The 113,619-nt window shown below is 60.7% G+C and carries 110 protein-coding genes and 4 pseudogenes (2 of these 114 only partly in view); 23 read left to right on the forward strand and 91 right to left on the reverse strand.

The features are described from left to right. The 4 genes from pyk to RPS27_RS02335 form a co-directional block, all read right to left on the reverse strand. On the reverse strand, nt 1-526 hold the 5' end (the start) of the coding sequence (gene pyk / locus RPS27_RS02320) for a pyruvate kinase (RefSeq protein WP_128929489.1). 887 nt of this gene lie to the left of the window's left edge; the window shows 526 of its 1,413 coding nt (coding positions 1-526); the start codon lies at nt 524-526; the stop codon falls past the left edge of the window. Nucleotides 527-623: 97 nt separating this feature from the next. Further along, nucleotides 624-2,402: an FAD-dependent oxidoreductase gene (locus RPS27_RS02325; RefSeq protein WP_232995567.1), complete on the reverse strand. Its 1,779-nt coding sequence runs from the start codon at nt 2,400-2,402 to the stop codon at nt 624-626. Between the two features lie 32 nt (nt 2,403-2,434). Further along, on the reverse strand, nt 2,435-3,265 hold the full coding sequence (locus RPS27_RS02330) for a phosphoenolpyruvate hydrolase family protein (protein WP_128929488.1): 831 nt from the start codon (nt 3,263-3,265) through the stop codon (nt 2,435-2,437). Between the two features lie 5 nt (nt 3,266-3,270). After that, nucleotides 3,271-4,506: a Tm-1-like ATP-binding domain-containing protein gene (locus RPS27_RS02335; RefSeq protein ID WP_232995565.1), complete on the reverse strand. Its 1,236-nt coding sequence runs from the start codon at nt 4,504-4,506 to the stop codon at nt 3,271-3,273. Nucleotides 4,507-5,162: 656 nt separating this feature from the next. Here RPS27_RS02335 and RPS27_RS02340 point away from each other — a divergent pair. Further along, on the forward strand, nt 5,163-5,660 hold the full coding sequence (locus RPS27_RS02340; RefSeq protein WP_232995564.1) for a hypothetical protein: 498 nt from the start codon (nt 5,163-5,165) through the stop codon (nt 5,658-5,660). Between the two features lie 12 nt (nt 5,661-5,672). On the opposite strand, the gene RPS27_RS02345 is transcribed toward RPS27_RS02340, so the two are convergent. From RPS27_RS02345 to RPS27_RS02380, 8 genes are read right to left on the reverse strand one after another with little or no spacing between them, the layout of a single operon-like run. Continuing rightward, the gene (locus RPS27_RS02345) at nt 5,673-7,448 is read right to left on the reverse strand and encodes a phosphoenolpyruvate hydrolase family protein (protein WP_128929487.1); all 1,776 of its coding nucleotides are present in this window, start codon (nt 7,446-7,448) and stop codon (nt 5,673-5,675) included. Between the two features lie 34 nt (nt 7,449-7,482). Then, entirely contained in the window at nt 7,483-8,592 is a 1,110-nt protein-coding gene (locus tag RPS27_RS02350; RefSeq protein WP_128929486.1) for an ABC transporter ATP-binding protein, read from the reverse strand. Then, nucleotides 8,592-9,416 (reverse strand): HAD-IIA family hydrolase, encoded by an 825-nt coding sequence (locus RPS27_RS02355; RefSeq protein ID WP_128955161.1) that lies wholly within the window; start codon nt 9,414-9,416, stop codon nt 8,592-8,594. Before RPS27_RS02355 ends, RPS27_RS02350 begins: the two co-directional genes overlap by 1 nt. After that, nucleotides 9,409-10,179 (reverse strand): SDR family NAD(P)-dependent oxidoreductase, encoded by a 771-nt coding sequence (locus tag RPS27_RS02360; RefSeq protein ID WP_128929484.1) that lies wholly within the window; start codon nt 10,177-10,179, stop codon nt 9,409-9,411. The genes RPS27_RS02355 and RPS27_RS02360 overlap by 8 nt, the downstream gene beginning before the upstream one ends. Beyond that, a complete protein-coding gene (locus tag RPS27_RS02365) occupies nt 10,176-11,117 on the reverse strand; it encodes a ribokinase (protein ID WP_128929483.1) in 942 nt (313 codons plus the stop codon). The genes RPS27_RS02360 and RPS27_RS02365 overlap by 4 nt, the downstream gene beginning before the upstream one ends. Continuing rightward, nucleotides 11,114-11,974 (reverse strand): carbohydrate ABC transporter permease, encoded by an 861-nt coding sequence (locus RPS27_RS02370; protein WP_128929482.1) that lies wholly within the window; start codon nt 11,972-11,974, stop codon nt 11,114-11,116. Before RPS27_RS02370 ends, RPS27_RS02365 begins: the two co-directional genes overlap by 4 nt. An 11-nt stretch (nt 11,975-11,985) precedes the next feature. Beyond that, on the reverse strand, nt 11,986-12,960 hold the full coding sequence (locus tag RPS27_RS02375) for a carbohydrate ABC transporter permease (protein ID WP_245478029.1): 975 nt from the start codon (nt 12,958-12,960) through the stop codon (nt 11,986-11,988). Between the two features lie 47 nt (nt 12,961-13,007). Next, nucleotides 13,008-14,429 carry an ABC transporter substrate-binding protein gene (locus tag RPS27_RS02380; RefSeq protein WP_232995561.1) on the reverse strand — a complete coding sequence of 474 codons (1,422 nt, stop codon included), beginning with the start codon at nt 14,427-14,429 and terminating at the stop codon, nt 13,008-13,010. A gap of 337 nt (nt 14,430-14,766) precedes the next feature. Between RPS27_RS02380 and RPS27_RS02385 the strand changes: the two genes are divergently transcribed. Next, a complete protein-coding gene (locus RPS27_RS02385; RefSeq protein WP_164933596.1) occupies nt 14,767-14,922 on the forward strand; it encodes a hypothetical protein in 156 nt (51 codons plus the stop codon). Between the two features lie 146 nt (nt 14,923-15,068). Here RPS27_RS02385 and rpe read toward each other — a convergent pair whose 3' ends face one another. The 8 genes and pseudogenes from rpe to RPS27_RS02425 form a co-directional block, all read right to left on the reverse strand. After that, nucleotides 15,069-15,752: a ribulose-phosphate 3-epimerase gene (rpe, locus tag RPS27_RS02390; RefSeq protein ID WP_128929480.1), complete on the reverse strand. Its 684-nt coding sequence runs from the start codon at nt 15,750-15,752 to the stop codon at nt 15,069-15,071. After that, nucleotides 15,749-16,699: a CbbX protein gene (gene cbbX, locus RPS27_RS02395; RefSeq protein ID WP_128955160.1), complete on the reverse strand. Its 951-nt coding sequence runs from the start codon at nt 16,697-16,699 to the stop codon at nt 15,749-15,751. The genes rpe and cbbX overlap by 4 nt, the downstream gene beginning before the upstream one ends. Nucleotides 16,700-16,803: 104 nt before the next feature. Further along, nucleotides 16,804-17,211, reverse strand: coding sequence for a ribulose bisphosphate carboxylase small subunit (locus RPS27_RS02400; protein ID WP_128929478.1), 408 nt, complete (start codon nt 17,209-17,211; stop codon nt 16,804-16,806). Between the two features lie 12 nt (nt 17,212-17,223). Beyond that, nucleotides 17,224-18,291, reverse strand: a pseudogene (locus tag RPS27_RS02405) (ribulose-bisphosphate carboxylase large subunit); the annotation flags it as partial. 9 nt (nt 18,292-18,300) lie between these two features. After that, a pseudogene (locus tag RPS27_RS02410) lies at nt 18,301-18,900 on the reverse strand (type I glyceraldehyde-3-phosphate dehydrogenase); the annotation flags it as partial. Next, on the reverse strand, nt 18,897-20,927 hold the full coding sequence (gene tkt, locus RPS27_RS02415) for a transketolase (protein WP_128955158.1): 2,031 nt from the start codon (nt 20,925-20,927) through the stop codon (nt 18,897-18,899). The gene tkt and the pseudogene RPS27_RS02410, both read right to left, overlap by 4 nt. Nucleotides 20,928-20,943: 16 nt before the next feature. Then, nucleotides 20,944-21,819 (reverse strand): phosphoribulokinase, encoded by an 876-nt coding sequence (locus RPS27_RS02420; protein ID WP_100233973.1) that lies wholly within the window; start codon nt 21,817-21,819, stop codon nt 20,944-20,946. A gap of 12 nt (nt 21,820-21,831) precedes the next feature. Continuing rightward, nucleotides 21,832-22,869 (reverse strand): class 1 fructose-bisphosphatase, encoded by a 1,038-nt coding sequence (locus RPS27_RS02425; RefSeq protein WP_128955157.1) that lies wholly within the window; start codon nt 22,867-22,869, stop codon nt 21,832-21,834. 180 nt (nt 22,870-23,049) lie between these two features. Here RPS27_RS02425 and RPS27_RS02430 point away from each other — a divergent pair, with 180 nt between their 5' ends. Next, nucleotides 23,050-23,967 carry a LysR family transcriptional regulator gene (locus tag RPS27_RS02430; protein WP_232995648.1) on the forward strand — a complete coding sequence of 306 codons (918 nt, stop codon included), beginning with the start codon at nt 23,050-23,052 and terminating at the stop codon, nt 23,965-23,967. A 221-nt stretch (nt 23,968-24,188) separates the two neighbouring features. On the opposite strand, the gene RPS27_RS02435 is transcribed toward RPS27_RS02430, so the two are convergent. The 12 genes from RPS27_RS02435 to nac all read right to left on the reverse strand — a co-directional run bounded on the left by RPS27_RS02435 (nt 24,189) and on the right by nac (nt 33,880). After that, a complete protein-coding gene (locus tag RPS27_RS02435; protein ID WP_232995647.1) occupies nt 24,189-24,962 on the reverse strand; it encodes an ABC transporter substrate-binding protein in 774 nt (257 codons plus the stop codon). A 126-nt stretch (nt 24,963-25,088) separates the two neighbouring features. After that, complete coding sequence (locus RPS27_RS02440; RefSeq protein WP_373291654.1) at nt 25,089-25,859, reverse strand: amino acid ABC transporter ATP-binding protein; 771 nt, start codon at nt 25,857-25,859, stop codon at nt 25,089-25,091. Nucleotides 25,860-25,861: 2 nt separating this feature from the next. After that, nucleotides 25,862-26,614, reverse strand: a complete 753-nt coding sequence (locus RPS27_RS02445; RefSeq protein ID WP_128930134.1) for an amino acid ABC transporter permease — start codon at nt 26,612-26,614, stop codon at nt 25,862-25,864. Between the two features lies 1 nt (nt 26,615). Further along, nucleotides 26,616-27,317: an amino acid ABC transporter permease gene (locus RPS27_RS02450; protein WP_128930133.1), complete on the reverse strand. Its 702-nt coding sequence runs from the start codon at nt 27,315-27,317 to the stop codon at nt 26,616-26,618. A gap of 13 nt (nt 27,318-27,330) precedes the next feature. Beyond that, nucleotides 27,331-28,098, reverse strand: a complete 768-nt coding sequence (locus RPS27_RS02455) for an SDR family oxidoreductase (RefSeq protein WP_128930132.1) — start codon at nt 28,096-28,098, stop codon at nt 27,331-27,333. An 83-nt stretch (nt 28,099-28,181) separates the two neighbouring features. Beyond that, nucleotides 28,182-28,973 carry a LamB/YcsF family protein gene (locus tag RPS27_RS02460; protein ID WP_128930131.1) on the reverse strand — a complete coding sequence of 264 codons (792 nt, stop codon included), beginning with the start codon at nt 28,971-28,973 and terminating at the stop codon, nt 28,182-28,184. Next, the gene (locus RPS27_RS02465) at nt 28,970-29,395 is read right to left on the reverse strand and encodes an acetyl-CoA carboxylase biotin carboxyl carrier protein (protein WP_128930130.1); all 426 of its coding nucleotides are present in this window, start codon (nt 29,393-29,395) and stop codon (nt 28,970-28,972) included. The genes RPS27_RS02460 and RPS27_RS02465 overlap by 4 nt, the downstream gene beginning before the upstream one ends. Next, nucleotides 29,392-30,378, reverse strand: a complete 987-nt coding sequence (locus tag RPS27_RS02470; protein WP_128930129.1) for a biotin-dependent carboxyltransferase family protein — start codon at nt 30,376-30,378, stop codon at nt 29,392-29,394. The genes RPS27_RS02465 and RPS27_RS02470 overlap by 4 nt, the downstream gene beginning before the upstream one ends. After that, nucleotides 30,375-31,034, reverse strand: coding sequence for a 5-oxoprolinase subunit PxpB (gene pxpB, locus RPS27_RS02475; RefSeq protein WP_128930128.1), 660 nt, complete (start codon nt 31,032-31,034; stop codon nt 30,375-30,377). The genes RPS27_RS02470 and pxpB overlap by 4 nt, the downstream gene beginning before the upstream one ends. Then, complete coding sequence (gene accC / locus RPS27_RS02480; protein WP_128930127.1) at nt 31,031-32,383, reverse strand: acetyl-CoA carboxylase biotin carboxylase subunit; 1,353 nt, start codon at nt 32,381-32,383, stop codon at nt 31,031-31,033. Before accC ends, pxpB begins: the two co-directional genes overlap by 4 nt. 4 nt (nt 32,384-32,387) lie before the next feature. Beyond that, a complete protein-coding gene (locus tag RPS27_RS02485; RefSeq protein WP_128930126.1) occupies nt 32,388-32,828 on the reverse strand; it encodes an acetyl-CoA carboxylase biotin carboxyl carrier protein in 441 nt (146 codons plus the stop codon). A gap of 113 nt (nt 32,829-32,941) precedes the next feature. Next, nucleotides 32,942-33,880 carry a nitrogen assimilation transcriptional regulator NAC gene (nac, locus tag RPS27_RS02490; protein ID WP_128930125.1) on the reverse strand — a complete coding sequence of 313 codons (939 nt, stop codon included), beginning with the start codon at nt 33,878-33,880 and terminating at the stop codon, nt 32,942-32,944. A gap of 172 nt (nt 33,881-34,052) precedes the next feature. Between nac and RPS27_RS02495 the strand changes: the two genes are divergently transcribed. Together RPS27_RS02495 and RPS27_RS02500 are read left to right on the forward strand one after the other, a co-directional pair. Continuing rightward, the gene (locus RPS27_RS02495; protein ID WP_128955156.1) at nt 34,053-35,261 is read left to right on the forward strand and encodes an aspartate transaminase; all 1,209 of its coding nucleotides are present in this window, start codon (nt 34,053-34,055) and stop codon (nt 35,259-35,261) included. Between the two features lie 26 nt (nt 35,262-35,287). Next, nucleotides 35,288-35,953: an RraA family protein gene (locus tag RPS27_RS02500; RefSeq protein WP_128930123.1), complete on the forward strand. Its 666-nt coding sequence runs from the start codon at nt 35,288-35,290 to the stop codon at nt 35,951-35,953. A 261-nt stretch (nt 35,954-36,214) separates the two neighbouring features. Here RPS27_RS02500 and RPS27_RS02505 read toward each other — a convergent pair whose 3' ends face one another. The 3 genes and pseudogenes from RPS27_RS02505 to RPS27_RS02515 form a co-directional block, all read right to left on the reverse strand. After that, a complete protein-coding gene (locus RPS27_RS02505; RefSeq protein ID WP_128930122.1) occupies nt 36,215-37,426 on the reverse strand; it encodes an ABC transporter substrate-binding protein in 1,212 nt (403 codons plus the stop codon). A 50-nt stretch (nt 37,427-37,476) separates the two neighbouring features. Then, nucleotides 37,477-37,801: pseudogene (locus RPS27_RS02510) on the reverse strand (2Fe-2S iron-sulfur cluster-binding protein). 12 nt (nt 37,802-37,813) lie between these two features. Continuing rightward, nucleotides 37,814-39,037 carry a cytochrome P450 gene (locus tag RPS27_RS02515; protein WP_128930121.1) on the reverse strand — a complete coding sequence of 408 codons (1,224 nt, stop codon included), beginning with the start codon at nt 39,035-39,037 and terminating at the stop codon, nt 37,814-37,816. An 83-nt stretch (nt 39,038-39,120) separates the two neighbouring features. Here RPS27_RS02515 and RPS27_RS02520 point away from each other — a divergent pair, with 83 nt between their 5' ends. Next, nucleotides 39,121-39,624 carry a MarR family winged helix-turn-helix transcriptional regulator gene (locus RPS27_RS02520; protein WP_128930206.1) on the forward strand — a complete coding sequence of 168 codons (504 nt, stop codon included), beginning with the start codon at nt 39,121-39,123 and terminating at the stop codon, nt 39,622-39,624. A 642-nt stretch (nt 39,625-40,266) separates the two neighbouring features. On the opposite strand, the gene RPS27_RS02525 is transcribed toward RPS27_RS02520, so the two are convergent. Next, nucleotides 40,267-40,953 (reverse strand): urease accessory protein, encoded by a 687-nt coding sequence (locus tag RPS27_RS02525; RefSeq protein ID WP_128930120.1) that lies wholly within the window; start codon nt 40,951-40,953, stop codon nt 40,267-40,269. 15 nt (nt 40,954-40,968) lie between these two features. Then, nucleotides 40,969-41,637: a hydrogenase nickel incorporation protein HypB gene (hypB, locus tag RPS27_RS02530; protein ID WP_308421687.1), complete on the reverse strand. Its 669-nt coding sequence runs from the start codon at nt 41,635-41,637 to the stop codon at nt 40,969-40,971. An 18-nt stretch (nt 41,638-41,655) separates the two neighbouring features. Here hypB and RPS27_RS02535 point away from each other — a divergent pair, with 18 nt between their 5' ends. Beyond that, nucleotides 41,656-42,000 (forward strand): hypothetical protein, encoded by a 345-nt coding sequence (locus RPS27_RS02535; RefSeq protein ID WP_308421686.1) that lies wholly within the window; start codon nt 41,656-41,658, stop codon nt 41,998-42,000. Here RPS27_RS02535 and RPS27_RS02540 read toward each other — a convergent pair. The 18 genes from RPS27_RS02540 to RPS27_RS02625 form a co-directional block, all read right to left on the reverse strand. Continuing rightward, on the reverse strand, nt 41,946-42,287 hold the full coding sequence (locus RPS27_RS02540; protein WP_128930118.1) for a hydrogenase maturation nickel metallochaperone HypA: 342 nt from the start codon (nt 42,285-42,287) through the stop codon (nt 41,946-41,948). The genes RPS27_RS02535 and RPS27_RS02540 overlap by 55 nt on opposite strands. Before the next feature lie 8 nt (nt 42,288-42,295). Beyond that, a complete protein-coding gene (gene hypE, locus RPS27_RS02545) occupies nt 42,296-43,363 on the reverse strand; it encodes a hydrogenase expression/formation protein HypE (RefSeq protein WP_128955154.1) in 1,068 nt (355 codons plus the stop codon). Beyond that, a complete protein-coding gene (gene hypD / locus RPS27_RS02550) occupies nt 43,360-44,490 on the reverse strand; it encodes a hydrogenase formation protein HypD (protein WP_128930116.1) in 1,131 nt (376 codons plus the stop codon). The genes hypE and hypD overlap by 4 nt, the downstream gene beginning before the upstream one ends. Next, a complete protein-coding gene (locus RPS27_RS02555; RefSeq protein ID WP_128930115.1) occupies nt 44,487-45,179 on the reverse strand; it encodes an SIS domain-containing protein in 693 nt (230 codons plus the stop codon). The genes hypD and RPS27_RS02555 overlap by 4 nt, the downstream gene beginning before the upstream one ends. Before the next feature lie 4 nt (nt 45,180-45,183). Next, a complete protein-coding gene (locus tag RPS27_RS02560; protein ID WP_128930114.1) occupies nt 45,184-45,474 on the reverse strand; it encodes a HypC/HybG/HupF family hydrogenase formation chaperone in 291 nt (96 codons plus the stop codon). Further along, entirely contained in the window at nt 45,444-47,900 is a 2,457-nt protein-coding gene (gene hypF, locus RPS27_RS02565; RefSeq protein WP_128955153.1) for a carbamoyltransferase HypF, read from the reverse strand. The genes RPS27_RS02560 and hypF overlap by 31 nt, the downstream gene beginning before the upstream one ends. After that, nucleotides 47,897-49,033, reverse strand: coding sequence for an NHL repeat-containing protein (locus tag RPS27_RS02570; RefSeq protein WP_232995560.1), 1,137 nt, complete (start codon nt 49,031-49,033; stop codon nt 47,897-47,899). The genes hypF and RPS27_RS02570 overlap by 4 nt, the downstream gene beginning before the upstream one ends. A 65-nt stretch (nt 49,034-49,098) precedes the next feature. Next, nucleotides 49,099-49,968, reverse strand: coding sequence for a NifU family protein (locus RPS27_RS02575; RefSeq protein ID WP_128930111.1), 870 nt, complete (start codon nt 49,966-49,968; stop codon nt 49,099-49,101). 24 nt (nt 49,969-49,992) lie between these two features. Further along, the gene (locus tag RPS27_RS02580) at nt 49,993-50,217 is read right to left on the reverse strand and encodes a hypothetical protein (RefSeq protein ID WP_128930110.1); all 225 of its coding nucleotides are present in this window, start codon (nt 50,215-50,217) and stop codon (nt 49,993-49,995) included. 10 nt (nt 50,218-50,227) lie between these two features. Further along, complete coding sequence (locus tag RPS27_RS02585; protein WP_128930109.1) at nt 50,228-50,437, reverse strand: hypothetical protein; 210 nt, start codon at nt 50,435-50,437, stop codon at nt 50,228-50,230. 28 nt (nt 50,438-50,465) lie between these two features. After that, nucleotides 50,466-51,527, reverse strand: coding sequence for a hypothetical protein (locus RPS27_RS02590; RefSeq protein ID WP_232995559.1), 1,062 nt, complete (start codon nt 51,525-51,527; stop codon nt 50,466-50,468). Between the two features lie 54 nt (nt 51,528-51,581). After that, entirely contained in the window at nt 51,582-51,890 is a 309-nt protein-coding gene (locus RPS27_RS02595) for a hypothetical protein (RefSeq protein ID WP_128930108.1), read from the reverse strand. Further along, entirely contained in the window at nt 51,890-52,372 is a 483-nt protein-coding gene (locus RPS27_RS02600) for a hydrogenase maturation protease (protein ID WP_128930107.1), read from the reverse strand. Before RPS27_RS02600 ends, RPS27_RS02595 begins: the two co-directional genes overlap by 1 nt. Before the next feature lie 24 nt (nt 52,373-52,396). Beyond that, on the reverse strand, nt 52,397-52,714 hold the full coding sequence (locus RPS27_RS02605) for a hypothetical protein (RefSeq protein WP_128930106.1): 318 nt from the start codon (nt 52,712-52,714) through the stop codon (nt 52,397-52,399). Between the two features lie 22 nt (nt 52,715-52,736). Next, nucleotides 52,737-53,048 (reverse strand): hypothetical protein, encoded by a 312-nt coding sequence (locus RPS27_RS02610; protein ID WP_128930105.1) that lies wholly within the window; start codon nt 53,046-53,048, stop codon nt 52,737-52,739. Nucleotides 53,049-53,155: 107 nt separating this feature from the next. Continuing rightward, on the reverse strand, nt 53,156-54,754 hold the full coding sequence (locus RPS27_RS02615) for a nickel-dependent hydrogenase large subunit (protein ID WP_128930104.1): 1,599 nt from the start codon (nt 54,752-54,754) through the stop codon (nt 53,156-53,158). Between the two features lie 57 nt (nt 54,755-54,811). After that, entirely contained in the window at nt 54,812-55,774 is a 963-nt protein-coding gene (locus tag RPS27_RS02620) for a hydrogenase (RefSeq protein ID WP_128930103.1), read from the reverse strand. Between the two features lie 593 nt (nt 55,775-56,367). Then, nucleotides 56,368-57,810, reverse strand: a complete 1,443-nt coding sequence (locus RPS27_RS02625; protein WP_128930101.1) for a sigma-54 dependent transcriptional regulator — start codon at nt 57,808-57,810, stop codon at nt 56,368-56,370. Between the two features lie 198 nt (nt 57,811-58,008). Between RPS27_RS02625 and RPS27_RS02630 the strand changes: the two genes are divergently transcribed. Further along, nucleotides 58,009-59,817: a putative bifunctional diguanylate cyclase/phosphodiesterase gene (locus RPS27_RS02630; RefSeq protein ID WP_128930100.1), complete on the forward strand. Its 1,809-nt coding sequence runs from the start codon at nt 58,009-58,011 to the stop codon at nt 59,815-59,817. 676 nt (nt 59,818-60,493) lie between these two features. Here RPS27_RS02630 and RPS27_RS02635 read toward each other — a convergent pair. Both RPS27_RS02635 and RPS27_RS02640 read right to left on the reverse strand, forming a co-directional pair. Continuing rightward, nucleotides 60,494-61,672, reverse strand: a complete 1,179-nt coding sequence (locus tag RPS27_RS02635) for a cytochrome P450 (RefSeq protein ID WP_128930099.1) — start codon at nt 61,670-61,672, stop codon at nt 60,494-60,496. 14 nt (nt 61,673-61,686) lie between these two features. Beyond that, nucleotides 61,687-62,895, reverse strand: a complete 1,209-nt coding sequence (locus RPS27_RS02640; RefSeq protein WP_128930098.1) for an ABC transporter substrate-binding protein — start codon at nt 62,893-62,895, stop codon at nt 61,687-61,689. Between the two features lie 125 nt (nt 62,896-63,020). Between RPS27_RS02640 and RPS27_RS02645 the strand changes: the two genes are divergently transcribed. Next, entirely contained in the window at nt 63,021-63,476 is a 456-nt protein-coding gene (locus RPS27_RS02645; protein ID WP_128930097.1) for a MarR family winged helix-turn-helix transcriptional regulator, read from the forward strand. Between the two features lie 337 nt (nt 63,477-63,813). Further along, on the forward strand, nt 63,814-64,761 hold the full coding sequence (locus RPS27_RS02650; protein ID WP_128930096.1) for an AEC family transporter: 948 nt from the start codon (nt 63,814-63,816) through the stop codon (nt 64,759-64,761). A 73-nt stretch (nt 64,762-64,834) separates the two neighbouring features. Here RPS27_RS02650 and RPS27_RS02655 read toward each other — a convergent pair whose 3' ends face one another. From RPS27_RS02655 to RPS27_RS02690, 8 genes are all read right to left on the reverse strand, one after another. Beyond that, nucleotides 64,835-65,644 (reverse strand): alpha/beta fold hydrolase, encoded by an 810-nt coding sequence (locus RPS27_RS02655; protein ID WP_128930095.1) that lies wholly within the window; start codon nt 65,642-65,644, stop codon nt 64,835-64,837. A 67-nt stretch (nt 65,645-65,711) separates the two neighbouring features. Continuing rightward, complete coding sequence (locus RPS27_RS02660) at nt 65,712-66,086, reverse strand: cupin domain-containing protein (RefSeq protein ID WP_128930094.1); 375 nt, start codon at nt 66,084-66,086, stop codon at nt 65,712-65,714. A 21-nt stretch (nt 66,087-66,107) separates the two neighbouring features. Continuing rightward, nucleotides 66,108-66,743: an RraA family protein gene (locus RPS27_RS02665; RefSeq protein WP_128930093.1), complete on the reverse strand. Its 636-nt coding sequence runs from the start codon at nt 66,741-66,743 to the stop codon at nt 66,108-66,110. 71 nt (nt 66,744-66,814) lie between these two features. Beyond that, the gene (locus RPS27_RS02670) at nt 66,815-68,140 is read right to left on the reverse strand and encodes an MFS transporter (RefSeq protein WP_128930092.1); all 1,326 of its coding nucleotides are present in this window, start codon (nt 68,138-68,140) and stop codon (nt 66,815-66,817) included. Between the two features lie 83 nt (nt 68,141-68,223). Next, nucleotides 68,224-68,583 carry a DUF4286 family protein gene (locus RPS27_RS02675; RefSeq protein WP_128930091.1) on the reverse strand — a complete coding sequence of 120 codons (360 nt, stop codon included), beginning with the start codon at nt 68,581-68,583 and terminating at the stop codon, nt 68,224-68,226. A 14-nt stretch (nt 68,584-68,597) separates the two neighbouring features. Then, nucleotides 68,598-70,259 carry a hydantoinase B/oxoprolinase family protein gene (locus tag RPS27_RS02680; protein WP_128955152.1) on the reverse strand — a complete coding sequence of 554 codons (1,662 nt, stop codon included), beginning with the start codon at nt 70,257-70,259 and terminating at the stop codon, nt 68,598-68,600. Next, nucleotides 70,256-72,319, reverse strand: coding sequence for a hydantoinase/oxoprolinase family protein (locus RPS27_RS02685; RefSeq protein ID WP_128930089.1), 2,064 nt, complete (start codon nt 72,317-72,319; stop codon nt 70,256-70,258). Before RPS27_RS02685 ends, RPS27_RS02680 begins: the two co-directional genes overlap by 4 nt. A 612-nt stretch (nt 72,320-72,931) precedes the next feature. Then, nucleotides 72,932-73,111: a hypothetical protein gene (locus RPS27_RS02690; RefSeq protein ID WP_128930088.1), complete on the reverse strand. Its 180-nt coding sequence runs from the start codon at nt 73,109-73,111 to the stop codon at nt 72,932-72,934. 291 nt (nt 73,112-73,402) lie between these two features. Between RPS27_RS02690 and RPS27_RS02695 the strand changes: the two genes are divergently transcribed. The 4 genes from RPS27_RS02695 to RPS27_RS02710 all read left to right on the forward strand — a co-directional run bounded on the left by RPS27_RS02695 (nt 73,403) and on the right by RPS27_RS02710 (nt 74,699). Continuing rightward, complete coding sequence (locus RPS27_RS02695) at nt 73,403-73,759, forward strand: XRE family transcriptional regulator (protein ID WP_232995558.1); 357 nt, start codon at nt 73,403-73,405, stop codon at nt 73,757-73,759. Nucleotides 73,760-73,968: 209 nt separating this feature from the next. After that, nucleotides 73,969-74,199 (forward strand): hypothetical protein, encoded by a 231-nt coding sequence (locus tag RPS27_RS02700; protein ID WP_188637395.1) that lies wholly within the window; start codon nt 73,969-73,971, stop codon nt 74,197-74,199. Nucleotides 74,200-74,248: 49 nt separating this feature from the next. Beyond that, nucleotides 74,249-74,431 (forward strand): hypothetical protein, encoded by a 183-nt coding sequence (locus RPS27_RS02705; RefSeq protein ID WP_188637394.1) that lies wholly within the window; start codon nt 74,249-74,251, stop codon nt 74,429-74,431. 37 nt (nt 74,432-74,468) lie between these two features. After that, nucleotides 74,469-74,699, forward strand: coding sequence for a hypothetical protein (locus RPS27_RS02710; protein WP_188637393.1), 231 nt, complete (start codon nt 74,469-74,471; stop codon nt 74,697-74,699). Between the two features lie 9 nt (nt 74,700-74,708). On the opposite strand, the gene RPS27_RS02715 is transcribed toward RPS27_RS02710, so the two are convergent. Next, nucleotides 74,709-74,996: a type II toxin-antitoxin system Y4mF family antitoxin gene (locus RPS27_RS02715; protein ID WP_128930087.1), complete on the reverse strand. Its 288-nt coding sequence runs from the start codon at nt 74,994-74,996 to the stop codon at nt 74,709-74,711. A 421-nt stretch (nt 74,997-75,417) separates the two neighbouring features. Between RPS27_RS02715 and RPS27_RS02720 the strand changes: the two genes are divergently transcribed. Beyond that, nucleotides 75,418-75,732, forward strand: coding sequence for a DUF1778 domain-containing protein (locus RPS27_RS02720; RefSeq protein ID WP_128930086.1), 315 nt, complete (start codon nt 75,418-75,420; stop codon nt 75,730-75,732). After that, nucleotides 75,720-76,247 carry a GNAT family N-acetyltransferase gene (locus tag RPS27_RS02725; RefSeq protein ID WP_128930085.1) on the forward strand — a complete coding sequence of 176 codons (528 nt, stop codon included), beginning with the start codon at nt 75,720-75,722 and terminating at the stop codon, nt 76,245-76,247. Before RPS27_RS02720 ends, RPS27_RS02725 begins: the two co-directional genes overlap by 13 nt. A 790-nt stretch (nt 76,248-77,037) precedes the next feature. Here the strand turns inward: RPS27_RS02725 and RPS27_RS02730 are convergent. Further along, entirely contained in the window at nt 77,038-77,997 is a 960-nt protein-coding gene (locus RPS27_RS02730) for a LysR family transcriptional regulator (protein WP_128930084.1), read from the reverse strand. Between the two features lie 553 nt (nt 77,998-78,550). On the opposite strand from RPS27_RS02730, the gene RPS27_RS02735 reads away from it, so the two are divergent. Beyond that, entirely contained in the window at nt 78,551-79,345 is a 795-nt protein-coding gene (locus tag RPS27_RS02735) for a GntR family transcriptional regulator (protein ID WP_128930083.1), read from the forward strand. A gap of 27 nt (nt 79,346-79,372) precedes the next feature. Here RPS27_RS02735 and RPS27_RS02740 read toward each other — a convergent pair whose 3' ends face one another. From RPS27_RS02740 to RPS27_RS02750, 3 genes are all read right to left on the reverse strand, one after another. Continuing rightward, a complete protein-coding gene (locus tag RPS27_RS02740; protein ID WP_164933595.1) occupies nt 79,373-80,344 on the reverse strand; it encodes a Bug family tripartite tricarboxylate transporter substrate binding protein in 972 nt (323 codons plus the stop codon). Between the two features lie 101 nt (nt 80,345-80,445). Beyond that, nucleotides 80,446-81,816 (reverse strand): amidohydrolase family protein, encoded by a 1,371-nt coding sequence (locus tag RPS27_RS02745; protein WP_128930081.1) that lies wholly within the window; start codon nt 81,814-81,816, stop codon nt 80,446-80,448. Nucleotides 81,817-81,947: 131 nt separating this feature from the next. Further along, nucleotides 81,948-83,423: an aldehyde dehydrogenase gene (locus RPS27_RS02750; RefSeq protein WP_128955150.1), complete on the reverse strand. Its 1,476-nt coding sequence runs from the start codon at nt 83,421-83,423 to the stop codon at nt 81,948-81,950. Between the two features lie 183 nt (nt 83,424-83,606). Between RPS27_RS02750 and RPS27_RS02755 the strand changes: the two genes are divergently transcribed. Then, on the forward strand, nt 83,607-85,283 hold the full coding sequence (locus tag RPS27_RS02755; RefSeq protein WP_164933594.1) for a thiamine pyrophosphate-binding protein: 1,677 nt from the start codon (nt 83,607-83,609) through the stop codon (nt 85,281-85,283). Between the two features lie 88 nt (nt 85,284-85,371). Then, nucleotides 85,372-86,457 carry a TRAP transporter substrate-binding protein gene (locus RPS27_RS02760; RefSeq protein ID WP_128930203.1) on the forward strand — a complete coding sequence of 362 codons (1,086 nt, stop codon included), beginning with the start codon at nt 85,372-85,374 and terminating at the stop codon, nt 86,455-86,457. Between the two features lie 732 nt (nt 86,458-87,189). On the opposite strand, the gene RPS27_RS02765 is transcribed toward RPS27_RS02760, so the two are convergent. From RPS27_RS02765 to RPS27_RS02845, 17 genes and pseudogenes are all read right to left on the reverse strand, one after another. Further along, nucleotides 87,190-87,675: an SEL1-like repeat protein gene (locus RPS27_RS02765; protein WP_128930077.1), complete on the reverse strand. Its 486-nt coding sequence runs from the start codon at nt 87,673-87,675 to the stop codon at nt 87,190-87,192. 45 nt (nt 87,676-87,720) lie between these two features. Continuing rightward, nucleotides 87,721-88,320, reverse strand: a complete 600-nt coding sequence (locus RPS27_RS02770) for a prepilin peptidase (protein ID WP_128930076.1) — start codon at nt 88,318-88,320, stop codon at nt 87,721-87,723. A 16-nt stretch (nt 88,321-88,336) separates the two neighbouring features. Next, nucleotides 88,337-90,634, reverse strand: coding sequence for a type II secretion system secretin GspD (gene gspD, locus RPS27_RS02775; protein ID WP_128955149.1), 2,298 nt, complete (start codon nt 90,632-90,634; stop codon nt 88,337-88,339). Between the two features lie 279 nt (nt 90,635-90,913). Beyond that, complete coding sequence (locus RPS27_RS02780) at nt 90,914-91,564, reverse strand: DUF1007 family protein (protein ID WP_128930074.1); 651 nt, start codon at nt 91,562-91,564, stop codon at nt 90,914-90,916. A gap of 82 nt (nt 91,565-91,646) precedes the next feature. Continuing rightward, nucleotides 91,647-92,924, reverse strand: a complete 1,278-nt coding sequence (locus RPS27_RS02785; RefSeq protein ID WP_128955148.1) for an MBL fold metallo-hydrolase — start codon at nt 92,922-92,924, stop codon at nt 91,647-91,649. 460 nt (nt 92,925-93,384) lie between these two features. Beyond that, entirely contained in the window at nt 93,385-93,984 is a 600-nt protein-coding gene (locus RPS27_RS02790; protein WP_128930072.1) for a hypothetical protein, read from the reverse strand. Further along, a complete protein-coding gene (gene gspM, locus RPS27_RS02795; protein WP_128930071.1) occupies nt 93,981-94,538 on the reverse strand; it encodes a type II secretion system protein GspM in 558 nt (185 codons plus the stop codon). Before gspM ends, RPS27_RS02790 begins: the two co-directional genes overlap by 4 nt. Next, the gene (locus RPS27_RS02800) at nt 94,516-95,589 is read right to left on the reverse strand and encodes a PilN domain-containing protein (protein ID WP_128930070.1); all 1,074 of its coding nucleotides are present in this window, start codon (nt 95,587-95,589) and stop codon (nt 94,516-94,518) included. The genes gspM and RPS27_RS02800 overlap by 23 nt, the downstream gene beginning before the upstream one ends. Beyond that, nucleotides 95,586-96,449, reverse strand: a complete 864-nt coding sequence (locus RPS27_RS02805) for a general secretion pathway protein GspK (protein ID WP_164933593.1) — start codon at nt 96,447-96,449, stop codon at nt 95,586-95,588. Before RPS27_RS02805 ends, RPS27_RS02800 begins: the two co-directional genes overlap by 4 nt. 82 nt (nt 96,450-96,531) lie before the next feature. Beyond that, the gene (locus tag RPS27_RS02810; RefSeq protein WP_128930068.1) at nt 96,532-97,266 is read right to left on the reverse strand and encodes a general secretion pathway protein GspJ; all 735 of its coding nucleotides are present in this window, start codon (nt 97,264-97,266) and stop codon (nt 96,532-96,534) included. Then, entirely contained in the window at nt 97,263-97,661 is a 399-nt protein-coding gene (locus tag RPS27_RS02815) for a general secretion pathway protein GspI (protein WP_128930067.1), read from the reverse strand. Before RPS27_RS02815 ends, RPS27_RS02810 begins: the two co-directional genes overlap by 4 nt. Then, nucleotides 97,639-98,211 (reverse strand): GspH/FimT family pseudopilin, encoded by a 573-nt coding sequence (locus RPS27_RS02820; RefSeq protein WP_313753858.1) that lies wholly within the window; start codon nt 98,209-98,211, stop codon nt 97,639-97,641. The genes RPS27_RS02815 and RPS27_RS02820 overlap by 23 nt, the downstream gene beginning before the upstream one ends. After that, the gene (gene gspG, locus RPS27_RS02825; protein WP_128930065.1) at nt 98,093-98,563 is read right to left on the reverse strand and encodes a type II secretion system major pseudopilin GspG; all 471 of its coding nucleotides are present in this window, start codon (nt 98,561-98,563) and stop codon (nt 98,093-98,095) included. The genes RPS27_RS02820 and gspG overlap by 119 nt, the downstream gene beginning before the upstream one ends. Before the next feature lie 20 nt (nt 98,564-98,583). Continuing rightward, nucleotides 98,584-99,798: a type II secretion system F family protein gene (locus RPS27_RS02830; RefSeq protein ID WP_128955146.1), complete on the reverse strand. Its 1,215-nt coding sequence runs from the start codon at nt 99,796-99,798 to the stop codon at nt 98,584-98,586. Nucleotides 99,799-99,802: 4 nt separating this feature from the next. Then, complete coding sequence (locus RPS27_RS02835; protein WP_128930063.1) at nt 99,803-101,470, reverse strand: GspE/PulE family protein; 1,668 nt, start codon at nt 101,468-101,470, stop codon at nt 99,803-99,805. Continuing rightward, nucleotides 101,460-102,437, reverse strand: coding sequence for a LysR substrate-binding domain-containing protein (locus RPS27_RS02840; protein ID WP_128930062.1), 978 nt, complete (start codon nt 102,435-102,437; stop codon nt 101,460-101,462). Before RPS27_RS02840 ends, RPS27_RS02835 begins: the two co-directional genes overlap by 11 nt. Before the next feature lie 232 nt (nt 102,438-102,669). Continuing rightward, nucleotides 102,670-103,654, reverse strand: a pseudogene (locus RPS27_RS02845) (pyruvate kinase). A 442-nt stretch (nt 103,655-104,096) separates the two neighbouring features. Between RPS27_RS02845 and RPS27_RS02850 the strand changes: the two are divergent. Continuing rightward, a complete protein-coding gene (locus tag RPS27_RS02850) occupies nt 104,097-105,002 on the forward strand; it encodes a LysR family transcriptional regulator (protein ID WP_128955145.1) in 906 nt (301 codons plus the stop codon). 443 nt (nt 105,003-105,445) lie between these two features. On the opposite strand, the gene RPS27_RS02855 is transcribed toward RPS27_RS02850, so the two are convergent. Continuing rightward, complete coding sequence (locus RPS27_RS02855) at nt 105,446-105,700, reverse strand: hypothetical protein (RefSeq protein WP_232995554.1); 255 nt, start codon at nt 105,698-105,700, stop codon at nt 105,446-105,448. A gap of 608 nt (nt 105,701-106,308) precedes the next feature. Next, complete coding sequence (locus tag RPS27_RS02860; RefSeq protein WP_128930059.1) at nt 106,309-107,226, reverse strand: LysR family transcriptional regulator; 918 nt, start codon at nt 107,224-107,226, stop codon at nt 106,309-106,311. Between the two features lie 216 nt (nt 107,227-107,442). On the opposite strand from RPS27_RS02860, the gene RPS27_RS02865 reads away from it, so the two are divergent. From RPS27_RS02865 to RPS27_RS02875, 3 genes are read left to right on the forward strand one after another with little or no spacing between them, the layout of a single operon-like run. Next, nucleotides 107,443-108,672, forward strand: coding sequence for an MFS transporter (locus tag RPS27_RS02865; protein ID WP_371825248.1), 1,230 nt, complete (start codon nt 107,443-107,445; stop codon nt 108,670-108,672). A 27-nt stretch (nt 108,673-108,699) separates the two neighbouring features. Further along, the gene (locus tag RPS27_RS02870; RefSeq protein ID WP_128930057.1) at nt 108,700-109,776 is read left to right on the forward strand and encodes a tartrate dehydrogenase; all 1,077 of its coding nucleotides are present in this window, start codon (nt 108,700-108,702) and stop codon (nt 109,774-109,776) included. A 9-nt stretch (nt 109,777-109,785) separates the two neighbouring features. Continuing rightward, entirely contained in the window at nt 109,786-111,081 is a 1,296-nt protein-coding gene (locus RPS27_RS02875) for a glycerate kinase (protein ID WP_128955144.1), read from the forward strand. A gap of 83 nt (nt 111,082-111,164) precedes the next feature. On the opposite strand, the gene RPS27_RS02880 is transcribed toward RPS27_RS02875, so the two are convergent. Together RPS27_RS02880 and RPS27_RS02885 are read right to left on the reverse strand one after the other, a co-directional pair. Then, entirely contained in the window at nt 111,165-112,415 is a 1,251-nt protein-coding gene (locus tag RPS27_RS02880) for a beta-propeller fold lactonase family protein (protein ID WP_164933592.1), read from the reverse strand. Between the two features lie 83 nt (nt 112,416-112,498). Next, nucleotides 112,499-113,619: the 3' portion of an L-talarate/galactarate dehydratase gene (locus tag RPS27_RS02885; RefSeq protein WP_373291656.1), read on the reverse strand. It continues 76 nt past the right edge of the window; the window shows 1,121 of its 1,197 coding nt (coding positions 77-1,197); its start codon lies beyond the right edge, outside the window — the gene reads right to left on this strand; the stop codon is at nt 112,499-112,501.

The raw sequence follows: 113,619 nt of genomic DNA on the forward strand, positions 1-113,619 counted from the left end.
GATCCTTCTTGGTCAGGGGGTAGATATCAAGCAACGCTCCCGGCACGTTTACGCCTTTTTGATCGCGGATCGTTCCACCGACAATGACGCGCGCTATCATGTCGCCATCGCCTGGCTTTTCGAGGCTTAGGCGAACACGGCCGTCATCGATGAGCAGATTTTGACCTGGATACGCAGCTACAAAGATCTCCGGATGTGGCAGAGGGATCGCCTGCTTTCCGCCTCTTGCTCCGTCCAGAACAAAGCGGACCGTTTCGCCGGCCTGCAGCGTGAGCTCACCCTCTTCAAGCGAACCGATGCGCAGCTTCGGGCCTTGCAGATCTTGTAGCACGCCGATGGGTCGGCCGAATTCGCGCTCGAGCGCGCGAATGGCGGTAAAGGCGCGCGCGTGATCGTCTTTGGTGCCATGACTGAAGTTCAGGCGGAATGTATCGGCACCTGCAAGATCGAGAGCACGGAGTTGGTCGAGCTCGACGGTTGCCGGGCCGATGGTTGCGACGATCTTGGCATGGCGCGAGCGGCGCATCAAAAATCAAACCCCTTGGATGAGCCGCCTTCGAGCCAGCCGCTCCTGGCGAAAGCCAATGCTTCGTCGATCACGCGCTCGCCCCATGCAAACGATGTCAAGCTCCAGAAGCGGCAGCCTTTGTCTTTTGCTGCGTCGCCGATAGGATGGCGTTGACAGCCCGGTACGCGAACACAATCGCAGGCCCGATGGTGATGCCTGCTCCTGGATAGATGCCGCGCATCGGGGATGTCATGTCGTTGCCGCAAGCGTAAAGGCCCGCGATGGATCTTTCCTGCCCGTCTAGGACCTGGCCGCAAGTGTCGGTTGCCAGGCCGGTGGCCGTGCCGAGCGTTGCCGGAACGATTGGAAGCGCGATAAACGGGCCTGTCTTGATGGGTCCGAGATTTGGGTTTTTCTTGCTCACGGCCGGATCGCCGAGCGTGCGATTAAAGGCGGATTCACCGCGTTTGAACAGCGGATCGCGCCCCTCAGCAGCGTGCGTGTTGTGCTCTTCGACGGTCTTTTCAAGCGCAGCCGGATCTAGCCCCAGCTGTTTGGCAAGTTCAGGAATTGTCCGGCCGACCTTGATGTACCCAAGGCGCGCATATTTTCCGATCCTCAAGGTCCAGGGCCAGGGCAGCAGATGTCCCATACCTCTCAACCGTACGAACTCCAGGTCGCAGATGAAGTAAAATCGCTTATCTGCCGGATAGCCGCTGGTGAACATCGCCAGGCAAATGTCGTGATACGAATTGGATTCGTTGACGAAACGCTTGGCATCCGGCCCCACTGCGATGACGCCGGGACGGCCGCGATCGAGCCAGCCATAGGGGACCACTTGGGAGGAGCTGCCGCTCTTGAGAATTGAGACGGGAGTCCAAAAGCCGGCAGAGGCGACATTGTTGTCAATCGCAGCTCCAAGCCTGGACGCCAGGGAAATGCCATCGCCCACAACGTCCACATGGGCCAGCGTGTCATCGTGCTGGTGGGGACCGCTGAGGCTGGCTCTTAACTCTGCGCTGCGAGCAAATCCGCCCGTTGCGAGGATGACGCCATGCGAGGCGCGCACGCGAAGGTCGGAACCGTTCCGCTTGACGACGGCTCCGGTGACACGCCCATCTTCCCTGATCAGCTCTATCAGCGGGGAGCCAGGCCATATCTCGACGCCGTGCTTGCGCAGACTGACGACCAGGCGCGCGATCAGGGCGTTCCCTCCGCTGAGCTCTGTCCCGCGCCTGTGGCCCAGCCGGTCACGCGCGTAGCGACCGACACGCCGCAAGACGTGTCTGAGGGCGGCAAAGGATTGGAAGGGATTGAGGAAGCTTCTGACCTCGCTGGATGAGATCATCATTCCACCAAGCACAACCCGGATGGGATCGCCGATCAGATCGAAATCGGCTCCGAGAAGGCGCCCATCATAGGGAGCCGGGCTCAGTGCCCGGCCCTTGTCGACGCCGCCGATCTGGCTCGAATGATAATCGGGCGCCGAGGCCAGCGTGAAGTTGACCTCTGTCCCGTCCTCAAGGGCGGCAAGTGCAGCTGGGCCGTCCTCGAGATAAGCATCGATGAAGCCTGCCCGGTAATAGGTGCCAAGTTCGTGCTGCAGGTAGGTCCTTGCCTTCGCAAGCGAGTCGTCGATCTTCGCTGAGCGCGCCTGGGGTGAGCAAGGAACCCAGATCATACCATTGGAAAGAGCTGTCGTGCCGCCGAGCCGGGCGGATTTTTCGCAGACAGTGACGCGCAGTCCTGCTTTTGCCGCATAGAGGGCGGCCGAGAGCCCGGCTGCACCACTCCCGACTACGAGAACGTCGGTTGCCCATTCGTGATCCGCCCTTGCGCTTCGGGCGATCGCCACGGTCATGCCCTTGCTTGATTGGCCCATCGGTGTGTCCATTCCAGCCTCGCTGCGATTTCTTGGAACTGAGGTCAGTGATGTTGGGGAAGCGGGACGGCTTTGAATTCCTCGGCTGCCGCCTTTACTGCCCGTTCGATCGGAATTCGTTCGATGGAGGAGGCGCCGACAAATCCGACGCATTGCGTCGACCGGTACACCTCGGCCGTATCCGCGGGCTCTGCGATCGCACCACCATGGCAGAGCAGGACAACGTCGGAGCGCCCGCTCCTGGCCGCGGCGTTGATGTCGTTGATGCGATTGATCGCGTCTTTGACCGACCGCCCTTCCTCATGGCCAACGAGCCCGCCCCGTGTGGCGCCGACATGAGGGATGATGCAGTCGGCCCCGGCGCTTGCCATCGCCTTGGCATCGTCCGGGTTTGCGACATAGGCGAGCGAGAAGATGTTCTTCTTGCGCGCAGATGCGATCATCTCGACTTCGCGTTCGAAGCCGAGCCCGACGCGGCCGCGGCGGTCGCGCCATTTGTCGCCCATGGTCGAGATGGTGGGATAGTTGATCACGCCTGAGAAGCCGGCCGCCCAGAATTTGTCGAGCAACGCATCGAGATCGAGCCGAACGGGATCCCAGGCCTCAACGCCGCCGATCACGGGGATGGAAGAGACAACGTTGCGGATTTCTGCGGCAAGCTCGAGCGTGCGCGCGTTGGAGTCTCCGATCCGGCTGGTCGGAAGCCCCATCAGGCGCGACAGCCCGGTAGAGTAGACCACCAGCATGTCCGCGCCCCCGAGGACAGCGCATTTGGCCACCAGGCCGCAGCTGCTGCCTGCGGCAAGAACCGCTCTGCGCTCGGCCACCTGGCTTGCGATCTTCGCTAGGATTTCGCTTCGCTCAAACATCCGCATCGCAGTCAGCCTTCCTGCGCCAATTGCTCGAGGATCCAACTCGCGGCCGCCTCGGCAAATTCGGGATCGTTGATGTGACAGTTCAATTCGCGCACCGTGATTTTGGGCGGCAGATTGTTCTTGACCGCGTCCAGCCAAGCGCGGTCGGCATTGCAATCACGGAACACGCCGCCGTCGCGGTCGTAGTCGGAGACGCCTTTCGCCGGCCAGAGCACGATGGCTGGCGCTTCGGCCCGCGACAGCCGCTCGGCCGTAAGCCGGCCGATGCTTGCGTTTTCGGACGGAGTTGTGCGCATGAGCGTGGTGTAGCGAGTATGGGAGTAGAACTGGCGGCAGCGAAACTGATCGGGGACGCTGGATGGTGGACCAAAATTGACCATGTCGACTGCGCCTGGCGCGACGACCTGCGGGATTGATCGATCCGCGGCTGCCTTGAGCCGATCCGGTCCGGCGCTGGCGGTGCCACCGACGATTTCGTCAGCAAGCTCGGTTGTGGTCAGATCGATTACAGCGTCAAACTCACCGGCCGCGATTAGCTGTTCCATCTTGCGCCCGCCGGCCCCGTTAGCGGGGAAAACGATCGCATCGAGGCCGGCCTCTCCAAGACGTCTTACGCATTGATTGGCCGCCGGCGTCGTAACTCCGAAGGCCGTGATGGCGACGATTTTCTTCCGTCTCCTCTGACGGGATGGCTCATATTGCATGGCGGCCACGGCGCGGCCGGCATTGTCCAGCACGCGTTGGGTGAAGGCGTTGATCCCGAAGAGGTCGACAAGGGTCGGATAGAGGATGATGTCGTTATGGACGGCCAGTTCGGCGAGCAGTGCGGGCCTGGCGCTACTCACAAGGAGCTTCGGGAAGCCATATGGTAAATCGCGGACGACTTCGCCAAAGACGGCGCTGCCCTTGCCACCCGCAATTCCGACAATTGCGCTGATCGCGCCTGATTGGCGAAGATCATCGACCATTTTGCGGGCCGATTGGGCAATGTCGTTCAAGAGCTCGACGGGAGAAACGGCGCGGCCGCCATCTGTCGGCTCTTTGTCCGACCCTGCCTTGGACGTACCGACGTCTAAGACCACCGTCGTGCGGCCCAGGCCTTCGATGACGTTTCGGAGATAAGATGCTTCTGCGCCCTTCGTATCGAGCGTCGCCACGATTGCAACGGCGCCAGCGGCTCCGACCTTGGGCGAGCGCCCAAGCCTGGCCGACTTCGCGTCGTCGGTGCAATGGTGCGACACGATCTTTCCTCTCCGATCCTGCTTGATACGAATGGTCTAAACGCGGCCGAGACGCTCAATAAGTGCCGCGCCGGGGAGAGTTGGGTAATATTGGGTAGATGTCTCGAAGCGCTCGGGAGCGCACCGGTGGCTCTAGCCAAGGTTGCCTGTCCTGTCTGCGGCGTGTCTTCCCCTCTCCTCTTCCGGCATCTTCTGTCCGGCGTCCTTTCGGGCCCATGAGACGCACGCGGTGCGCAGCAGGCGAAGGTCATCTCCGCCAGCCCTTGGGACGCTGTTTCACCCATTGCAAAAAGTGCCAAGTGGCGGGCGGGTGGACAGCTCGCGCGGTTCAATGCCTGTGAATTGAATTCTAAAAAGAGACCGCTGCTGGAGCTCTCCAACAGCGGCGTAAGTCGAGGGAGGAAGCAGACGAGGCCGGCCTGCCAGCGGATAGATGAGACGTCGTCGGAAGCCTGACGTGCCTAGATGTCGTGCAGATCTCTAGACCGAACTGAAATGCCGTATAAGATCAGTGCGATGTTTAAATGGGTAAGATTGGGTAGAGGCGGTTGAAGCAAAGAGCAGTCGGCGAGCTCATTTCAAGCAGGTCGGACACGCGCGAGGGTTATTGCCTAGCAATCTATGCGCCGGCTTTAGGGAGCCTTCCGGAAGGCTCCATGCTGGTCATGGCGACCTTGCCCGTCGTTGACTGGAACGATTGTCTGTTACGGGATCTGCGCACGTTCCGAAAGGAGAGATCTGCGGGTGTTTACGCCGCGATCGTCATGATCGATCCCTTCGCGTGCTGGGAGGATCTTGCCGATGCGTTGAAAGAGGCCGGGATCAAGGGGATCATCAACTTCCCGCCGGCGTCTCTCATTGAGCGGTCAACGACAGGGACGCCCATTGAAAGCGGACAGGAGATCGAGCTTCGACGTCTGGAATGGTTTGCCAATTTGGACTTCAGGGTGTTGTTCGCGACGGACGACATCTCTAAGACCGCAATGGCCGAGCGGCGCATCGGCTCGCATCTGGCCGGCCTGGTCCAGATGCCGGAAGAAGCGCTCAAGTTCGTGATTGGCGATGGCGTCGATTTGGTAAGCGCCGGGAAGCGAGGAGCGCCGGTGGCGAAGTTCGCGCTTCTGAGCGGCACGAAGCCGCCAGCGCGAAAATAATGAGGAGCAGAGCTACTCCAGGATCCGCAGCTTCTTGATCTTGTTGTAGAGGGTCTTCCTGGAGAGTCCAAGGGACTGGGCAGTTTTTCCGCGGTGGAGCTTGTTTCGTTTCAGCCCTTCGATGATCCACTCGCGCTCGGAGAACACATTTGTCCGTTTCACGGCCGATGACGCGGTCAGCAAAGGCCTTAGGACGTCAGCCGTAATGTGTGACAGTTGCAGCGTCACCAGCTGGTTGACGATTTGGCGCAACTCTCGCAGGTTTCCCGGCCAATCATGCCCGGCAAGCGCCAGGAAGGCAGAATTCTCTATTCCCAACGTCGGCGCGTTTGAATCTCCCTTCGCTTCCACCGTGAAATGCTGGACCAGTTGGGGAAGGTCTTCGAGCCTGTCCGGCAAGGCCGGCAGGGCAATGTCAAGCCCGGTAAACAGGGCAAGAAGCCGAGGACAGAGCACGGTTTGAAGGCTGGCGCTGCGAGCAATTGTCGCTGTTGCAATGATCCGTGCGTTGGACCGCACGACCGATACCCCGTTCAGGGGTGCAAAACCGCCGGTCTCGAGGTAATCAGCAAGACGCTCCTGGCCATCCCGCGGCAGTTGATCCAGATGCAGCAGCAGGACGGCAGTGCCGTTTGCAGCTTCAAGAATCGATAGTTGGCGCTTCCTGGTCTCGTCGCGCTCCGCGCCGAACAATGCACCGATGTTGCCCGCTGCCGGCCCCGCGCGGCACTGGAAGAGCGCAGCCTTTGTATGTTTGCGGTCGCTGAAGCTGTGAACGAGATTCGCTATCCTGCGTTTTCCCGAGCCCGTTTCGCCCCACACGAGCACAGGATTAGGATTGGCAGCCAGGCGTTTGGCGGTCTCGAGCACCCGCTTCATGACTGAGGATTGGGCAATGACGCCGTGCCTGAACCCGCTCAATTGGAGCTGACGCTCGAGCAGATCGACTTTCTCGCGCAAGAGATGAATCGTCTTGAACCCGGATGTGACCTCGAGGACCGACATCTCCAACGGGACCCGGTCCAGCGAAGAGCCGCCTATGAAGCCCTGGACGCCCGTTTCGCGGCAGATATCGAGGAGTTCGTCCGGCTTTGTAATGGGTCCGCCGCCGAGTAGACAGATGACGTTCTTGTCGGTGGAGTGCGCCACCCGTGTCACGGCGCTGGTCCGCGCTGCGAGCTCGGACTGGCTGATCGATGGATCAGATCCGCTTTCGACGCTGCGATTGAGATTGAAGTTGATGCAGATCGCCTCAATGCCTGCCTCGACCATGCGCCGCGCTTCGGCCTGGGAGCGGGTATAGGCAATCGTCATCAAACCGCGTTGACGGGCTTTTGTTAGAAGTTCGATTTCTCGCTCGTAGCCGAGGCCAGATTTCTCGAGCAAGGACCTTCTAAAATCGTCGATGTGGATGACGGAGGGGAAATTGGTAACCCCTGTAAAGCCCCATCGGATGATCCGGTCGAGGAAGCGATCGAGATCGAGGCGCGGATCGAAGGTGCATGCGCCGAAAAAGACCGGCAGTTTGGTGCTGGGCAGGATCTCGGTTCGGCCGAATCCGGCGACGAATTCGTTGCTATCGCGGATGGGCAGGATCGAGGCTGGCGAGGAGCCGCCCATGGCGCGAAAACGGCCAGCGTTGAGCGCAAGGACAAAATCTGCACCCGCCCGTTCGGCCGCCCTTGCGGTCATGCCCGAGCCGATGCCTGCCCCGAGCACGAATGAACGGGAATTGCGGAAGAACTGCCTGATTCCTGCGTTCTTGACCTGCTCTACCCGGTTGTGCATACCGGCCGCCCCTCCTGTGCGGCAGGCCCGAAAATTAGCTCCAATTTGCCGGTGCGTGCAACCGCTGCAGGGCCTTGCCGTTGGCCGTGAACAGGTGGCAATCGGCTGGTGAAGCCGCAAGGCGGACCTTGCCAGATCGTTTGGCTGGCTCGAGCCGTGGCGCTTTGGCGACCACGGCTTCCTTGCCCGCGTTGCCGTAGATGTAGGTGACGCTGCCAAGGTGCTCGACGAAATCGACGTCCAGCTCGAGAGCGATCTCTTTGTCTTCTGCCGGCTGCGAGAAATCATCGGGACGGATCCCGAGCGTGATCGGCTTGCCGACCAGCAATTGATCCGGCCGAACGGGGACCGAGACGGTCGAGCCCGCGTCAAGCCTGACCTCCACCCCTGTCTCGTGCGCGGCCTCGATATGACCGCCCAAAAAATTCATCTTAGGCGAGCCAATGAAGCCGGCGACGAAGCGCGACGCCGGGTAGTGATAGAGCTCGTGGGGGCTCCCCACCTGCTCGATATTGCCGTCCTTGAGCACGACGATCTTGTCAGCCATGGTCATGGCCTCGACCTGATCGTGAGTGACGTAGATCATGGTGTTTCCAAGCTGCTCGTGGAGCTTGGCGATCTGGACCCGCATCTGCACCCGCAGCTCGGTGTCGAGGTTGGACAGCGGCTCGTCAAACAGAAACACCTTGGGCTCGCGGACGATGGCCCGCCCGATCGCCACGCGCTGGCGCTGGCCGCCGGAGAGCTGCCGTGGCTTGCGATCGAGCAAATGGTCGATCTGCAATAAGGACGCGGCCTCAGCGACACGCTTCCCGATCTCCGCTTTCGTCGCTTTGGCCATCCGCAAGGGGAAAGCCAGGTTTTCCCGGACGGTCATGTGCGGATAGAGGGCGTAGCTCTGGAACACCATGCCTAGATTGCGGTCGGCCGCGTCCACGTCGTTGACGAGCTCATTGTCGATGAAAAGCCGTCCTCCGCTAATCGGCTCGAGACCGCCGATCATGCGCAGCAGGGTCGACTTGCCCGACCCTGAAGGCCCGACGAAGACGACGAATTCGCCGTGATCGATGGTGAGGTCGATATTGCGCAGGATCTGGATAGTGCCATAGGCCTTGTTGAGGCCTTCCAGGCGAACATTGGCCATCACGCTCTCCTCTGCCGTACGGTGTCTACACCAGCCTTCACGGCGATTTCTGAAAGGCTGGACACGGTAAAGTCGGCTGGCAGCAGCGCGGCGTCCTTGCGAGGTGGGACGCCTGTCGTGACGAGCACGGCAGGAAGGCCGGCGCGCTTGCCGGCCTGGATATCTGTCTGTATCTGGTCGCCGATCATCAATGTGGATTGACGTGGCGTTCCAAGCCGCGAAAGCGCGGCTTCGATCATGTGCGTCTCGGGTTTGCCGACGATCAGAGGCTGGACTTGAGTTGCGGCTGCAACTGCCGTGATCATGGCCCCTGCCCCTGGTTCGAAGCCGTCCGCAGTCGGCAAGAGAAGATCAGGGTTTGTGCCTATGAACACGGCGCCGCCCAGGATAGCCGCAGCAGCAATTCGCAGCTTGTCATGCGTAATCTGGCGGTCGAGCCCCATCACCACGACTTCAGGCTTCGCATCGGTGACTTCGAGGCCCGCCTCCTCGATCGCTTTGGCAAGGGATGGCGCGCCGATGACAAAGGCCCGTGTCAGTTTCGGGTATTGGGCGCGAATGAGCGCCGCGGCCGTGATGGCGCTCGTCACGACCTGCCTCGGGGAGATCGAAAGCCCGAAACCTCCGACCTTGCGCACAACATCTTCCGGCGTGTGGGTCGAATTGTTAGTGACGAAGCAGAAGGGAAGTTTTGCCCGCTGCCAGCTCTTGAAGGCTTCGATGGCGTCCGCGATCGCGGCGTTCCCCCGGTAGACCACGCCATCCAGATCGGAAATGACACCGGCGATCTCGGGCCATTGAAGCTGAGTGCCGGACTTAGCCATTCATCAGCATCCCGCCGTTCACGTGAACGATCTGGCCGGTCATGTAGGAGGCCGCAGGGCTTGCGAGAAACACGGCAAGGCCGGCAATGTCGTTCGGCAATCCAACCCGTCCCAATGGGATTCGGCCGCTATGGCGGGCTTCCGTCTCCTCACGCGGACGGCCATGCATGGGGGTGTCGATGATCCCCGGTGCGATTGCATTCACATTGATCTTGAGCGGCGCGCATTCATAAGCAAGGAGCTTTGTGATGTCGTGAACGATTGCCTTGGAGAGGCAATAGTCCGCCCCTCCGGCCTGATAGTTGAATACGGCGCCTTGCGAAGACAAGGAGGAACCGACATTGACGATGCGGCCGCCCTTGGTTGTCATGAAGCGCTCGATCGCGAGCTTCGAGCAGCGGAGGATTGCGACCGAGTTGATCTGGATTGTGCGTTCGATCTTGTCGGCCGCCCCGCTGAGGAGCGGCTGGGCAGATTTAACGCCGGCATTGTTGACGAGCACGTCGAGCCGGCCGAATCGTTTTCCGATCTCCTCGAGCACGCGCGCCACGTCCTCTTCGCGCGAAACGTCCATGGCCATCGGCAACACGCCATTGCCATGGGGAAGTCCTACCAATGTCTGCCTGAGGCTTTCGAGATTGGCGTCGGTGGCAACGACGTTGGCCCCTCCTGCCCGAAACGCATTCACAATGGCAGATCCGATGCCGCCCCCTGCCCCTGTCACGAGCACCGTTCTGTCTGAGACTGAGAACTGTTCGGTCATTCCAACTCCAAGATCGTTTGTGATTTGAGGAATTCATCGACCTCTGCTGCCAGCGGCATTGAGGCCTGCGCCCCGCGGCGCGTTACGCACAGGGCAGCAACGGCTAGTGCTCGTCTGACCGAATCCCTCAGAGGCAGGCCTTGAGCGAGCGAAGCGGCAAAAGCGCCATTGAAGGCGTCCCCGGCGGCCGTGGTATCGACGACTTTGACGGGAAAGGCACGCAGCGCAAACGAGTGCGCCGCGTCGGCATAGAAGGCGCCCTGCGCTCCCAGCGTGATCAGTGCGGCTTTGGGTCCGAGGTGCAGAAGCTTGGACGCCGCCACTGCGGCGCTGTCGAAATCGGTCACCTCTACCCCGGTCAGCTCGAAGGCCTCGGTCTGGTTGGGGGTCACGTAATCGACTTGTCGCCATGCCGCCGGCGAAAGCCCGGGTCTGACCGGCGCCGGATTAAAAATGAGTTCGAAGCCCTTCTCGCTTTTCATTTCAAAGAGCCGGTTGAGGGCGGAGATGGGCAAGCCCATTTCGGCAACAACGAGCGCGCCTGGCGCGATGAATGCGGCCGCGCTCTCAACCATGGCCGGCATCACATTCAGATTGGCGCCCGGATCGATCACGATCATGTTCGAACCGTCGTCTCCCACCAGGACGAGGGCCGAGCCGGAGACCTCACCGGCACAAATGGTGATGGCCTCAGCACGGACTCCGGCTTCGCGCAGTGACTGCAAGAGGGACTGGCCAGCCTCGTCCCCGCCAAGACGGGTGTAGAATAGGGGCTTCAGTCCAAGCCGTGCGGCCGCTACGGCTTGATTGGCGCCCTTCCCTCCAGGATTGCGGTTCAATTTGCCCATCAAACTTTCACCCGGCGTTGGCAGCCGCTCGACATTGAAGCAGAGGTCGAGATTGGTCGTTCCAAAGAACATCAAGGGCCTGGGATTCATTTTACTGCCCCGAAAGTGAGACCACGTTCGAGGTGGCGCTGGCCCATCACGATCAAGATCACCGGAATGATCATGGTAACGACCAGTCCTGCAGCCATGACGGGATAGAACTGCACCCCCGGATTGAGCAGCTTGAGTAGCGCGACGGTCACCGGCGCCTTGGTGGAGCTCAGGATCAAGCCGAGCGCGAAGTTGTGCCAGGCCAGCAGAAAGATCAGCAAGGAGGCGCCGATCAGGCCGGGCTTGAGAAGCGGCAGCACGATATGCAGAATGACCCTGACAGGTTTGGCCCCGTCCATCGCTGCAGCCTCCTCGATGTCCTTTGGAATATCCTCGATGTAGGAGCGGCTCAACCACACGATCATAGGCAGCGTGACGACCTGGTAGACCCAGATCATGCCGAGATAGGTGTCGTAGAGTCCGATGGTCTGGAACACGTTGAAGAGCGGGATGACGACGAGCAAGGCCGGGGCGAACCTGAAGCCAAGAATGAAGAAGGCGATGTCCTCCTTCATCGGGATGTCTCGCCTTGCCAGAACGTAACCGGCGGGCACGCCAAGGAGCATTGAGACGAAAACAGATCCGAGCGCGATGGCGACGCTATTTGTCACTGGCGTGAGGAAATCAACCTTGATGGTGCCATAGCTTGTCGCGCCGGCCTGCGCGGCGTCGAACAGCACCCGGAAATTCTCAAGCGTCGGCGAGAAGATGAACTTGGGCGGCCAGGCCATGACCTCGCCCTGCTGTTTCAACGACATCAGCAGGATCCAGATCAGCGGAAAAGCGAGAGTGAGCGCGCAGATGCCAACCAGCAGATTGAGAGCGATATTTGTCGATCCTGAGCGATTTAGGCGCATGTCGCGTCTCTTCAGCTAACGCGTTGTCGGACGTATCGCCACAACTTGACCGTGAGGAACGCTCCGGCCAGGACGATGATCCAATTGACGACCATGAGGGCCGCGCCCCGGCCGAAGGCGAGGTTCTGGAATGCGGTGATGTAGGCGCGCACGGAAAGAACGGAGGTGCTGTTGCCGGGACCGCCTTGCGTCGTTCCGAAAATGATGTCGAATTGATTGAGAGATTCGATCAGACGGAAGACCGCAGCAATCAGGATGTAGGGCGCGATCAACGGCAGCTCGATGTAGAGGAAGGTTGCCCAGCCCTTTGCACCATTGACGCGCGCGGCCTCCCTGATCTCCTCATTGATGCCCTGGAGGCCGGCGAAGATGATCAGCGTGAAAAAGGGGGTGTAAGTCCATATGTCGATCAGGACGAGGGAAATCATCGCTGTCGCGGGATCAGAAATCCATGCAAACCGGCCCATTCCTACAAGCGACAGCAGATAGTTCAGGATGCCGCTCTGCGGATCCATCATCGTCGTCCACATCAAGGCAACGCTCATGGGCGGAAGCACGAGTGGCAACAGAATGACCGGCCGCATCACGCGTGCCAGGAACACTTCGGTGGCAAAGAGCTTGGCGAGGGCAACGCCGAGCACGGCTTCCGCAAGGACCGCTGAACCAGCGTAGACAAGTGTTGCTCGGACGCTATTCCAGAAGTCGTCTGTCTTGATCAACGCGGCGTAATTGGTAAGGCCAATAAAGTGGACCAGTGGCCGGCCGAACTTGAGATCCGTCAGGGACTGAAATACGCCGTAGAAGAACAGGAACAGAAAGCCAAGAAGGATCAAGACCGCCGGCGCGATCGCGGCGATGCTCCACCAGTCAAGGCGCGGCGGGCTGGCACTCTTGGCCGCGCCGTCTTGCGCCGAAGCGAGTTGGCTCACTGAAGACTGCAGCGTCACGATTGCGTCTAATCCTGAAGAATACATTTCAACTGACATCGAAATCCAAGGGGGCGGCATGCAAGCCTACCACCCCCTTTGGGACTTCACATCGACGAACGGATCTCGGAGGCAAGGTCGGTCAGCGTTGCCTTCACATCCGCTCCATTGACCATCTTCTGCATCGCCACCGCCCAGGCATTCATTGCCTCGGCGAAGCCGACGCGGGCCGTAAAGGCGAGTTGCGCCTGGTCCTGCACAGTCTTGAACGTCTCGACGAAGTTGTTGAATTCAGGCTTTGCGGCGTATTCGAGCCAGGCCTTGTCGCTCCAGGTCGATGCGCGCGGAGAGTTGACGAGCTTGCCCGCAACGGCACCGTTCAGCTCGACCTGCTTGGAGGTCGCCCATTGGATGAAGAGCCAGGCCGCGCCCTTCTTCTGGGAGGCGGCGTTCATGGCCAGAGACCAGATCCAGATGTTGGATTCGAAGTTCTTGCCGTTCGGTGCGCGCAACGGTGGTGCAAAGGCGATCTTGCCGGAGGCGGGCTTGCCGGCGACGTCGTTCCAGAAACCGAACATGTTGGAATCGATCGCCATGGCGGTCCGCCCTGAATTGATCCCTTCGACCACCTGGTACCAATTGTCATTGGCAAAGGAGGGAGCAGCGCATTTCTTGATCATGTCGACATAGTCTTTGTGGAAGGCGATCGACTCTGGCGAATCCAGGCCCGTGTCGAGTTTGCCGTCTTTGACGACGAAATCGTGCACGCCATAGGACCTCGCAATCGAGATCGCAGCCGTGTGGATGCTGCTCCAGAACCTTACGCCGCGAACGCCGAGAGGCGTGATGGTGGGATCGGCAGCTTTGAGTTTCTCACAAGCGGCCGACATCTCCGGCGGGGTGCTCGGGACTTTGATACCGTGCTTGTCCAGCACATCCTTGCGGTAGAACAACTGGATGTTCTCGAAGCCATGGGGGATCGCCCAGACCTGCCCGCTGCCGGCCTCGATCTGGCCCTCCTTGACCTTCCATGTCAGCGCTTCGCGCAAGGCTGGGAAGAAGTCCTTGTAGTCGTAGGCTGCAGAGGTGAGCTTTGAATCGTTTAGATAGCGATCGAGCGGTTCGAGCAGTTGGCCCGGGGCAAGGTCCCAGGCGGGCTGGATGCCCGTGCCGACGACATCCCAGCTTGGCGATTTCGTGCTGAGCTGGATCGTTAGCTTATTCCAATAGGCATCATCCGGATAAAGCTCCGGCGTCACCTTGATGCCGGTGAGTTTCTCGAACTCGGGCAGTTGAGCCGCAACAGCGTCAGCATAGGGGTGAATATCGTAGGCCCAGACGATGGACGTGCCTTCGAATTGCCGCCAGTTGATGTCTTCTGCGTAGGCCTGGGTGGCAGCCAGTGCCGCCCCGGCGCACACGGTGGAGTTAATGAGAGCTTTTTTGATAAGTTGAGCCGAATGACCGCAAACAACGGCTAGCGTCCTTGGCATGATTCCCTCCGATGGGCTCTTTGGCCCGCAAACCACGCGCCCTCTCCTCTAGCAGAGGCCGTGGTAGGCGAAGGCTATGCGCCATTCTAACGGGCTAAGCGGCTTTTGACACAGAGTTTGGGTAAGGTTGGGTAAGAGCCAGAAATCGGGGTTTCTAAAATAAGATCGGCTGGCCGCGACGAGGCTACGCAATGCGAAGCGCCAGTGGACGCTTCAACAGCACTTTTGCAGGCATACGAAAACGATCTGAAAAAAGCCTCCGCCAGACATTTGGTCTAGGCAGAGTAGCCTCTCATGCTTGCAATGCTGGCCCGATGACGCTGTTCTCAGTATAAATTGCTTTCAGTCTGGCATTGCCAATTGGAGTTGCAGGATGATCGCGCAAATCGCAAGAGTCGTTTCCAGCACGGTCAGAAAACCAGCTGAGGACGGCGATACTCTCAAGATTCTTGGTATATTTTGTGGAGCAGGCCTTCTGCTCTCTCTACTCGTCGCAATGGCTTTTGCGCTCGACTTGACGCCTTTGTGATGGTTCAGCGGTTCATCACGATGAGGTCGAGCCGAGCAGTTCCCACTAAAGCGCACGGCAGAGGAATTCACCGCGACGGCCCCATCGTCCCTCCGGCATAGCGCCTAGCCGCCGCGTCCTGCGTGTTTGTTGACCCATGCCGAAGTCTAACTCGGGGACCGGCCAACCCTAGTTGCCATTCGTAGGCCCGCGATATTGGTGGCGTACTCGGCAGCGATATTGCCGCCAAACAGGGCTGAACCCGCCACCAACGTGTCGGCCCCAGCCTCCACGACGGCGGCAGCATTGTGGCACGTGATACCACCATCGACCTGAAGGCGGATCGGGCGATCGCCGATCATGGCGCGAATGCGCCTGATCTTGGGGATCTGGCACTCCAAAAACGCCTGGCCACCGAAGCCCGGATTGACGGTCATGACAAGCACCAGATCCAACCTATCGAGCACATATTCGATTGTACCCTCCGGCGTCGACGGACACAGGCTTACGCCCGCTTTCTTGCCGAGCGCGCGAATAGCCTGCAGCGAACTATCGAGATGTGGACCGGCTTCCGCATGAATCGTGATGATGTCGGCACCGGCTTTGGCAAAGCCTTCAAGATAAGCGTCGACGGGCGCTATCATGAGGTGAACGTCAAACGTCTTCGTGGTGAACGGCCTCACCGCCTTTATCACGTCCGCACCGAAACTGATGTTCGGCACGAAGTGCCCGTCCATGACATCGCAATGGATCCAGTCAGCGCCGGCTGCGTCGATCGCCGCGACCTCCTCGCCGAGACGCGCGAAATTCGCCGCCAGGATCGAGGGAGCAATGACGATATCCCTGGTCATGGACATTTGCTCCCGGTCGCCTGCTCGCTGCCAGCTCCGCCGCTGAACACGCGGCTCGCCAATACGTCGGAGGGATCGATGGTTTCGAGATCAGCGATCTCGAGCATCCGGTCGAGATCGGAGACCAGCCGATCGGCCTGGCGCAACCGGATGCGATCGACAGCGTTGCGGACCGAGCGCGCATTGGAGAAGAACGGCTGAGTCCGGCGCAGCACAATGTATCTTTCGAACGACTCGCGTGCCGCGGCCGAGAAGCGGTAGCCGCGCTCCCTCAGCATAAGCTCGGCAATGTAGAGCAGCTCCGCCTCCGAATAGTCGGGAAACTCGATGTGGTGGGCGATGCGTGATCGGAAGCCTGGATTGGAGGCAAAGAAACTGGTCATCCGTTCGCCATAACCCGCGAGAATGACGACGAGATCCTCGCGCTGGTTTTCCATGACTTGCAGCAAGATCTCGATGGCTTCCTGACCATAGTCGCGCTCGTTGTCGGGCCGGTGCAGGTAATAGGCCTCGTCGATGAACAGTACGCCGCCCATCGCCTTCTTCAGGATCTCCTTGGTCTTCGGCGCAGTGTGACCGATATACTGACCGACAAGGTCGTCGCGCGTCACCGAGATCACCTGTCCGCGCCGCACGAAGCCGAGGCCGTGCAAGATCTTCGCCATGCGCAGGGCGACGGTAGTCTTACCGGTGCCGGGATTGCCGGTGAAGGACATGTGCAGCGTCGGGGCCGAGGAGACGAGCCCGGCCCGCTGCCGGATCCGCTCAATCAACAGGAGCGAAGCGATCTGCCGCACCCGCTGCTTGACGGGCTTCAAGCCGATCAACTCTTGTTCGAGCTGGTGCAAGGTCTCCGTGATCCCCGCCGCCTCGGCCTCCTTGCGCAGGTCAAACGCAGTAGGCACCTCATTGACCTCAATGGTCGTCGTGTGCGGCACATCCAGCATCTTGGACCTCGAATAAAGAGGCTTCGCCGCCGCAAATGACGGCGAAGCAGTTGTCCGCCAGGGAGTCGGAGCGGGGAGAAAGAGTCGCTCCGAGCGGAAAGCGACTAAGAGGAAGCCGGCTGAGGTTGCCGGTGTACGGTGGTGTAACGTACCGAGCGTACGGCCATCTCCTGGCGCACCAGCTCGAACTCAGCCTCCTTCGCGGGCCGGTTGACGAGGAACGAGATGCGCACCGACTCCCAGCCATGGCTGGAATCGAATCCCGAGACGCGGATGTAGCGGTCGCCATACACCCTGCGGCATTCGGCGAGCTCCATCATCACGCCGGCAGCGTCCGCGAGATCGAACATCGGCAGACCCCACATCTCCCAATAGGTGTTGCGGGGATGCGGGTCGTCGGTGAACTCGATGTTCACCGCCCAACCCTTGCTCAGGCAATATTGCACCTGCTTGGTAATCTGCTCGTCGCTGAGATCGGGCAGGAAGGAGAAACAGCCTTGGGTCAGTTTCATCTTTGCTCTCCTTTAGACAGCGGCGAGCGCCGTCGGCACGAAGTCCGGCGTGTCGGTGGATTGATAGTTGAAAGTGACGTCTTTCCAGGTCTCCAGCGCGGCCTTCAGCGGCGTGCAGGTCGCTGCGGCCTTGGCCAGGATCTCTGGGCCTTCGTGAACGTAGTCACGTCCCTCGTTGCGAGCGAGGATCATCGCTTCCAGCGCCACCCGGTTGGCGGTCGCCCCGGCCTGGATACCCATGGGGTGGCCGATGGTCCCGCCGCCGAACTGCAGCACGACGTCCTCGCCGAGCAGGTCGAGCAGCTGGTGCATCTGGCCGGCATGGATGCCGCCGGAAGCCACTGGCATTAGCTTATTCAGGCTCGCCCAGCTCTGGTCGAAGAACACGCCGTGCTCGAGCTTCATCGGGTTGAAGTCGTCGCGGCAGATGTCGTAATAGCCGCGCGTGGTGTTGGGATCGCCCTCGAGCTTGCCGACGACCGTGCCGGCGTGGATGTGATCGACTCCGGCGAGCCGCATCCATTTGGCGATGACGCGGAACGACACGCCATGGCTCTTCTGGCGCGTATAGGTCGAGTGACCGGCGCGGTGCAGATGCAGGATCATGTCGTTGCGGCGCGCCCATTTCGCCATCGACTGGATCGCGGTGTAGCCGATCACGAGGTCGATCATGACCACGACCGAGCCGAGCTCCTTGGCGAACTCCGCACGCTCGTACATGTCCTCCATGGTCGCGGCCGTGATGTTGAGATAGGTGCCCTTCACCTCGCCCGACGCCGCCTGCGCGCGGTTGACGCCTTCCATGCAGTAGAGGAAGCGGTCGCGCCAGTGCATGAAGGGCTGCGAGTTGATGTTCTCGTCGTCCTTGGTGAAGTCGAGCCCGCCCTTCAGCGCCTCATAGACCACGCGGCCGTAATTGCGGCCCGAGAGGCCGAGCTTCGGCTTGATGGTGGCGCCGAGCAGCGGCCGGCCGAACTTGTCGAGCCGCTCGCGCTCGACCACGATGCCGGTGGCCGGCCCCTGGAACGTCTTCACATAGGCGACCGGCAGCCGCATGTCCTCGAGCCGCAGCGCCTTCAGCGCCGCGGCGCGGGCGCGATAGAGGTCCTTGTGGAACGTATCGAGCGTCGGCTGGTCGCCGGTGTAGGAGTGGATCGTGGTCATGAACCCCTTCTCGATCCCGACGGCGTCGTCCAGCACCTGAGCGAGCGGCGCGAGGCAGTTGGTCGAGCACGAGGCGTTGGAGACCACGATGTGATCGCCGGTCAGGGCGAGATGATTGACGCCGAACACGACGGTGAGATCGACCTCGCTTGCCGGCGCCGAGACCAGCACGCGCTTGGCACCGGCCTGGATATGTGCGGCGGCTTTCTCACGCGAGGTGAACAGACCGGTGCATTCCAGGGCGATATCGACACCGAGCGCACGATGCGGCAGCTGCGCCGGGTCCTTGATCGCGGTCACCTTGATCGGGCCGCCGCCGACGTCGATCGTATCGCCGTCGACCTTGACTTCGCCGGGAAAGCGGCCGTGGACCGAGTCGAAGCGCAGCAGATGCGCATTGGTCTCGACCGGACCGAGGTCGTTGATCGCGACCACCTCGATGTCGTTGCGGCGGGACTCGGCGATCGCACGCAGCACGTTGCGACCGATCCGGCCAAATCCGTTGATGGCGACACGCAAGCTCATGCTGTTCTTCCCTGGTTCCGACGTGCGACCGAGCGCCTGGCCGCTTCTGCGATGCTCTGCGGTGTGATGCCGAATTCGCGGTACAGCACGGGCGCCGGCGCCGAGGCACCGAAGCTGCGCATGCCGACGAACTCACCGTCGGCACCGATCCAGCGATGCCAGTCGCCGACAACCGCTGCCTCGACGCCGACGCGCGGCGCCGTGCCGAGCACGGTGGCGCGGTAATCGTCCGGCTGCTCCTCGAACAAGGCGAAGCAGGGCGCGGACACCACGGCCGCGCGGATGTGCTCGGTCGCGAGCAGGCGGGCTGCTTCCAGCGCAATCGAGACTTCCGAGCCGGTCGCGATCAGCGTCACGTCACGGCCGCCGTCGGGCGAGACGACGAGATAGGCGCCGCGTGCGACGCGGTTCTTGCCGCGGGCATCGCTGCGGAAAGTTGGCAGCGCCTGACGCGACAGGCACAGCACGGACGGGCGATGCTCGGAGCCGAGTGCGCAGTCCCAAGCCTCCAGCGTCTCGACCGCGTCGGCGGGACGGAACACCAGCAAGTTCGGGATCACCCGCAGCGCGGCAAGGTGTTCGACCGGCTGATGCGTCGGGCCGTCCTCACCGAGCCCGATGGAGTCGTGCGTCATCACGTGGATAACCCGCAGCCGCATCAACGCTGCGAGCCGGATCGCGGGACGGCTGTAGTCGGAGAAGGCGAGGAACGTGCCGCCATAGGGAATGAAGCCGCCATGCAGCGCGAGGCCGTTCATTGCTGCAGCCATCCCGTGCTCGCGGATACCGTAGTGGATGTAGCCACCGGCGAACGCACCGGCTTTAACGGGGGTCTGCGCCTTCGCCTGCGTCAGGTTCGAATGCGTCAGATCCGCCGAGCCGCCGACCAGTCCGGGAATGGTGCTGGCGATGCCGTCAAGCACCTGCTGCGAAGCCTGCCGCGTCGCCAGCTTCGGCCGTTCGGATGCGAAGCGCTCGCGCAACTTCGCCGCGGCGAGCACATAGGCAGCAGGCAGGGCAACCGCCCTACCTTCCACGAACAAATCGCGCTGCTCGGGCGTTGCGCGCTCATAACGATCGAGCCAGGCGAGTCGCTCGACCTGCCCGCGCTGTCCGATCATCCGCCACGCCTTGAGCACCGGGATCGGCACCACGAAAGGCTGATAATCCCAACCGAGCGCGCGGCGCGCCGCCGCGGTCTGCTCGGTGCCGAGTGGCGCACCATGCGCCTTCTCGGTGCCCTGCCGATCAGGCGCCCCATAACCAATGATGGTGCGGCACGCGATCAGCGACGGCTTGGCGGTCTCCCGCTCCTCCGCGATCGCCTGGGCCACGGCTTCTGGATCGTGTCCGTCGACACGGCGCACCGACCAGCCGGAGGCCGCGAAGCGCGCGAGATGATCATCCGATGTCGCGAGCGACGTCGGACCGTCGATGGAGATGCCGTTGTCGTCGAACAGCACGATCAAACGGCCGAGCCCGAGATGACCCGCGAGCGAGATCGCCTCCTGGCTGAGACCTTCCATCAGGCAACCGTCGCCCGCGATCACGTAGGTGAAGTGATCGACGAGGCCGTCGCCATGCCGCGCATTGGCCATGCGCTCGGCAAGCGCCATGCCGACCGCGGTCGCAATCCCCTGCCCCAGCGGACCCGTCGTGGTCTCGACTCCCGGCGTGTGGCCGTATTCGGGATGGCCCGGCGTCTTCGAGCCCCACTGCCGGAACGCCTTGATGTCATCGAGACTGAGGTCGCCGCCGGTCAGGTGCAGCAGCGCATAGAGCAGCATCGAGCCGTGGCCCGCCGACAGAACGAAGCGGTCGCGGTCCGGCCAATTGGGATGCGCCGAGTCGAATTTCAGGAAGCGCGAGAACAGCACGGTCGCGACATCGGCCATACCCATGGGCAGACCTGGATGGCCCGACTGCGCGGTCTCGATGGCATCGACCGCGAGGAAGCGGACGGCGTTGGCGAGATCGTTATGCGCGACTGCCGTGATGTCGGCTTCGGCGTGGACGGAGATATTCATCGGTGTCTCTCCTCGTTCACTTCAGGCTGCGCTTGCGCTCGATCAACTGCATGATCAGCGGCGTCAGAATCAGCTGCATGGCGAGATCGAGCTTCGCGCCGGGACAGACGATCGAATTGGCGCGCGACATCCAGCTCTGCGGCAGCATCGAGAGCAGATAGGGGAAGTCGATGCCGCGTGGATTCTTGAAGCGGATCACGACCATCGATTCGTCCGGCGTCGGGATCCAGCGCGCGATGAACGGATTGGACGTGTCGACCGTCGGCACACGCTGGAAGTTGATGTCGGTCTCGGTGAATTGCGGGCAGATGTAGTGGATATAGTCGGGCATCCGCCGCAGGATGGTGTCGGTGACCGCCTCGGTCGAATAACCGCGCGCGCTGCGGTCGCGGTGCAGCTTCTGAATCCATTCGAGGTTGATGACGGGCACGACGCCGATCTTGAGATCGGCATAGCGCGCGACATTGACCTTGTCGGTGACGACGGCGCCGTGCAGGCCCTCGTAGAACAACAGGTCGGAGTTCTCCGGCAGCTGCTTCCAGTCGGTGAAAGTACCGGGCGCCGTGCCATGCAGCGCGGATTCCTCGGCGTCGTGGACATAGTGCCGCGTCACCGCCGTACCGGTCTCGCCGTAGTCGCGGAACGCGCGCTCCAGCTCCTCGAACAGGTTGGTCTCGGGACTGAAATGGCTGAAATGCTTGTTGCCGCGCTCGGCCTCTTTCGCCATCTGCGCGCGCATCTCGGCGCGGTCGTAGCGGTGGAAGGCGTCGCCTTCGATGTAGGCGGCATTGACCTTCTCGCGGAAAAAAATCTGCTCGAAAGTCTTCTTGACCGAGGTGGTGCCGGCGCCGGAGGAGCCGGTGATGGAGATGATCGGATGCTTCCTGGACATGGGACACCTCGCTCAGAGCCGGAAGAATCCGCGCCGCGCGAACAGCGGCGCAGAGACGCTGGCGACCAGCACTGGATCGCAATGAAGCTCCTCGACGCGCCGCACCTCGTTGCTCGAGCCCATGATCAGGGGCACGCGCTGATGCAGGCTCTGCGCGGAGAGGTCGAGGATGCGCTCGCGTCCCGTGGAGGCGGAGCCGCCGGCCTGCTCGATGATCATGGCCATCGGATGCGCCTCGTAAGTCAGGCGCAGGCGGCCCTCGCCGTAGCCGGGGCGCGCGTCCGAAGGGTAGAGGAAGACGCCGCCGCGGGTGAGGATTCGGTAGGCCTCGGCAACCAGCGAGCCGACCCACCGCATGTTGAAATCATGGTTGGCGGGGCCTTCGACGCCTGCGAGGCATTCGTCGATGAAGGCGCGCACCGGCGGATCCCAGTGCCGACGGTTCGAGGCGTTGATCGCGAACTCCTCGCAGGCCTCGGAGATCTGCACGCCGCTGCGGGCGAGACGGAAGCAGCCGGCCTTGTGATCGAGCGTGAAGATGTCGACGCCTTCGCCGAGCGTCAACACCAGCGAGGTCTGCGGCCCGTAGGTGACGAAGCCCGCCGCAAGCTGCACTGATCCGCGCTGGTGAAAGGCGAGCGAGAGGTCGTCGGGTGCCGGCAGGATCGAGAAGATCGTCCCCACCGTCATGTTGATGTCGATGTTGGAGGATCCGTCGAGCGGATCGATCGCGATGCAGACGCGGCCCTCGCGGTCGCCGATCTGGGGTTCGCGCATCTCCTCCGACGCCAGCGCCGCGATCGGCAGCTTGCTGAGGCAGCGGCGCAGGATCGCATCGGCCTGGACATCGAGGTCGCGCTGGATGTCGCCGTCGCTGTTGCGCTCCGTGGTCAGGCCAGAGGCGTCAGCGAGATCACCTGACGCGATGAGGTCGGCGATTTCGATGGCCGCCGCCGCGATGGCATCGACTGCGGCCGCCACGGCCAGCGCATGCGGCGCGGTCTCGGAATACCGTTGAAGGTGATCGTCCAGCCTGAGTTGCCCAGTCATCTGCGTCCATCCCCTTGGCCGGCGCCGCAGCCATGCCCTCCCCTCTGAAGGTCGGTCGCGGTCAGTCCCAGCACCAGGAGATTGACAGGGACAGATTAATAAGGAAAATTTCTATTCGTAATGAGCACCAAAGAATTTTCTTATAATTGACCCGGACAGGCGGCTGCACAGCTCCGGCATCTGACGATCAGGCAGCTGCGCTCGCTCGCGGCGCTGTCGGCCAAGGGCAGCGTGACGGCGGCCTCCGGCCATCTTGGGCTGACCCAGCCGGCCGTGACCCAGCAGCTGCGGCAACTTCAGGACCTCGCCGGCCTGCCCTTGGTGCAGCGGACCGGCGACGGCATGCAGCTGACCGCGGCGGGCAAGGAAGTGTTGGCGCTGGCCGAGCGGGTCGAGGCCGCGATCGCGGACTGCCAGGGCGCGCTCGACCTGCTCGCCGGACGGAGCGGCGGCGCGGTGCATCTCGGTGCGGTCTCGACCGCTAAATATTTCGTGCCGCATGCGATCGCGGCGTTCTCCAAGCGCTACCCCAAGATCGAGATCAAGCTGACGATTGGCAATCGCGATGAGATCCGCGCAGCCATGCACGGTTATGATCTCGACTTCGCGGTGATGGGCCGGCCACCCGCCGACGTCCACGTCGACGTGCGCCAGCTCGGCCGCAATCCGCACATCATCGTCGCCCGCAGGGGACATTGGCTGGAAAAGGACCGAGGACTCAGTCTGACCGACCTTGTGCACGAGACCTTTCTCACTCGCGAGCCGGGCTCGGGCACGCGAACACTAATGGAGGGCATGTTCCAGAAATCGGATCTCGAGCCAATCATCGGCATGGAGATGAGCAGCAACGAGACCATCAAGCAGGCTGTTATCGCCGGGCTCGGCATCGCCTTCATCTCGGCGCACACCGTCGCGCACGAGCTCGGCGAGGGCCGCCTCGTCGTGCTCGACGTCGCGGGCCTACCAATCGTGCGGCAATGGTACGTGATCCGCCGCAGTGACAAGGTCCTGCTGCCGCCGGCGCAGGCTATGTTCGATTTTCTTGGCTCTGAAGGGTCGAATTATTTGCCGTACCTACCTGAACTCGGCGGGCGCTAAAGCAAGATCCGGAAAAGTGTGAAGCGGTTTTCCCAAAACTCATGCTCAAACAAAGAGCTAAAGCGCCATGACGATTCAACCCATCGCGCTTTTTTCTCGACTTCTTCCAATGTTTTATTGCACGTCGACCAGGCATTGACCCACCGCGTCCAGGAGCCGACGCCGTTTCAACCACCAAGTCTGTCCGGGCCGGTTCTTGGAGGTGTGCCCCGGTGCACCGGTTACGGCAACGGCGTGAACTTAAGTTGGCCGAGCGGCACGACTTTGTCGGTGCGGGTCATCTTGAACTCGGTGTTCGGGCCGAGCCACTTGTCCCAGAGCTGGTTGATCTCACCTGCCTGGTCGAGTGCGAGCAGTGTCTCGTTGATCTTGGCGAGCAGCGCCGGCTCGTCCTTCTTCATGCCGATGCCGATCGGTTGCAAGACCATGGGCTCATCGATCATCTTCAGCGGTTGGCCAGCGGACTTCGATTCGTTGACGAGCTTGGTGATGGTCATGGTATTGGCCACCATTCCGACCGCCTTGTTCTGCTGGACGGCCATGAAAGCCGAGCCGGTGTCGACGAAAGTGAGGGGATCCGACTCATTCAGCTTGATCGCGAGCTCGGAGGTCGAGCCCTTGGTCGAAGCCAGACGTTTACCTTTGAAGTCGGCCTTCTTGGTTCCTGGATCCGAAGCCTTCACCGCCAACATCTCCTTGGCGAGATAATAGGGGTCGGAGAACTGGATCTGCTCGGCGCGGCCCAGCGTATAGGCGAGATTGGCGACTGTGATGTCGACGCGGCCGAGCTTGACCTCGGGCACCCGCGCCTCGACCGAGAGCGGGCTGATCTTCGCCTCGACGCCCCAGCGCTTGGCAATGGCTCTGCAGAGGTCGACATCAAAGCCAACCATCTCCCGCGTTTTCGGATCGGGCGCGGCAAACGGGGGTACGTCGGCGAAGGTGCCGCAGCGCAGCTCTTTGCGCTGCATGATATCGGCCAGCTGATCAGCCATGGCCACGCTGGCAAAGCAACTCAGGCCCGTGGCAACGATGGCGGCGCGGAGCACGCATTTTCCAGTCTTAGTCCCGATCCCGATCGACATTTCGAACTCCCTGTTTTGCAATGATGGCAGGCGTTGTCATCGTGCCCGCAGATCCGACAAAAAGCGCTGCGCACGCGGATGCTGCGGCGAGCCGAAGAACGCGCTCGGCGACGCCGATTCCAGCAGGCGCCCGGCATCCATGAACCAGACACGATCAGCGACATCGCGTGCGAAATTCATCTCATGGGTGACGCACATCATGGTCATGCCATCGCGAGCAAGTCCCCGCATCACCGCCAGAACTTCGCCGACCATCTCCGGGTCGAGCGCGCTGGTCGGCTCATCGAACAGCATCGCCGGCGGCTCCATGGCCAGCGCTCGCGCGATCGCGACACGCTGCTGCTGGCCGCCGGACAGCTGCGCCGGATAGTTCTGCGCCTTGCTGGAAAGGCCTACCCGGTCGAGCAACTGAAGCGCGATCTCCCTTGCCTTGCTCCGTTTGATGCCGTTCACCTTCACAGGCGACAGCATCACATTGTCCAGCACGCTGAGGTGTGGAAACAGATTGAAACTCTGGAAAACGAAGCCGATACGGCTGCGCAGGTGGTTCATTGCCAAGCTGCTAATCTTCGCATGAACATTCTGTCCGTCGAAGCGCAGCACTCCGGATTGGATCTCCTCAAGCCGGTTGACGGTGCGGATGAGCGTCGACTTGCCAGAGCCCGAGGGGCCACATACCACGACCACCTCGCCCTTTTTCACCTCCGCGTTGATGTCGACGAGGGCGGGCAGCGAACCGTAGAACTTGTTGATGCCAATGAATTCAATCATCGGAGTTGCCGTACTGTTCGAGGCCTGGTTTGACATGATCATGTCCTCGATGCGGCTGCCAAAGCCGGCGCTGCAGCACCATCCATCGACCTGGCGCGCCGAACGGCAATCCGACGTTCGAGCGTGCTGGCCAGCTTAGTGAGAGTCCAGCAGACGACGAAATAGATGATGGCGAGTATGAAGTAGACTTCGAACGGCTTGGTCAGAAGCCGGTTGTTGATCTGTCCCGCCGCGAAGGTCAGCTCTGGCACGTTGATGATGTAGCCCAACGTCGTCTCTTTGATGGTGGAGACGAACTGGCTGATGATGCTCGGGATCATGTTGAACAGCGCCTGCGGCAGGATCACGTAGCGCATCGCGCCGAGGTGGCTGTGGCCGAGCGCCCGCGCCGCGTCCATCTGCCCTCGCGGCAATGCCGTGATTCCGGCTCGCACGATCTCACTGAGAAAGGCCCCCTCGTAGATGACCAAGGTGGCGAGCATGGTCACGAAGCCGGGAACGCTCTCGCCGATCAGGAGCGGCAGCAGGAAATAGACCCAGAGGATGATCAGCAGCAGCGGAACGCCGCGCACGACATAGACCAGCGCCGTCGCCGGCCAGCGCAGCACGGGCCAAGGCGATAGACGCGCGAGCGCCATCGCCACGCTGAGCGGGAATGCCAGCGCAATTCCAAGAATCGACAGGATCAGGGTCGCGGCGATCCCGCCGAGCGGGCCGTTCGGAAACTGGCCGACCAGCAGCAGCAGCCAGTTGTCGCTGACGATGCCTATCATGTTGAACAGGAGCGTCATGTCAGAGCGCTCCCGCCATGCGGCTGCGCCGCTCGAAATAATAGCCAAGCCACATCAGGAGCAGCGAGCACACGAGGTAGAAGACGGTCGCGATCAGGTAGGTCTCGAAAGCGCGGAAGCTCTGGTTTTCGACCTCCTTCACCGCATGCGTGAGCTCGGTGACGCCGATCGCCATGGCAAGACTGCTGTTCTTGAACAGCGACACCGTGTGGTTCACCAGCGCCGGCATCGCATTTCGGACCGCCTGCGGCAGCAGGATGTAAGTCATCGCGCCGAGATAGCTGTGACCCAGCGCGCGAGCGGCCTCCCACTGGCCCTTGGGCACGGCGCGCAAGCCCGACCGATGGTCTTCGCTGAAATATGCGGCCTGACACAGTCCGAGCGCGATCACCGCGAAGATTGCCTCGCCGTTCTGATCGGACAGCCAGACCTGGAGCCGCTCGGGCAGCAGGCTGGAGACACCGAAATACCAGAGCATCAGCTGCACCAGTGTCGGCACGTTGCGGTGATAGGCAACGTAGGCCTCGACCAGGGCGTCGGCGATCCGGCCCGGCAGCATTCGAATTGCAAGGAGGGTGATACCGAGGCTCATGGCGAGCAGCCAGGAGCCTGCGAAGATGATGAAGGTCATCTTCACCCCGTGGACGAGCATGCGGCTGAACTCGGGGTTCAGCAGGATCGCCATGAGGTCGAAGCCCTTCATCGCACCCTCCGCTCTAGGTGACGGCTGGAGGGCTGGCGGGGTGCTCGGGACGGACCGTCGACAGTCCGCCCGGCACCTGCAGGGTCGGTGTGATCTCGATATGGCCGATGTTTACCGCCACTGGCGCGGCAATGGCGAAAGCGATCGTGTCGGCGATGTCCTCCGGTTTGGGCAGCTCGAATCCGTCGATGAAGGCAGCGCGGGTCGCGGCGGAGTCGCCGTGGACGTGAGCGAAGATATCGGTCTCGACCCGCCCCGGGCAGATCTCGGTGATGCGAACACGCTTGCCGAAGGCATCGATCCGGAGCTGACGGGACAGCATGCTGACCGCCGCCTTGGTGGCGTGGTAGGTCGAGTTGCCGCCGAAATTATAGGCGCCGGCGATTGAAGTGATGTTCACGACGTGACCGCGGTCGCGCGCCACCATGCCGGGCACGACGAGGCGGCACAGATGCAGGACGGCCCCCAGATTCACGCCGAGCAGTAGCTCGATATCCTCGGCATCCGCCTGCAGGAATTTCTTGGGCCGGTCGACGCCGGCGCAGTTGACGAGAACGTCGAATTCGACGCTGCCGGCGAGCTTGGTAAGCGCAGGCAGATCGCGAACGTCGACGGCATGGGGAATGCAGCCGGTGCGATCTGCCAGCGCCTTCAGTGGATCGGCGCTACGCGCCAACGCGTGCACCTGCAGTCCCTCGCGCGCCAGGCGCTCGACGACGGCGAGGCCGATGCCTGACGAGGCGCCGGTGACGAGAGCCGTCCTGTAGTCGGAAAATGGCATCTGAGTCCTCGCTGTTCTCCAGAGGCTACCGACGGAGCAGTTCCGCCGCCAAGATGGAATCACTTTGGCGGGATAAGGGGCGCTTATGATGGGCCACGCCCGGGGCCGCCGGCGATCAGGTGCGACACCGGCGCGATCTCGCCACCGGCGGTCTCGATCGCCGCACGGATCGTCCGGGCGAACTCGACCGCGCCCGGGGTGTCGCCATGCAGCAGGATCGATGTGGCCTGCATCGGCAGCGCCCGGCCGGTCGCGGTGATGACGACGCCGTCGCAGAGCAGGCGCTGCACCCGTTCGAGCACGAGCGCCGGGTCGTGAATGACCGCGCCGGCCGTGCCCCGTGGCACGAGCAGTCCGTCATCGTCGTAGGCGCGATCCGCGAGGAAAGTGGTGGCGACGCGCAGGCCGCAGGCCGCCGCCGCCCCCTCGATGGCGCGGCTGGTCGACGATACGATGAGGAGCTCTCGATCGAAGGCGGCGACAGCGCGGACCAGCGGTTCGGCGAGTTTGGCGTTGGCGGCCACCATGTTGCCCAAGGCGCCGTGGAAACTCATGTGGGTCATGCGGTAACCGGCTGCGCGGACGATCCCTGCAAGCGCGCCGAGCTGATAGGTGACCATCGCCGCGAGCTCGGTAGGATCGATGTGCATCGCCCGGCGGCCGAAGCCCTGGCGATCCGGGAAGCCGACATGGGCGCCGACATCGACACCCCGCGCCTTTGCCGATTCCACGGTGCGCTGCATGATCAGCGGGTCGCCCGCGTGAAAGCCGCAGGCGATGTTGGCCGACGAGACGAGGCCGAGCAGAGCGTCGTCGTCGCCCATGGACCAGGGACCGTAGCCCTCGCCCAGATCCGCATTGAGATCGATCTTCATTCGGCGTCACTCCCGTGCGGCTGCAATCCGATCAGCGGCGCGCCGTATCCCACCGTCGCGCCATGCTCGGCGAACGTCTCGACCACCATGCCGTCCTCCGGGGCCGGGACCGGAAGCAAGAGCGGTCCGATCTGGAGAAAGGCGAGCGGCGTGCCGGCCGCAACTTCGTCGCCGACGGCGACCGATGGTTGCGAGCGCAATGGATGGCGGTCGAGGTAGAGACCCGGCACCGGTGCCCGAATGATCTGCGTGGGGGAAGAAGACAGCGCCGCCGTCGCAGCCTCGATCATTTCGACTTCGACTCGGGCGCCGTCATGCCGCAGGCGCAGCACCCCGGCTGGGCCTTTCAGCTCGAGCAGGCCGATGTCGGTCGCCGCGAGGAAGGCGCAGAGCTGGTCGACATGGTCGAGCGGGTTGGTCATCGCACCGCTCCCTGGTTGCAGTAGAGCTCGACCAATCGGCGGGCGTTGCTCAGCCAGCGCCGGGTCGCCGCCGACGCGTCCAGCGCCTCGTCCCAGCTGCACAGCACGAAACGAATCCGGCTGCCGATGGGAGCCTGGCCGAGGCGCCAGAGGTCGGCGTCGATGACGGTGCCGATCTTGGGATAGCCGCCCGATGGCTGCGCATCGCGCATCTGGATGATCGGCTGGCCGCCGTGGGGGACCTGGATCACGCCTGGGACAATGCCGTGGGAGCGCAGCTCCATGGGTCGCTGCGGCCTGAGTTCGGGGCCGGCGAGACGATAGCCGTAGCGGTCGCTCTGTGACGTAATCTTCCAAGGCTCGGACCATAGCGCCTCGTGGGAAGACGGCGTGAAGCTATCGTATTCGGCAGCCGGCAGCACCCGCACGGCGGTCAACCCGTCCACCTCCAATGGCAAGGCGAGGCCGGGCGGCGTGATGCCGAAGCCTGTCTTGGCGCGACCGGGGGGCTCGGCAATTGGCAACCGATCGCCGTCGCGCAGCGGACGGCCCTCTAACCCGCCGAAGGCGCCGCGCAGCTGGGTACTGCGTGAGCCGAGCACCGAGGGAACATCGATCCCGCCCGCGATGCACAGGTAGACGCGGCTGGCGCGCCAGGTCGCAGTTGAGGGAACGGCGAGCGAGAGGACCTGGCCGGCATCGGCGCGGTGCGCCCACCATGGTAGCACTGGCGCCTCGTCGAGCCGCGGCGCGCAATCCGCGCCGGTCACGGCGAACACCGTCGAATGGGTGAAGCGGACGCGGAACGGGAACAGCGGTATCTCGAGGGCTGCCGCATTCTCCTCGTTGCGCAGCAGGATGTTTCCAGCGGCGAGCGCCAACGGGTCCATCGCACCCGATGTCCCGACGCCGAGGTTGAGCGCGCCGGTGCGGCCGAGATCTTGCACCGTGGCGAGCGCGCCGGCCGACAGCACCTCGATCATCGCAGCACCCGGATGGTTTTGAAGCGGATGCAGTCACCGGGCTGCAGCAGCGCTGGCGGCGTGCGCTCGACATCGAAGAATGCGACCTCGGTGCTGCCGATCGTATTCCAGCCGCTCGGCCCATCGGAGGCAGAGACGCCGGTCTGACTGCCGCCGATGGAGACGGCGCCGCGTGGGATGCGCAGCACCGGCACCTTGCGCCGCGGCGTCGCGATGCGCTGGTCCATGCCACCGAGATAGCAGTACCCGGGATGGCTGCCGAGGGCGTAGACGGTGTAAGTCGGTGCGCTGTGGATCGCGACGATATCGTCGACGCTCAATCCGGTGTGGGCCACGACATCGGCCATGTGCGGGCCGCCGTCGCCGCCATAGACCACCGGCAGATCAAGGCAGCGCCCGGCGACAGGAAGCGGCTCGAGGGCGTGCCACAGCTCGATCAGTCTGTGCTCGATTTGTCCCCGGTGCCGCGGCGGCTCGGCGAAAGCGATCATGAGGTTGTTCATGCCCGGCACGGCCTCCCGAACGCCGGGCAGACGGCCCGCCTCCAGCGCCAGGGCCCAGATGCGGCACTGCGTCGTCAGCGAGGTCTCGCCCGGAGCTTCGAACAGCAGCGCGGTCGTTCCCAGCAGGCTGAGTTGTGGCAGGTCCGTCGTCATGCCTTGCCGCTCCCGCACAACTGCTGCTCGAGATGGTGAATGCTGACGCCGCCCCTGATGAACGCGGCATCCCTGACGAGCCGCCGGTGCAGCGGCAGGTTGGTCGCGATTCCTTCCACGCGCATTTCGTCGAGGGCGATGCGCAGCCGGTCCAGGGCCTCGGCGCGATTCGCGCCGTGCACGACGAGCTTGCCGATCAGCGAGTCGTAATATGGCGGCACGCGATATCCGCTGCTGGCATGGCTATCGATGCGCACGCCGGGGCCGCCGGGGAGCTCCCAGGCGGTGATCACACCGGGGGACGGCACGAACGTGTCGGGATCTTCGGCGTTGATCCGGCATTCGAAGGCATGACCGCGGCAGACGATGTCGGCTTGCGCGAACGGCAGCGCCTCGCCCTGAGCCACACGAATCTGCGCCTCGACGATATCGATCCCAGCGGTCATCTCGGTGACGGGGTGTTCGACCTGCAGGCGCGTATTCATCTCGATGAAGTAGAACGCGTCATCCTCGACGAGGAACTCGAACGTGCCGACGCCGCGGTATTCGAGCTGCCGGCAGGCCTCCGCGCAGCGCTCGCCGATCTGCGCCAGCACGTCCTGGTCCAGTCCCGGTGCCGGCGCCTCCTCCAGCACCTTCTGGTGCCGTCGCTGCAGCGAGCAATCGCGGCTGCCGAGCCAGACGGCATTGCCATGGGTATCGGCAATCACCTGGATCTCGACATGTCGCGGCCGGCGCAGGAATTTCTCGATGTAGATCGCGCTGTTGGCGAAGCCGCGCCGCGCCTCTTCCCGCGTCACGGCGATCGCATCGATGAGGCCAGCCTCGCTCTCCACCATGCGCATGCCGCGTCCACCGCCGCCGCCCGCCGCTTTCAGGATCACGGGGTAGCCGATCTGCCGCGCGGTTGCGCGCGCGAGATCGAGGTCGTCGCCGAGCGCCGCATCCGGACCGGGTACGCAGGGAACGCCGGCGGCGCGCATCGCCCGCTTGGCCGCGACCTTGTCGCCCATGACGCGCATCACCGCGGCCGTCGGGCCGATGAAGGTCAGGCCGGCAGCTTCGACCTGCTCGGCGAAGCCAGGGTTCTCGGACAGGAACCCGTAGCCCGGATGGATCGCCTCCGCTCCGCTGACCTCGGCGGCGAACAGCAACGCCGTCTGGTTGAGATAGCTCTGCGCTGCCGCGGCCGGCCCGATGCAGATGGCCTCGTCGGCATGATGCACGTAGGGCGCATCGCGATCGGCCTCCGAATGGACGACGATGGTGCGCAGCCCGAGCCGCCGGCAACCACGCTGGATGCGCAGCGCGATCTCGCCCCGGTTGGCTATGAGGACCGAGCCGAACATGTGCCTACCTGATCCGCATCAGTTCTTGCCCGGCCTCGACCTCCTGCCCGGTGGAGACGAGAATTGCGATCACGGCGCCGTCCCGATCGGCACGGACCTCGTGAAACATCTTCATGGCTTCGATGACGCACAATGTCGTGCCGGCGGTGATCGCCTGGGCCACCGTGACGAAGGGCGGCGCGTCAGGATCGGGCTGCAGATAGGCAACGCCAAACAGCGGCGCGACGACGCCATCCGCCGCGGCGTTGACCGGTGCCGGTTGCGCAGGCTCGGGACGGCTCGGGGGGCGCGCCGTGGCGGCGACCACTGGCACCGCCGGCCGCGATTCGGTCGGCTGCGGTCGGCGCACCAGCCGCAATGACATGCCGCCCTGGCTGAACTCCATCTCGGCCAGATCGGAAGCCGCCATGGCGTCAATCAGTGACTTGATACGATCGAGATCCATGCTCCGGCCGTTCGTCGAGGTCGGCGCCCGCGGCGTCGCTACCTACCGACGAACGCTACCGCTGGCGGTCTTCCCCGACCAAGACGGTTTGGCTTTGCCCATATAAGAGAGCGCTATGACGCTTTCTGCGCCCGCTCCTCGGCGACGACGAGATTGCCAGGCAGCCCAGCAACGAGCTCGAGCAGGATTTCCTTGATGGCCTGGGCCGGCTCCGATAGCGGCAAATGATCGGACTGGCACAATGCCAACGGCGCCTCGATGATCGGATCGACGATGCGGGACTGCCAGCCGCCGCAGGAGCCCGCCACCTGTCGGGCCATCGATTCCGGCAGGATCGTCGCGCCGAGCCCGTCGGCGATCACCGCCGTCAATGTGCTCGCCGATTCGATTTCCGCGACGACCTTCGGCGCCTGACCGATCGCCGCAAAGGCTTCGTTCACCATCTTGCGCACGACGTTGTAGGGACGGGCGAGATAGAGATCCATGTCGGCCAGCGCTGGCACGCTGATCTCGCCCGGCGGGGCCATCATGCTGGCGGGGCCGACCACGTAGAGCTGTTCGCGCAGCAGCGGCACGAACGAGAGGCCATGAACGGCCGTCTTGCCGCCGTAGAGCACGGCGAGATCCATCCGGCCGTTCATGACGAGCTCCGAGAGCGTCGTTCCGTAGGTCTCGTTGAGGTAGAGCAGGATGCCAGGGTGGCGGGCGCGCACGGTCCGCAGCAGCGGCAGCGCGAGTCCGGCCGCGGCCGTTCCAGGCGCAAGTCCGACGGCGACCGCACCGGAGATGCTCTTGGCCGCCGCGCTCATATCGGCGCGCGCCTGCTCGCATTGACGCAAGATGAGCTGCGCGTGGCGATACAGCACCTTGCCCGCTTCCGTGGGCACGACGCCGCTTTTGGTGCGCACCAGGAGCTGCTGGCGGACCTCGCCCTCCAAGGTCGCGAGCTGCTGGCTGAGCGCCGGCTGCGCGACATGGAGCACATCGGCGGCCTGCGTCAGGCTGCCGACGTCGACGATCTTCACGAAATACTGAAGACGCCTCAGATTCACCTTGTCCCTCGGATCGATCGGCGCAGCGGCCTTCCCGGCTGCGCGGCATTCAACGGGGCGCCGAGGAGGAATCCAACCATAAGATATGCCTATCAGGCCAGATTGAACTCGTGTTGGTCAGCGCCGGCGGCTGTCTTTAGCGTCGCACCTCTCCAGACCGGGGTCAATTGCCATGAACCGTTCTCGTATTTCCGCGCGCGTCAGACGCATCAAGCCTTCGCCCAGCACGGCGGCTGCGGATCGGGCGAGCGCGCTCAAGCGCGAGGGCAAGAGCATCGTCAGCCTTGTGGTCGGCGAGCCGGATTTCGACACGCCCGCGCATATTCGCACTGCCGCCGTCTGGGCGATGGAGAAGGGAGAGACGCGGTACACGGTGCTTGCCGGCACGCTGGAGCTGCGCCAGGCGATCGTCGCCAAGCTGAAGCGCGAAAACGGCCTCGTCTACGATCCCGCGGAGATCGTCGTCACCAACGGCGCCAAGAGCGCCATTTACAGCGCGCTCGAAGCGACCCTCGAGGCCGGCGACGAGGTGATCATCCCAGCGCCCTATTGGGTGTCCTATCCGGACATGGTGCTCGCCTGCGAAGGAATACCTAAGATCGTGGCCTGTCCGGAAAGCCAGAGCTTCAAGATCTCGCCGGCCCAGCTGGAGGCGGCGATCTCGGAGAAGACGCGCTGGCTGTTGATCAACTCGCCATCGAACCCGACCGGCGCAAGCTATTCCGCAGCGGAATATCGCGGGATTGCCGAGGTTCTCGCCCGCCATCCGCATGTGCTGGTCATGACCGACGACATCTACGAACACATCCGTTTCGACGGCGAGAGTACGCCGCATCTGCTCAACGCAGCACCCGAGCTGCGTGAGCGCGTCCTCGCCATCAACGGCGTATCCAAGACCTATGCGATGACCGGCTGGCGCATCGGCTGGATCGCCGGCCCCGCGGACCTCGTCGGCGCGCTGAATACGCTGCTGTCGCAGGCCTCGGGCAATGCCTGCTCGATCAGCCAGGCGGCGGCGGTCGCGGCGCTCACCGGCGACCAGAGCTTCGTTGGCGAGACCGTTGCGACTTATCGGGCGCGTCGCGATCGCACGCTCGCGCGTATCAACGCGATCCCCGGGCTGAGTTGCCGGCCGCCCGACGGAGCGTTTTATCTCTACGTCAATTGTGCAGGCCTGATCGGCCGGACAACGCCGGCCGGGACTCGCCTCGAGAGCGACAGTGACGTCGTGATGTACTTGTTGGAGGCGGCCGGCGTGGCCGTCGTCCAGGGCACCGCCTACGGTCTGTCGCCATTCTTCCGTGCCTCGATCGCGACATCGCAAGCGGCGCTCGACGAAGGCACGGATCGCATCGCCCGTGCAGTTGCCGAGCTGCACTAACCTGAAATTGATCGAAAGCATCCTCCATGACCAATCCCGGAATCGTCAGAAACCCCTCCGCTCCCCAGGTCGACCCGTCCACCGTCGCCAAGCTGCGGAGCATCGCGGTGGCGCTGCTGAGCGATCAACTGCACCGCAACTGCGGCAGCATCGGTCTTCGCGCCTACCATTCGCCCGCCCCCATGGCCGGCACGGCGGTGACCGTGAAGACGCGTGGCGGGGACAACCTCGCCATTCTGCGCGCCTATGATTTCTGCCGGCCCGGAGACGTCATGGTGGTCGATGCCGGCGGAGACACTACCAACGCTCTGGTCGGTGGCATCATGACCTTCGCCGCCGCTTCGCTGGGTCTCGCCGGCATGGTGCTCGATGGCGCCATTCGGGACGCGGCCGAAATCGGCGCACGAGCTTTTCCCGTTTATGCCCGCGGCGTGAACCACCGCGGCCCCTACAAGGACGGTCCAGGGGAGATCAACGTGCCGATCACGGTCGGCGGTATGGTGGTCAATCCGGGAGACGTGATCGTCGGGGACCAAGATGGACTTCTCGCCTTCCCGCCCGGTCTTGCCGCAAGCGTGATCGAGAAGGCGATGGCTCAACATCAGAAGGAGGAGGCGACGATGCAGGCCATTCGCGAGGGCCGCTGGGACCGTTCCTTTGTCGACGCGCTGGAAGCGCGCTGCGCCAATTGAGCGCGTTTCTGCCTCTGTTAAAGCTTGCTGCGGCGTCTTCACGCCAGAACAACCGCAGAGCCAGGTGAACTCTTGAGATAAGGACACCGGGCGGAGTCACGGATATGCGCTCTTGAGATCATGGCTCGCGGCGCAGCCCGGACAGCGAAATCGCAACCCCGGCCGCTACCAACCAGCCAGTTCGCAGGTACTTCCTGCAGGCTGGAAACGCCGCACCAAAACGTGAAGCGTGCCAATGTCCTGGTTACTCGGCAGCGCTCCCTACTTCACCAACGCACAGCCGCCCTCCACCATTGGCCGGAACGCCTGGTCTGCCGGGATCGTCGAAACAAGCTTGTAATAATCGTACGGATATTTCGTCTCCTCCGGCTTCTTGACCTCGAACAGGTACATCGGATGCACGACGCGGCCATCCTGACGGATCGCGGTATCGCCGAAAAGCCTATCGTGGCCTTTGAACGTCTTCATCTGCGGCACGACGTCCTTGGCGTTGTCGCTGCCAGTAGCGGCGACCGCGTTGAGGTAGGCGAGCGTGGAGGCGTAGACGCCGGCTTGATTGCCGCTCGGCATTTTGCCGTTCATGCCGGGGCGTGCCGCAAAGCGTTTGGCGAAGGCACGGGTGTCGTCGTTCATGTCCCAGTAAAAAGCCTCCATGAGTTGCAGTCCTTGAGCGACCTTCAATCCCATTCCGTGGACGTCGTTGATGAAGAGGAGGAAGGCAACGAGCTTCTGTCCGCTCTGCTGGATACCGAACTCAGCCGCCTGCTTCACCGCGTTGATGGTGTCGCCGCCTGCATTGGCAAGCCCGATCACCTGGGCTTTCGAGCCCTGCGCCTGAAGCAGGAAGGAGGCGAAGTCAGAAGTGCCGAGTGGATGCTTGGAGGAGCCGATCACCTTGCCGCCATGCGCCTCGATATATTTCTGCGCTTCCGCCTCGATGCCTTTACCGAGCGCGTAATCGACGGTGAGGAAGTACCACTCCTTGCCGCCGTGCGACATCATTGCCGCCGCCGTGGTGTTGCCGGTCGCCCAGGTGTCGTTGACCCATTGGATGGTGTTGGGCGAGCAGGCCTTGCCGGTTAGGTCGGCGCTCGCGGTGGAGGACGCCAGGAACGTCATCCGGCTGTCGCGTAGCACATTGTTGATGGAAAGGCCCACCGCCGAGTTCGGCACGTCGACGATGGCATCGACACCTTCAACATCGAGCCATTTTCGCGCAATGGCCGAGCCGACGTCCGCCTTGTTCTGATGATCGGCGTAGACGATTTCAACCTTGACGTCCTTGCCGCCGCCGGCGAAATCTTCCGCCGCCATGCGTGCGGCTTCGACCGAGCCCATGCCGTTGGTGTCTTGGAATATGCCGGAGATGTCGTTGAGCACGCCGATACGCACGACGCCATCCGAAATCTCCGCGTTCGCGGCGCCGACCCAAAAGCTTGCGGCAAGCGCAATGGTCCACCCCAGGTGCTTCATTCTTTGTCCTCCCTCACTCCCGCGAGTCGGTCGTTGCCGAAAACTGGAACCTAGACCTGCCGCTCCGGCAGACGCAGCACGAGACCGTCGAGCTCAGACGTGATCCTGATCTGGCAGGACAGCCGGCTCGTCGGCCGCCGCTCCGCGGCGGTGCCATCGAGCAGCGCGTCCTCGTCGTCGCGGACGGCCGGCAATCGCGCCAGCCAGGGCGTCGTCGACATAGACATGGCAGGTCGCGCACATGGCGTTGCCGCCGCACTCGGCGAGGATGCCGTCGAGGCCGTAGCGGGTTGCCGCCTGCATCGCACTCTCCCCGTCGCTGGCGTCGAGGTGATCGCTATTGCCGTTGGAATGAACGAAAGTAATGGCTGGCATCAAAGGTCCTCGTCAGGCCGGGGTGATGGATATCGGCAGGCTCTCTAGCCCGCGCAGCGTGTTGTTGTAGCGGCGCTCGACGGGACCGGAGATTTCGATCGATGCAACCCTTCGCGCGATCGCGGACAGCACCACCTCACCTTCGAGCCGCGCTACCAACTGGCCAACGCACATGTGAATGCCGGAGCCGAAGCCGACATGGCCCGAAGTCTTGCGGGTGATGTCGTAGCGATCGGACTCGATCCAGCGGCGCGGGTCGCGGTTCGCCGCGCCGAGGAACATCAGGACCTTCTCGCCCTCGCCGACGCGCGTGCCGCCGATCTCGACCTCGCGCGTCGTGGTGCGGAAGAAGGTCTGCACCGGGCTTTCGAAGCGAACGGCTTCCTCGAAGGCGTTGCGCGCCAGCGACGGATCGGCCCGCAGCCGCGCGAATTCCTTCGGAAAGCGTGCCAGGCAATAGAGAGCGGCTCCGATGCCATAGACTGTGGTGTCGAGGCCTGCGGACAGCAGTGAGCGCACGAGCAACGGCGCCTCATCCGACGTGATCTCGCCAGTGTCGGAGAACGCATGGATACAGGCGCCAAAGCCGCCAGGCTTAAGATTCGGTCGCTGGCACTGCTCGGCGACATAGGCCTGGTGCGGCGCCGATCGCTCGATTGCGGTCTGACGTAGCTCGTTTGGCGGGCCGAAGGCATTGAAGACGAGACCAGCATAAGGAATCAGGTGCTCGCGCCCTTCCGCCTTCAGTCCGAGCGCATCCGGAAATACAGACAACGGATAGGCCTCTGCGAGATCGGCGACCGCATCGAATTTGCGCCGCTGCAGCAGCTCGTCGATCTTGGCTTCGGCCGCCAAAGCGAAGCCGTCGCGGATCCGCTTCATGGTCGCGGGCGACAGCACCTTTGACAGCACGGCGCGGGTGCGGGTGTGCGCGGGGGGATCGGCCTCCAGGATCAGGCTCGGCGGCCGCCAGGGCTTTTCCTTCTTGAAGTCGGAAAGACCGACGCCGCGGCTGGAACAGAAGGTCTGGGGATCGTTGAGGACTGAATAGACCTCGGCATAACGCGCCACGCCGTAGACGTTCCATTTATCGAGATAGACGACAGGGCCGGCCTCTCGCAGCCTTTCATGGGTCGGATAGGGATCGTCGAAGAACGAGATCGCGAAGGGGTCGACGTCAAGGTGTGGAATGGCCATTGGACCGGCGGTCGAAGCACAGGCGCTCGGTACAGTCATTGCAGTCCTCGCAAATTTGGGCTTGTGAAGCGTTCGCGCATGTCCTTATTTCTGGAGCAGCGCATGAAGCGAGCCCCGACGTGATGCAGCCACCGACCAGCAAATCGAGACACAACACCGCGACTGAAGGCGATGCGCCGCTGCTCGATCTCGACCGCTACATCCCGGCTCTGATCACCTTCATCGCCAATAAATTGTCCAAGAGCGCGAACGCGTTCTATCAGCCCGCGTTCGGCGTCAACGTCACCGAGTGGCGCATCATTGCCCTGCTCGCAATCGAGCCAGGCATTCCGGCCGCCCGCATCTGCCACGTCATCGGCTTCGACAAGGGGCCGGTGAGCAGGACGCTCGCCGCCATGGAGAAGCGAGGCCTGATCGCGATCCGCATCGACCCGAATGACGGCCGCACCCATTCGATCTCCCTGACAGCGAAGGGGCGCACCACCCACGACAAGGTGATCGCCGTGGCGCTTGGGCGCGAGCGGCGGCTGCTGTCGTGCCTTTCCAGGGATGAGCAGGAAATACTGATCGGGCTGCTGCGCCGTTTGCATGAAAATCTCGGCGCGGTGACGGATACCGATAGCTAAGCCAGGGCGCACAGCACGATGTGCACGCAAGGCTTCGTTACCTTCACGCTTGCGCCGGCGTTTGCTGGCGATACCATCCCTGCCGAACATCGGTCCTCCCAGGAAAGGCGTAGCGGTTGTCCCGCCATCTTCCCTTGCGCGAAGGTTCGCATGAATTAGTTGCCTAGGCAACAAAAAACCTTTGCCTCCGGCTTGAACCCTCCCTTCCTTATTCGCGAACCTCTCCTGGTTCGCGGATAGGCGGCAACCGCTTATAGACCCTTTGTCGATTGCGAGGGGCCGACAATCCGCCGTCTGGCAGAGCATCCTGGCAGCGCGCGCGGCGAGATGCTCAATGTCGAGCCATCGGAAAGGATCGCTACTAACATAGAGGCCAAGTTCGAGACGGCGCTAGCGGTTTAATGTCAACCCGGGACTGCCGAGAGGATGAAGAGATAAAGTCCGTAAATGCGAGAGCGAAGGGAGCCGCCGTCATTGGGAGCTTGCTGGCTCGCGCAGCGTATCTACCGGGTCGCACCCAAGCGGCACGACCGAGGAGAGCAGCGCGCTGCTAGGGGCGGTCGAGACACCCCCGGTATCGATTCTCCGGACCATCCTTAGAAAAAAGACGCATTCAAATGGCGAAGGGTAGCTGACCTCTCGCTAGCCAGCGGCGGCGACTGTTCCATAGATGGTCAAGAGGCCAAGTCCCATCGCGATGTTTCCGATAACGAACTGCAAAGACCGGTTGACCCAAGTTAAGGTTCGGGCTGAGATGACTAAGGGAACCGCAATCAGCGACGACAGTGCGGCCATCCCCATCATCGAGCCCATACCAAATAGTAACACGTAAAGTATCCCCGCTAGATGGTTCGGCGCTTGTGAGACGGTTAAGACGAGGAGCGCGGCTGAGCCTGCCATCCCATGCATGAGCCCGACCGCCAGCGTCCGCCAGCGCGCACCATGGTCATGATCATGCGCGCGCGCCTCAGGGCGCCAAATTTCGCTCTTGTGACTAGGAGCACGAAAATCTGAGATGTGATGGTGAACATGGACACGTTCGCGCCATAAGCGCCATATGACGTTGCTTCCTAACAGAATCAACATGAAGCCGACGGCCGCCTCTAGCGGTTGCGAAACGCCCGGCGGAATTGCATATCCGAGCACCAAAGCCGCCCCGGAGAACAGGAACAAAGTGATGGTGTGTCCAATTCCCCACGTCAACCCATGCTTGACGATCTCGCCCACATCGCTGCGGCGCGCCGCAATGCTCGATACCGCCGCAATGTGATCGGCCTCGAGCGCGTGCTGCATGCCCAGCAGCAGTCCCAGCCCCAATATTCCGAACATGGCAAGATCCAATCATCAAGAGGGAAATACGGTGTCCTTCAGCAACTTGCTTTGCCGTCGTATCCAACCGTACCACTCCTCAAATCCTGCGCCGTTTCTGGCCGAGACCTGCAGAACCTCGATGGCCGGGTTGACGTCTCTGGCGTATGCCACCGCGCGATCGACATCGAAATCCACATGCGGAAGCAAGTCGAGCTTGTTCAAGATCATGAGGTCAGCCGACCGGAACATGTGAGGATATTTGATCGGCTTGTCCTCTCCCTCGGTCACTGAGAGGATGACGACCCTTGCATGTTCGCCAAGGTCGAACATCGCAGGACAAACTAGATTTCCGACATTCTCGATCATCACGATCGATTCCGGCGGTGGACGCAGCTCTGAAAGAGCGCGCGCAATCATGTCGGCCTCGAGATGGCAACCCGTGCCCGTATTGACCTGGACTGCTGGGGCGCCTGCGCGTCGAATTCGCTCCCCATCATTGGCCGTCACCTGGTCTCCTTCGATGACGAAGAGATTGACCTCGTGATGAAGGTCGCCAATGGTTCGCTCCAGCAGCGTGGTCTTGCCGGCGCCGGGCGAGCTTGCGAGGTTCAGGGCCAGGATTTCGCGACCGGCGAACCAGGCCCGGTTCCTTGCTGCCAAAACGTCGTTCTTGGCGAGGATCCGGGCTTCCAGATCGAGCACCAGGCCCGCAGCTTCGTCATGATTGGTATGCCCGTGTTCGTGGGCATGGTCATGCGAATGTCGGCGTCCATGATGTCCGTGATCATGATGGTCATGATGATGGTGATCATGGCCGTGTCCAGCGTGAGAGTGGACGTGGGCGGGATCATGGTCATGCGAATGGGCGTGAGCAACGCCATCCGCGTGGACATGGAAATGATCATGCAGGTGCTCACCGGTCTCCCCACCGCCCAGGCTCGCTTCATGTCCGGTCTGGAGATTGATCACCGTGGCACCCGCCTTGGCGCCGCAACCGCAATGTCCGCACATCAGGCAGCCTCCCCTTCGATCTCCATGCTTCTGATCTTCAATTCCTCGCCCTGAAGGCGCGTAAACTGCCGCGAGCCACAAGGGCACGGCGCAAACAGGCTCGCCTGCTCGAATTCCGAACGACACGTCGCGCACAGCGCTCGCCCGGCCACGCGCCTGATGTCGAGCGCTGTGCCGTCAAGAGGCGTCCCGCGGGCGACGGTCTCGAAGCAGAATGCGATCGCCTCTCCCATCACGCCGGAGAGATCTCCAACATCGACGGTGATGCGGCGGACCTTGCGGCCCTTGGCGGCATCGCTGACGATCGCCACGATGTTACGGGTGATGCCGAGCTCGTGCATGGGTCCTCTCAGCAGATCCGAGGCAGCTGTTCGCCGACGAGCATGTCGACCATTCGGTGTCCGCCAAAGCTCGTCCGCATCATGACGCGGCTATCCTGGTCCGAGGTGATCCGGCCGATACGGGCGGCATCCAAACCCAGTGGATCTCGCCGCATGGCAGCCAGCGCGGCTTCGGCCTGATCGGGGGGAACGATCACGACGATCTTGCCCTCATTGGCGAGATAGAGCGGATCGAGCCCAAGCACCTCGCAGAACGCCTTCACTTCCTCGCGGATCGGCGTCATGCCCTCCTCGATCTCGATGGAGACCCCCGAGCCGTCCGCGATCTCGTTCAGCACCGTCGCGACGCCGCCGCGCGTCGCGTCCCGAATGAAGCGAGTGCCCGGTGCGGCGGCGAGGATCGCGCCGATCAGCTCGTGCAGACAGGCGCAATCGCTGGCGATCGGCGTCTCGAGCGCCATGTCGCCGCGGGCGCACAGGATGGCGGCACCGTGGTCACCCAGCAGTCCGTTCACGAGGACGGCGTCGCCGGCGCGGGCCTTGTCCACGCCGAGCGCGAGCGAGGCAGGGATCGCGCCTACGCCCGTGGTCGTGATGAAGATCTTGTCGCACGCTCCCCGTGGCACGACCTTGGTGTCGCCCGTGACGATCTGCACCCCCGCTTGCGAAGCCGTTCGCGCCATGGAAAGCGCGACCTGTCGCAAGAGATCGATCTGCACGCCCTCCTCGATGATGACCGCGCAGGACAGATACATGGGCACCGCCCCGCCGACGGCGAGATCGTTCACCGTGCCGCAAACCGCGAGCTTTCCGATATCGCCGCCCGGGAAGAACAGGGGATCGACCACGAAGGAGTCGGTCGTAAAGGCGAGCCTGTCGCCATGGGCTGCGAAGACCGCCAGATCGAACCGCGCCTGATCCTCGAGCGGCTCACAGGCGTGCTCGCCGAAGGCCGTCAGAAACACGTCGTCAATCAGGTCCTTCATGGCTTTGCCGCCGCCGCCATGAGCCAGCGTCACCGAGCTGACATTGACTTTGCCGCGCGTGCGCGTCTTGACGAAGGGGACGAAATTCATACGACCTCCGCTTGGCGCTTTTGGCCGCCATACTGGTAGTAGGCAGCACAGGCTCCTTCGGAGGACACCATCAGTGCTCCGAGAGGCGTTTCCGGCGTGCATGAGGTGCCGAACACCTTGCATTGCCACGGCTTGAGTGCGCCCTTCAGCACCTCGCCGCACTGGCACGATTTCGGGTCGGCGATCCTGACGTTGGGAATCGCGAATTTGCGCTCCGCGTCGAAATGCACATAAGCATCGCGCAGGCGCACGCCGGAATGATCGATCGATCCAAGCCCGCGCCACTCGAAGAACTCGCGCAATTCGTATACTTGGGCCACCGCGCGCAGCGCCGCGTTGTTGCCCTCGCTCGGCACGACGCGGGCATACTGGTTCTCGACCTCGACCCGCCCCTCCGCGATCTGCTTCAGCAGCATCCAGATAGACTGGAGGATGTCGAGCGGCTCGAAGCCGGCGACCACCATCGGCTTGCGATAGAAATTGGCGATGAACTCGTAAGGAGCCGTGCCGATCACCATCGACACGTGGCCGGGCCCGAGGAAGCCGTCGAGCTGCAGGCCGGGACTGTCGAGGATCGCCTTGATGGTCGGAACGATCGTGATGTGGTTGCAGAACACGGAGAAGTTCCGGATCCCCTCGCTCTCCGCCTGCAGGATCGTCAATGCGGTCGACGGCATGGTGGTCTCGAAGCCGAGGCCGAAGAAAACGACCTCGCGAGCGGGATTGCGCCGAGCGAGCTGGAGCGCGTCCATCGGCGAATAGACCATGCGCACGTCGGCACCATCCGCCTTGGCCTGCAGGAGGCTCTTCCGCGAGCCGGGCACGCGCATCGCGTCTCCGAAGGTTGTGAAGATGACCTTCGGGTTCTCCGCGATCGCGACGCAATCATCGACCCGTCCCATCGGCAGGACGCAGACCGGACATCCCGGACCATGAACCAGCTCGATAGCCTTGGGCAACATGCCCTCGAGCCCATAGCGGAAGATCGAATGGGTGTGCCCGCCGCAGACCTCCATCAGGTAAAGCGGCCGGCCCTCCGGAAGTTTCATGCCGGAAACCAGCGACTCGATCTCGCCGATGAGTACGCGCGCCTTTTCGCCGTCGCGGAATTCGTCGACATATTTCATGCCACGGCTCCCTTCGTTCGCGCCGATCCCCGGTCGTCAGCCAAGAGCGTGTGAACGAGATCCCAGAGGATGTGGTAGGCGGTTACATGGCACTCCTGGGTGCGATGGATCGACGTCGTCGGGACGACCAGGCAATGGTCGACGACACCCGCGGTTTTCATCTTTCCGCCGTCGCCGCCCGCAAGCCCAATGGTCACGAGGCCCATCTCCTTCGCCTTGGCAAAGGCGGCCATCAGGTTCGACGAATTGCCGCTGGTGGAGATGCCAATGAGCGCATCGCCTTTCCGCCCCTGGGCCACGATCTGGCGGACGAAGACGTGATCGAAACCGAGGTCGTTTCCGACCGCCGAGATCATCGCCAGATCGGCGACGAGGTTGGTTGCGGCCAGTGCGGGCCTGCCCGCCGTGATCGGGTGGACGAACTCCACGGCGACATGCGAGGCGTCGCAGCTCGAGCCGCCATTGCCCATCGAGAATAGCCGTCCGCCGTTGCGATAGACATCCGCGACCGTTTTCGCCGCGGCGATCAGCACCGCGGCGTTCTCGGCAAAGAAGCGCGCATTGGTGTCGCGCGAATCGCGTGCCTTCTCTTCGACCGAGAGCAGGAGGGCGGCATCCAGCCGCGCCGGCTCCTGCTGTCCGCCATGCAGAAACGGATAAAGTTCCTTCAGGTCGCTGTTGCCTGACATGGCGCTACCCTCCCGGCTCAGCTGCCGAACGCTTCATGGCTTCGATTTCAGCCTGTGCTTCACCCAGTTCTGTGAGAATCTTGAGCGTTTGCGCGGCTTCTTCCTCGTCGATCCGGCTCATCGCGAATCCGACATGGACGAGCACCCAGTCGCCGAGGCAGGCCGACGGCGGATGATCCTCGCTGACGATGCAGGCGATGTTGACCTGCCGCTTGACGCCGCTGACGTCGACGGTCGCAAGCTTTCTCGCTTCGTCGTCGATCCTTACGATCCGCCCGGGAATACCGAGACACATGACGGCTTTCCTTCCCTGAAGTCTTTGTTTGATTTCATCAGATGCGCAGCTCCAATGACGGCTTGGCCGAGAGCAAGTCCGCCATCGTTGGACGGAACGCGCGCATGTGACAGCACAGTGAACTGCTCGCGCTCCAGCCGGCGCACCACCTCCTCGAATAGGATGCGGTTCTGGAAGCAGCCGCCGGTGAGCGCGACGGTCGAGAAGCGTCGCTCGCCGTCCTCGGGGGAGCCGGCGAGCTTGCGTGTCATGGCGGCGATGGACTTGGCCAGCCCCTTGTGGAACCGTGCAGCCATCACCGGCGCCGGTGTCTTCAGGATCAGGTCACCCAGCACCGCATGCCACATCGCGAGCGGCTCGATATAGGGCAAACCCGTGCCGGCGAGATTGGGGATCGTCAGCGGATAGGCCAGCGCCTCGTCTTCATCGGCGAGAGTTTTCTCGTCGACCATGGCTTCCAGCCGCGCCGCCGCCTCGCCCTCATAGCTCTGCGCGTCCCGGCAGACATCGAGGGCGGCGGCCATGGCGTCGAACAAGCGCCCGCAGGATGATGCTGGCGGAGCGTTGATGCGGTTGCGCGCCATCGAATCCAGCAGCGCGCGCGGCTTTGCCGCCAAATATGAATGGAGCTCGAGCTCGGCGAAATTCATTGTCAGCTCGGCCCAGCTCATCTCCGCCATGAGATGCGCATAGAGATTGCGCCAGGGCTCGCGCACGGCCTGGACGCCGCCAAGCATCGGGATCGGCTTGAACGTACCGGCCCGCGTGTAGCCGACATAGTCGGCGAGCATGAACTCGCCGCCCCAGAACGTCGCGTCCTCGCCCCATCCGAGACCATCGAGAACGATCCCGAGGACCGGACGGCCGTCGAGCGCATATCCGTTCTCGGCAAGACAGGCCGCCACATGGGCGTGATGATGCTGCACCTCCATCAAAGGCAGCGTCCCGCCCGCCAGGTGCTCGCGCGCGAGCTTGGAGGACAGATATTCGGGGTGCATGTCGGCGATCACTGCCGTAGGCTCGTGCTCGAAGAGCGCGGCATAGAGCGATAGGTTCTTCCTGTAATCGTCGAATGTCGCGACATCCTCCAGGTCGCCCTGATGCTGGGACAGGATCGCAGCGCCGTCCTTGAGCAAACAGAACGTGGCCTTCAGCTCCCCGCCCATGGCGAGCAGATCGGGCGCTTTCGCGAACCCCCTGGGCAGGGCGATCGGCGCCGGTGCGTATCCTCTGGCGCGACGCAGGAGCCGCGGCCCGCCCGCCACCACCCGGACCACAGAATCGTCGACACGGTTGGCGATGCGCCGATCGTGGGTGAGCGCGAACGTCGCAATCCCCGCGAGGCGCTCCGTCATCTCCGTATCGCCCGTCACCTGCGGCTCGCTCGACAAATTGCCGCTGGTCATGACGACCGGCCGGTCCATCCGCCGCAGCAGCAAGACATGCAGCGGCGTCGTCGGCAGCATGAAACCGAGCGTCCGCAATCCCGGTGCAATCTCGTCAGGCAGGTGCTCCGGCCCATTCGCATGCAGGAGCACGATGGGGGCCGCCGGGCTTGTCAACGCGACCAACTCGTGTTCGGCGAGATCGCAGAACCGGCGGATAACGTCAACGTCCCTGGCCATCAGGGCAAACGGCTTGCCGTCCCGCTGTTTCAGTTTGCGCAGCCTCCTGACCGTGTCGGCCTGGGTGGCGTCACAGGCGAGCTGGTAGCCGCCGAGCCCTTTGACGGCGACGATTTCGCCCTTCTGGATCAGGCTGCACGCCGCATCCACATCGTCAAGCATGGAAAACTGCTCGAAGGTAAAGTGACGCCCGTCGAGCCTGACCAGCTTCGCCTTGGGCCCGCAGGCATGGCAGGCGATCGGTTCGGCGTGAAACCGCCGGTCGGAAGGGTCGCGGTATTCGCGGGCGCAGTCGGCGCACATTGCAAACGGCGACATCGCGGTCTTGGCGCGATCGTAGGGGATGCCGTCGACGATGCTCAGCCGCGGCCCGCAATTGGTGCAATTGGTGAAGGGGTAGCGGAAGCGGCGCGCAAAGGGATCGGTGGTTTCGCGCGCGCAATCGGCACAGAGCGCCGCGTCAGGTGAAATCTCGGTATGAGCCCCGCCATGTGCGCTCTCGACTATCGCAAAATCGTCGCGCAGCACGCCCGCATAGGCGGTGATCTCGATTGCCTCGATCTGGCTCAGCGGCGGCGGATCGCCAGCGATGCGGTCGACGAGCATGTCAATGATCGCCCGTTCTCCCTGCACGCGAACCAGAACGCCTTCTCCGTCATTCAGCACCTCGCCGCCAAGCCGCAGTTCCCGCGCGTGGCGCCAGACCGCCGGCCGGAAGCCGACGCCCTGCACACGTCCGCGAAACCGGATTTCAACGACCTCGACAGGGTTCTGCGGCGCGGCGAGGTTGAGCCTGCTCATGGTGTTTTGTCCCAGATCAGGATCCGGTTGTTGCCGGTGTCGGCGATCGCCAGAGTCCGACCGACTGCCGAAGCAGCATAAGGCCAGCACAGGCTGTCGCGACTTGCCGCGCGCCAGCGATTGTCACCTTTGTCGGCAAAGCCGTTCTGGGCCGCCAGCCCTGTGGCCGGCGCATCCATGGCGAGGTCCTGGAGATGGAAGCCAAGCAGCCGCGAATTTGCGGTATCGCAGACCACGAGCTGGCCATCCCAGATGACGAGACCATAGGGCATGCTCATCGCGCTCGAGGATGGATCGTACGAGCTGCGATTGTGATCGACGCCCGCGAAATCGTCCTGGCCCAGCACGAAATCGCACGGCGTCCCGCTGACGGTGGGGAAATGGCGCCATACCATGACGCGATTGTTGCCCGCGTCCGAGATCGCGAGTGCGCCGTCATGGCAGGCGATGCCGTGCGGCCACCGCATGCTGGTGGCACAGACGTCGCCGCCGGCATTGTCATCACGGGTGACGAAGTCTCTTTGGCCGAGGACCAGATCGGCCGGCGTGCCGTTGGCGGTCGGAATGCCGTTCCAGATCAGAACGCGGCGATTTCCGGTGTCGCAGACGATCAGCCTGCCCTGGAAGATCGCGACCCCGTAGCACCAATTCAGTGTGTCGGAGCGAGACACCGCTCTTCCGCGATTGGCTAGGCCTGAGACGAAGTCCGCCTGACCTAGAACCACATCGGCGGGCTGGTTCGAGGCGGATGGATAGCGATTCCAGATCAGGATCCGGTGATTCCATGCATCCGCCACGGCCAGGATGCCGTCTGCGGCAGCGACGCCGGTCGGGAAGTTGAGCGTGTCGGGGCCGATGTCGCGCTTGGCGTTGCGGCCCTCGCGCGAGAAGTCGGATTGACCGATCAGAATATCGGCGGGCGCTTGATCGGAGGACGGACAGCGGCTCCAGATCAGCAGCCGATGATGGCCACTGTCGCAGACGAACATGGGCCCGTTCTTGTCGAGACACACCCCACGCGGGCCGAACAACGTCTGGGCCGACGGAACGATCGATTGCACAAGTCCGTCCGGCGTGACCTCTCCACCCAGAATCACGCGGGCGCCGGCCGGCGAGAGAAACCGGCGTGGCACGTGGTTGTCGCGCATCCTAGCGCGCGGTCGGTCCAAGCGAATGGTTGCGGCTGAAGTGATCATGGCTATGCCGTTATCCTCACTTCAACCCTGGTTCCGATGATCCTGACCGCGTGCGGCTGCAGTTGCACCTCAGGCGCGGTCAGGCATTCGCCACTGGCGAGGTCGTATCTGAACCCATGATAGGGACAGGTGATGATGCCGCCCTGCACCTCGCCATCATGGATCGGAAGGCCGAGATGCGCGCAGGCATTCTCGAAACAGGAGATCGATTCCCCACTACGTGACAGGATGATCTTGCGTCCGCCCAATTCCATCGCGCGGACCAAGCCCTCCGGAAAATCCGCCCAAGCTCCCGCCGGTATCCACTGTCCTTCCGCATTCAGCGCGAAGGGGCTGATGAACCGAACGCCGCCTTCGCTCGCCGCGGCCAGCCCCTTGACCTGAATAACGTCGGTGATCTCGGGGCAGACATCCTGAAGCGCCTTCTTCACGCCGGCATGGAATGTCAGCGCCGAGGCGGGACAGCCGTCGCAGGCTCCCTTGAACCGAACCTCCACTGCCGGCGGGCGAACCGAGACGAGTTCGACATCCCCACCATGCGATTTCAGCATCGGCCGGACGCTTTCGAGTGCCTGCTCGACCCGCTCGTTGAGGGCCGCCCTCAAGAGGTTGTAGCGCCGCAGCACCGCGTAGACGAGCTCGTCCGAAGCTGCGCTCTTCATGGCGGCCAGCGCGGCGGGATCGGCCTTCAAGGCACGTATCAGGCGCCGGAACGCTTCCGCATTGAGCGCTTCGATCGCGATCTTGTAGGCGGAAACGACGCCCCGCTGCGTTTCATCCCAGGTCGCCACGACCGTTTCCAACCGCTCGATATCGCCGACAAAGCCGGCGAGATCCTCCCGAAGTGTTGGTGTCGATTCGTGAGCGTTCATGCGATCTCGCGCCGGCCGCGCTCCTCACCTATAGCGGAGGTTTCGGAAGAGATAAGGCTGCAAGCCCCCACCAATTGCTGCTGCCAGGGCTGAAGCCGCCCATATCGGCGCCCCGACCAGCGTAAGAATGATGAGCAGCATGGCTGTGACCGCCACCCCGATCGCAATTTGCCGGTAAGCCTTGGCTGGGTCTGCGAAAAGCTTTCCGCGGAAGAACAACAAGATGGAGTTCTGTGTCATTGCCCACATGTCATCTTCCTCAAGCGATGATCGAAAGAGCGATAAGGCCGACGAAAACGCCGGCAATTCCAGCCAACGGGCCGTAGAAACCACCGAGCAGCGCTGCGAGCTCATTTCCGAGCACTTTTCCGCCGACGATGAGGCCGCCGACCATTCCTCCTGCGATTGATGCAATCATCGCCAGACCGAGACTTAAGGCGAATATTGCCGGAGTAAGTGACACGCTCATTTGCAAGAACTCCTTCGATCCAGATTTGCTAGGAATGCAGGGTGGTAGGTCGATCGAGAAGCGCCGACAGCTCCATCAGCTCGCGCTCGATCTGCATGGAGGCCTCGCTGACGATCTGAGCGCGACCGGGATCTCCATGGGCCAGGAATATTTCGCGCGCCTCTCTGTAATAGACGAGGGCCATTGAGAGATTGATGCCCCTGCCGGTTTCCGAGTTCGAGGCATGACCGGGCAGATTCCACAGGCAGTTTGCCTTGTTCGAGATGGTGTTCGCGTACTCGATCGGCATCGTCTCGCGGGTGCGGACCTTAAGTGCCTCGTCATAGGCCTCAAGCGCGCGAAGATTATTCTCGAGCACGTGGCTCGAGGCGACATATTGGAGGGCATTGCCGAGGTTGTTCTGCAACATCGCGTATTCGACAGGATCATCGACGAGAGTCACGACTTTGAGCGCTTCCTCGAAGGCTTGAACAGCAAGAGCCTCTCGCATTTTGCCGCGCTGATCGGTCATCGGCATGGAGAGAAAGGCCGTCGCCAAATTGTTCTGAAGAATGGCGTACTCTTTGGGGTGGCTCGTTCGAGTGAAGGTACGAAGGGCGCGTTGATAGGCTGCTATCGCCTCAGAGATCTTTGCGCGGCCAACGGCAGCGAGGCTTTGGATGCACAGCCCGAGATTCATCTCGGCTTCCGCGGTTTCTTCAAGCGTTGCGAGTTGAGTGAGCTCTGGCATGATGGCTTCGAAGATGGACCGAGCGAGCTCGATTGACTTTGTGCCCTGCTCGGGCATCGCCTGCAGCGCCGTTGCTTTGCGCGCCAGAATACGAGATCGCAGCAAAGCCAGCTCACCGGGACAGACGGTCAGGGCTTTGTCGTAGAGTTCTATTGCGGAGTTGATCTCATCCGGCGACTTGGGCCTCGTTTGCAGCCCTATTCCGATCTCCATGAGCATCTCGGCTCGCTCGGCCGGCGTAGCCGTCTCGGCCTCCGCTGCTTGCAAGGCTGCGCGTACCTGTTCGCTCAGAAGGCCTGCCGCCAAGGTGTCCTCCCGGACCGAGCGCTTGATTTGCCGCGCGTCATTGATGCGGATCAATCTTGCAGCCAAATTTTCAGTCTGTCTACTCAATAAGCGAAATGTAAAGAAAGTTTACAAATCGAACGCATGCGCGATGATGAGAGCTTGGTCAGCGGAGGACCATTCGGCTGCGAACTCGCGGACGTCTATCGGGACATTGTGCTCGCTGAAGAAGTCGGGTGCATGCACCACGCGATCACCAGCGATGTTGCGCATCTTCAACAGATATCCACCGCCCGCCTGGTGACGGACTGGCAGGATGCAAAGATCGTTGTCTCGTCGGAGCAGGATGACGCATTGAAGGCCATCGAAGAAGCGTCTGCAGAGCGCGGCAGAAAAGTAGAGCGAGCCGTCTTTGATGGTGACCGCAAGATTTGGCATCAGCCCACCGGCACGGCCTCCTGGGGCGTTCGCAGCAACTCTTCGATCCTAGCGGCGACCTTCATGACCGCCTGCGATACACGACAAGATAGCGACAGACCAAGATCGAGTTGCTCTGCCTCGATCAGAAATACGATGACATCGTCGGGAAACGCATCGCGAAATATCGCCTTTCCGGCGAAAAGTGCGTGCTCCCAGCGAAAGTCGTGCAGATTAAGTCCACCTCCATAAGGTTTGGTCAATTCGTGTCCTGGGACCTCGAAGATTGCGCCCGGCTCGGAGCCGGATCTGCAGGCATCGACGATAATCAGCGTTCGGCAGCCCCGCGCAGCGAACATCGCCGCCATCCCGTCGGTGCCAGCGTCGAGCAGACGAATGTCAGCATTCTGTCCGAACCCCCGATCTTTGAGCTGCCCGAGAACAGCAAGACCGGCGCCGTCGTCGGAACGATTTGGATTTCCACAAGCAACCACGGCAATCACGGCGTGCCCTTTCCATGAGGCGCATCAGATGCGCCAGAGCTTACAGGACCAATCGGGTTCGACCGGCACATTCAGTTCCGGCAGCTCGCAGAAGCGCTGGTGCACCTTGTAGTACATGCAAGTTTCGCAAAGCTGCGTAATGCCGGCGTGCTCAATCGGATATGAGGTAAACCCCGCGAGCTTGAGCTTAGCCTCCAGATCATCGCCTGCAAGGCGAAGGTCGCAGACAAGCCGCTGAACTTGCTCATGGCTGTCTGCGCGCGGATACACGTCCGTGGCAAGACCAGAGGTCAGGAGACCGATGATGCGGGAACGTAAGCTTTCATCGCTGGCGGAGGCCATGACGAGCGCCTCGGGTGAGAAGCTAGATGCGCCATAGCCGGCACCACCAGTCCGGCTCGACAGGCACAGACAGCTCTGGCAGATCGCACCATTTGCGGTGCACGAGATAGTACATGCATTCCAGGCAGCGTTGCCTGTCAGGTCCGTAAGGATGGTCGAGGAACCCCGAGATCACGAGTTTGGCCTTGAGGTCCTTCGTATCGAGCTGACGCAGCTGCAGCAAAATTTCCGCAAATTCCTTGTCCGTCTCGGGAAAGGGCTCGACTTGCGTTTCGAGCCCATCCGCAAGCATATCGGCGATGGCTTTCAGGGTAGCCCCGTTTTCGGACGCCATTGTGCGACGCGCCTTTTGACGTAGTGATCCACCGTGGTTCGCTCGGCCTGCGAGAATGACCAAACGAAGCCTGTTGATGCAATCCAGTGACTCGAGCGAGTTTGCGGTCAGGCTGTTCTAAAGCGCGCCAGTTCCTCTCCTGTCTTTGCGTCGTGCGCGTGGACCGTGCAAACCAAGCACGAATCATAGGAGCGGCAGACATGGCCGACTTCAACGGGATCGCTCGGATCCTTGATAGGCGAGCCGATCAAGGCCTGCTCCATCGGTCCTCGGGTGCCGTCCGCCGCCCGCGGTCCAACATTCCAGGTAGTCGGCGCAATGATCTGGTAGTTCTTGATCTTGCCGTCCTTGACGTCGATCCAATGGCACAGCGCTCCTCGGATTGCCTCTGTGGCGCCCCAGCCGCGCCCGTCGCGCTCGTTGGGCTTGATATACCACGGGTCGTTCAGCCGAAACTCACGAAGCGCGTGTTCAGCTTGCCGGTATAACTTGACACCTTCGTGCATGCGGGCGAAGTGCCTGAGCATGACGCTGGCGCCCCCCAGCTTCTTGTACATATCAAGGACCAGCGGATCGTAATGTTGCCAGCTCTCGCCGTGCTTGCCGCCTGCGATCAGCTGCCGCGATAGCGGCCCAGCTTCGAGCCGGCCGCTTTCATCGTGACACACGGCGGTGGCCCAGGAATACTTTCCACCCATGTCGACGGCGTTCTTCTGGGTCGGTACAGTCTTGCGGTCAAACGGATGCAGCCCACCCGGCTCATCGTACCAAGCATGGGCTGTGTCTTCGCGCGTAAAGTTCTGGTCCATGAGCTTGAACGTATCGCTACGGCCATCGTAGACGCCGCTCTTCATGATGACCGCGGCGTTGCGGCCTTCGATCGTCGGTTTCTGATACTTGTCCTCGTGGGGAAGGTATCCCCAGGACACGAAGCGGCCGTGACCTTGACCATACTTGTCCATGCCGCAATCGATGCTCATCCGCCAGAACATGCCCAGATCAGAATTGGCGTGGTGCGGCGTTTCATCAAGCCAGGCCATGAAATCGTCATAGCTTTTGATTTGTTCGTACCGCTCGAGCGAGCAGCCTAGCCATATCTTTTCCATCCATTCGCGGCGGAAATACTCGAGGATCGACCAGGCGCGCGTCACGTCGGTGAGCGTCGGGGCACACATCACCCCGCCCGGTACCATGTAGCTCGAGTGGGGCCATTGCCCGCCCAGCAGAGCATAGATTTCGACGGGCTTGCCAGAAATCGTCACGCCGATTTCGTAATTTGCGCCGGTGAAGGGAGCGTAGCGCCTCACCGCCTCTTTATAATATTTCGAGCTCGAATAATTCTTGTGAGTGTAGTCGATCATGAAGAGCCCGTAGTGATGGCGCGGAAGGCTCTGCAGACTCTCGACGAGCTGGCCGAGATTTCGGGCCAGGATGGCGTTGCGTGGCACCTCGGTCTGCCAGGCCGTATCGAGCGCCCATGCGGCGCAGGTCAGATGCGAGGCGCCGCAAATGCCGCAGGCGCGCGGTGTGACAACGAGGCCGGCTTGGGGATCCTTGTCACGCAGAATGATTTCGAAACCGCGAAACAGCTCCGCTTGGGTCCAGGCGTCGACCACGACCCCATCCTGGATGTTGACACGCACGTCGAGATCGCCTTCGACCCGGCCGACCGGCGAAATGTCCAGAGTTTGCACTGCGCTTGGCATGTGAATCGGTTCCTGATGACTGATGGTTGAGCGACAGGTCTGTGAGCAGGACACTCGTCAGACGACGAAGATGTCTTCCTCGGCCCATGCTGGTGAGGCGGCTTTCGCGGCCGCGGTCAGCTTGACGTAACCGGCTTTGTCAACGCCGGACGGCAGATCCTTGGGCACGCCCATCAGAGTCTGGGTCTTGAATACCGTCCCGGGGGCCAGCTCAAAGAACGGAAATTCCGGCTCGGTACAGCCCATGCACGGCATGCCTGCTCGGGTCTTCGACGATTGCCGATTCCAGAGAATGCGGTTGCAGGGTGAATGCGTCATCGGTCCACGGCAGCCGAGATCGTAGAACAGGCACCCCTTTCGCTGGCCATATTCCGTGGCTGAGACCTTATAGGCAAAATGCATGTTCCGCGTACAGCCGGTCTGGGTGAAGCTCGTGAAAAACGTCTTTGGGCGTTGAAACTCGTCGAGCGAGAGTTCAGCACCTCTGCCGGTCGCCACCGCGACGACAATTTGCGTGATCCAATCCGGATGGGCTGGGCATCCCGGTATGTTGATGACGGGCAAGCCTGCCTTTGATCGGTAGCTTGTGCCGAGATAGCCACCTTGCTGACGTTTGAGAAATTGTAGTCCTTGGCTTTCTGACGGATTGGGAGCAGTCGCGGGAATACCGCCATATGTTGCACAGTCGCCAATCGCGACAGTATAGCCGGCGACCTTGGCAAGATCGGTGACCCAATCTTTCATCGGGCGGCCCGCAAAGCGATTCCATTCGCCAGTGCCATTCGGCGCGTTGACCACCGTGCCCTCGAACACGAAAATATCGAGCGGCATCTGTCCTGATGTCAGCGCGTTGAGAAGCTTCTTCAGATTCTCGCCGAGCTCAAGGCCGAGCGATGGGTGCCATAGGACGTTGATGCCGAAATCTGTGACGAGATCACAGGCGCTTGGCTCCTCGGCATTGAGAAACGACATCGTGTTGCCGGAGCACGCTCCCCCCTGGAGCCAAAGAAGATTAGTCATCTATTTCCTCCACCAAATCAGACGCGCTGGCATGGCATCTTTGTCGGAAGGAGGTAGCAAGGACCATGCCGAGCGGCTCGTACCTTGCAATTTTCAAAAAGCTCAAGGATTCTAAGCGTCAGCTGACTTCGCAGGGCGATCTACGGTGTGTGACGCCGCGCATACTAAGTTTGCTATGCATACCAGCTTGTCAATGTAAGCAATGATCGTTGCAGCGCATCAAATATTGCAAGGGTTGGCATTAGTCCTTGTTACGGGGTGACGGTGCCCAAAGCTCCTTCCCTGAGGCAGGCTGAAGTATCGCTCGTTCGGTGCTGATTTTTTGAAGACGAGCAGCGGTACTCAGCCGTGACGATTGCCACATGCAGGACAATCGACCTCGAGCAGATAACCGTACCAGATGCCCTCGCAGCGGCTGCACCAATGTCCAGTCAATTGGCGCTCCGGCAGACCGAGCCTTCTGGAAAGCAGGCTCAGCCCGAGATCCTTTGCTGGCGTCCTGCGAGCAGGCGAAACTCGCGACTGGGGGAAGCGCACCAGGTTGGGTGAGGGATCCCTCTTAAACTGATCTTCGTTGCGTACCATCGGCTGTCTCACTCTGCCTCATCGAGGCTATAGCGCTTGATCTTGTTGGAAAGTCCAACGCGCGAGAGTCCAAGTTCGTTCGCAGCCTTGCTTTGATTCCACCGATGCCGCGACAGCACTTCGGCGACAACTTGCTTTTCGAGGCATTCGACCTTTTCTTTCAAGGTGGTGCCCCGCAGCTCGTACCCGCCGGCTGACTTGAAGCGGGAGCGCGGCGGGGCCGCCAATATAGCGGGCGACATGTGCGTGGTGGTGACGTACTCCCCCTCCTCCGTCAGTGACACCATGCGGCGGATTTCGTTCTCAAGTTCTCGAACGTTTCCCGGAAAGTCGTAAGCGGAGAGCTTTTCGAGAACGGCTGCAGAAATTCCAAGGATCTTGCGCCCCATCGCCTCGCTGTGCTTGGCGGCAAAGAACTCCGCTAGCACCGGGATATCCTCTCGGCGATCACTCAGCGAGGGAACTTCCAGCTCGAATCCCCGCAGGCGGAAATAGAGATCCTGTCGGAATTTGCCCGCGGCGACCAACGCGCGGAGAGGACGGTTGGAGGCAGCGATAATGCGGACATTGCTGGTGACGATCTTGTCGGAGCCGAGCGGCTTGACCTCTCCCTCCTGCAGGAAACGAAGCAGGCTCACCTGAAAAGATGAAGACACCTCGGATATTTCATCGAGGAATACCGTTCCCCGGTCCGCGGCGCGAAAAAGGCCCAGCCGGTCTGAGACAGCGCCCGTAAAAGCGCCGCGCTTGTGCCCAAAGAGCTCGGATTGTAAGAGCTCATCGGACATCCCCCCGCAGTTTTGGACCAGCAACGGGCTGTCGCGGCGGCCAGAGTTGTAATGAATGGCGCGAGCGAGAAGCTCTTTGCCCGTCCCCGTTGCCCCCTGAATCAAGATAGGCAGCTCCGTTTTGGCTGCTTTTCGCGCGAGCTCGCTGAGGTTGTGTAGTTTTTCACTGACGTAGACGAGCTTTTCGAAACGGCGGCTCTCCGGCTGCATCGGCAGAATGGGCCTTGCGTGAATGCCTGTGGCATTCGCTGGAAATTTGAACTCTCGTGTAAGAAGGCGATGTCGACGGGCAAGTTCACGGGCCTCAAGGCCACGCTCCACCATAAGTCCAATCTGGTTGGCGTCCAGCGGCTTACGGATGAGCTGATAGATGCCGGCGGGCGCCATTTCCCGTTGGCCGATCTCGGTCTTGGCCTCGAGCGCCAGGATGCGGATCACGTCAGGATGAGATACTCGTAGATCAACGAGGAACTTCAGACCTTTGCCTTCGCCATACTCGACGAGAGCAATGTCTACTTGGGCGTCGGCCAGGGATGCCCTCGCATTTTCGACCGAATCGGCGGAAAGAACGCGGTAGTCGTATTGGTCTGACAAGGTGTCTGCGATGGCAGCCCATTCAGGGCCGCTCCGCGCGATGATCAGCACTGTTTGCAGGTCGCGCATGCAACATTCTTTCCAAAATGCAAAGCAGGTTAGCAATATCTGCAAGATAAATCAACTTCGCGAGGCTTGCGCTGTCCATAGTGGTTCGGCAGGTCCGTGAACCCGCAATTAACCCCGCCGCAATTCCCCAAAGGCCGGCAACCTTTTCGCAGCTTCCCCCACTTACTATCGCGGCCTCGCTGTTTGGGGGCAGTGCAAATGGCATTTCCGGTCAACTTTATCGCGGCGGCGCTTGCAAGCTGCATGAACGATGTCCGCTGTTGGTTGACTGCAGCAAAGCCTAGCCCGCTAGAATCATGTCGCTCTGGCGAAGCCGGCCCGCTCGAGCAGCTTAGATTGGACAATGACCGTTTGAGGCGCGAGCTCAAACGCCTGAGCGATTTCCTTGATACCTCTTCGGAGGTCGTCTGGGAAACCGATGACCAGCTGACGATTACAAGCGGCAAGGAAGACCTCGGGCTGCCGGCCGGCCAAATTGGAATCAAGTTGGCGGAGGCCTTGGGGATCAATCCGCTCGCGAGCAAATCCTGGATCGAATATCTGCAGGCTCTTTCCAATCGAAAGCCATTTCGGGGGTTCGAAATCTGCTTGGACGGACGTGCGGGGGACGAGCTTTGGCTGGAGATCAACGGCAATCCGACATTTGCGAGGGGTAAATTCCAGGGTTATCGAGGCACCTGCCGGAATGTGACCGAGCGCAAGCTGCACGAGGCGCAAATTGCATTTCTGGCGGCCCACGATCCCCTCACAAGACTGGCCAACCGGCGCAGCTTTCACGAGCTTGTGGAGCGCGCGGTTGGAACACGAGGGCGGCACAAGCGCATTGCGATTTTGTGTCTGGACCTTGATGGCTTCAAAAGCGTCAATGATACGCTTGGACATGGCGTTGGCGATGCCCTGCTGCTTGAGGTGGCGCAGCGATTGAAATCTTGCGCCAAGACGACAGACCTCGTCGCTCGGCTTGGCGGGGACGAGTTCGCGATTCTGCGGGTTGATGCCGCCGATCCTGAGGACGCCAGCAGCCTCGCTGAGAGAATCCTCGCATCCATTGGCGAACCCTACTTCCTCGATGAACACCGGGTGATGATTGGCACGAGCATTGGCATAAATATCACGGCATGCTCCGAAAACGGAACAGACGAAGTGATTAAGAATGCCGATGTGGCGCTCTATCAGGCAAAGTCCGATGGACGCGGCACCTATCGAATATTCCAGAACGAAATGAACGTCCGTTTGCAAGAGCGCCTGCAGCTCGAGGTAGACCTTCGCCAGGCTTTGCAACGATCTGAGTTCGAACTGTTTTATCAGCCCATCGTGAATATCGAATCCAAGCAGATTGTCACGTTCGAAGCGCTCTTACGCTGGCATCATCCGCAAAAAGGGACGATACCCCCTACGACCTTTATTCCCCTCGCCGAAGAGACAGGGCTCATCGTTCCGATTGGTGATTGGGTGCTTCAGCAGGCCTGCCGCGATGCCGCATCATGGCCGCAAGACGTAAGAGTTGCGGTCAATCTGTCGTCTGTTCAATTCAGGCGCGGAGCCTTGGAACTGTCCGTGACCCGCGCCCTGGCTGCTGCGGGCTTGCATGGGTCTCGTCTCGAACTGGAGATTACCGAGAGCATTCTGCTGCACGACGAAGAGATCACGCGCGACATTCTCAATAGGTTGCGGGTGCTAGGAGTTCACATCGCCATAGATGACTTCGGCACAGGCTACTCCGCATTGAGCTATCTGCGGAGCTTCCCATTGGACAAGATCAAGATCGACCGATCCTTTGTGCAGGATCTCAGCCGCGAGACGAGCGCGGCGGCGATTGTCAGGGCAATTTCCGAGTTGGGGCAAGCCTTGGACATGACCATTGTCGCTGAGGGGGTTGAGACAGCTGAGCAGCTTAGGATTCTTGGTGACCAACGCTGCACGCAAGCCCAAGGCTACTTCATCGCTTACCCCCAGCCTGCGGCGCAGCTGATCCGCGTCATTGAGGAGCTGAAAGCTGTTGCCTAATCTGGAGCTGCCCAAGGTTCGAGAACCCCTCGGCTATTTTAAAGCGGAAGCCACCCGCTGAGGTCTTGATGCACCTTAACACTTCGAGCCGTTCGCGCCAACACCGCGGCGGGCCGCTACTGATGTAGCCATTGGGGGCAAAGCTAGTCTACATGCTGGCAGGAGAGACTCAACGAGGAGATCAGGAGAACAAAACAGCCCTCAGGCAACAAAACGCCTTGCCTACTCCGATCATGGCTTTGAAGCTTTTCACGCTATTCTAGAAAGCCCGAATGCCTGAAAGGACCTCCCTACACTCTTGTGGCGGCCAAGTCAGGGAGGGGGCAGACAACCGGTCTTTTGGCGGAGCTCCCTCTCGTCTTTTTTGACCTGACACTGCGCCTTTGTATTGCTCAGGCCGCATGCATCGCGAGCCCAATTCGGGACAAGTGCGTGATCGTCTCGCTCATTGTCGTTTGGCACCAACGCTGAAATTCTGCCGATTGTCTGTCCTTGACTTGGCGCCTCCTGAAAACGGTAGTCTTGCGACGTTTCAAGGCCTGAGAGGCTACGCTGTTGAACAGGGCAGCAAACCAACTGCGGCTTGCCCGCCTCGCGGCCGACCCTAGTTGGTAGCATGGGAATTGCTCTGTCGATGATGGTGGTCTCAAGATCGGACAGTGCCACCATTGGTCGCTCAGGCAGCAGTCACGCGGACTGGCATACTTTTGAGCCCCCGAAGGGTGTTATTTAGCATGCGCTCGGGTTCGGCAATGAGTTCAATTGATTTTACCCGCTTCGCAAGTTCCGTTAGAACCAACTCACCCTCCAAGCGTGCGATCATCTGGCCCACACAAGCATGAATGCCGGAGCCGAAGCCCACATGTCCTGTTACAGGTCGCTCCACATCGAAGCGCTCGGGCTCTTGCCAACGAGCCGGATCACGGTTGGCGGATGCCATGAAGACCAGCACTTTGGTCCTCGCTGGTATGATATCGCCCGCCATTTCCACTTCACGCGAGGTGGTGCGGAAGAAGGTCTGCACAGGTGAATCATAGCGTAGCCCTTCCTCAAACGCATTGCGGGCGAGTGCCGGGCGCTCGTGTAGTTTGGCGAATTGCATTGGATGGCTTGCGAGTGCAAGCAAGGTATTCCCCAGTCCATTGATCGTCGTGTCGACACCCGCAGTTAGGAATGGCCGGACCAAATGCGTGGCCTCGTGTTCAGTAATCTCACCTGCATCAGCAGCTTCGTAGATCATCGTTCCAATGCCATCGGGTCTGAGCGCGCTGCGTGCGCAACGGTCCATGATCCATTTCTGCGCGGTCAGCCCTGGATCACGAGATCTGGCGAGAATGTGATTATCCGGTCCGAAGCTGTTGAAGACGAACGTGCTCCAGGCAAGCAGGTTCTCGCGTCCCTCCTCTGAGACGCCAATGGCGTCGGGGAACACCTTTAGGGGATAAGCTATGGCCAGATCTGTCATCGCGTCGAAGGTCCCCCGCTCGACGAGCTCGCCGATTTTCCTCTCGGCCTCCTTCTGAAAGGTGTCGCGCAGGTTCTTCGCTACGCCCGGTGACATGGTCCGGGCGAGGATTCGGCGTCCCTTCTCGTGATCGGGCGGGTCGATCTGTAGCGTCATCGGCCGGGGCAGCGCTGGGTTCATACCCTTTAGGCCGACGCCCTCTCCGCTGATGAAGGTCTGCCAATCCTTGAGCGTGGAATCAACCTGCTCATACCGCGCCATGGCCCAGATGTCGTACGGCTCGATCCTGAACACCGGTCCCAGTTCGCGAAAGGTCTGGTACGCCGGATACGGATCCCTCAGCACCTCATCAGCGAACGGATCGATCCGAGTAGAAGCAAACTGGCTCATGGCGGCCCCTCGACTTATTGTTTGCTGAGAGGACAATTGCCCTCGTTCTCGGGTCTGAAGGCATCTTCGCCCTTGATGATCCCGACAACCTTCAGGAGGTCCCACTTGGATTTCGACTGGTCGGGCGATTTGACCTGGAGGAGATAGAGCGGATGGATCTTACGTCCGTCCTTGCGGATGAAACCTTTGCCGAACAAGGAATCGTCGGTCGGAAGCTCCTTCATGGCGGCAACGACCGCCCTACCGTCTTTCGCGCCACCGACCTTGTCGACGGCCTTCAGGTAGTGAATGACGCCAGCGTAGACGCCGGCTTGCATGTCGTTGGGATAGGCCTTGGATGGGATGCGCTCCGAGAAGCGCTTGGCGAAGGACCGGGTGGCCTCGTTGAGGTCCCAGTAGAACGGATTCATGATTTGGGCGCCTTGGGCGAATTGCAGCCCGAGAGACGGAATGCCGTTCATGCCCAGAATCAGACCGACCAGTTTGTGATCTTTGGTCAGGCCGAACTCGGCGGCCTGCTTCATCGAAGTGATCGTATCGTCGCCGGCGTTGGCGATACCGATGATGTCGGCGCCGGAAGCCTGCGCCTGCAGCAGGAACGAGGCGAAGTCGGCCGTCCCGAGGGGATGACGGACGGCTCCGAGGACCTGTCCCCCGGATGCCTTGACCGATTCGGACGCCTGCTTCTCCAGATCGTGGCCGAAGGCATAATCGGCCGTGATGAAGAACCACTTTTTGCCGCCCTGCTCGACGATGGTCTTGCCGAGCCCGCGGCCATAAGCATAGGTGTCGTAAGTCCAGTGCACCGTATTCGGCGTACACTTTTCTCCAGTCAACAATGCCGTACCGGCGCCAGAGCCGACGAACACCTTGTTCTTTTCGGCGCTCATCCCCGCGACTGCCAGCGCAATCGCCGAGTTGGGGACGTCGAAGATTGCATCGACGCCCTCATTCTCATACCAGCGACGCGCGATGTTGACGCCGGTGTCCGACTTGTTCTGGTGATCCGCACTGACGACTTCGACCTGCCTGCCGCCAGCCTTTCCGCCATAATCCTCGACAGCCAATTGAGCCGCGATGACGGACCCAATGCCCTGATAGCTTGCAAATGCTCCGGACTGGTCATTGAGAACGCCGAGCTTCACCGTTTCCTGCGCATCGGCCGATCCGCAAATCAGCGCAAGCAAGGAGACGCACGTCGCCAATAGGCTTGTCACCCTCATGGATACTCCTCCCGGCTACCGTTGCGGTCTCAGCCGCATAATACTTATATTTTATAAGTATATTGGGCGATGTCAATTCGGCATGCGTCATGATAGATGCGAACGTGGATGACCCAGGGGAGCTAATGACAATAGCAACAACGGCGGCAGAGAAGCAGCTCGATTTGGCCGCACTTCGCAACGTCCCGGGCTTCGTGATCCGATTGATCCAGTTGAAGTTCTTCGACGGCTTCTATGAGACCTTCGCCGAGCTCGGACTGACGCCTGCGACCTACGCAATCCTCATGCTGGTGCGGGACAACCCGGGGGTCGTTCCGAGTAGCATCGCAGCACTGTTGCGGCTTCAACTCCCGAATTTGACAAAAATTCTGCACCAGCTCGAGGACGCGGGTCTGGTGAAGCGAAGCCGGTCCAAAATCGACCGGCGTGCGATTGAGATCACATTGACGTCGAAAGGCGAGAAATTGATGAGGGACGCCGTCCGGCTCACGGCGCCCTATAACCGCCGAATGCTTGCTCCCCTTAATGAAACGGAGCGATCCACTTTGATCGGCCTGCTAAATCGGATCTGCCCCTTTTAGACTCTTAATCAAATCTTGACCGTATCGTTTACAAGGAGAAGACATTGGCCATTCGCAATCAGGCGGCTGATGCGCGCGCATCCTCGCGCCAAGTTCACCAGGATGCCACGACTGGCCTTAGCGCGAGCTGATGCGCATGCGCCTCGACATCGAAGTTAGTCTGCTGCTGGAACGAAGCCGCGTGCCAGGCGGTCGAGAGCGAGGTGCACCTCACCGCTTTTTCGCTCGCTGCGCTTCATCGAAATTCAAACAGACTGCCTATTGAATTTCGGGTGGACCGCGGCGCCGGTCTGGACTAATCGTCGGCATCACAATCAGTCTGCTCGTCAACCCCGATATGAATGTACTTGCGATCGTTGCTCCGACCTTTGGGCTCATTGCTGTGGGCTACGCCGCAGCTGTTAGCGGACTGGTTTCAGAAGGTGCGCAGAAGGGCATTTCCGAGTTCGCATTCTCGATTGCAATACCAGCGCTTCTCTTCCGGACCATCGTCATCTCGCAATTTCCTGCTATGAATCCTTTGCTGGCATGGGGCGCCTACTATGGCGCTGTCGCCCTCACCTGGATCGCCGCTCTAGCTCTGTCGGCACGCCTGCTTCGCGTGACGCCCGCGGCCGGCGTTGTCGCAGCCACGAGCGCTGTGTACGGCAACATAGCGATGCTCGGTATTCCGCTCGCGCTCACGGCGTTCGGTCCGAAGGCGGCGGGGCCAATGGCGCTGATCCTTGCCATTAACACACCGTTGTTATGGCTCAGCGGAACACTTCAGATCGCCTGGATCGAGCGGAAAGATGGCGCCTCGATTTGGGCACTTGTGCTTCGCCTCCTGTTAGATCTTTTGCGCAATCCGATCATAATCGCGATTGCAGCTGGCTTCTTTTGGCGAATGACCGGGGCAGGACTGAATTCGCTGGTAGATCGGACTTGCGAGCAACTCGCTCAAGCCGGGTCTCCGGCAGCTCTGATCGCGCTGGGGGTCGGCCTTATGCGATTCGAACTCCGCGGAGAAGCACTGAGCCTCGCGGTCATGTGCTTTCTGAAGCTCATCATCATGCCCCTTGTTGCCTGGACGCTGGCCTTTCCCGTTCTACATCTGCCGCCCTTGGTTGGCGACGTCATCGTTCTATTTGCGGCCATGCCGGCAGGGGCCAATGCGTACCTGTTCGCCACGCAGTACAAATTGCTGGCGAACTCAACGTCTGCTGCGGTTGCTTTAGGCACGCTTTTGTCGGCAGTGACGCTTCCTTTGCTCATTACGATCTTGCTGATGAATCCACTCGAATAGCAACCCCGCGTTCAGCCGCCGAAGGCCTCATTGCGCACAGCCTCGGTGAGCGCTTTAGCGATCGCCGGGACCTCTAAACGTCAGCCAGGAACGCTGCAATTTGCGTCCACATGGCGATCGGATTGGAATACATCGGGAAATGGCCGCACGCCGGAATCTCGGTAAGGCGTACGCCATTTGTGCGAAGCAGGCCGAGATAGGATAACGTCGCATTCTGTTCGCCGTACATGAACATCTTCGGGCAGCGAAGGCCGATAAACTTTTGCATCAACTTTCCACTGTCCGACAGATCGACCATCGAGCGGAATATTCCAGGTACCGCAGCCGCCCTCACTTTGTGATGAAGACTGGAAGCGTAGAGCGCGCTGGCATAGGCTGGCATATGCCGGGTTCGGTCGATAAAATCGGCGAAGAACCGCTCCACGTTCTGCTCCGGAAATTGCAAGATCTGCCTGCTGAGGAAGCAGTCCTCGGGCGCAATGTTTCCCTCGATATTGACGAAGCTGAGTACGTGTTGGGGATACTTGTGCGCGAGCAGAAGTGCCGTCAGACCACCCATGGAGTGGCCAACGAGATGAAATCGGTCGAGCTTAAAATGCTCGATTACGCGCTGCGCAGTCTTTAACAAGAACGGAATTGAAATGTCTGATAGATCCGCGCAATACGTCTCTCCGCAACCCGGTGCGTCATAGGCGAGAAACGGATGCGCCGCGAGAGCTTCGTGGCGCACGATGTCAGCGTAGTCTTCTTTGGTAGATCCGAAGCCGTGCAGGAAGACGATTGGCGCCGCTTTTCCGGCGCGATGAATCGCTGACAGGTTCAATTCGACGCCATCAACTTGTGACGGCAACCGAACCAAGGCCAGTTCACGGTTTTCCGGCACGGCTTTCCCTTTGAAGCGTTAACGGGCAAAGCTGGCTCTCGCTTTGCAGCAAGAGCCAGGCCACTGGCTAAGTCTGTCCGAACCCGGATCCCGGCTTCTTATATTCGGGCCGGGGTGGGCTGAAGATGTCGAGCACACGGGCGCCCTCGGGACCAGCTCGCATGGTGTGAGGGACGTTGCCGGGCGTACGCCAGAAGTCGCCCTTGCGCACAGGGATCTCCTCCCCTCCCTGAATCCTAATGGCAGTGCCGTCCAGCAGCACGCCCCATTGTTCCTCAGGATGATGATGGAGCACGCCTTCGGCGTGCGGTGCGAAGCTCACCACCGAGAGCATCGCGTGTTCGCCCGAAAAGATGCGCGTGGTGAGTCCGGGCGCCAGCTCGCGAAGCAAGCCGTCATCCGGTGTATCAAGATTGTGAAATTCCTTTTTCTGGTCAGTCATGTCGTCCTCTGGTTCTGGTTACTACCGTCCGTAAGAGCCCTCGTAACGCCCCTCGCGAATAGCCTTCATGGTCTCCTCTTCGCGCGCGATCTGGGCACGAACAGCCTCAATCAGGGAATCTGCCATCGCGGCCGGAAAGGATACAACGCCATCCTCATCGCCAACGACGATGTCGCCAGGGGCGATCGGTGACCCACCGATCGACACTGGCACGTTGATGCAGCCTGGGCCACTTTTATAGGGGCCGCGGTGGGTCACTGCGCGGGCAAAGCAGGGGAAATCCGAACCGCTGAAGGCCGCGACGTCTCGGATGGCGCCGTCGATTACATAGCCGGCAGCTCCCCTCTCTTCTGCGATATTCTTCATGATCTCACCCACCAGTGCCCGCGTCTCGTCGCCGCCTCCGTCCACGACGATGACATCCCCGGGGCCGACCAGTTCAAGCGCCTTGTGAATTGCGAGGTTGTCTCCAGGACGCGTCCGCACGGTGAAAGCCGTTCCGACCAACCGTCCGGAACGATGGAATGGCCTCAAGCCAACAGCACCCGCCAATCGGTCGAGATTGTCCGAGATGACCGAAGTGGGGGCATCTTTGAAGGCTTCAATGAGAGCGGAAGGCGGCTTTGGCACGCTGGCAAGCGCGGTTTTGACGTTCATGGTTCACATCCGGTCAATCCGGCGATCTGGCGCCGCATCGCAAATGTGCGGCGCCAAATCGCACAAGGTGGCTAATCGATCTCGCGGCCGGCTTTTTCCGTTGCTGCCAACAAAGCAATGAGCGTGATGACGAGGGCTCCGGTCACGTAGGCTGGAATCGCATACGTGTCGGGATACTCTCTCAACAAGGTGGCGAAGATCAGCGGGGCAAAACCGCCACCGAGGACACCTGCGAAGGTGTAGGCGAGCGAGGACCCCGTGTATCGCACACGTGTTGGAAACTGCTCAGTGACGAAAGCACCTTGCGGACCAAACATCGCGGCTTGAAACACCATGCCGACTGAAACTGCGGCAATGATGATGGCTGGTGATTTTGTATCGAACAAGCCGAACAGGAGGAAGCTGCCGATGATAGATGCCAGAGCACCGAGCCCATAGACAGTGCGTCGACCAATCCGGTCAGAGAGCGCCGCAAGCAGGGGAACGGATATGGCATGCACGCCGGCGCCGATCAGAACAGCGGTCAGGGCCAATGTGCGGCTCAAACCCAGCTTCTGAGTGACATACGTCAAGGTGAATACGGCAAGCAGTCCATACACCACGTCCGAACCGATTCGAACGCTACCGGCCACTAACAGGTTGCGCCAATGGTCCCTCAGGACCTCGGCAACCGGCGCCTTGGTCGTCGCATGGCCGGCCTGCAGCTGATGGAAGTGGGGTGTTTCCTCAACGCTCCAGCGGATCCAGAATCCGAAGAACACCAGCACGGTGCTGGCCAGAAACGGAAGGCGCCAGCCCCAGGACAGGAAATCGGCCTCATTCAGCAGCGTCGTCGTGACGGCGATGGCCCCTGCGGCGAGAAGAGTACCGGCAGAGGGGCCGACTTGCGTCCACGACGCATTGAGCCCGCGATTTTGTGGCTTGCCATGCTCCACGGAAAGAAGGATGGCGCCAGCCCACTCGCCACCGAGCGCGATGCCCTGAATGGTCCTGAGACTAACGAGCAGCAGGGGCGCGGCGATTCCGATGCTCCCGTACGTAGGCAGCAAGCCCATCGCCAGGGTAGAAATGCCCATCAAAGCGAGCGTATAGACGAGGACGGCACGACGCCCGACCTTATCTCCGAGGCGACCGAAGATAATTCCGCCGATGGGACGCGAGATGTAACCTACGGCATAAGTCGAAAACGCAAGAATTGTACCGACAATCGGATCAAATGACGGGAAAAAGAGCTTATTGAAGATCAGAGCTGCCATGGAATTGTAGATTACGAACTCGTACCATTCCAGCGAGGTACCCACCATGCTGGCGAGTGCAAGCCGCGTCATCTTTCCTGCCGTGCTTGGGCCGACAGTGTCGAGCTGCGGCGTCAATGTCGTCTCTGCGCTTGTCGTCATCCCTATCTCCTGCGCGTTATCATTTGATCTGCCCGTCGTTGGCGCCCCGGCAAGCGTCACGACGTTTGATTGGTGATTGTGCTCTATGGGCTAGTGGATTGCCTCTGATAGACAGCGTGGTGCCTATTGCGGGTATGCGGCCTCACTTCGCTTGCCCATCTGCCCGCCTCGACTGCCTTTGCCCATTCGGCGCTCTTCAAGACGTCCGGATGGTCAATCTCATAAATGGCCGTATAGATCGGCTTGGGCGCCGGCATATCCTTGATGCCGTTGGCAATGGCGAACGCGAAGGGAACTCCTTTGACGCGCGTAACGCTGTGAACCCCTGGCACTTTCAGGAGATGCGGGACATGTTCCCCATCGTACACCTCGTTGAAGAGATCTTCGTGCGCAGGATCGACGTCCATTGAAGCAATCAGGACAAAGCGGGATTGGATCGGCATCAAGCGCTCCGTTGCTACTTGTGAGGAGGAGTGTATTCAAAGCCGTAGTCACGTTTCGCCGCCTCCGGCGTTACGTAACCGTCCAGCACGTCGTTGAGGATCGCCTCCCGGTCCCGACGTTTAACGTCACCGAATCCGCCGCCGCCGGGTAGCGAGAGCGTTAAAACCGTATCTGGCGGCAACATGCGGCTCAGCTTGGGGCGGACCTCCTCGCCATTCGAACTGGCGATCGAACCGGTCGCGCCGGATTTGCCATCGTACAAACCTGGTGCTGGATAGTGACATCGATCGTACATGCCTGAGAAGAGATAGGGCTTCTCGGTCAGAACCTCGACTTCCATTGTCTGGCCCAAGCCACCACGATGTTCGCCGGCTCCGCCGGAGTCAGGTCGAAGCGCTCTTTGCCGTACGACCAGAGGCGTCAAAGCTTCGATGATTTCCACGGGCACACCGGCGACACCGCTTGGATAGGAGGTGGCCGAGAGGCCATCGAGTCCCTTGAGGGCGCCAGTTCCGCCGGTAGAGAACCAAGTGTACGAGAAGAACTGATTGTCGCGCTTATCGAAGCCGCTGATATGCGTATTCCAGAGACTGTCGGCGCCGGGTGCCATCACCTTATCCGGCAGGATACCTGACAACGCGCCCATGATGGCTGAAGGGAGGAAGTGACCGACCGTATGACGGCCAGCGACGGCAGCAGGATGCTGAGCGTTGAGGATTGACCCGACGGCGGCGATCGTGCGTATCGGCGTGAACGAACCGGCGTTATTGGGCACGTCTGGCGCAATTGCGCACTTCACGCCATAGGTGGTGTAAGCAACGGTATAATTGAAACCGACGTTGATACCGAGATCAACCGTTGAGGAAGACCCTTCATAGTCGACGATGACCTCATCGTCCTTGATAGTGACCTTGGCCTGAATCTCGATCGGCTTGTCGAACCCGTCAATGGTGATCTTGAACGGATGCGATCCGTTGGGCAGAGCCGTAATGGCGGCTCTCATCGCCCTTTCGGTGCGCGCGACGATGGCGTCTGCCACCCCTTCGATATCCGCAAGATCGAACTCTTCGAGGAAAGACTTGAGCTGCTTTGCTCCGACTTCGTTCGCGGTGATCTGTGCATGAATATCGCCAATCACTTCATCGGGGGTCCGCACGTTGGCCGCGATCAGCCGATAAACGGCTTCGACGGGTTCTCCTTTCGAATGCAACTTCATGATCGGGATGAAGAGACCCTCCTCATAGACGGAGCGGGCATCACACGACAGCCCCCTGCCGCCGATATCGAGCGCGTGACAGCAGTTTGCAAAAAGCGCAACGACTCGCCCATTGTGGAATACGGGCGTTGCAATCGTGATGTCGTGAAGCTGAGAGACCGTAATCCAAGGATCATTCGTGATGATGACGTCCCCGGGCTGGAGCGTATCCAGCGGAAACGTCTTCAAGATGTGTTCCATTCCTGTCGCCATGGAATTGATGTGCCCCGGCGAGCCCGTGACCGATTGGGCCACCATCCGGCCGCGGCGATCGAACACGCACGCAGAAAGGTCTTCGGCGTCCCGGACGATGGACGTAAAGGACGAACGCATCAGGGCCGCGGCCTGCTCGTTCACGGCGGCAATGAGCCGCCCCCACATGATATCGAGCGTAATGGGGTCCAGTTCCTTGGCGCTCATCGGGCCACCTCGAGATCGACAATGAGATTACGGTTCTGATCGACGCTAATTTCGCCGGGTCCGTTGATAACAACGGTCGATTCACGTTCTTCGATGATGGCTGGCCCCTGCAGGCGATCACCGGCTCCAAGGCGATAACGGTCGTAGACCGGCACGTCGATGAGTCCTGCGTCAGGGACGTAGATCTTTCTGGAGCCCTTGAGTGGACCGTCGGACTTCGACGTATTGACCGGTAGCTTGAAGTCAGGCTTGGGCCCCGATGCGACCACTCGCCATGACATCACGTCGATTGGCGTGTTGGGTACGGTATGTCCGTAGAGTTCGGTGTAGACCCGCTCGAACGAAGCGGTGATTTCCGCGATGCTGTCTGGCCCAAGTTTACCGGAGGGAATCGGCACACGGATGTCAAAGCCTTGCTTGCGGTAGCGCATATCGGCCCAGCGACGGAACGAGACCTCTCGATCACCCATTGAATGAGCAAGACGGCTTCGCCCCTCCTCCTCCATTTCTTTGAGAGACCGATTGACTGCGCCCCAATCCAGTTGTTCCAGCCGTGCCGGGCTTGATCGCACAAAGTCAAATGCCAGTGGCGCGGTGAGGAAGCCGACGGCCGACATGACGCCCGCACCGAACGGATAGATGATCTTCGGCAACTTCAGGACGCGCGCGACGCCGTAGGCGTGAACCGGCCCCGCGCCACCAAACGCAAACATCGGAAACTGGGAAATGGTGCGCCCCCGCTCGATGGCGTGGATGCGTGCAGCAGAAGCCATTGCTTCGTTTGCCAGTTGATGGATTCCCCAGGCTGCGGCTATCGTGTCGAGATCAAGCGAGGCCCCGACTTGTTCGTTAATGGCACGTTCTGCGGCGGTCTTGTCGAGCTTCATATCTCCGCCGAGGAAGAAGCCTGCATTGAGGTAACCGAGCAGCAGATCGGCATCAGTGACCGTTGGTCGTTCCCCGCCCGCCCCGTAGCAGGCAGGTCCTGGCACGGATCCGGCGCTATGCGGCCCGACCTTGAGGCGGCCGAGTGCATCGATCTGCGCGATCGAACCGCCGCCCGTGCCGATCTCGATCATTTCGATGACGGGCACCTTGACTGGGAGACCGCTGCCTTTCTTGAACTGATATTGCCGATCGACCTCGAATTCCGGGGCCAGCAGAGGCTCGCCATCGACGATGAGGCAGGCCTTGGCGGTGGTGCCGCCCATGTCAAAAGAGAGCACGTCTGAAAGTCCGAGTGACTTGGCATAATGTGCCGCAGCCAACGCGCCGGCCGCAGGTCCCGACTCAACAAGACGGATCGGCGCTTCGATGGCTTGGCTGGCGGTGAGCAGACCGCCATTCGATTGCATCACATAAAGACCGGCTGCATCGCTGAGCTCGTCGCGCGTACGCGCTTCGAGCCGCGTCAGATATTTCTCGGCGATGCTCTTGACATAGACATTGCAGAGCGCCGTCGTCGAACGCTCGAATTCCCTGATTTCCGGGGAGATGTCGCTGGAGAGAGTTATCGCAACGCCGGGGAGCTTTTCCCGTAGGATGCGGCCAACGATGCGCTCGTGATCCGGACAAACGTAGGCGTTGATGAGACTGACGGCAACCGCTTCGATGCCTATTCTGCGCATCTCCTCGGCGATGCGCGCGACGTCGTCTTCGTTGGGGGCCTGGCGGATTGTTCCATCCGACAGAATTCGCTCGGCAATCTCAAACCGGTGACGCCGCCGGGCAATCGGGGCGGGACGACGCAGCCGAAGGTCGTACATGTCGTAGCGGTGCTCGCGCGCAATTTCGACGGCATCGCGGAATCCGCGGGTCGTGACGAGAGCGGTCAGCGCCCCCTTTCTCTCGATCAGCGCGTTGGTGAAAAGCGTCGTCCCATGCACAACATGCGAAACTTGGCCTGCATCACCGTTGATGACCTGCTTAATTCCATTGATTACGCCATTGTCAGGCTGATCTGGAGTTGTCAGGACCTTACCGAGCCGAAATAAACCGGTCTCATCGTCGACCAGGACGATATCTGTGAAAGTTCCCCCAATATCGGCGCCTAAACGCATCCGCTCCTCCAAATTCAGGATTTGGTAGGATTAGCGACTATGGGGTGACAGCCGAATTACCGTTTGGGCAATCCAGCTTTAAGGGAGCATTAGTCCTCCGCCCGCGGCTGCCTGCTGCGGCGGCGGCGTGCCCGACGCCCCCTTCTTGATCATCGTGTGAGAAGAGTTCCTCCCGTTCCGTGCCCATCTAAGCAGCCTCTTCTCCAGAGTCTTGATGCGTACGGTGACAAGCCTGGGAGGGCCAATCTGTCACGCGACAAAGTCAGCAAGGCCGTATTTCGCGAGAGATCCGGAGACGATGGCGAAGCCTGGATCTCTGCGACTGATTCACGGACGCGAGCGTCTGTGCCGGGAGAAGCGTACGCGGCCTGCCTTTCGTTTCCAGCAAATCGGAAGGAGCGGCGGGAGCTCGTCTCGTTTGTGGAGTTCGGGAAAGACCGATTGCTGGAGAAGGGGTTCGCAACGCGCAGCGTAGTCGCGCTCGAGCGCTTCCGTCAGCCGTTGTCCAGTGGATCAGACCGACCGGTCGGTGCCTGCGCAGGGCTGGGACCAGCAACAACATTAGTGCTTCGCACCTCCTTGACAACGCGCGTGACGATCTCGGAGGTCAACTCACGCTTCATCTCGCATCAGCTCCGCTATCCTTGCCGTAGTCATCGACGCCGAGTTGCCTTGCCCGGCACGGTCGTGTTGGTTGTCCTTGCAGATGCGCGAAAAATGATCCGCGCAGATTTCCTCGAATTTGTCCCAGCTCGGCGGCGGACGAAGCTGTTCGTTGTTGGCTCCAGACATGTTTCTGGATTCCGACCCGCCTGGTTAGTCGTGACTGGCGGCACCCTCGGTGCTGGTCCCAAATGGCTGCCCCTGACGAGTCAAAGAGCTTCCCAAATAGATTATCATAGGAACTTTCACAACTAATAGCTGCATATTTTGGTTACATATCCCGTTGATATATTTACGGCACTAGAAAATGGAATAAGTGCTCTTGAGAGCAAATTATCGCACATAAAGCGCTCTTAAAAGCAAAATATGGCAAACTGCAGGAAATTGCTGTATGCTCTTAAGAGCATAATAATCTGCTTAATGGCCTTCAAGAGCATGGTAGCAACCAACAAACTTCAAAAGGCGCCCCCTTACCCGGTGTCACGGACGCTCACGCAATTGGGAGCGGATCTGCGTACTGCACGCATCCGCCGCAACATGACCATGCAGGACGCAGCCAGCAGAATTGGAACGGGCGTGCGCGCTGTTATGGACGCCGAAAAGGGCAAAGCATCGACGGGTATCGTGGTGTATGCCGGGCTGCTGTGGCTCTACGATATGCTCCAGCCCCTCGAAGAACTCGCTGACCCCTCAAAGGACAGGGAAGGGATTGCTCTGCAAGCGACGCGGGAACGCAAGCGGGCGCGCAAGTCCGGAGGGCTCGACAATGACTTCTAAAGCAACACCGAATGCTTCGTCTACATCACGCTGCCGTGTCAGACCGAACCGATAACCGCCGGCCCGATTCTAGCTCGCTAAGGATCGCCGTGGCAATGCATTGGCTCGCTTCGTCTACGGCAAGTTGTACCTCTCAAACGGAGATGCGGTCGCGATTGATCCTATCGAGCTTGAATTATCGGATGAGACTTACGAAACAGGCCGACTGAATGGCGGTCTTTGGCGCGTTACGCGATGCAAGCTCGGACTATTGGGGTCGCCGCGTCATCGAGAAGCATGCCGGGGTTCCCCAGCTTGGCGAACTCGACTATCTGCTGAATTCAGCCGACGACGGCGTAGGGGCGCTTGGTTTGGACTTGGTCAACAACCTCCGGCACCACGTCGCAAATTCAACAAGACGCTCGAACTTGCAAAGCTTCAGGAAATCGCCGAAGCCTTGATGCTCTAGGAAGATGTAAAACCGAGGAAGGCGCCCAGGTTCGAGACTGGATGCTGCTCGGCACCTCCATGGGCGGAGCCCGTCCGAAAGCTGTCGTCGAAGATGACCACGGATTCTGGATCGCAAAGTTCAATCGTCCGGACGACCGCTGGAACAACACTCGCGTCGAACGCGCGATGCTCGAGTTGGCCAAGGTTTGCAGCGAAGGACGTTCTTCTCGTCAAGCGCTTTGATCGCACGTAGACGGGCAAGGGATATTTGCGTTCGCGGATGATCAGCGGGCTAACCGGTTTGCGAGCTGATGAAGCCGTCGAGATGCGCGATCGCTGGTCCTATGTGTTGATGGCGGAAGAGATGCGCCGGGTCACGGAGGAGCCGGGAAAGGATGCGAAAGAACTTTTTCGACGCATGACGTTCAATGCACTGATTTCCAACGTCGACGATCAGCCGGCCGCGTGCATCACTACGGACGCGACCGACTTCGTTCAAGGAGTGCAATGAGCTCGGCCATTATGGCTTGCCTTTCTTGGCTTTCGCCACAATGGCATCCAGATCGACGGCGGACTTCGGGGCGGCGTGGCCCGAGGAGAGATTGCTGTCTGCATCGAGCTTGATGCCGAGAGCATCAAGGACGCGAAGGATGAGCCCGAGTTCTGCGCGCTGGTGGCCATGCTCGACTTCGATGATCCATTGGCGACTGACACCAACCTGTTTAGCTAGCGTCGACTGATCGAGCTTGAGGCGCTTGCGCCGGTCGCGGATGACGGCGCCAAGATCGGCTGCGGTACGTGTGAGCATGGAACATCCAAATGTCAGCGATCGCTTACATTACCGTGTCGCCGTTCGCTGACAATCGGAAATGTCAGCGTTTGACAACATTTTAGAATGTCGCCGATCGACGACATCTGCGCCGGGATGTCCAATCATTTGAGACGCCGACAGCGGCTTAGTTTGGCATTGACCAAGCAAGCGGCGACCCCGCTCGACCGCAGCTGGGTTTTTTCCGCTTTTGGTTTTCCGACCGTTGCCAGGGACCTCGCCCGTTGAGAATCGACTTGGGGAGTTAAGTTGGGTTATGTGAACGTTTCGGTTGATCCATTGGTCACTTATGTCCTCTTCGGCCCTTTTTTGGATAGTTTCTTCGGAACCATTCGAACCGTGTTGACATTGTGTACACGAATGCAATATAACGCTTCATAAGAAGTGAGGAGTAACCGCAATGGAAGCAGCACTACAGCGCCCTGCGGCGCGAGTAAGGTCGCGCCGCGTCCGGAGCGAAACCAATATCCACATTCGCGCTACCGCACAGGTAAAGCACTTGATCGATACCGCTGCAGTGGCGGTGGGCAAGACGCTTAGCGAATTCATGCTGGATAGTGCGCGGCAACATGCCATCGATGTGCTTTTGGACCAAAGGTTATTTGTCCTTGATCCAGAGAAGCACGATGCCTTCTTGAATGCACTTGATAACCCGCCTCCGGCCGGGACCAAGTTGAAGGCACTGATGAAGCGTAAGCCGCTTTGGCAGAAGTAATCGAACATCCGAGGAAGCGTGCGGGCATAACCTCCCCCACGCTTCTCAAGCCGACGCATGACTTTAGCCGCTTTGATTGCGGTAATGAAGCCCTGACCGATTGGTTGAAGAATCGCGCCCTCGACAGCGAGGGCAAGACTGCTCGCACCTATGTTGTTTGCGAGGGCAATTCGGTCGTAGGCTACTACTGCATCGCCTCTGGAAGTGTTGAGAGGGCTGCAATTCCCAAGCCGCCCATAAAAAGGCACGGACTCCCAAATCCCGTACCTGTAGCCATTATAGGCCGCTTGGCGCGAGATCTTACCTACAAGGGCAAGGGGCTCGGCCAAGACCTGCTTCAACATGCCCTCCACCAAATCGTTCACGCATCTGAAACGATCGGTATTCGCGCCATCCTGGTACACGCGATCGATGAGAAGGCTGCCGCTTTTTGGAAAGAAGCGGAATTCATAGAAAGTCCGATTGGGTCCCGAACATTTTTCCTCCCTATCGAAACTGCCATCGACGCACTCTAATGGCGTCACAATCCAACTGCCCCAGTACCGAATGGCCGAGCCGCTCCTGGACCACCTTAGGCGCCGCAATTCAAGCCCGCCATCAACCTTGCGGTTTATATATCAGCTCGCAAAGAAGTGCCGAAAGAGAGTGAAGCCCGGATATTTTGCGGCGTCCATGGCCTTCTCGTTGGAGCCTTACCTAACTTGGTGATACCGGCGGCGATTTGCACCGGTCACAGGGCCCCGTTTGACCATGTAATCGCGGGTGACGATCTCGACGTCCTTCACCGGACTGGAAACACCGATCCGAGATCGGGCTTGGGACATTGCAGCCTCCATTCACGCAACGCATTGAATGCGATCGGCGGCAATGGGACGAACGCTCCTCCGAGCCTGATTTCGGGCGGCCGAGCTGATTGTATTCGTCGGCGCGCTCATGAACATGAAACTTACGCTTGGTGAAATCGACATTGACCCCTGCCTGCCCCACAATTCCGACGCGGAAAGGCCAGTGAAGATCACGGTCTGGGAAATTGAGCCTTGGCTGGAGTTGCTGCCGTTCACGGCGGCCGGAATCCGTGCGACGGTTTGGCGAAGGTCAACCTCAGACGCCCCATCTCAAACGCGCAGAAACAGTTAGGCCGACAAAGGGATCACGCCTTCATTGCGAAGTCGCCAGCGCTTAACACCCATGATGGCCTTTGGCTCCGGTACCATTGCCTCGTTTCGAGTGTTGCGCACCGGCCTTTACGAGCAGTGGACACTATCGAGCTATGTGGGCACGCGCTTCTGGCTGTCGGCGATTTGGCTACGTCTTTGCCTTGCGGCGGACGCTGGCGCGATGCCGGATCTCGACGAAACCATTCGGCTCCTTTTTGGAAACGATCTGGCGTAGGATTTCCAGAAGCATGTCGATCACCTCGGATGCCACTCGCGTTGGCGGACGATCGGCAAGGTAAATGAGGTCCAGATCGCTTCTGATTTCGGGGGTGACAATGGGGCTGGCGCTCAAGACGCCAGTCTCGAGCTCGTATTTGACAGCGCCGAAGGGGAGGACAGCGGGAGCAAGGCCCTGTCGCACGAGGTCTTTCAGAAGGGTAACGGAATCGATCTCCAGCACCGTGGATACGGAGAGATTGAGGCCAGCGGCGCCCGCATCCAGCAAACTTCGGATCGGATTTTGAGCCGACGGAAGCAGCAGAGCATGTTCAAGGAGGCTCGCAAGGCCGACCGGATCGCCAGCGAACATCCCTGGTGGCCCGATGGCGAACAGCCGCTCGACGGCAAGGCACTCACTGACGAGGCGCGGGCTATCTGGCTGAAGGCCGTTGACTAATGCGACATCGATCGAGCCGGTCAGCACCCAGTTTTGCAAATAAGCGCTATATCCCTCAAGTAAGCGCGGACGAACGCGAGGCAGACGTTCGCGACAGGCCCTGATGAGCTCCGCTCCCGCCATGGCGATAACCGACGGCGTGGCTCCGATAATCACGTCGCCGGTCAGGTGTTTTCCTTCGGCCATGACCTCCTGACGAACAAGCTCCACGTCGCGCAGGATTTGGGATGCGCTTCGGTGCAGCATGAGGCCTGCTTCCGTCATCTGCATGCCTCTCCCGTCTCGGTCGAACAGCGGCGTTCGCAGTTCGTCTTCGAGAGCACTGATTGACCGGCTGATGGCAGGGCCTGCTACGCCGAGGTGAGCCGAAGCGCGGGCGATGCTCTTCAGATCCGCGACGAAAACGAAGTACCGAAGCTGTCGTAGGTCCATGGCTTATGAACGGGCGAATTGATACATAGCAAATGCCGTTCGGCTTGTGCGGACGGGACCGCGACAGCTCTGCAACCAACCGTCAAACCGAGCTTGCCGCATGAATTTTTGGCCCTCACATGTTAGCCACTCAGCTTATGCGAGCCTGGCAGAGCGCACCAGTAGACGTTGGTTTCTTCCTCGCCCATTCGCCAGCTAGCTTGGGCAAACGCATCGCAAGGGCGGCGGCTGCCGAGCTCTCCGGCATCGTAGGTATGAATGGGTCTGCGGGGCCTGAACGGCGATCTGCGAAAAGGACCGCGAGAACGTGCTTCGTTGAGCCGCAATCCGCAGGACCCCTTTCCGACCTTGACGCCTGGTGAGCAAGGATGGCAAGGCGCGTGCGGCGGCAACTCTTTCGACCGCGGCTCGTTCTCGCCCAGTGCAAGTTGGATATTCGGCAATGTCAGTCCGAGCGTCTCAAGCCTGAGGAGACTAAATCGCAGCTAGGCAGCAGGATAATCAACTAGTATTGTATGATACCAATTACCGAATTAGTACAAGGAATTACTGCGTGAAGGTTTCCAAAGTCCAGCGCGTACCGGCCAAGGCCGCACCGCTCCGGCAACAGGTCGCAAGCAATCTGCGCACCGCCATCATTGATGGCCGCTTTCAACCAGGCGAGCGGTTGAAGGAAGGCGAGCTGTGTGCATGGACCGGCGTCAGTAGGACTGCCGTCCGTGAAGCCCTGCGGCAACTGGAGGCCGAGGGCATCGTCGACAACATCCCCAATCAAGGACCCGTGGTGGCGCGGGTATCCCCCGACGAGGCGCGGCAACACTATGAAGTCAGGGGTATGCTGGAAGGGCTGACGGCAAGGACCGCCGCCGAGCGGATCTCTGAGCGCGAAATCAAGGACTTGCACCGGCTCAAACGAGATTTGGACCGCGCCTTCAAATCAGGTAGCGTTGCTAAGGTGCTCGAATGCAAGAATCAGCTCGACGAATTCCTGATGAGCGTTTCGGCCAACAGCGTCGTCAAGGGCTTCGTGAGCGTCATTCGCGCACGTCTCAGCTATCTTCGTCCCATTGTTCTGTCGCAGCCCGAACGCCTGAAGGAAAACGCTGTCGAGGTCCATGCGATAATCGACGCGATCATCACACGGAAGCCGCAGGCGGCGTGGCAGGCTGCCGTCAATCACGTCAACATGGGCGCGAGAGCAACCCTCAAGGTGCTGGAGCAGCTGGAGGTGGCGGCGGAACACCAGGCCGCGCTGGACGCGGAAGCCGCGCTTCGGGCGAAACGTCCGCGGGGACGGCCGCGCCGTGACGCGGCACCAAATAATCCGGTCGGTAGGGTGACGATGTAAAAACCGGTCCGCGCGATGGTCTATCTGCTATCCACCCTCGGCCTGGAGACCGTTGTCTCGAACCACCTGCCCCCAAATATGCGCCTGCTCCGCGTAAAAGTTGCGCATGTAGTCCGGATCGCTCGCAGCGACCGTCAGCCCCATCGCGTTGATCCGTCCCGTCACGCTGGCGTCCTTCAGAACCGCGCGCATCTCTGTATTGAAACGCGCGATGATCTGTTTGGGCGTCTTCCCGGGCGCATACAGTCCCCACCAAGGCGTCGCGACGAGATCGGGAAACCCGCTTTCGGCGAGCGTCGGTACGTCGGGAAGGGTCGGGTGGCGTGTTGCGCCGGTCTGAGCGAGAGGGCGCAGCAACTTGGCGTCGATCTGGCTGTTGAGCACCGTGGTCGCTGCGATGATCAGGTCAATATGTCCCGCAATCGCGTCGTTCACCGCGGGGGCTGCTCCCTTATAGGCAACGTGGCTCCACTGCGCGCCGGAGCGTTTGGCAAGCAGCAGCATCGTGAGATGGCCAAGACTCGCCGTTCCAGCCGACGCAAATGCGAAGCCGCCCTGCTTGGCTTTCGACGCAGCGATCAACTCAGCCAAAGTCTGGTAAGGGCGTGACGGCTGACAGGCAATGATGTTCGGCGCCGTACCGACCAGCATGACCGGATCCAGATCTGTCTCGGAATTATATGGCAGGCTCGGCTGCGTCACCGGGTTGGTCGCGTGAGTATCGAATACGAACAGCCACGTGCGGCCATCTGGCGGTGACTTCGCCACTGCCGCCGCGCCGATGCTGCCCGCTGCGCCCGGACGGTTTTCGATGATGATCGTCGTTCCCAGTCTCTGCTGCAAACCCGGCTGAACCAGACGGGCGATAGCGTCCAGCGTTCCGCCGGCAGGAAACGGGATGATGAACTTCATCTGACCCGCAGGCCAGTCCTCTGCCCTGGCAACAAAGGGGGTGGCGAGTGCGCCGGCGAGCACGGCACGTCGTGTCAGTTGTCCCATGTGTTTCTCCCGAGGTGATGATCGAGAACAAGACTTCGGACCAACAGTTCGGGGGGTGGCCCAGGACGGCATGCAAGCGTCGCCGGCCCCGCCCATTCTCCTTATCGCTGCGCAAACGTTGCGATCGGCCCTGCAACAGGTTTTCCGCGGTGCCAGACCGCCGAGATCTTGTGGACGTTGGCTATGTCGGCCGATGGATCGGCGTCGAGCACGACGAGATCGGCGAGCTTGCCAGCTAGCAGGACACCGCGGTCATCCAGCTTGAGCAGCTTCGCCGCGCCGCTGGTCGCGATGGTCAGCGCCTGCATCGGCGTGAGGCCGGCTTCAACCATGAGATCGAGCTCACGATGTTCGGCAATGCCGGGGAAACGCAGGCCCACGCCGGAATCGGATCCGAACCCGATGCCGATACCTGCCTTGTAAAGCGTCATCAGGTTCTTCTGGTTCATCGCCAGCGCCTTGCGGGCGCGCTCGGAAGCTGGTGCGTCATGGACCTTCTGCTGCCAAGCCGGATCCTCCAATTGCGTCTTCACGGCGGGATCCAGTGCCCGGTTCACGAACGGATCCGCCGAGACCTGCGGCTTGTCGGCAAAAATGAAATTTGAATCGTCGAGCGCCAAGGTGGGAACGTACCAGGCGGCATTCTTCTTCATCAATTCGATCGTCGGCGGATCGATCTCTTTGTCACGGATGCCGTGCGCCAGAATGTCAGCGCCGGCCTTCAGGGCGGCCTGAGCATCTTCGAGGTCGTTGATGTGGAAGGCGACCCGAAGCGCGTTCTTGTGGGCCTCGTCGACGGCGGCGGTATAGACCTCCGGCTTCACTTTGACTGGCAGCAGCTTGCCGAAGTCGTCAAGCCAGATCTTGATCAGGTCGGTCTTGCGTCCCGCCATCTCCCTCACCGCTTCGCGCGCTGCGTCGGGCGTATCCGGGCGATAGATCTGGTTCGGGCCGACGGGAACGATCGCCACGGGCGGTGCTCCCATCGCAACCCCAATGCCGCGGTCGGCGCCAAAGATGTCGGCCCCTGGCGCCTTGCCGGCATGTAGATCCGCTCGCAGATCGTAGAATTCAGGTGCGTTCAGGCCCAGCGACGTGATCGTGGTGACGCCATAGGCCTCCCACTGTCGAAGTTGGGACAAGATGTAGTCGCGATTATAGTTGTCCGGACTCGCCTTGAGGCCCCTGACGATACCCACATGGGAATGATCCGAGATCATGCCGGGGATGATGGACTTGCCCTTGAGGTCAACGACATCGGCATCGGATGGCACCGGCACCGCCGTTACGGACCCAACGGCCGCGATGCGTCCGTCGCGAATGACCAAGACGGAATCGGGAAGCGGCTTTCCACCCGCTCCGTCGATCAGAGTGGCTCCCTTCAGGACGACTGACTTTGTTTGCGCCTGTCCCGGCATGCCCGATAGACACAGGCCCGCGATGGCCAAGATGACGACCGATGCGGCTCTCATGCGGCGCTCCTCCCTGTTTCCTCGTTCCCCACGGGTTGGTCCCAGGGGCCATTAAATCTTATAGTACTATATTACGAGCAATTAGCAATTGATCCCGAGACGATGCGCCCTGGATCACCTAACTCAGCGATTTATCGCAGCACGAACGGATAGGGCTCGTCGCCGCTGCTCATCCAGACGGTCTTGGTCTGCATGTATTCGTTGATGGCCTCGATGCCGTTTTCGCGACCGAGACCGCTGCGCTTGTAACCGCCGAACGGGGCCATGTAGCTCACCGTGCGGTAGGTATTGACCCAGACCATGCCGGCCTTTAGCCGGTCAGCCATGACATGGGCGCGCTTCATGTTCTGCGTCCAGACGCCTGCGGCCAGACCAAAGAGGATGTCGTTGCCGATCTCGACGGCTTCCTCCTCATCGCGAAATGGGATCACGGACAGGATCGGGCCGAACACCTCCTCCTGCGCGATCCTCATGCTGTTCTTGACGCCGGTGAAGACCGTGGGCTCGACGAAGAGACCCTTGCCGCATTCCGGCCGATGGGCACGATCGCCTCCGAGTGCCAGATGCGCGCCATCCTTCTTGCCGATCTCCATATAGGCGAGGACCTTGTCGAACTGCGGCCGGTTGGCGACCGGCCCGACCTGTGTTTCGTTCTGCATTGGATCGCCCATCTTGATCGTGGCCGCCGCCTTCAGGAGCTTTTCGACGAAGGCGTCGTGGACAGATTCCTGTACCAGCATTCGCGAACCGGCGATGCACGCCTGCCCGACGGCCGCGAAGATTCCGGCAATGGCGCCGTTGACCGCATTGTCGAGATTGGCGTCGTCGAACACGATATTGGGCGACTTGCCGCCCAGCTCCAGGCTGACGCGTTTCAGGCCGCGCGCAGCGCCCTTGTAGATCTTCTGGCCGGTGGCATCGGAGCCGGTGAACGCGACCTTGGCGACCTGAGGATGCTCGACCAGCGCCGGCCCGACCTCATTGCCAAAGCCGGTAACCACGTTGATGACCCCAGGGGGGAAGCCCGCCTCCTCCACCAGCGCCATCATCTCGAGGAGCGATGCGGAGGTGAATTCCGAGGGCTTGAGCACCACGGTATTTCCGGCCGCCAGCGCCGGCGCAAGCTTCCAGGCGACCAGCATCAACGGCGAATTCCAGGGGATGATACCGACGACGACGCCGACCGGCTCGTGCTTGGTGTAGGTGAACATGTTGGGCTTGTCGATCGGGATGACCGAGCCCTGAATCTTGTCCGCGAGGCCGCCGAAGTAATAGTACCATTGCGGAATGTAATTGAGCTGCCCTCGCATCTCGCTGATCAGCTTGCCGTTGTCCCTCACTTCGATCTCGGCGAGCCGCTCTGCATTCGCCGCGATCAGGTCCCCCAGCTTGCGCATCAGCGCGCCGCGCTGCGTTGCATTCAGCTTGGGCCACGGCCCCACATTCATCGCCCGATGCGCCGCCTGGACTGCGCGCGCGGCATCCTCGGCATTGCCGCGCGGGATCAACGCCCATGGCTCGGCGGTGTAGGGATTCATGGTCTCGAACCACTCGCCCGAGGCCGGATCCTCCCACTTTCCACCGATATACATCTGGTACTTCTTCACGGAACGCCTCCCTGCAGCATAAATATCTGGAATCATAATATCGTATTATTGGCTTTTAGTGAGGTCAAGCTATTGCTTACTACGCGCCCTGAGGGAGGTTTGACAAAATATCTTTTGCAATAATACGGTATGACATACTTTATTGACGTTGCAGGTCGACGAACCCGCGCGGGGAGGACTAGAATGACAAACAACGTGGCCACCGACATCACCGCTGCGCTAAAGCATGCCGGTGTCGAGAACTTCTTCCTCCTCACCGGCGGCGACCAGCCGTTGTGGATCGCGCTTCGCGATGCCGGAATTCGAATGGTGGTCGCACGCAGCGAGGCCAGCGCGGTCTACATGGCGGACGGTTATGCCCGCGCCAGCGGCCGCGTCGCGCCGGCCTATGGGCAGGCCGGGCCCGGCGCCGCCAACGTCGCGGCCGCACTGGCAGATGCCGTCTGGGCCCAATCGCCGGTATTCGCGCTGACAGGAGCGACCGCGACGCAAGCCCTGCACATGAACGAGTATCAGGACCTCGACCAACATGTCATTTTCCAGCCCGTCACGAAGTGGAACGGTGCCGTCGCCGCTCCTGAGATGACTGGGAGTCTCGTCTCGCAGGCGCTTCACATCGCGGCGACACCGACATGCGGACCCACCCATCTCGACGTGCCGAAGAATTTCTTCGCGCTGCCCGGGGACCCGCAAACCGCGAACCGGCTAGAACGTTCCTACTCAAATGCCGCCAGCAAGGTGCGTGCGCTCGGCACCGAGGTTGCTACGGCGCTCGACCTCCTCAAGCGCGCGGAGCGCCCGGTTCTGTTTGTCGGCGAGGGCGTGCGGCTTGCCGGCGCGTGGGCCGAACTGGCACTGCTGTCGGACCTTGCGGGCATCCCGATCGTCGCCACGGCTGGCGGCAAGCCGGCCATTCTGACGTCACACCCGAATTTCTGCGGCATCGTCGGACGCTATTCCTCGGTGAGCGCCAACAAGCTCGTGGCAGAGGCCGATTGCGCCCTCGCTCTCGGGACCCGATTGGGCGGACTGGCAACCAACGGCTACACTTTGCCGAGCCGCAAGGCGACCGTGATCCAGATCGACCATGATCCGGCTTCCCTCATTAACACCTACGCGCCACGCCTCGGTGTCCGCGCCGACATCAAGATCTTCCTCACCGACCTACTTGACCTCGTTAAACAGCAGAATTTGCGGACATCGTCCGCCTGGCTGGACCGCTGCCGCCGCGATACTGATAAATGGACAGCTAATCACCGCGAACAACTCGCTGCGTCAGGTGGCAACACGGCCCTCTCCCCGCTTTCGGTGCTCGACGAGCTCTCCCGCTATGGCAGCGAGATCACGCTGGTCGCAGACACAGGTTACATGGCTGCCTGGACCGGCGTGCTGTTCCCGACGCTGCGTTACGACGCCTTCTTCCGCGCAGTCGGATCGCTCGGCTGGGCGCTCCCCGCCTCGCTCGGCGTCCAGATCGCGCGATCGGAGAAGGTGGTATGCATTACCGGCGACGGCGGCGCCGGCTATCACCTGGCTGATGTCGAGACGGCGGTTCGCTACAGGCTGCCGGTCGTGATCATCGTCATGAACAACAGCGCGCTCGCCTTCGAATATCACGAGAAATATCGCTGGAAGGGAAATGTGGTTGCGGAAGCGAACGATTTCGGGCGCGTCGACTTCGCCGCGGCCGGAATCGCGCTGGGTGCAAGGGGCGCACGCGCCACCAATCGCGAGGAATTTGTGGCAGCCATGGCGGTCGCAATGAAGGCATCCAATCCGTTCGTGATCGACGTCGTCATCGACAAGGAAGCCTTTCCGCCCGTCACCAATTTCGATGCCGTGATGGAACGGAAGCTCTAGATTGGCGGACGGCGCGCCGGAGGAGCGGGCACGCCGTCAGCGATCCAACCTACGACAATCAACAATCATAAAGAACCAGGGTGGAACCATGAAGACCCGTCGAGCTATTGTTGGAGTTGCCGCGGTCGGCCTGTTGCCGCTGACCGCCCCCTCTGTCGTCCGAGCGCAAAAGGCCACGATCCGCTGGCGCCTGGCGTCCAGCTATCCCAAGAACCTCGACACCATTCACGGTATCGCCGTTCGCCTTGCCAAGCACGTCGAGGAGATGACGGATGGCGGCTTCCAGATTCAGGTGTTCGGCCCCGGGGAAATCGTGCCAGGCCTGCAGGTACTCGATGCCGTGCAGAGCGAAACGGTCGAGATAGGACACACGGCATCGATCTACTACAGCGGCAAGAACAAGGCGTTTGCGATCGACACCGGGCTGCCGTTCGGAATGACGCCACGCCAGCATCTGTCGTGGATGTATCGCGGCGGCGGGCTCGAACTGTTCAGGGAGTTCTTCAAGTCCTACGGCGTCGTGAACTTTCCCGGCGGCAGCACGGGCGTGCAGATGGGCGGTTGGTTTCGCCGCGAGGTCAATACGCTCAATGATCTGAAGGGCCTCAAGATGCGCATCCCCGGCATTGCGGGCGACGTGGTCGCACGCCTCGGCGTCGTTCCTCAGAACATTGCCGGCGGCGACACCTATGCTGCACTAGAAAGAGGCACGATTGACGCGGTCGAATGGGTCGGCCCCTACGATGACGAGAAGCTGGGCTTCAACAAAGTCGCAAAATATTACTATTACCCGGGCTGGTGGGATTGCACGGGGCAGTTGGCCTTCTATGTAGGAGCGAAGGCTTGGTCGGCCTTGCCTGCTCATTATCAGCGGGCATTCGAGGTGGCCGCCGCGGAGGCCTCCTGGGACATGCTGTCGCATTACGACGCCAGCAACATGGCGCCGCTGCGTCGGCTGATCGCAAACGGCACCGAGCTCAGGCCATTCTCGCGCGAGATCATGGAGGGCGGCTATCGCGCGGCATTCTCGCTCTACGCCGAAGAGACGGAGAAGAATGCCGAGTTTCGCAAGATCTACAGCGAATGGCTGAAGTTTCGTGAGGACATCGTGACCTGGTTCAGGGTCGCAGAAGCGAGCTTCGAATCCAATCTGTATAGCTTGTACAAGACGTGACCGGATCGGTCTCTAGGGCTCGGGGGCCCGCGCTTCGCATCGGCAACTCAGGCGACTTCCAGCAGCCGCGTTCAAACGATGCCCAAGAAGTTTCGTGCTGGCTATCCTTCTTGGACTGGCTGCGGCCGAATATGGATCGTGAGGGTCTTACCGCGCACGCTCCGTCATCCCCTCGAACTGTGTGCGGTAACACAACTCTGGGCCCTGACGCGATATATATAGTGCTACGCCGCAGAGTTCTTACTCGGCAACGACGCCCAGTAACGAATTCAGCACGAACACAGGACAGCCCGAGCCGGCGCATGCGGAGTAGGTTGGTGCCGCCGGAAGGCGATGCAATCATGTTGGACGGATTGGGACCGCCAAAACCGCTCGGCGCCGGGGCGGCAACTCCGGCAGACCTTGTCACCCGCCCATGGGACTGACTTTCCGCATTTTATAGCCAAATTGCCGGGCTGGCTCCACGTGAATACGCAAGCAAGGCGTAACTTAAGAAGGCACGGCAATGATCTGCTCGCTGTGAATTTCGCTATTCCGAGCGAAGGAATTGAGCAGAAGGCGCGCAAGACCGGTGGCTCGTGCGCCGAACCCGAGCAGATCAGAACCGACGTCGACCGCCACGCCGCCGAACCGAGAGTCTACAGATGCATCCTAGCTGCGCCGCGAAAAGCGACGGCTAGCACCATTCGCACATGATCGAAGAAGGCCTGGTCGGAACCTCGAAAAGTGGGATTAAGGTGCCGTTCCGGGCCGCCATTGAATGGCTAGCCATTGAGCTTGGCTGAGTTGTGCAGGCGTGAGATTATTGGCTACCGCGTCTCTTGTTCGAAGGTAATACGGGCGCCGTAGCTGAGGAGCGTGGGCGGCAGCCAAATTCAGCCACATGTACGCAAGAACGCCATCCTGCGCAACGCCATGCCCCTTATCGTAGGAGAGGCCGAACAAATATTGGCCTGTCGGATCACCGCATGCGGCTGCCGTGTGGTAATACGCCGCGGCTATCTCGTAGGACTGCGGGACATTGAAGCCATGTTCGTGCCTGAAGCCCAAGACAGCTGCGGCTCGAGCGGACCGGCATGCTTCAATCGCACCGCCCGCCGCCGAAACATGTCGCCGCGCGAATGAGCGCCCGTTTTCGGAGAGTTCGGCGCCGAACACGTTGCCGATAGTCCACAGTGTGAGGAACAAAGTTCCGATCAGGGGGCGTGCATTCTTCATAGATGTTCCCGAGTCGATTTGCAATCTGCAACGATCATTCGAACCTCACCAGACCTTCCATATCAGCCATGTGACCCAAATGGCTGGCGCGAAGAACAGACCGAACGGCAGCCGGGTGATGGCTTGGATGCTGTCGCGACGGAGAAGCGCCGCAATTCCGCAGGCGATTAAAGCTGATCCGGCCGCGACCTCGATTGCGATTGGAATCAGATTCCAATCGAGCCAGACTCCAGCAACGCCGGCGAGTTTGACGTCCCCCAACCCGATGCCGTCGCGCAGACGGACGGACCTGTAGGCGATGCGCAATAGCCAGAACATCGCGGCTAATGCCGCTCCGCGCGATGCTGCCGTCGCGAGCGTCGGCACCATCCAGTCTGGAGGTTGCACGAACACGTTTGCCAATCCGAGTACAAGCGCCAGGATGGTCAGTTCGTCTGGTATTACGAAGAGTCGCGCATCTATAACGGCGATTGCGATGGCAACGGCGGAGAATGCCGCCCCGAGGAGGCCTGCGGAGCTCGGATCCGCTGCGACGCTCGTCGCCATGCAGACGGCGCAGAGGACGAATGCCGCCGTGACCGTGACGTGGGTCGGTGCTCGGAACGTGAGAAACTTTTGCGAGCAACGCGAGAGGCGTTCCGGCATTTTCCTCGTTGCTCCTTCATTGAAGTAGTGGCGGTTGTCTTCCCTTGGAAGGAAGGGACTCGACCGTTCCGCGCAGCTTTGCCCGAAACTCCTCGGCGACGTAGTGGGCGGCAATGCTGTCCCGAATGACTTGCGGACGGATGAAGATAATGAGCTCGGTCCGGGTCGTCGTCTTGTTCTGGTGCGACAGGAGGTCGCCAATTTTCGGTATCTCGTCGAGAACCGGAATCCCACCACGATCGACTTCAGTGTTTTCCTGAATGAGGCCTGCCAAGAGTACGGTTTGCCCGTTCGGCACGGCGACAGAGCTCTTCACTTTGCGTTGCGAGACGGTCGGCGTGAGCGAGTTCGCGGTCGCGTTCGTCGCCTGACTGATTTCTTGCTCGATATCGAGGCGCACGTTGCCGTCGGGACTAACCCGAGGAATGACGCGCAAGATAATGCCGGTGTTGCGATAGTCGATTGAGTTGATGATCGTGTTGTTGGTGCCGGTCGCCGAATTGAGAACGTTGCCGGTGCCGGTCGATACCGGGATCTCGTTCCCAACGAGTAGTGTGCCGACCTGATTGTCGATCACAACCAGCGAAGGGTTCGATAATATCTTGACATCTGTCACCGCGTGCAGCGCATCTATGATCATGTTGGGCTGCGCCTCAGGGCCGACGAGGAAATTAAAGCCTGGGAAGGCGCGGTTAAGGAAAGCGGATGCGACGCCATTGAGGACGCTCGACTGCTGTCCTGGGGGGGAGCTTGGGACGTTCAGGGCGGAGCCTCGATCGGGAGCCATACCGAGGTTTTTGCTTTGGATGAAAAATTGAACCCCGTAGCTCAGATTGTTGTTGAGCGTAACTTCAGCGATGGTCGCATCGATCGCGACTTGAGCCTGCGGTTGGTCGAGCTGGCGTATGGTCTGTTCGACGGTCCGGTAATTCTGAGCGTTCGCATAGATAAGCAGGGAGTTCGTGGAAACGTCGGCTGCGATGCGAATCCCCTCCATCACGGGCCTGCCGCTAAGGCCAGCGCTCTGTAGCTCCGAGCCGCCAGTGTCGTTCCCTGTTCGCGATCCGCCCCCGAGTGCGCCTCCGCCGAAATCAGTATTGCCTTTTGTGCTTGTGGAGGAGCTGGAAGTCGTTGAGATGGCTGGTAGTCGGTCGGCATTGGACGATGTCCTCACCAAACCGCTCCCAGGCGCGACCTGTCCCGCCGCGCTGTCGGTTGCATTTGAGCTGCCTCCGCCGAAGATTTCGCCGAGCACTTTCGCGAGCTGCCGGGCGTCGCCGTACTTGACCCGGCGGACATGTACAACAACACGGGCAGGATCTGATGCGTCGAGTCGGCCAATCCAAGTCTGGACCGTTCGCAGGAGCTGCGGCTTGGAGGTTACCGCCAAAATCGCGTTGCGGCGCTCCATTACCTGAAACTTGACAAGATCGTGCCCAACGTCGCCTTCCTTTGAATTCAAGATTTTTTCGAGTTCTGTCAGGACAGGCTCAGGAGCGCTGTTCTGGAGTGGAAAGATACCGACTGACTGCCCCCGCATCCAATCAACGTCGAAACCAACAGCCGTATCGACGACCGTGCGACGCTCGGGCCCTGTGCCCTGAACCAGCAGCATGTTGCGAGCCTTATCCACGCGAACCGCACCGGGCTTCGTAGCAAAACTATCCAGGAGCTGCATCAGCGTCCCGGCCGATATGTATTGAAGCGGCACGACAGAGACGCCAAATCCCGGCTCCACGTTTGCAGGCTGCGAATCAAGACTGCCGGCTGCGAGTGCCTCTGTCTGTGGGACAATTCGATAAGCGGCGCCGTCGCGGACGAGCGCGACTCCTGCCAATCGGAGCGCACTCTCGAACACGAACAGCAAGTCCTGCTTCGGAACCGGCCTTCCCGACGCAATATTGATATTGCCCTGAGCACGCGGGTCGATTGTGTAGCTCGTCTTCAGGATGTCGCCGAGTACAGTTTTTGCAACCGACGCAATCGTGGCGTTTTCGAAATTCAGTTCATACCCGGGACCGGTGCCGGTACTCGTCGCCGGGGCCACGATTGCCTGCATAGAAGAGACCGGCTCGGCCGAAAAGAGTTGGGCGCGACCTGGCCGGACAGTGCCTTGCAGATCGGCTTCTGCGGTGCGTTCCGGAAATCGGGGAAGCAGATCCTGATTACGAACCTCATCCATTACGTCAGGTTTGGTGTGAGTGTCCTGCCACGTGAGTGGCGCGCCGCATCCCGTCAGAGCCCCCGCGGCAACTAGGGCAATTGTCTTCTTCAGCTTCGCGCCACATCGCAAACGGTGCAGGCGTGTCAACATAGCGCGTAGCCTCTCACTCTCTCGCGTCTTCATTACAAATGCGAGCAGATCGTCGAGCGCGTGAACCGCGCGGCGCCCAATCTTCTCAATGATTGACGTTACTCCTTATGTTGTTGTCGCAACGGCTAAGCCGCATGCAACAATATCGCTGCACCGACACTTTCGTTTCGCCCGTGACAATTCTGCAAAGCAATGTCTCCGCGCGCGAAATCGCTCATAAGACAGCTTGTTCAGCGTCGAGCGGCGACTTCATTCGGTTGAGCAAGGCTGTAATTGCCTCTAACTTAGACATCGCACCGAAACCTTGTTTGAGTATTGCGCATCCCAACCGACCGGTTGAACGTTGGGATTGAGATAAGCATCGCCGAGAAGTTCCCGTTGAGCGGCGGCATCGCCTGGCCGTGCGACGACGAGCGCGCAGTCTTTGGGTGCCTTCGTCATGATGACGGCGTCTCCTTCTTGGAAATCGAACTCGATCTCGTCTGTTTCATCGAAGAGCTCGAGCGTGAAATTGCTGTTGCTCACGGGCTGCTTGAAGTTGAGAGCCATATGCAATGTTAGCACCGATCCATCCCACTCGAGCCATGAATCGGATGCGCCATCGAATGGCTGCTTGGTGCCATTGACGCGCGCGAACGTATAGAAGTCAGACGCGCGCAGCGAATTAACCGTCGCCCTGGCCAGCGGATCAAGCTGGTCACGCCCGAGGTGTGGGGCGCTTTCGTTGAGGCCGCTACTTCGCAATGCCGTCACCGACGTTTCCCTATCGTAGGTCCAAGATACGCGGACGCCGCTGATAGAGCCATTTCCATCAAAGATAACCGCATCATGCATGTGAACCAATATATCCGGATGAGCGTCGACGTGCCTTGCGTGGATGCACACACACAGCGTTGCGACGATTACGAACCAAATCAGAGAGCGTTTCATTGCATCATTTCAGTTGCATCCGGCGCGCGGATCGTGGAAGGGCGCGACGGCTCCTCTTTTCGAGCAGCCGTCGGCGCGGTGGTCACGGCTTCCCGTGGTCGTCGTGGTGGTCGTCTGGATCAGAACCGCAATAATGCTTGATGGCGGGCAGCTTCTTTGGATTGTCCCAGCGCGGGTCCCGAATGTCGTAGACGATGGGCTTTGCGTAATCTTCGGGATCAACGAGCCATCGTGTGTCTGGCCATTGATCGAGTGTCAGGCCGAGGCGCTTAATTTGATCCAGGTATCCGCCGTAAACGGCGGGCGAGATGGATTCCTTGAAGGTCGACCCGGTGGTCAGATGCAACGGAATGAAGATCTTCGGGTTCAGCGCTTGAATATACGCGAAGGGATCACGATAAGAATTGTTATCGAAATTGGCTGTCGCAATCGTACCGGCATCCACATCGGTGGCCGGTAAACTCTTCAGGATGTTCGTGATACGCTGGCCGTCAGCTGGCGTGCCGTTGGGCCACCCGCTTCCCAATCCTTCTTTGAGTGCTCCCGACGAGTTATACCAAGCAAAGGTGAAGTGACGACCTTCGCGCAACACAAAATCGAAAAACAGCGGAATAGGGCCACCCGGACCACCACTGCCGCTGGTAGCAATGTTGATCTGCCCAGGCAGCGTCCCACTTTTCCCGGGCGCAAGCGGCGTTCCGGCCGGAAACAGCCCCGGATCGCGCGGGTCAACCGCATAATAAACGGACGGATTAGGTGCCCGCGGCCAGGTCGGGTCGACCGGGACTGCAACCGAGTGCAAGTGTCGGAAGGCGATTACGCAGGCGTCCGGTTCCAGGAAGTCCAGTTTGACAATTTGGGTGCCGGGAACCGAACCGGTCGTCGTGACCGTGTTGCAGGAGATCGACGCCTTGTGAGGAAACGCCGTAGCCGGATTACCTTGAATCGCCGGGTCGGCCTGCTCGCGCGCGAAATCGGCTTGCAGGGCAACGCAGGTTTCCGCGGTGGCGTAGAGTTTCGCGCCGGTCATCGCAGCGATGTAGGCCGCGTTGTCCGCGTGATCGAAGTGACCATGCCCGATTAGAAGGCCTTCTGGTTTGAGAGCAACCAAATCGCCGATAACGAAGGGCGTGCGGCCCGGCGAAACTTCGAGCCGAGTGACGTAAGTGTCCAAAAGCAAAACGTGGCCGGCAATGGAAGCCGCCAGAGTTGAATTCGAGAGCCACGACAAGATGACCTTGTCGGGACTGACCCGCCCGGACTCGGGATCGACGTTCTCGTCGCCGAAAAATTTCTGACGCGCTGCGATCAAGTCGCCATTGTTTGCGTGAGCCGTGGTCGACAACGCCGAACCTGCCATGAGCGTCGCGGCCAAAGCCAAGGCACACTTGGTTGGGATTGAGTTCCTGCGTAACATATAAAGGTTCCTCTTTCGGTTGTTCAATCGTTAGAGTGAAGGTCGCCATCTCGAAAAGCCTCGCTCGTGTTTCCGAGTAGATAGGCGACAGATCGGATCGGGCCATTGATGTTTGAAAGTCCCCCGCCAGCCGCGCCAAACGAAAAGCGGTTCATAAGGCGCTTTCTCGCGATGCTAGGGACTGAATGACGGACATCAATATCTGAGGTGTGTTGTCGAGCGACACGAAGTGTTGCTTGTCAAGATGAATTGCCTCTGTGCGCTGCAACGTAGGGTCTGCGGCATTGCACGCAATGGCACGAGCGGCTACGAGATCGTCGTGTCGGTGTACCTGAAGGCGACCCATCGCAGCGCGGCACACTTGGCGGTTGCGATTGATCCGCTAACATAATCGCATTTACCCTTAACGCTTCGCAGGATGCCGTATTGAAGCGGTGCTGGCTTCCACAGGCGCCGGATCTGCGGTCGTGCCGGGCAAGGCGAGAGCCAGAACCTTGATGTTCTCGCCGTTCGAAAGCGTGGCTTCACGCGCTCCGATGTCGCGCAACGTCCATCCTGATTGAACTTCATCCTGCCGCAACTTCACCGTCTCGCCAGTCGCGCGATTCACAAAGACGGCGATGCTGTCGGCGCCCCCAGTTATCGTGCCCACGAGTTCAAATGGCGGAAGCTCAGGCTCGAGCGGCTTGGGAGCCGCGACGACAACGGGGATAGTGGGCGCGTTCGGCGGCGGCAGAGACGGAGGGCGGCGTGACGGAGAGAATAGCGGGCGCTCTTGCGTTTTATTGAGCTGCGCAAGGGGGACTTTGGCAATGGGATTATGCTCCGATCGGGTAGCCTCGAATGGCTCCTTCGCAAGCAGGTACTCCATTGTGGGCGACACTGGCGGATTCAGGCCAGTAGCCGTTGAAGTCTGACTCGCCTCGGCAGGCCGCCTCCCCGATTCGACTGCCAAGATCAGGAAGGCCAGCGCGAGAGCTTGAATCGTGAGGGGGCACTTCATTTGACACTCCGCCACCATCCGGAGACGACAATTGCGACGCGCACCTTCGTCGCGGCGTGTCTTGTCGACGACTCGGGTACCTGTATGACCAATTGATCGATGAACAGGAAGGGCGATCCCGCCTCCAGCTCGTAAAGGAGGCCTTGAAGGGCCGGCTGCTCGATCTCGAGATCGACAGAGACTCTGACGATCCCGTGTTGTGCTCCTGCGTCCTGCAGATCGACCTGCGACGATAAGATGTTGCTTCCCATCCGCGTCGCTTCTGCAGAAACGTGCTGCAGCACCACGGCGGCCGCGACTGTGACCGTGGGACCTTCGACAACTGGTGGACTCACAGCGAGCGCCCCGTCGTTCGTGCTGCGGGCCGCCCGCTGTTGTGACTGCAACCTGTCGAACATTTCGTTCGCGTTCGCCAGCGTACGATGCTGTTCCGCCAGGTCCAACGCCGTCCAGCCCGTGATCAGCAATAGAAATCCCGTCATTGCCGCGTAACAAATTGTGGCAACGAACGGAATGGCGCTGACGTAGCGTCTAATGCGGTAGGTCTGGTTCATGGATAGCGGCGAATGCGGGGTTGATTTGAGCCTCGACGTGGAATTGCTCTTTGGTTGCTCCTTCAGACCGTGTGGTTGGAGCGAAGAAGATCGCGTGTGAAAACTGGGGCGACTGCTCGATCAGGCGGATGAGCGATGCGGCGTCGCTCGTAAGGCCCGCTATCTGTAGTTTCGCGTGATCGATACGCAGCTCCGTTAGGAACGTGTTGTCTGGCAGTAGATCCGACAGCGCCTCAATCGCCATTACGGGCGAAGGAGTGTTGCGCTTCTGTTGTTCGAGCTCTCGCAAAGCGGATTCGGCAACAACATTCTGCGACGCTCTTGTGAGCACCGATATCTTTCGAGAGAGTTCTTCCCGTCTCAGGGCCAAACCGTCCGAAATGAGCGCTGAAATGCAAAGCGACGAAGTGGCAGCAAAGCCGCTTAACAGCAGAACTACCATCAGGCACGTACGAACACGACGGAAATCGGTCGGTCCGTGTATTTGTGTCTCAACGATCCTAATTGGCACGTTCGAACGTGACGTGGAGACCAGGATTGACCAAGTCCCAAGCGATCCGATAGCATCGAGCAAGGGCGTTAGCTTAGCGCGAGGCGTGGCAGCGATTGTCAGCTGAATGCGGTCGCCAGTCTCGTCAGGTGAAGCACTCCAACCATAGACCGCTTCTTGCACATCCCACGGGGTTAGTCGGTCGATTTGGGACCTCACGACACCCGCCGCATATTCGGCAGCGCGCCTCGGCAAATCCAGCGGGCGAAACAGAAATCGCGCCGGGTGAAGGACAAGTTCAAGCTGACTTCCAGTCAGAGCTAACTTCCATGCTGGAGGGATTGGGCTAGCAACCGCTCCCTCCAGGACCGCGAGCGCGTGGTCAGGCGCTTTCGCGTTTTTGGGGTCGGTCACGAGATGAAGGGTGAATTGATCCTTCTCGAATTCCACCATCCGAACCTGCGAGCGTCGGCGCAAGCCGTTCGAGAGCGATGAAACTTCGGACGCCACGGCTTGTACCCACGAAGCGAGGCCTGCCGCTATCGAATTAAACAGGATCATGGCGGGTTCGCCGTTGCCATGCCCTGACGACAGTCACCGCGCAAACTGTCATCCCAGGCAAGGATATGAAAAGGATCGTCCGGACCCTGTAGCAAGATGACCGCTTCCGCACAGCTATTCCATCCCCCTGCGCCCCCTATTTTTATGTCCAGCCGGAACGCGTCACTTGCATCGGCGGTCGCGGCGGTTTGATCTGAACCGAGCAGTCGGACTAGAGCGTCCTTACTGGGAGCCACGAGCTGCCGTTGGCCAAGAAAACCATTCAGACGATCTAGGGTCATGCCAGGCAAAGCCGCAACAAGCTCGGGCGGCGCGTCGAAGACGTTAATATCGGACCTGCCGCTGTAAACGGTCACCAGAGGCAACATTCGTTCTATGATGACCTGCGGCAGACCTTGAACTAACCATAACTCTCCTACATGTGCGAAGGGAGCGCCTCGCGGTCCATAGCCGCGGCCGGCGGCGCGGTAAAGCTGCGCTTCATTAGCGCGATCGGATGGTCTTAAGCGCTCTCGCCAACCAACAATCCGCGCAGCAAAACGCGGGGCATCCTCCTCCGATGCGCCGATCGCTATGAAGAAACTCGATAGTAGTTCGCGCGGGGCCTGATTGAGATCGAGCCGGGCCGCTTCGGAAACGAATCTGACCGATGCGTTGGCTTGGCCTAGCCGGAAGCTGAAGTGGCCATGCGTAGGTCGATCGCGCTGGTCTGCCACAGCAAGGCGTTGGGTCGCGAGATTAAGGCTGGCTGACACCAATTGATCGGCTTGCAGACGGCGCTCGATCACCGAACTCGACCAGGAAGAACTGCCTATGTAAATCGAATAGATGGACGCAAGTGTCGCGAGTGCAATCAACATCCAGAGGACCGCAATGAGGATAAAGCCCTCCCGCCCCCCAGATAAGTGTCCTTCCTGCGGATTGCAAAATATCATTGTGGCCTCAGGTCCGACGGCTCTCGAGAGAGTCCGCTGCGGGAGCCGTATCGGGACTAGTGTCGGGCTCTCCCGTGCAATCCGTGCTCTTTCCGCTGATGCATAGTGCAGGCGCGTCAACATGAATAAGCGTCGTGGTCGAGATTACCCTCGCCTCCCCAAGGGTGTGATCTTGGACCGTGAGGCGGATGGCGGCCGGCAAGTGGCCGACATTCAGCCAGTTCGCCTTCCACACGCCGCCGGGTCCCGCATAGGCGAACTCGGCCCGATAGGGCGATCGCAGCAGGACGACGGGATTACCAAAGCCAGACGGGTCAATCGCACCTTCAAACAAGACGAAGGGCCTCGAAGAGCGTATGAGGACGAGACCAGTAGGGTCCTTGATTGTTTCGATTTTAACGATCTCGAGGCCCGACTTGGCGTTGGGGCTTGTAACCGTGCGCACAAAAGTGACAGATCCTTCTGTGCCGTTGAACAGCGGCTTTTTGCTTCCGCCGTTGGCGGAAATGAACTGCGATGCCGCAAGATCGGCGGTTAAACGGTCAAGGGCGATGCCAATAAGCTCGGCGCGTTGCGCGCGCGCCAGGCCACGATCCCAGCTGGGTAGCCAATGCGTCGCGATTGTGCTTAGACAAAAAACAACAATCCCCATAAGTACGATCGCCGCGAGAGCTTCGAACAGCGTGAACCCCGCGATACTCGCGCGGTGCAAGGCTTGGGAGAGGTGATCCCGGGCTATCACTGCGACCTCCGGCCCAGACGCGCAGTTTCCAGGGCGAAGCTCGTACCTGCTGAAGATTTAACCTGGATCCGGACCCGTTTCGGCACCCATTGCTGCTTGTCGGACGCTGTCCTGAGCAAGGGCGATATATCGACGCGCCAGACAATGCCGTTGAGTTCACCCGACGTTACGCCCGTGGTTGCGTCGCCGCGCGGCGGCAATGCTGCCGCCAGAGTGCGCGCCGTCTCCACCAAGACCATGCGATCATCAATCCTCCGCGCGCCTTTTATGCTGGTCGACATGAGCGAGCCGATCGCCGCCAGCATGGCGGTGGCGATCGCGAGAGCGGCCAATGCCTCGACGATCGTAAACCCCGCGACGCTGCGGGAGGCATTACACAGCCGGAACGCGCACAATCTCGATTCCCCCCGTAAGCCAATTCACACGAACTTCGTAGACAGTATTCAGACGCGAGAGTCTAAGCGTGCCACCGCACGAGAACCCGCTCGGGAAAAAACTTATGGTCGAAAGGGCGGGTCGTCCTTCGCAATCCCGTGGCAATAGTGCGTCCAGCGTCACATCGTCCGGTACCACGAGAACGCTGCCGTTCGAACCTGATTGCAGGCGCCGGGTGCTCGCGTCGATTCTGGTCAGCACGCGCATCCCGCTCTTAACTGCCGCGTTCCGGTCGATCTTCAATAGGGACGCGATTTCGAGTGCCGATGCCTCGAGCCGCGGCCGCGACGTTCCAGGCGAAAGCCGTGGCAGAAGGATACCGACCAGCATTGCGACGATGGACAACACGCAGACCATCTCAAGCAAAGTAAATCCGTTTTGTGCTTCCGGGCTATTTCTCATTGCTGTTTGACGAGATATCGGCGGCAGAATCCGCACCGCCCTCATGCCCGTCAGCCCCGTAGGACATGATCTCAAACTTGGCGTTCCCACTGGGCGACCGGTAAACATAGGGCCTACCCCACGGGTCGTTCGGTAGGCTATTTCCATCGATGTAGGGACCGTGCCATCCGGCCATCGAAGCTGCGGGTTTTACCAGGGCGTTAAGGCCTTCCGAAGATGACGGATAGCGTCCCGTGTCGAGAAACATGAGATCGAGCGAACTGGCGAGGCTGCGGATTTGTATCTTGGCCGTCTTGACCTTGGACTCAGCGAGATAGTTCAACACGCGGGGGCCGATCAGTCCCATGATCAGCCCGATGATCGTAATGACGACCAGCATCTCGACCAAGGTGAATCCATTCTCGCCCGCTGCGAACGACCGCCGCCGCCAGGCCATTGCGCGGGATGAGATAAGCGTCATTTGCGCTCGCTGTTTTGAGATCACGATACGAGTTGAGTGATAGACAGCAGGGCCGTCATAATGGAAACGATGAGACCGCCGACAACCACGCTAATGCCGATCACGGCCGCCGGTCCGATAACGGCGACGAGCCGGTCAAGACTCCTCTGTAGCTTGGCTTCGTAGAACTCCGCGATGCGCCCGGCGAGTATTGGCAGCTGGCCGGTTTCTTCGCCAATGCGGATCATGCGGATCGCCATCATGGGCAAGACCGTTGACTGGGAAAGGGCGTCAGAAAGCTTCGCGCCGTGTCGTACTTGATCAGCCGCGGTTGTCCAGGCGGGAACATCGCCCGAAAAGGACATGATATCGACGAGGATGCGCAGGGTGGTGGTCAAAGGTACCTGACTGCCAGCAAGGATGCCGAGATTGCGGCAGAACACCGCAGTTTGGTAGGCCCGAAAAATCGAACTGGGGCCCGGCAATCGCATCAGTGTTGCGAGCAGCCGGAACCGGATCACGGGCCGGCGGAGGACGGCATAGGCTGCAAAGATGGCGGCCCCTGCGACTCCAAGAATCGCCAGACCGTTGGAGCGCGTCCATTCAGAAACGCCAAGCACCGTGACAATCAGCGAGTCCTGCTTGGCGCCGAAATCGCGCAACACAGCTCCGAACTGTGGCAGTACCACGAGAACAAAAAATGCCAGCACGCAGGATGCAGCGAGCAACACGAATGCAGGATATTGCAGCGCATCAGTAATTCTTCGGCGCAAGGCCTCCGTGCGCGCGCGCTCGCTTGCCAGCATATCGAGAAGGTGGCCGAGCTTCCCGGACGTTTCGCCGACTTGCACGAGCGCCGCATAGATAGGCGGAAAGCAACTCGGATATTTGCCGACGGCTTCAGCGAAGCTTTCGCCCGCAAGCACTGCGACGCGGAGTTTACTCACAATCGGGCGCAGGCGGCCGATGTCGTCATCTGAGCACAACAACTCCAGTGCATCGTCAAGCCTCGCGCCCGCCTTGAGCAGCAAAGAAAGATCACGTGTAAAGATGGTCACGTCTTCGGCGCGTGGTCGCCCAAGAAAACCAGCAGCGATATGAGCGACCGCAACCTTAGTGTCCTGAGCGACTGTTTCGATCGGAACGAGACCGAGATACTCGATACGCGCGAAAACTTCCTTCGCGGTGGACGCGGAGATCATACCGTTTACGAGCTCACCGCTCTGGGTCATAGCTAGATAGCGAAAGGTTTGCATCACGTTATCGTATGGTCGTTACGCGGAGAACTTCCGCGGGCGACGTGACGCCGGCTCGGCATTTCGCGAGGCCGTCTTGGATCATGGTGGTCATTCCAGATCGAACCGCTGTTCGATCAATCGACACGGCGTCGCAGTGCGCATTCATCAGCTGACGAACCTCATCGGCCACTTCAAGGACCTCGAACAGGCCAACGCGGCCGCGGTAGCCCGTTCCGCCGCAACGCTCGCATCGGCCTGCCTTGTAAACTTCATCACCAACCCGAAGGCCGATCGCGGCGTACCGCCGATCGGCCGCAAACTCCGAGTGCTCGAGCCGGCTCGTTGTTTTGCACCGGTCGCAAAGCTGCCGCACCAGCCGCTGCGCGATCACGGCACGGAGGGTTGAACTCAACAGAAACGCCTCGACGCCGAGGTCCAGCAGTCGCGGCACGGCGGCCGCAGCGGTTTCGGTGTGCAGCGTGGTCAGGACGAGGTGCCCGGTCAGGGCAGCGTGGATCGCTACTTCCGCTGTCTCGGCATCACGGATCTCGCCCACCATGATGACATCCGGATCTTGCCGCACGAAAGCGCGCAATGCCTTCGCGAAAGTCAGGCCGATAGCAGAGTTTACCTGGGACTGATTGATGCCCTTGATTTCGTATTCTACCGGATCCTCGATCGTCAGTATCTTCCGGGAGGATTCGTTGAGGAGGCCGAGCACGGTCGCAAGCGTCGTGGTTTTACCGCTGCCGGTTGGTCCGGTGACCACGATGAGACCGTGCGGGAGCGTCAGGACTGCGCGGAGCTTTGCTTCGTCGTCGGGCGCAAAGCCGAGCTTCTCGATCGCAAGGAGTCCCCGCTCCTTGGGCAGAAGCCGAATGACGGCAGACTCACCATGCTGCGTCGGCATGATAGCGACGCGCAAATCCATTTCAGCTCGCCCAAGTTGGACACGCGCGGCGCCATCTTGAGGCAATCGGCGCTCGGCTATGTTGAGACCCGCCAGGATCTTGATGCGGGAGACTATGGCCTGTGGGAGTACATGGGATGGTGAGGGGATATGGCGAAGCAGGCCATCAACCCGCATACGCACTGCCAGTTCCGTCCTGAAAGGCTCAATGTGTATGTCACTGGCGCGAAGCTCGGCGGCCTTTTCGATCAATTCGGAGACGGCACGGACGACCGGCGCGCCGCTAGCTAGGTCGCGGAGGCTTTCGATATCCTCCTCGCGGACAGCGATGGTATTATCCCTATTCGCTGCGGTGGTCTCGCCTTCGCTAAGGCGCTGAGAGAGCGCGGTATCAATGTCCTCAAACGACGCGATGGCGACCTTTACCGCGGGGCCGAGTACAATCTCCGCGGCGCTGATCGCTGCCGTGTCCGTGGGATCGAACAGGGCAATCACGGCGCGTCCATTCGCGAGCTGATACGGAAAAATCGTCATTTCCCGGAGGAAGCGAGGCGAGAAGTGTTCGACCAAGCTCGTCCCAGCCAAGAGGTCGGCTAAAGCCGCACGGTCATGTTTGAAAAAGGCTGCGACCGCGTCGGCAAACTCCTGGGCCGACAGGTCGGACGATTCGAAAAGCTGGCGCAGCGTGAGCTTTTCGGCGACAAGGCCGCCCATGCCGGCTGCGACATGCGCATCGCCCCGAAGGCGCTCTGCAAACTCAGTCACGGTTTCAGGCCTCATGAAGCGCGGGAGCCTCCTCAAGTGTGAGCTCTGTTTCACCTGGAGTCTCGGGCCATCGCTTTGTGGCAAGTGCGAATGGCCCGTCACGGAGCCGCTCGCGAATATAGCGGACGCAAAGATAATATCGGTACACACTGCTTGAGCGGACTTTGGTGACGGCAGATATATCAGCCGGCTGCCACCAGAGGGGAAGCACGTGGACTAATTGGCCATTCGCGAGCCCCTTGGCCACGTCCCAATAAGAACGCAGCATTATCCCACGGCCGGCAATCGCCCAATTGCGGATGATATCGCCATGGTTGGTGGAGAGGGCAGCGGTGACGTTGATGGTGCGCATCCCGATGGGACCATGCAAAGTCCAGCGCTCGAACACCTCGTCACGTTCGCGCATGACCAGGCACGAATGTCCAGCGAGATCGCCGAGTTCCTCCGGCATGCCGCGTCGATTGAGATAGCTGGGAGCCGCGCAGAGAATGCGTCTTCCCTGCGCAATAGGATGCACGAGCAAGTGAGGCTCGCGTACCCTGCCGACCCGAATGTCAATGTCGACATTCTCCTCAACCAGATCCACGCTCCGATCGACGATTTCCAGCCGAATATCCAATTCCGGGTGTAGGAGCGCCAACTCCGATACAAGTGGTGCGACATGATTGCAGCCAATACCCGAGCTTGCCGTAATTCGTACGCTGCCGCGGGCGACGGAATCGGTCTCAGGACCGTCAGCTACAAAATCCGCATAGGCATCGAGAACGCGCTGCGCTTTGGACAGCAACACTTCCCCATCGCTGCTGAGCACCGCTTGTCGAGCGGTACGCAGGAACAACACGCGTCCGAGTGCCCGCTCAAGTAGCGCGACGCGCTTGCTGACGTAGGCAGGCGACGCACCTAACTCTGTCGCCGCCGCAGCAAAACTTCCCCGCCGCGCCGCAACGATAAACACCTCAAGATCTTGTGCTAATGGTTTCACCCCGACGTTTCCCGATTGCAAAACGGAACTTATTCGCCCGCTAATCTATAATCTTAAGGTCACTGGCTCGCTGACCTCAATGCTCATTATAATATACAAACGATTAGAATAATTTCTTGCGAGGACGTGATCTGCTGGGCAGTTGCGCAAGGTTGGGCCGGCAAACGGCATAGGCCGCGCTGCGACGTCAGCTGGTTAGAGGAAGGGGGCGGCCAGGATGGCGGCGAAGCGCTTAAGCAATCGTCACCACGCGTAAATTATTGGTTGTGCCGGCATCGCCGAAACGTATGCCGGCCACGGCGACGATGACATCGGCATTCTCCGCAAAAGTTCACGTTGAGAGCGGTTTGCGTCGCGCGTTCGACCATCTCCTCGTAGGAGCTTATGTTGGGGGACTTCATGCCGTGGGCGCCCCCACAACAGGCATAGTTGGCGCGAGACCCGTTCCTCCGGTGTGATCGCGAGGATCAGTACCTTGGGACGTTTGCGCGCGATGCGCGTTGCAGTCGTACCGCTCGAGGTGAAGGCGAGGATCGCTGAGGCTCCGATCATCGTTGCGAGATCCGCAGCCGCCGCGGTCGGGGCGGTCTGCTCCTCGTCCGGCTCCGACGCATTGACGATCGAACGATACATTTTATGTCGCTCGGTGCTTTCGATTATGCGGCTCATGTTGGTGGCGGCCTCGCACGGATATTGCGCGGTCGCAGATTCCGCGGACAGCATGATCGCGTCGGCTCCGCCATAGATCGCTGTGGCCGCATCCGAAGTGTCGGCGCGTGTCGGCGTCGGCGCAGCAACCATTGAGCGTCGAGGCGGCACGATCGGATCAATTCCTTTTGTCGGCCGGGAACCTCCGCATGCGGAATTGCGACGCCAAGATCAACGCGCGCGATCACTATCCCATCGGAGAGGCGCACGATGTCATCGATATGCCCGGACGCCGACCGACGGAACAAAGCGAACGGCGTCACCGGCACTGAGGGAAAATCTGCCATTCCTTATGGTACCAACCCGGATCTTTGGCCCCTGCAAGTCCTGAAGAATACCAATAGGGCGGCTGAATCTTCGTTCGAGTTGACGAATTGCGCCATGACGCCTTGCGTGATCTGCCTGTAAGTCGGAACGTATCCGCCCGCCTGGCCCAATGCCGCGAGCATCTCTGGCGAACGGCTGGCGGGTCCGACGGTCGCAATAATCTTGGCTCGCCGACGATGCATGTTTTACCTCGCGAAATTGCGGGGCCGCCCATCAAACAGCCCTGACATTGCCGACGTTCGTGCGTATCGAATCGATGCGAATGAGAGCGCCGACGCGATCAAGAAGGCCGTTGCTATCGCGGGCCGCGAGGCAAGAGCGGATCGAAGTGTGCCGCATGTGCCTGGCCTAGCGCGCTCGGCGCACGATCGTGCCTGGCGCACTCGGCGTCTCCGTCCCAGCCAAGTAGAGCAGCATCACTTTCGCAAACCGGACCTCCAGATCGTTCGTCAAGCCGGATGGGCTCCTGGCCCGATCGGCGTTTGATTGTTCTGCGCATCGACGGCGCTATCGAGAAAACGCTGCAATCAAGGCAGAGCGGATTCAATCTCCAATCGTTTATACAAAAGAATGACATAATAAGACCGGCGTTTTTGATGTTATCGTCGTCGTACGGAGGAACTGATGGACCTGCAACAACTGCGCTGCTTCGTAGCAACAGCCGAAGAGCTTCACTTCGGAAGAGCGGCGCAACGAATGAATATGCTTCCCTCGGCCCTGGGGCGGTTTGTTCGGCTGCTGGAGGAGGATCTCGGCACGCGGCTTCTGACGCGCACGACGCGAAACGTCGCGCTGACGGACGACGGTGTTGTCTTGCTTAAAGATGCGCGTGCGCTGCTGACGCAAGCCGATGCGCTTGCGGTCAGATTTCGGACGCGCTCGCGCAAAGGGGCAACAATCATACGCGTTGGTGCCATCGACAGTGCTGCCGCCGGACTTATTCCGAAACTTCTTAAAGACTTTCGCAAGCGTCGGCCTGATGCAACGATTCAACTGGTCGAGGATAAGACCATTCGTCTGTTGCCGCGCCTTTTGACCGGACGGCTTGATCTCGCCTTCGTGCGCCCCCCAAAAGACGCCAACAAGCGGCTGGAGTTTCTATTTCTCTTCTTTGAGACAGCCGTCGTAGCCCTTCCGCACCATCATCGACTTGCGTCGAGGAAGATGGTCAAGGTTGCGGATCTCAAGAACGAGCCACTGATCGTTCCCGAACGGCGGTCCAGGCCTCATAGCCACGATCTAACGATGAAGCTCTTTGCGGAAGCCGGGCTAGACGCCCGGATTGCTCAGATTGCGGAGGAAAAGCAAACGATCGTCAACCTGGTGTCGGCCGGTTTGGGGATCGCTATCGTACCTAGCTGGACGTCGCGCCTGGCGAGCCGCGGGGTTCGCTATGTCCGGCTCGTGGCGTCGGACATGAACAAACTTCCCCTTGCGGCTGCTTGGTCGCGCGGGACCAGGGATCCCATCCGAGACGACATATTGAAGATGCTGCGGGCCGATCTTGCAGCTTACGCAAAGGAAGCTTGAGTCGCACCCGATCGCACTACTCTCTCCCGCAGACTGCCCGCCACCTATGGCGGGCGTTTTTTTGGGAGTTAGGCAGACTGGGAAAACCACCGGGCCGGAAGGCTACATCATTTCGGGCCACTCGAGGTAGATTCGGAAGAAGCCCATGGGGTTCAAGCGGCCGCGTTATAGACACCGCGGATCTTGGTTTTGTTGTGCTTCCAAAGTTGGTGGAGCGCCGCCTCATCGCGCCATCGCTGTATATTTAGGGGCCTACTATCTTAGGCGGTTATCGGATCGACGAAACCGTGTCCTCTCTTTCCGGAGACGATCTTGCGCAGGATATACCGAAGCGGGCAATCAGCTCGGAGGCGACGCGCGTCGGCGGCCGGATCCGCAAGGCAGATAAGGCCCAGATCCCTTCTGATTTCGGCCTGACGATTGAGCCGGCGCTCAAAGTTCCGTCACGAACTCATGTCTGACCGCGCAGAACGGGAGGACGCCGGGGCAAGGCGCTGCCGGACGAGGTCTTTTAGAGGAATCATCGTGTCGATCTCCAGCACAATCGACACCGACAGATCGATGCCCGCGGCACCGGCGTCGAGAAGGCTTCGAATCGGATTTTGAGCAGAGGGAAAGAGTATAGCAAGCAGGCTCGCGGGGCTGACCGGATCGCCGGCGAACATTTCTGGCGGCCCGATTGCGAACAGCCGCTCCACTGCGAGGCGCTTGCTGATTAAGCGTGGGCTTTCTGGTTGAAGACGTGGACCAACGCGACGTCGATCGAGCGCGTCAACGTCCCTCTAGCAAGTGCGGGCGTACTCGGGCAGACGCTCCCGGTAGGCCCTGATCAGCTCCGCGCCTGCCAATGCAATGACGGACGGGGTAGCACCGATGATGACATCACTGGTGAGATGCTTTCCGTCGGCCATGACTTCCTAACCGGCAAGGTCACGCAGGATCTGAGATGCGCTCCGGTGCAAGAGAAGGCTTGCCTCGGTCATCTGCATTCCTCGACCGTCGCGGTCGAACAGAGGTGTTTGTGAAACGCAATAGTTACGGCTCGGGGGCTAGCAGCGGATCGCACCCCCGATCGGTCGTCCAACTTGGATCGCGCTGATGAACATCGAAACGCACGCGAAGTGGGCTTGCAGGATGCCTCGACAATCGACGGCTCATGAGTATTCGTGCTCCTTGCCTCCCTTTCCAGATGCGCTCAACGATGACCATCGGTACCCGACCGAACACGGTTCAAACACTTTCGGACCGGCGAGCTTGACATTTGCGCTCGCATCGGAGCTCGGCGCCTGGCTTTCTGCAAGAATCATCAGGCACCTTTGGCATAAGACCGCAACCGCTTTTCGAGGACCGTCAAAAGCGTATCGCGAATAGGATCGCGGGAACCACGCAGCCAACTTGCAGCGAGCGGAAGCCGTCCAACTGCTCCAAAGCGCTCCAGCTTGAGCGGAACAAAGCGAACGCCCGCAACAGCCATGCGAGAGGTCCAGCGGGGGACGACGGCCAGTCCCAGTCCAGCCGCAACCATGTTCACGATCGTCTGCTTTTCATCGGCGAGCTGAGCGATGCGGGGCGTCAGCCCGGCGTCCTCGAACAGCTTCATGGTCAAGTCGTGGCTGTGGGGCCGAGATCGCCGATCAGGAACGATCATCGGTTGATGAGCGATCGCCGAGAGCGACAGACATTCGTTACGTGCAAGCGCGTGCCTGCGGGGAAGGGCGACCACTGCGGTTTCCATGAGCAGAGTTTTACATTCGAGCCTTCGGTCCATCTTCTCCGGAGGACGGATGAAAACGAGATCGAGCGCTCCGGAAAGGACCTTGGGAAGCAGCCGGAACGTCTTTTCCTCCAGAAGATGAACGGTGACGTCGGGGTATTTCGCGCGGAAGTCTCGCAACAGCTGCGGCATAAGCCCGGCCGCAGCACTGTCTATGGCGCCTACCTTGAGATTCCGGGCTCCGACCGAACGCGAGCGACCGCGCAAGACGGCCTCCACGGTCGAGACCTTTGAGAGAATGATGCGCGCCTCCCGAAGAAGTAGCGCGCCGTCGTCGGTCAAAGAGACGGCTCGCGTGGTCCTTGCAAACAGCCGCGTACCAAGATCCTCTTCCAAGAGTTTGATGTGGCGGCCGAAGGCGGAAGGTAGCATCTGCAGGTGTTGGGCCGCGCGGCCAAAATGCAGCTGCTCGGCGGCGGCGACGAAACATCTCAATTGACGCAGCTCCATGAGCAGGCCCTTTTGTCGAATCCGAGCCATTATACCATTTTTTTGTACAAATAAGGGCGTATTGAGTGACGCCGTCTCTTCCTTCTAGGCTGGCCGTAGATAAAAGGCATGGCTGCCAGCCGGGGCGCCAGCCGAAAAACGAGGAGGCCCAAGGTGGTGAACGAGGTTCAGAAGCGCACGATCCGTCGAGTAGCTTACCGGATCGTGCCATTCGTGATGCTACTCTACTTCGTCGCGTTTATCGACCGAGTGAACATCGGCTTCGCAGCGCTGACGATGAACAAGGATCTTGGTTTCTCCTCCTCCGTATACGGATTTGGTGCGGGCATTTTCTTCTGGGGTTACTTCCTGTTCGAGGTGCCCTCCAACATCATTTTGGACAAGGTGGGAGCCCGACTGTGGATCGCTCGGGTCATGATCACCTGGGGCTTGATATCCGGGGCAATGGCGTTCGTCCAAGGGCAAACAAGCTTCTACGTTCTTCGCTTCTTGCTCGGCGCGGCCGAAGCTGGGTTCTTCCCAGGAATTATCCTCTATCTGTCCTATTGGTTTCCCGCGCGCCAGCGTGCCGGGATCACCGCTCTGTTCATGGCAGCGGCGCCTCTTTCAACGGTCCTCGGATCGCCCGTCTCGGCCGCTCTTCTGGAGTTGCACGGCTTGTTCGGCCTTAAGGGGTGGCAATGGCTATTTCTCCTCGAGGCGCTACCCGCCATCGTGCTTGGGTTCATCGTGCTCGGATTCATGACGGATCGGCCGGAACAGGCGAAGTGGCTTGCCGATGATGAGCGGGCCTGGCTGGTCGAGGCCATGAATGCGGAGCGGGCGGCCAAGGCAGGGTCGGCGAGCCATAGCGTCTGGCGGGGACTGACGGATCTACGCGTTCTGGCTTTGTCCCTCGTCTACTTCGGCACGTCGGCGGGACTGTACACGCTGGGGGTATGGGCGCCGCAGATCATCAAAGGCTTCGGCCTGTCGAATATGGCGGTTGGATCGCTCAATGCGATCCCGCCGACGATCGCCGTGGTGGCCATGTATCTGTGGTCAAGGCATTCGGACCGCACCAACGAACGGACGTGGCATGTAGTCATCGCTTGCCTCGTTGCGGCGGCCGGGCTCGCGCTGGCAGGCATGTCGACTGGCGTTGCTTCAGTTATCGCTGCGCTGGTGCTGGTGAACGTCGGCATCAGCGCCGCCAAGCCGCCGCTTTGGAGCATGCCGACACTGTTCCTGGCCGGTCCGGCCGCGGCGAGCGGCATCGCAACCATCAACTCCATCGGCAATCTCGGCGGCTTCGTCGGTCCGGCCATGATCGGATGGATCAAGGACCTCACCGGCAGCTTCGAGGGCGGGCTCTATTTCGTCTGCGCACTCTTGTTGTTGTCCGCCACGCTGACGTTGCTGCTCGCGCGCTCGATCGGCCGCCATCAGGCGGCCGTCGCGCACTAATCATACGGAAGAGGAAGGATATCTCTCATGAAGACCTACAACGTTGCGGCAATCCCAGGCGACGGTATCGGCTCCGAAGTTGTGGATGCCGGCGTCGAAGTTCTTAAGGCGCTGGCGAAGCGCGATGGGGCATTCACCTTTCACTTCGACCACTTTGATTGGGGTGGGGAATATTATAAGCGGCATGGCCGCATGATGCCCGAAAACGGGCGCGATCTGATCCGTAATCACGATGCAATCCTGTTTGGCTCCGCAGGGCACCCAGAAATTCCGGACCACATCACGCTTTGGGGCCTGCGGCTCGCGATCTGTCAGCCGTTCGATCAATATGCGAATGTGCGTCCGACCCGCATCCTTCCCGGCATCACCTCGCCCTTGCGTGCCGTCAAGGACAAGGAGCTCGACTGGGTCATCGTTCGGGAAAATTCGGAAGGCGAGTATGCGGGCGTCGGCGGACGGGTCCATCAGGGATCTCCTTTGGAGGCAGCAACCGATGTCGCTATGTTCACGCGCGCCGGTGTGGAGCGGATCATGCGCTTTGCCTTCGGCCTTGCACGGTCTCGTCCCCGCAAGTTGTTGACCGTCGTGACGAAATCCAATGCACAGCGGCATGCAATGGTCATGTGGGATGAAATTGCAGCGGAGGTCGCGCGCGAGTTTTCTGACGTGACGTGGGACAAGATGCTGGTCGATGCCATGACGATGCGCATGGTCATGCGCCCGCAGAGCCTCGATACGATCGTGGCTACCAATCTCCATGCTGATGTGCTGTCCGACCTTGCCGCTGCCCTTGCCGGTTCGCTTGGCATCGCCCCGACCGCCAATCTCAATCCCGAGCGCAAATTCCCATCGATGTTCGAGCCCATCCATGGCTCCGCCTTCGACATCACAGGCAAGGGCATTGCCAATCCCGTCGGGACATTCTGGTCGGCGGTTATGATGCTTGAGCATCTGGGGGAGAATGCAGCCGCGCAGCGGCTCATGAAGGCAATCGAGCGCGTCACCGCCAACCCCGAACTGCATACGCCAGACCTTGGAGGATCGGCGAACACCCGCAAGGTGACAGACGCTGTCGTGAGCGCGATCCAAGCGGAAAACGCGTGAAGCCCCCCAATGTCCGCTGTGTGGACCGACGCACGGGCTCGCAGCTTGCTGCGGCAACTCTTTGATGCCGCAATCGCGAGCGCTGATCCGCGCATAGCCGTCACGACGCATCTGCCGCCAAAGCCCAGCGGACGCTGTATTGTTGTCGGAGCCGGCAAGGCGTCCGCGGCAATGGCTGCGGTGGTCGATGCGGCCTGGCCCGACGTCGAATTGTCGGGGGTCGTTGTGACGCGGCACGGGCACGCGGTGCCGGCGGGCGGGATCGAAGTCCTTGAGGCGTCGCACCCCGTCCCGGACCACTCGAGCGAGGCCGCGGCGCTGCGGATGCTGGATGCGGTCAGAGGGCTGACGAAGGATGACCTGGTCCTAGCGTTGATGTCCGGTGGCGGGTCCGCACTGATGGCCCTTCCCGCCCCTCCGATGACCCTCGCGGACAAGCAAGCGGTAAACCGGGCATTACTCGCGAGCGGGGCGACGATTGCGGAGATGAATGTGGTGCGCAAGCACCTGTCGGCGATCAAAGGCGGTCGGCTGGCGCTTGCAGCGCGCCCTGCGCGCCTCCTCACCCTCGTGATCTCAGACATTCCGGGGGACGATCCGGCTGCGATCGCCTCCGGCCCGACGCTGCCGGATGCCAGCACGAAGGCCAATGCGCGCGAGATCGTTCGCCGTTTCGGGATCAAGCTGCCCGACTCTGCGCAAGCCGTTCTAGACGGCGGACAAGATACGGCGAAGCCTGGGGACATTGCCGAAGATGTCCGTATTATCGCCGCGCCACTCACGGCCCTTGATGCTGCAGCGCAGCTCGCCAAGCGCGAGGGATTGAGCGCTGTTGTACTTGGGGACGCAATCGAGGGGGAGGCCCGAGAGCTCGGTACCATGATGGCCGGAATTGCCCGGTCGGTCGCTCAGCACGGGCATCCTGTAAAGGCGCCGGCCGTTCTGCTTTCAGGAGGAGAGACGACAGTTAGCATCGGTCATGGCCGAGCAGGTCGTGGTGGTCGCAATACCGAGTTCTTGCTCGGACTTGCGGTGGCCCTTGATGGAGCGGCGGGCATTTGGGCCATTGCCGGGGATAGTGACGGGATTGATGGAACGGAGGATGCCGCCGGCGCTTTGGTGACGCCAGATACCTTGCATCGCGCCGCTGCGAGCCAGCTCGATGCCCGCGCGCTTCTGACGGCTCACGATAGTTACACCTTTTTCGAGCGTCTTGGTGATCTCGTTCGAACAGGTCCCACTCTCACAAATGTCAATGACATTCGGGCCGTTCTGATTGCGCCGACTAGGCAACAGACGTCGTAAGCTGGCAAAGCTCGTTCGTTCGCCTACATAAGGCGCCCGCTCGTGCGAGAGCTCCCGCGAGCGCGTCGTGCAGAGCTGCATGCTCAGAGAGCAACCATTCCACACCAGAACATCCAATCTTTGCCGATATCGACCTCGTATTTGCGAGCGAAGTTCAGTTTGCCATCGTCGGCGACGTCGAATACTGTCAACCCTGCTGGAACCGTCCGAACGGCGCCACCGTCGCGAACGTCAAGCGGCGCAACCGCAGCTGTGACCAGCATTCGTCCGGCCGGATGGATTGAGAATGTCCTGCAATGGAAGGTCAGGGTATCAATGGTCTGGATGAGCGTCGGCTCTCCGCTTGCGGGATTGATCGAAAACACGGCGACAGTATTTTCTCCCTCCCCATGGACCTTTCGGCCCGCGAAATCGATCGTTCCGTCCGAGCGGTTGGCAAGATAGACGAACCGGCCGTTGGGGTGCACGTGGATGGGGCCGACGAACTGGACCGGTAGCCTAGCTTCGTGGTTTTCAGCAGTATATCTTTCGAACAGCGGCTTAGGATCGATGCCTTCGTCACTCGTCCCATAGACCAGCAGCTGGTTGTTGCGTTCCATCGATACGAACATCCACGGTTTTTCCGGATGAAAGTCGACGTGCCGCGGGCCGAAGCCAAGTCCGTTTCCTTTAGTGATCGAAGTCTCATGCGAAAGCTGCCCCGCTTCAAATCGGAAGACTTTCAGGGCTCCGGGATCTTCGGGCTTGCCGGCGCCCGGATCGTTGCCGCGCGTCGGAAGCACGACGAGCTTGCCAGACGGTGAGACACGGACTTGGTGAGCATAGATGCCGGCATCGATTGAGCCGGACTGCTTGATTTCAACTCCGATGGAGCCGTTCTCCCCGAGCGCATGGACGGTCAGATCTGACGGCATGTTGTAAGCAACAAGCAGATAGCGCCCTGCCGGATCGAGCGTGAGGTTAACTGGGCGGTTCTTGAGAAAGACAGGCTCTCCAAATTGCTGCAGCCGCCCCGTGTCTTGATCGATCGCATAGACCGCGACCCCGTGCCGGTCGTCAGCCTTGGAGGTATACCGGTTGCTAAAAGCCACGTAGAGCAGCGGCTTTGATGGATGCTTCCAGGCGTACTGAACCGCCTCTGGCACGCGAATAGTGTCAATTTTCTGCAAGGCGAGCTTCGTGTCGTCGGCCTCGTAACACATCAGCTCGGACCCAACTGCGACGTAGAGGACCGCGCGAGCTGTGTTCTGCGCAGCAACTGCTCGTGGCGATAGCCCCGCTGCGGCAAGGAGGCCTACAAACGTACGGCGGCTGAGTGACACTGCGCGGTTCATGCGTTCAACTCCTCGTAACGTGCTGCTAAGTCTACTCGGCCTCAAAAGGCTGGGCCGGCGGGGCCGGACCAGCCTTCTGTTTATTAGGGCCGCTTTCCGGCTTCGTGAGTGGCGCGAGTCCATGCCCGAGCCTGATCCGAGAGGCTGAAGCCGAGGCCCGGTCGGTTTGGCACGATCATGCGTCCATTCACGACATGGAGTTTCTCGTTGAACATGGCTTCCGACCACTCGAAGTGCTCGACCCAGGGCTCGCGGCCGTAAGCCGCCGTCAGATGAAGGTGGATCTCCATGCAGTAATGGGGAGCGAGCTGCAGCTTCTTATGGTCGGCAAGCGCGAGGATCTTCAGGAAGGGGGTGATGCCCCCGACGCGGGGGGCGTCTGGCTGAATGAAGTCGACCGAATTGTGCCGGATCAGCTCGTAATGTTCATCGACGCTTGTTAGCATCTCACCCGTGGCGATCGGGGTTGCAAGCTCCTTGGCGAGCGCGGCATGCCCTTCGTAATCGTAAGCATCCAGCGGCTCTTCGATCCAGGTCAGGCTGAACTGCTCGGCAATGCGACCAAACCTCAGTGCAGTCGTGCGGTCCCATTGCTGATTGGCATCGATCGCCAGCGGTACGTCGCCAATATGTTTGCGCACTGCCTCGATGCGGGCGAGATCAACCATCGGGTCGGGCTGGCCGACTTTGAGCTTGATGGCGCCGATGCCCTTTTCGAGCGCCATCGAGACGCGCTCCTTGACCTCCTCGATGGGCATGGAGAGATAGCCGCCGGATGTGTTGTAGCAGCGAACCGAATCTCGGTGGGCGCCGAGCAATTTGGCCAGCGGCAGCTTCGCTCGCTTGGCCTTGAGATCCCACAACGCAATGTCAAAGGCGGCAATTGCCTGGGTTGACAGTCCACTACGCCCGACGGAAGCGCCGGCCCAGACCAGCTTGTCCCAGATGCGCGCGATGTCATTGGGATCCTCACCTATAAGTTCACCGGCAATTTCCTTGGCATGAGCGAACTGCCCGGGCCCTCCCGCGCGCTTCGAATAGCTATAGCCGATGCCACTATGGCCCTGCTCGGTTTCGATCTCCGCGAACAGGAACGCGATCTCCGTGAGCGGCTTTTGGCGGCCGGTAAGCACCTTCGCGTCGCTGATCGGTGCGGCAAGTGGAAGGAAAACCAGCGATAGCTTGACCCATGCGATTCGATCGG

This window comes from Bradyrhizobium sp. WYCCWR 12699 (assembly GCF_032144035.1).
In the GTDB taxonomy this organism is placed as follows: domain Bacteria; phylum Pseudomonadota; class Alphaproteobacteria; order Rhizobiales; family Xanthobacteraceae; genus Bradyrhizobium.

Excerpts from the sequence above, each read along its gene's own strand:
- RPS27_RS02330 (WP_128929488.1), bottom strand. The coding sequence starts at position 3,265 with ATGCGGATGTTTGAGCGAAGCGAAATCCTAGCGAAGATCGCAAGCCAG.
- RPS27_RS02800 (WP_128930070.1), bottom strand. The coding sequence starts at position 95,589 with ATGATCCTGTTTAATTCGATAGCGGCAGGCCTCGCTTCGTGGGTACAA.
- RPS27_RS02615 (WP_128930104.1), bottom strand. The coding sequence starts at position 54,754 with ATGCCAAGCGCAGTGCAAACTCTGGACATTTCGCCGGTCGGCCGGGTC.
- rpe (WP_128929480.1), bottom strand. The coding sequence starts at position 15,752 with ATGACCAGGGATATCGTCATTGCTCCCTCGATCCTGGCGGCGAATTTC.
- RPS27_RS02345 (WP_128929487.1), bottom strand. The coding sequence starts at position 7,448 with ATGCACAACCGGGTAGAGCAGGTCAAGAACGCAGGAATCAGGCAGTTC.
- RPS27_RS02500 (WP_128930123.1), top strand. The coding sequence starts at position 35,288 with ATGACCAATCCCGGAATCGTCAGAAACCCCTCCGCTCCCCAGGTCGAC.
- RPS27_RS02325 (WP_232995567.1), bottom strand. The coding sequence starts at position 2,402 with ATGGACACACCGATGGGCCAATCAAGCAAGGGCATGACCGTGGCGATC.
- RPS27_RS02350 (WP_128929486.1), bottom strand. The coding sequence starts at position 8,592 with ATGGCCAATGTTCGCCTGGAAGGCCTCAACAAGGCCTATGGCACTATC.
- RPS27_RS02685 (WP_128930089.1), bottom strand. The coding sequence starts at position 72,319 with ATGCGTTTAGGCGCCGATATTGGGGGAACTTTCACAGATATCGTCCTG.
- RPS27_RS02435 (WP_232995647.1), bottom strand. The coding sequence starts at position 24,962 with ATGGCTGATCAGCTGGCCGATATCATGCAGCGCAAAGAGCTGCGCTGC.
- RPS27_RS02835 (WP_128930063.1), bottom strand. The coding sequence starts at position 101,470 with ATGAGGCCTGAAACCGTGACTGAGTTTGCAGAGCGCCTTCGGGGCGAT.
- RPS27_RS02870 (WP_128930057.1), top strand. The coding sequence starts at position 108,700 with ATGAAGACCTACAACGTTGCGGCAATCCCAGGCGACGGTATCGGCTCC.
- RPS27_RS02680 (WP_128955152.1), bottom strand. The coding sequence starts at position 70,259 with ATGAGCGCCAAGGAACTGGACCCCATTACGCTCGATATCATGTGGGGG.
- RPS27_RS02650 (WP_128930096.1), top strand. The coding sequence starts at position 63,814 with ATGAATGTACTTGCGATCGTTGCTCCGACCTTTGGGCTCATTGCTGTG.
- RPS27_RS02660 (WP_128930094.1), bottom strand. The coding sequence starts at position 66,086 with ATGACTGACCAGAAAAAGGAATTTCACAATCTTGATACACCGGATGAC.
- RPS27_RS02830 (WP_128955146.1), bottom strand. The coding sequence starts at position 99,798 with ATGCAAACCTTTCGCTATCTAGCTATGACCCAGAGCGGTGAGCTCGTA.
- RPS27_RS02420 (WP_100233973.1), bottom strand. The coding sequence starts at position 21,819 with ATGTCCAGGAAGCATCCGATCATCTCCATCACCGGCTCCTCCGGCGCC.
- RPS27_RS02645 (WP_128930097.1), top strand. The coding sequence starts at position 63,021 with ATGACAATAGCAACAACGGCGGCAGAGAAGCAGCTCGATTTGGCCGCA.
- RPS27_RS02765 (WP_128930077.1), bottom strand. The coding sequence starts at position 87,675 with ATGAAGAATGCACGCCCCCTGATCGGAACTTTGTTCCTCACACTGTGG.
- RPS27_RS02635 (WP_128930099.1), bottom strand. The coding sequence starts at position 61,672 with ATGAGCCAGTTTGCTTCTACTCGGATCGATCCGTTCGCTGATGAGGTG.
- RPS27_RS02630 (WP_128930100.1), top strand. The coding sequence starts at position 58,009 with ATGGCATTTCCGGTCAACTTTATCGCGGCGGCGCTTGCAAGCTGCATG.
- RPS27_RS02785 (WP_128955148.1), bottom strand. The coding sequence starts at position 92,924 with ATGGCAGGTTCGGCGTTGTCGACCACGGCTCACGCAAACAATGGCGAC.
- RPS27_RS02465 (WP_128930130.1), bottom strand. The coding sequence starts at position 29,395 with ATGACCAACCCGCTCGACCATGTCGACCAGCTCTGCGCCTTCCTCGCG.
- RPS27_RS02860 (WP_128930059.1), bottom strand. The coding sequence starts at position 107,226 with ATGGAGCTGCGTCAATTGAGATGTTTCGTCGCCGCCGCCGAGCAGCTG.
- RPS27_RS02595 (WP_128930108.1), bottom strand. The coding sequence starts at position 51,890 with ATGCCAAATCTTGCGGTCACCATCAAAGACGGCTCGCTCTACTTTTCT.
- RPS27_RS02670 (WP_128930092.1), bottom strand. The coding sequence starts at position 68,140 with ATGACGACAAGCGCAGAGACGACATTGACGCCGCAGCTCGACACTGTC.
- RPS27_RS02880 (WP_164933592.1), bottom strand. The coding sequence starts at position 112,415 with ATGAACCGCGCAGTGTCACTCAGCCGCCGTACGTTTGTAGGCCTCCTT.
- RPS27_RS02580 (WP_128930110.1), bottom strand. The coding sequence starts at position 50,217 with ATGTGGGCAATGACACAGAACTCCATCTTGTTGTTCTTCCGCGGAAAG.
- RPS27_RS02625 (WP_128930101.1), bottom strand. The coding sequence starts at position 57,810 with ATGCGCGACCTGCAAACAGTGCTGATCATCGCGCGGAGCGGCCCTGAA.
- hypD (WP_128930116.1), bottom strand. The coding sequence starts at position 44,490 with ATGAAATATGTCGACGAATTCCGCGACGGCGAAAAGGCGCGCGTACTC.
- gspG (WP_128930065.1), bottom strand. The coding sequence starts at position 98,563 with ATGACGCTTATCTCATCCCGCGCAATGGCCTGGCGGCGGCGGTCGTTC.
- RPS27_RS02385 (WP_164933596.1), top strand. The coding sequence starts at position 14,767 with ATGATCGCGCAAATCGCAAGAGTCGTTTCCAGCACGGTCAGAAAACCA.
- RPS27_RS02360 (WP_128929484.1), bottom strand. The coding sequence starts at position 10,179 with ATGACCGAACAGTTCTCAGTCTCAGACAGAACGGTGCTCGTGACAGGG.
- RPS27_RS02470 (WP_128930129.1), bottom strand. The coding sequence starts at position 30,378 with ATGATCGAGGTGCTGTCGGCCGGCGCGCTCGCCACGGTGCAAGATCTC.
- cbbX (WP_128955160.1), bottom strand. The coding sequence starts at position 16,699 with ATGCTGGATGTGCCGCACACGACGACCATTGAGGTCAATGAGGTGCCT.
- RPS27_RS02505 (WP_128930122.1), bottom strand. The coding sequence starts at position 37,426 with ATGAAGCACCTGGGGTGGACCATTGCGCTTGCCGCAAGCTTTTGGGTC.
- gspM (WP_128930071.1), bottom strand. The coding sequence starts at position 94,538 with ATGAACCAGACCTACCGCATTAGACGCTACGTCAGCGCCATTCCGTTC.
- RPS27_RS02745 (WP_128930081.1), bottom strand. The coding sequence starts at position 81,816 with ATGAGAGCCGCATCGGTCGTCATCTTGGCCATCGCGGGCCTGTGTCTA.
- RPS27_RS02850 (WP_128955145.1), top strand. The coding sequence starts at position 104,097 with ATGGACCTGCAACAACTGCGCTGCTTCGTAGCAACAGCCGAAGAGCTT.
- RPS27_RS02665 (WP_128930093.1), bottom strand. The coding sequence starts at position 66,743 with ATGAACGTCAAAACCGCGCTTGCCAGCGTGCCAAAGCCGCCTTCCGCT.
- RPS27_RS02555 (WP_128930115.1), bottom strand. The coding sequence starts at position 45,179 with ATGTCAGGCAACAGCGACCTGAAGGAACTTTATCCGTTTCTGCATGGC.
- RPS27_RS02585 (WP_128930109.1), bottom strand. The coding sequence starts at position 50,437 with ATGAGCGTGTCACTTACTCCGGCAATATTCGCCTTAAGTCTCGGTCTG.
- RPS27_RS02400 (WP_128929478.1), bottom strand. The coding sequence starts at position 17,211 with ATGAAACTGACCCAAGGCTGTTTCTCCTTCCTGCCCGATCTCAGCGAC.
- RPS27_RS02770 (WP_128930076.1), bottom strand. The coding sequence starts at position 88,320 with ATGCCGGAACGCCTCTCGCGTTGCTCGCAAAAGTTTCTCACGTTCCGA.
- RPS27_RS02355 (WP_128955161.1), bottom strand. The coding sequence starts at position 9,416 with ATGGCTAAGTCCGGCACTCAGCTTCAATGGCCCGAGATCGCCGGTGTC.
- RPS27_RS02440 (WP_373291654.1), bottom strand. The coding sequence starts at position 25,859 with ATGTCAAACCAGGCCTCGAACAGTACGGCAACTCCGATGATTGAATTC.
- RPS27_RS02805 (WP_164933593.1), bottom strand. The coding sequence starts at position 96,449 with ATGTTGATTGCACTCGCGACACTTGCGTCCATCTATTCGATTTACATA.
- RPS27_RS02790 (WP_128930072.1), bottom strand. The coding sequence starts at position 93,984 with ATGAAGTGCCCCCTCACGATTCAAGCTCTCGCGCTGGCCTTCCTGATC.
- RPS27_RS02575 (WP_128930111.1), bottom strand. The coding sequence starts at position 49,968 with ATGAACGCTCACGAATCGACACCAACACTTCGGGAGGATCTCGCCGGC.
- RPS27_RS02495 (WP_128955156.1), top strand. The coding sequence starts at position 34,053 with ATGAACCGTTCTCGTATTTCCGCGCGCGTCAGACGCATCAAGCCTTCG.
- gspD (WP_128955149.1), bottom strand. The coding sequence starts at position 90,634 with ATGTTGACACGCCTGCACCGTTTGCGATGTGGCGCGAAGCTGAAGAAG.
- RPS27_RS02445 (WP_128930134.1), bottom strand. The coding sequence starts at position 26,614 with ATGACGCTCCTGTTCAACATGATAGGCATCGTCAGCGACAACTGGCTG.
- hypF (WP_128955153.1), bottom strand. The coding sequence starts at position 47,900 with ATGAGCAGGCTCAACCTCGCCGCGCCGCAGAACCCTGTCGAGGTCGTT.
- RPS27_RS02560 (WP_128930114.1), bottom strand. The coding sequence starts at position 45,474 with ATGTGTCTCGGTATTCCCGGGCGGATCGTAAGGATCGACGACGAAGCG.
- RPS27_RS02605 (WP_128930106.1), bottom strand. The coding sequence starts at position 52,714 with ATGGCCTCCGCCAGCGATGAAAGCTTACGTTCCCGCATCATCGGTCTC.
- RPS27_RS02740 (WP_164933595.1), bottom strand. The coding sequence starts at position 80,344 with ATGGGACAACTGACACGACGTGCCGTGCTCGCCGGCGCACTCGCCACC.
- hypE (WP_128955154.1), bottom strand. The coding sequence starts at position 43,363 with ATGAATTTCGTCCCCTTCGTCAAGACGCGCACGCGCGGCAAAGTCAAT.
- RPS27_RS02730 (WP_128930084.1), bottom strand. The coding sequence starts at position 77,997 with ATGGACCTACGACAGCTTCGGTACTTCGTTTTCGTCGCGGATCTGAAG.
- RPS27_RS02340 (WP_232995564.1), top strand. The coding sequence starts at position 5,163 with ATGCTGGTCATGGCGACCTTGCCCGTCGTTGACTGGAACGATTGTCTG.
- RPS27_RS02760 (WP_128930203.1), top strand. The coding sequence starts at position 85,372 with ATGAAGACCCGTCGAGCTATTGTTGGAGTTGCCGCGGTCGGCCTGTTG.
- RPS27_RS02375 (WP_245478029.1), bottom strand. The coding sequence starts at position 12,960 with ATGTCAGTTGAAATGTATTCTTCAGGATTAGACGCAATCGTGACGCTG.
- RPS27_RS02640 (WP_128930098.1), bottom strand. The coding sequence starts at position 62,895 with ATGAGGGTGACAAGCCTATTGGCGACGTGCGTCTCCTTGCTTGCGCTG.
- RPS27_RS02520 (WP_128930206.1), top strand. The coding sequence starts at position 39,121 with ATGCAGCCACCGACCAGCAAATCGAGACACAACACCGCGACTGAAGGC.
- RPS27_RS02515 (WP_128930121.1), bottom strand. The coding sequence starts at position 39,037 with ATGACTGTACCGAGCGCCTGTGCTTCGACCGCCGGTCCAATGGCCATT.
- RPS27_RS02535 (WP_308421686.1), top strand. The coding sequence starts at position 41,656 with ATGATTGGTATGCCCGTGTTCGTGGGCATGGTCATGCGAATGTCGGCG.
- RPS27_RS02865 (WP_371825248.1), top strand. The coding sequence starts at position 107,443 with ATGCTACTCTACTTCGTCGCGTTTATCGACCGAGTGAACATCGGCTTC.
- RPS27_RS02690 (WP_128930088.1), bottom strand. The coding sequence starts at position 73,111 with ATGTCTGGAGCCAACAACGAACAGCTTCGTCCGCCGCCGAGCTGGGAC.
- tkt (WP_128955158.1), bottom strand. The coding sequence starts at position 20,927 with ATGAATATCTCCGTCCACGCCGAAGCCGACATCACGGCAGTCGCGCAT.
- RPS27_RS02720 (WP_128930086.1), top strand. The coding sequence starts at position 75,418 with ATGGAAGCAGCACTACAGCGCCCTGCGGCGCGAGTAAGGTCGCGCCGC.
- RPS27_RS02820 (WP_313753858.1), bottom strand. The coding sequence starts at position 98,211 with ATGTTTACCGGTCGCCCAGTGGGAACGCCAAGTTTGAGATCATGTCCT.
- RPS27_RS02540 (WP_128930118.1), bottom strand. The coding sequence starts at position 42,287 with ATGCACGAGCTCGGCATCACCCGTAACATCGTGGCGATCGTCAGCGAT.
- accC (WP_128930127.1), bottom strand. The coding sequence starts at position 32,383 with ATGTTCGGCTCGGTCCTCATAGCCAACCGGGGCGAGATCGCGCTGCGC.
- RPS27_RS02620 (WP_128930103.1), bottom strand. The coding sequence starts at position 55,774 with ATGACTAATCTTCTTTGGCTCCAGGGGGGAGCGTGCTCCGGCAACACG.
- RPS27_RS02460 (WP_128930131.1), bottom strand. The coding sequence starts at position 28,973 with ATGAAGATCGATCTCAATGCGGATCTGGGCGAGGGCTACGGTCCCTGG.
- RPS27_RS02485 (WP_128930126.1), bottom strand. The coding sequence starts at position 32,828 with ATGGATCTCGATCGTATCAAGTCACTGATTGACGCCATGGCGGCTTCC.
- RPS27_RS02780 (WP_128930074.1), bottom strand. The coding sequence starts at position 91,564 with ATGAAACGCTCTCTGATTTGGTTCGTAATCGTCGCAACGCTGTGTGTG.
- RPS27_RS02755 (WP_164933594.1), top strand. The coding sequence starts at position 83,607 with ATGACAAACAACGTGGCCACCGACATCACCGCTGCGCTAAAGCATGCC.
- pxpB (WP_128930128.1), bottom strand. The coding sequence starts at position 31,034 with ATGACGACGGACCTGCCACAACTCAGCCTGCTGGGAACGACCGCGCTG.
- RPS27_RS02610 (WP_128930105.1), bottom strand. The coding sequence starts at position 53,048 with ATGGCGTCCGAAAACGGGGCTACCCTGAAAGCCATCGCCGATATGCTT.
- RPS27_RS02700 (WP_188637395.1), top strand. The coding sequence starts at position 73,969 with ATGGCGGTCTTTGGCGCGTTACGCGATGCAAGCTCGGACTATTGGGGT.
- RPS27_RS02675 (WP_128930091.1), bottom strand. The coding sequence starts at position 68,583 with ATGCCGATCCAATCCCGCTTTGTCCTGATTGCTTCAATGGACGTCGAT.
- RPS27_RS02715 (WP_128930087.1), bottom strand. The coding sequence starts at position 74,996 with ATGCTCACACGTACCGCAGCCGATCTTGGCGCCGTCATCCGCGACCGG.
- RPS27_RS02525 (WP_128930120.1), bottom strand. The coding sequence starts at position 40,953 with ATGTTCGGAATATTGGGGCTGGGACTGCTGCTGGGCATGCAGCACGCG.
- RPS27_RS02425 (WP_128955157.1), bottom strand. The coding sequence starts at position 22,869 with ATGACTGGGCAACTCAGGCTGGACGATCACCTTCAACGGTATTCCGAG.
- RPS27_RS02695 (WP_232995558.1), top strand. The coding sequence starts at position 73,403 with ATGGCCTTCAAGAGCATGGTAGCAACCAACAAACTTCAAAAGGCGCCC.
- RPS27_RS02365 (WP_128929483.1), bottom strand. The coding sequence starts at position 11,117 with ATGAATCCCAGGCCCTTGATGTTCTTTGGAACGACCAATCTCGACCTC.
- RPS27_RS02370 (WP_128929482.1), bottom strand. The coding sequence starts at position 11,974 with ATGCGCCTAAATCGCTCAGGATCGACAAATATCGCTCTCAATCTGCTG.
- RPS27_RS02455 (WP_128930132.1), bottom strand. The coding sequence starts at position 28,098 with ATGCCATTTTCCGACTACAGGACGGCTCTCGTCACCGGCGCCTCGTCA.
- RPS27_RS02710 (WP_188637393.1), top strand. The coding sequence starts at position 74,469 with ATGATCAGCGGGCTAACCGGTTTGCGAGCTGATGAAGCCGTCGAGATG.
- RPS27_RS02875 (WP_128955144.1), top strand. The coding sequence starts at position 109,786 with ATGTCCGCTGTGTGGACCGACGCACGGGCTCGCAGCTTGCTGCGGCAA.
- RPS27_RS02705 (WP_188637394.1), top strand. The coding sequence starts at position 74,249 with ATGCTGCTCGGCACCTCCATGGGCGGAGCCCGTCCGAAAGCTGTCGTC.
- RPS27_RS02450 (WP_128930133.1), bottom strand. The coding sequence starts at position 27,317 with ATGAAGGGCTTCGACCTCATGGCGATCCTGCTGAACCCCGAGTTCAGC.